The sequence below is a fragment of the Salinispora sp. H7-4 genome (assembly GCF_013416675.1).
In the GTDB taxonomy this organism is placed as follows: Bacteria; Actinomycetota; Actinomycetes; order Mycobacteriales; family Micromonosporaceae; genus Micromonospora; species Micromonospora vitiensis.
Genome location: NZ_JABZED010000049.1, coordinates 116407 through 208958, shown reverse-complemented (window position 1 = coordinate 208958; position 92552 = coordinate 116407). Strand labels below are relative to the sequence as shown.

The following is a 92552-nucleotide window of genomic DNA, read 5'->3' as shown; positions in this document are numbered from 1 at the left end:
CTAACCCGTACAAGGGGGAAAGAAACTGTTGGCCGGCACCCGAACCGGGTGCCGGCCAACAGCCGTCTCTGGGCGAACACCGACGGTGACCAGCACCGTCCCCTACGCTTGCGCTCATGGGCCGCCTGCGCCGACTCGCCGAGGCGACACCGGCGAGCCGGAACCGCTACCTCGACCTGCTCCGGGCCCTCGCCATCATCATGGTCGTTCTCGGTCACTGGAGCGTCGTGGACATCGGGCACGACGCCTCCGGGCAGCCCACCGCGCGCTCCGCCCTGCCCGACCTACCCTGGGCCTACCCACTGACCTGGGCGGTCCAGGTCATGCCGATCTTCTTCCTGGTCGGCGGGTACGCCAACGCCGCGTCCCTGGCCTCGCACCGCTGTCGCGGCGGGGACGCCACCGGCTGGCTGCTCGGCCGCAGCGCCCGCCTGCTCCGGCCCACCAGCGTGCTGATCCTCGTCCTCGCCGTCGCCGGCCTCGCCGCCCGGCTCGGCGGCGCCGACCCGTCGTTGGTCCGGACCGTGGTCTACTTCGCCACCATCCCGCTGTGGTTCCTCGCCGCGTACCTCCTCGTGGTGCCGCTGACCCCGATGATGTCCGCGCTGCACCGGCGGTACGGGCTCCTCGTACCGGTGGCGCTGGCCGCCCTGGTCGCGGCCGGGGACCTGACCCGCGAACTCGGTCTGCACGACGCCGCCCTACCGAACTACCTCTTCGGCTGGCTGGCCATCCACCAGCTCGGCTTCGCCTGGTACGACGCGGACAAGAAAGACACTGACACTGCGGCACCGCGCGGCCGCTGGACGGGGCTCCGGACCCGGCGGCTACCGCTGTCCCGGCGGGCCGGTTGGACGGCGCTACTCGGCGGGCTGGCCGTGGCGGTGCTGCTGACCGGCCCCGGCCCGTACCCGGTCAGTATGATCAACATTCCGGGTGAGCGGCTGAACAACGCCGCCCCGCCCAGCCTCGCGCTCCTGGCGGTGAGCACCGCACAGCTCGGGCTCCTCCTGCTGCTGCGCCGGCCGGCGCAGCGCTGGCTACGCCGCGACCGACCCTGGATGGCGGTGATCGCGGTGAACAGCGTCGTCCTGACGGTCTTCCTGTGGCACCTGAGCGCGGCGATCCTGGCGATCGGCGCCCTGGACGCGGTGGGACTGCTGCCGACCCCGACCGCCGGCACCGCCGCCTGGCTGGCCTGGCGGATCCCCTGGGTCCTGATCCTCGGTGTGTTCCTGGCCGTCCTGGTCGCCATCTTCGGTCCGATCGAGGCACGCACCGGCCGCCCCCCGGCCGCCCGGGGGCCCGCCCCGCCATCGGACGACCGGGCGGCGCACCACTGGCGGATCACCGGCCGCAGCGTGCTCGCCGTCGCCGCCTTCGTCGCCGTCGTCGCCGCGCTCGTCATCAACGCGACCGCCCCACGGGACGCCCCGCTGCTGCTCGGGCTGCCCGTCCCGGCGCTGGTGGCCTACCTGGCCGGGGCGGGCACCCTGCGGCTACTCAGGTCTGGGTGGGGAACCCCAGGTTGACCCCACCGTGCCGGGGGTCCAGCCAACGGCTGGTGACCACCTTGCCCCGGGTGAAGAAGCGCACCCCGTCCTCCCCGTGCGCGTGCAGGTCGCCGAAGAGCGACGCCTTCCAGCCGCCGAAGGAGTAGTACGCCATCGGCACCGGGATCGGCACGTTGATCCCCACCATGCCCACCTCCACCTCGTGCTGGTAGCGCCGGGCGGCGCCGCCGTCGTTGGTGAAGATGGCCGTCCCGTTGCCGTACGGGTTGGTGTTGACCAGGTGGACGGCCTCCTCGTACGAACCGACCCGGACCACCGACAGCACCGGGCCGAAGATCTCGTCGGTGTAGACCGACATCTCCGGGGTGACCCGGTCGAACAGGGTCGGCCCCAACCAGTAGCCGTTCGGGTCCCCGTCCGGGCGCACGTCCCGACCGTCCACCACCGGCACCGCGCCCGCCGCCACACCGGCCTCGACGTACGAACGCACCCGCTCGGCGTGCGCGGCGGTGACCAGCGGGCCCATGTCGCAGCCGCGCCGGCCGTCGCCGGTGCGCAGCCCCGCCATCCGCTCGGCGATCTTCGCGACCAGCGCGTCCGCGACCGGCTCCACCGCGACCAGCGCCGAGATCGCCATGCAGCGCTCCCCCGCCGACCCGAACCCCGCGTTGACGGCGGCGTCGGCGGCCAGGTCCAGATCCGCGTCGGGGAGCACCACCATGTGGTTCTTCGCCCCGCCGAGGGCCTGCACCCGCTTGCCCGCCAGCGACGCCCGCTGGTGCACGTGCCGGGCGACCGGCGTGGAGCCGACGAACGACACCGCCCGCACCGCCGGATGGTCCAACAGGGCGTCCACGGCCTCCTTGTCCCCGTTGACCACGTTGAGCACCCCCGGCGGCAGGCCCGCCTCGGCGAACCACTCCGCCAGCAGCAGCGCCGCGCTCGGGTCCTTCTCACTGGGCTTGAGCACCACCGCGTTGCCGGTGGCCACCGCGACCGGCACGAACCAGAGCGGCACCATCACCGGGAAGTTGAACGGGCTGATCACCGCCACCACCCCGAGGGGCTGGCGCAGGTTGTAGGAGTCCACCTCGGTCGAGACGTTCTCGCTGAACCCGCCGCGCATCGCCGCGGGGATGCCGCAGGCGTACTCGATCACCTCCAGCCCGCGCTGCACCTCACCGGCGGCGTCGGCGAGCACCTTGCCGTGCTCCGCCGTGATCACCTCAGCGAGCCGGTCGCGCCGGGCGTGGACCAGCTCCCGGAAGGCGAAGAGCACCGCCGTGCGTCGCGACAGGGAGGCGTCCCGCCAGCTCCGCGCGGCCCGGTCGGCGGCCTCGACCGCTGCCGCCACCTCCGCGGCGGAGGCCAGCTCGACCTCCGCCGTACGCGCGCCCGTGGCCGGGTCGAAGACGTCGCCGCGGCGTACCGCCGTGCCGGTGAGCGACTTGCCATCCACGAAGTGCCCGATGAGACTCACGCCGCCACCTCCGCCGCGGTCCCGCCGGACCGGATCGCATCCACCAGAATTGCCAGGCCCTCCCGGGCCTCCTCCTCGGTCAGGGTCAACGGCGGGCCCATCCGCACCACGTTCCCGTACAGGCCTCCCTTGCCGACGAGCAGGCCACCGGCCCGGCACGCCTCGAACACCCGGGTCGCTCGCCCGGGGTCCGGGTCGGCGGTGCCCGGAAGGACGAACTCGACGCCGAGCATCAGCCCCTTGCCGCGTACCTCGGCGACCCCGGGCAGCCCGCCGACCGCGGCGCGCAGCCCCTCGTTGAGGATCGTGCCGACCCGGTCCGCGTTGGCCTGCAGATCGTGGTCGAGCAGGTAGTCGAGGACGGCGTTGCCGGCGGCGGCGGAGATCGGGTTGCCGCCGAAGGTGGAGAAGCTGATCGCCGGCACCGACTCGACCACCTCGGCCCGCCCGACCACACCGGCGAGTGCGAACCCGTTGCCAACGCCCTTGGCGAAGGTGATCATGTCCGGGGTCACGCCGTGGGCCTGGTAGCCCCAGAAATGCGTGCCGGTCCGCCCCCAGCCGGTCTGCACCTCGTCCGAGATAAGCAGGATGCCGTGCTCGTCGAGCACCTTGCGCCAGCCGGCGAGCAGCCCGTCCGGGCCGTGCACGAATCCGCCGACGCCCTGAATCGGCTCGGCGATCAGGCAGGCGACATCACCCGAGGTCTGGGTGGCCAACACCTCCCGCAGGTCCTCCACCGCCGCGTCGATCCGGTCCGCCTCGGGCAGCCGGGCCAGCAGACCCCGCAGCCGCTCCCCCGAGTGCAGCCAGGCCACCTGCAACGGGTTCAGCGGGCTCGCCGACCAGCCCCGGTTGCCGGTGACCCCGATGGTCGCGTACGACCGGCCGTGATAGCTGTTGCGTACGGCGAGGATCTGGTGCGAACGCCGATAGTTGGTGGCCATCAGCAACGCGGCCTCGTTGGCCTCGGTGCCGGAGTTGGTGAAGAAGACCCGGGCGTCCGGGATGCCGGACAGCCGGGCCACCTTCTCGGCCAGCTCCACCTGCTGCCGGATCAGGTAGAGCGTCGAGGTGTGCACGAGCCCGGTAGCCAGCTGGCGCTCCACCGCCGCGCGGATCTCCGGAATGTCGTAACCGATGCTGTTGGTCAGCACGCCGCCGAAGAAATCCAGGTACGTGCGGCCCTGCGCGTCGGTGACCCGACGCCCCTGACCAGCGACGAGTTCAAGCGGTTCGTCGTAGTAGAGCGGCATCCAGGACGGGAGCACCGCCCGGTGCCGGGCCAGCAGATCGTCGGTGGTCATAGTGACACCTCTCAACGAAGCGGTTGATGACGGCACGCTCTCACCACCGCGCACCGTGAACAACTGGCACCGTGTAGCGTCACCGCACCGTCCACCTGACACCACGTCAACGAGACGCCCCGATGGATCGATCAACCAACACCGAAGGGCGTGGTCCAGGCGATGTCCAGTACGGTGCTCAATTCAGTGATCCAGGCGCCGTGGGTGGGGTTGACCTGGACAGCTTCCTCGCCGGGAAACAGGGGGTGCTCGGTGTAGACGACCGGCGGTTGCTACGTCCCCGTACGGGCTGAGGACTCCGTCCACGAGCACGGGGCTTGCGCCCGAGGAGACCACGCGAACAGATGGCAGCCTGGCGTGGAGGCGGGGAGTACCGTCGATGTTGGCGGCTCGCTGGGGTTGAGGCCGGCGGCCCGCGCCCAGACCTCAACCTGGGAGGCCAGCATGGAACCGAAGCACGACCCAATGCCGCCCGGTGCGCGGATAAAGCTCTATCGCAAGCGGCGCGGGCTCACCCAAGAGGTGTGCGCCCAGCTCAAGGGTGTCAGCGTGGGCGCGTGGCGGAAGTGGGAATCCGGAGAGCGCTCGGTCAACAGCCTGGCTGACTGGATCGAGATTGCTCGGATTCTCAACGTTCGTGACCTCTACAAACTCACCGGCCATCCGCTCGGGGTAATGCCCGATGACCCGGCCGAACACGAATCGGTGCCGCCGCTGCGGGCGGCCATGACCGCCTACGCGCCCGATGCCAACCAACTGTCAAACCTCGCTGAACTACAGTCGGCAGTCCGGCTGGCGTGGACGACGTGGCACCAGTCGCGACAGCGCTACACCTACACCAGCCCGGTCCTGCCGGGACTGGTACATGCATCCCGGGCCGCGGTCGCCCGCCTCGACGGCAACGAACGAAGGCAAGCACAGCGAGTCGCGGCCGACCTGTACCTACTCGTCCGCGCGTTTGCGAAGAGGGTCGGTGCTCAGGATCTTGCGGTAATTGCCGCTGACCGGGCGCTGACAGCCGCATACGAGGCCGATGATCCCGCCTATCGGGCGTCCGCTGCGTGGAACATGGGGCAGGTGCTCTCCAATCGAGGGCATACCGAGGATTCGGTGGAGATGTGCCGGCAGGCCATCGCCGACCAGCAGCGCAGCGCCGACGACGACCCAGCTCGCCTCGCTGCGCTAGGCGGGCTACACCTACTGCTGTCGATCCAGTACGCCCGGCTGCGAGACGAACGACGGACACTTGACGTGCTCGACCGGGCCGACGCGCTCGCAGCCCGCACCGGGGAGACAGAGCACCACTTCATCTTTTTCGGTCCGACCAATGCGGCCATTCACCGTGCCGCAGCAACGCTGGAACTGTCCCGACCAGGGGAGGCCGCGCGGATCGCGGAACGGGTCGACGTTGGTCAATCCCCGTCAATTGAGCGTCGACACTCCCACTTCACGCACCTCGCACGGGCCTACGCCAGCAAGCGCGATGACTACGCCGCGATCCACATGCTGCAGCGCGCGCACCGGGAGTCCCCCGAGGAGTCCTCGCTGAATCTGCTGATGCGGGCGACGGTTCGGGAGCTGCTGACCAGGGAAACTCCTACTAATCGGGATGAGTTGCGCAGCATCGCAGAGCTGGTAGGTGTGGTCTGAAGTACCCCGCTACGGGATGGTCCCCCATTCCGTGAGAGCCGCAGCGTAATAGCGCGCCTACCTTCTGTTGTGGCACGGCTGGTTCGGCCCCCCTCCGAATCAGCCGTGCATGACAGATCGGGTAGGGGCGGTTGCAGCCGAAAGGGCGGACGCCTCACCCACCATCGAGGGTGAGGGAGCACGCGCATGATCCGACTATTCCGTCGACTCCGCCGCCGTTCCGCACGGTTGGACGCGGTCGGTCCCGCCACCCGGTACGCGGCGCGGGCGGGTGCATACTCCTCGCTGCACAACCAGCCGACGGTCATCTTCGACAGCCGACCGTTGTTGACCCCGTTGGCCCGGCAGCGGGCCTGCGGCCGGTGATGGCCATCCACGCCCGGCCCAGCCCGGCCTGTCGAGGGTCCAGCTACGCAACCGGATGATCCTGTCCGCCCGGCGGATCATCACCGAGCACTGGCCGCGCGTGGACCGGTGCCCGATCTGCCGATCCGCATGGCCGTGCCCGCCCACCACGACCGCCTACGACTACCTCGCCACGGTCGGGCAGGGCAACTGGGCACCCCCGCAACGCGCCGGGAGCAGCGATGAAACCGGCCGACGCCACCATCCGCCGCTGGCGCCGGGACCTGGCCGAGCATCACCAGGTTGATGGACGCTGCCCGTGTGCGGCACCCCGCAGCGGTGCTGGCCGTGGGCGAAGGCGTACGCCGTGTTACTCACCCACGGCCTACTCGGAGCACCACAAATCGCAAGGTAAACCCCTCAATGATGGAGGCCGCTATGACTACGTTCGCCCCGGACCGCTGCCTGCTGCCGCTCTACGACAGCCGCACCGAGCAGGGACGGGTGAGCCCGGCTCGCCCGTTCGGGCTGACACTGTCCACGCAGGTGGGTGACGAGGTTCCGGTGGTTGACCTGACCGACGCCCACCTAGACCCGGTGACGCAGACCGTGATCGGTGTCGACGGCACCACCTTGGGTAAGCCGCAGACCACACAGAAGGTGGCCACGAACAGCAAGACCTCCTACGATCACCAAAACTTCAACGACTCCACCCCGGACACCTACCAGGACTGACACCCGTGACGATCCTGGTACTGACCGAGCCCCACGACGTAACCGCCGACCTGGTCATCACCGCGCTACACAACCGGGATGCGCAGGTACATCGCGTCGACACCGGCGACTTCCCCCAGCTCCTCAGCCTGACCGCGGAGAACGGCGACCAGGGCGGCTGGTCCGGCGTCCTGGCCGACGCGCACCGGCAAACCCGGCTGGAAAGTGTCACTGCGGTGTACTACCGGCGGCCCGGCCCGTTCCGGCTAGCCGATGGCCTCGACGACTACGAACGGCGGTGGGCCACCCAGGAAGCCCGGGTGGGATTCGGTGGCCTGGTGGCGGCGCTGCCAGTGCGGTGGGTCAACCACCCCCACCGCATGGCGGCAGCCGACTACAAACCCGTGCAACTCGCGGTCGCGGCCCGCTGCGGCCTGACCACCCCCCACACACTGATCACCAACGAGGCGCAGGCAGCGCGGGCCTTCATCGCCGCCGCCCCCAACGCGGCGATCTACAAACCACTACACGTTCGCCCCTACCTCGACACCGACACCGGACACCTGATGGCACTCGCCACCACCCCAGTCACCGCCGAGCAAATCACCGACTCGGTCACCGGCACCGCGCACCTCTTCCAACACCAAATACCGAAAGACCACGAGCTACGCGTCACCACCATCGGACGGCGTGTGTTCGCCGCCCGCATCGACGCGCACTCCGACGCCGCCCGCATCGACTGGCGCACCGACTACGAGAACCTCACCTACACGCCGGTCACACTGCCCGACACGCTCACCGACCAACTCCTGTCCCTGACCAACGCCTTGGGACTCGCGTTCGCCGCGATCGACCTGATCGTCACCCCGACCGGCGACTACGTGTTTCTAGAAGTGAACCCGGGCGGCCAGTGGGCCTGGATCGAAGCCGAGACGGGGCTACCCATCGCCGCCGCTATCGCCGAGTACCTGGAGACGCCGTGACTCTCACCGACGCCGGATACCGGCAACGACGACAACACCTCGTCGCCCGACTACACACCACAGGACATCTGACCAACCCCACCGTGGCCGGCGCGTTCGCGTCGGTACCCCGCCACCCGTTCGCCCCCGCCGTCTACAACGTCGACGCCCAGGGGCAGGTCGGTGATGTGCTGCACGCCACCCGACCGGAACACCAGGACGCCTACGTCGCCGCCGTCTACGGCGACGAAGCCATCGTCACCCAAATCGCCGCCGATGGGCGGCCGACCAGCTCATCCACCCAGCCCGGGGTGATGGCGGTGATGCTGGAAGCCCTCGACCTGCAACCCGGCATGACCGTGCTGGAGATCGGCACCGGCACCGGCTACAACGCCGCCCTCCTCGCCCACCTGCTCGGGGATACGGCGGTCACCTCCATCGACATCGACCCGCACCTGGTCACCACCGCCACCACCGCCCTCACCGACGCCGGCTACCGGCCAACCGTAGTCGCCGCGGACGGCCTGGCCGGATACCCAGCAAGCGCACCCTACGACCGACTGATCGCCACCTGCTCCGTACGCCGAGTCCCAGCCGCCTGGCTACGACAAACCAAACCCGGCGGGCTGGTCCTGGCCAACCTGTCCTACGGCGTCGTACCACTCCAAGTCGACGATACCGGAGCGGGTCACGGCCGGTTCCTCCCGCAGGTAGCCGCATTCATCGAGGCCCGACCCGCCGACGGACCCGTCGGACCGACCGTCGCAGACACGGTGGCACTGTGCATGGGTAGCACCGGCACCACATCACCCGGCCACCACCGCGACGTCGCGCTGTTCGGCGACCCGCACGGCGAATTCTGGTGGCGCCTCGCCGAACCAAGCATCTACCACTGCACCCTGTTCCCCGACGGGGAAGAGGTCCACTGCCTCGTCGACGCCGACACCGGCTCCTGGGCCCGAATCCACGCCCAAGGCTCGACCGTCACCGTCGCGCAAGGCGGACCACGCCAGATCTGGAACGCGGTAACCAACGCCTGCCGCCGATGGGCCGACGCCGGCCGCCCCACCCACGACCACCTGGGCCTCACCATCGACCGCAACGGCACCCACACCCTCTGGATCGACACACCTGACCGACCACACACCTGGACCCTCGACCCTCAGGATCGCCCTCGAACTGCTACCGCCCAGCGGCCGCACGGTGCGCACGGGGGCTCACGCCACGGCGGCGCTTGAAGGCGGTGCTGAGCGCGAAGGAGCTGCCGTAGCCGACCCGGCGGGCGACCGCGCCGACGGTGGCGTTCGGCTCCCGAAGCAGGTCGGCGGCGAGGCTCAACCGCCAGCCGGTCAGATAGGACATGGGCGGTTCACCAACCAACGCGGTGAACCGCCGAGCCAGCGCCGCCCGGGAGACTCCGGTTTCGGCGGCCAGGGACGCCACGGTCCACGGCCGGGCCGGTTCGTGGTGCAGCATTCGCAGGGCGGGGCCGACGACGGGATCGCTATGCGCCTGGTACCAGCCGGGGGGCTCGACACCGGGACGGGCGAACCATTCCCGCAGTACCGCGATGAGCAGCAGGTCCAGCAGCCGGTCGAGAACCGCCTCCTGACCGGGGTCGTCCTTGACGATCTCGTCGGCCAGCAGTGGGATCAACGGAGAGTCCCAGGAGTCGCCGGGCACGACGAGCAGCGGCGGCAGTGCGGTCAGCAGCCGTTGGCTGACCGCACCCCACATCGGGTACGTGCCGGTCAGCAGCATCGTCGGGCCGTCCGCGCTGTTGCCCCAGGTCCGCACCCCCCACTCGCTCATTCCGCAGAGTTCTCCACCATCCGGGCCGGTGCAGCGTTGGCCGGGATGGATGACGGCCTGTGGTGCCGTGGAAGGGTCGTCGGTCACCCGGTACGGCGCGGGGCCGCGGACGATCGCGACGTCCCCCGGGTTCAGCCGGATCGCCGTACCCTCCTCCGGCGCGACCCAAGCGTCACCCCGGACCAGGGCCACCAGGGTGAGGGGCGCCTCGTCCCGGATCGCCAGGGACCACGGCGGGGTCAGGACCGAGCGCAACAGGAACGCCCCCTGGGCTCGGGGTCCATCCAGGAGAGCTACGACTGCGTCCATGTAGACGATTGAACACAAGCTCGCGCGGATCAGCTATGTCCCGTCTCGGACTGGCGCACTTCACTGGGCGTATGACAGACCAACGGAAGCAGCAGCGCACCCTGGTCCTCGGCGGCACCGGAAAGACCGGCCGACGCATCGTGGCCCAGCTGCGGGATCAGGGCGTACCGGTGCGGGTTGGCTCCCGCACCGCCCGACAGCCCTTCGACTGGACCGACCCGGCGACCTGGGCACCGACCCTGCGGGACGTGGACGCCGTCTACCTCTCCTACCACCCGGACCTCTCCGCGCCGGGCGCGCTCAAGACAGTCTCCGCGTTCACCGATCTCGCGGTGGCGGCCGGGGTCTCCCGGCTGGTGCTGCTCTCCGGTCGCGGGGAGGAGATTGCCCGGTCCGCCGAGGAGCACGTCCAGGCCGCCGGCGTGGAGTGGACGGTCCTGCGGTCGAGCTGGTTCAACCAGAACTTCAGCGAGGACTACCTCCTGGAGCCGGTCCGCGGCGGTGAGGTCGTTCTCCCGGTCGGGCCCGTACCCGAGCCGTTCGTGGACGCCGACGACATCGCCGAGGTGGCCGTGGCGGCGCTGACCGATGACAAACATGCCGGTCAGCTCTACGAGTTGACCGGGCCCCGGCTACTCACCTTCGGCGAGGCGATCGCCGAGATCTCCACAGCCACGGGTCGCACCATCAACTTCGTACGGGTTTCCCCCGAGGAGTACGCGGACGGACTCGCCGCCGCCGGTGTCCCGGCTGGCACGATCGAGTTGTTGACGTACCTCTTCACGACCCTGCTGGACGGGCGCAATGCCCGGCTGAGCGACGGTGTTGCGCGGGCCCTCGGCCGGCCGCCGCGCGACTTCGCCGACTACGCCACGAGCACCGCGGCCACCGGCGTCTGGGGCGGGGCATAACCTGCGGTGCCATGCGGATCGACTCAGGCCACGCCGCTGAGGACAGCGGCCTGAGTCGATCCGGGTGGATCCAGCGGCGGAGTCGCCGCCAGGGTCAAGCGGCGAAGCCACCGTCCACAGCGATGGCGGCACCAGTGACATAGCGACCAGCGTCACCCGCGAGGTGGGCGACGGTCGCGGCGACGTCCGACGACTGGCCGAAACGACCGAATGCGGTGAAGCTCTGCTGCACATCGGCGCCCTCGGCGTCGGCGGGGTTCATGTCGGTCTCCGTCGGCCCGGGATGGACCAGGTTGGCGGTGATCCCCCTGGCACCCAGCTCGCGGGCCAACGACCTGGTCAGGCCGATCAACGCAGTCTTGCTCGTCGAATACAGCGAGACACCGGGGAGCGGCACCCGCTCGGCCAGGCAACTGCCGATATTGATGATCCTTCCGCCTTCGGTCATGTGCCGTACCGCCGCCTGGGAAGCCACGAAGGGTGCCCGAACATTGACGCTCAACACACGGTCGATGTCCTCCAGTGACATGTCTTCGACCAGACCACGCACCAGAATCCCCGCGTTGTTGACCACGATGTCGAGCCGCCCGAACTCCGCGACGGCCTGATCCACGGCCGTGCGCACAGCAGTCGGGTCTGCACTGTCAGCCTGGACCGCCCAGGCCCGGCGCCCCAGCGCCTTGATCCGGTCGACGACATCCGCCGCGCGCTCCGCACTGTCCCGGTAGGTTAACGCGACGTCGGCGCCGTCCGCTGCCAGCCTCAGCGCCACGGCCTCGCCGATGCCACGGCTGCCGCCGGTCACGAATGCCACCTTGCCGCCAAGTACCGCACTCATGTTCGCTCATCTCTGCTGTCGTGTTCGTGAACAAAGTTAGGTTCACATGCTGCGGGCAGGGAGTCTGGCGGTAATCCGACGTCGCGTTTTCGGCCGAGAAGTGCCGAGCACCACCCCTTAACGCGACGTGGCGTCTTCGTCTTCCAGATAGGCCGCGGCGGTCCATGCCACCACCGGGTCATCGTCGCGGGACAACCGTCGCAGTACGGGCTGCGCGACGGTGCGAGGCAACTCCAGGATGGCCTGGGTGAGGCGGCTGCGGGCGGCGGAGTCCGTGGTGGGGGCGGCGAGTTGCTCGGCGAGCGCACTCACGATCTGTTCAGCGCGGGCTGGGTCCGTGGCCAGGGCACCCAGGTGCTCGGCCGCCTCGACGTCGTGCCCGCCCTCGATTACCAGGTCAACGAGGGCGGGCACGGCCGCCACCTCGCCGTGCGCACCCAGCGCCAGGGCCGCGTGTCGGCGGACCATCGGGTCCGGGTCGTCGAGGGCGTCCACGAGCACCACGGTCGCCTCGTCACCGGTCAACTCGGTGATCGCCTGGATCGCGCGGCGGCGGGTGTCCACGTTCTCGGAGCGGGCGCCGGACGTCAGGGTTGCCAGGGCGTCACCGTCCGCCCGTCCGAGCGCCCAGCGCAGCGCGCCGGCCACATTCGGGTCAGCTTCGGCGAGGACCGCGCCGGCCAGCAGCTCGGCGGGGACCCGCACCTCCGCGGCGGGGGCCAGGGCGCTCCGCTGGCGCAGGGCGGCGCTGGGTGAGTCGAGCCCGGTGATGAGTTCGGTGATACGCAGGACGTCCGCCCATCCCGTGGGCGCCGCGGCGGCGACCGTACGCAGCCGGTCGAGTAGCTCCCGTTCCCGGTCCAGCCGCTCCTCGGTCCAGCGGATGAGGTCGCGGACCAGACCGGCGGGCGTGCAGGTGGGGCCCTGGAGCGCCCGGGCGATCTGGCGCAGCGACAGCCCCAGTGATCGCAGGCCCTCCACCTGGAACAGCCGCCGTACGTCCTCGTCCGAGTATTCTCGGTAGCCACCCGAGGTGCGACCGGTCGGTCGTACCAGCCCCAGCGAGTCGTAGTGCCGCAGCATGCGGGTGCTCACTCCGGAGCGGCGGGCCACGTCGCCGATCAGCATGGCGGTGCCTTCTCCCTCCCCACCGGGTCCAGCTTGTCGGCGGCGAGCCGTCGCGCCTCCTCGACAAGCTCGTCGTAGTCGGCCTCCGGGTCACGTAGTAGCAGCAGCGCGGCGTGGGCGTGTTCCCGCGTCGTTGGCTCCGGGCGGTCGACGCCGACGGCGAGGGCCGGCAGGGCAGCCGTACCGAGGCCGACCAGTGCCCGGCTGAGGCTCAGCCGCAGGTCCCGGCCCCCGCGACCGAGCTGGCTGCCCAGCTCCGCGGCCAACGCCTCCTCCTGCTCTTCGGGGACGAGAGCGACAGCGGCCCGCCAGGCGGTCCGCGCGACCTCGTCGTCGGGGTCGCGCAGCAGGGTCCCGGCGATCGAGGGGTACACGCTCGGGTTGTTGATCTTGGAGAGCGAGTGCAGGGCCTGACTACGGGCCTGGGCCTGCTCAGACGTGAGCTCGGCGCGGAGTTTGGGCAGCGTGACCGCCTCCGGCAGGCGGGTGAGTGCCCAGGTGAGCATGTCCCGCACAAAGAAGTCCGGCTCGACCGCGCACCGCCGCACCAGCACGGTGACAACACTCGGGTCGGGGTGTCTGCCGAGCAGCATGGCCGCCTGCAGCCGGGTTGACGACGCCTCGGCGCTCAGGGCCGCCACCGCACGGTGGGTGTTCGGGACCGGGTTCATGGGTAGTACCACCTCCCGGCACAGTCAAGACCTTGTCACGGTGTCAAGGTCAAGCGGATCGGTCGAGCCGCCTCGGCTTCACCTGGAAACTGTGACAGGCTGCCGCCGGCACACCCGGACGAGGAGGTGCGGTGACGGAGCAGCCGACAGCGGTGCTGATGCTCTCCCTCGGCGGCACGATCGCCATGACCGGCGGCGCTGGCGGCGTCGTGCCGACCCTCACCGCCGAAGACCTCATCGCCGCCGTCCCCGGTGCCGCCGACACCGGCATCGACGTACAGGTCCAGACCTTCTGCCAACTGCCGAGCGCCTCCCTGCGCCTCGACGACCTCACCGCGCTCGCCGCCCTGATCGCCGAACGCACCACGACCGGCGACGTGGACGGCGTCGTGATCACCCAGGGCACCGACACCATCGAGGAGACCGCCTACCTGCTCGACCTGCTGCACGGCGGCGACGCGCCCATCGTGGTGACCGGGGCGATGCGCAACCCGACCCAGGCCGGTGCCGACGGGCCGGCCAACGTCCTCGCCGCGATCCACACCGCCGCCAGCCCCACCGCCCGTGGCCTCGGCGCGCTGGTGGTCTTCGCCGACGAGATCCACGCCGCGCGGTACGTCCGCAAGACGCACTCCACCAGTGGCGGCACCTTCCGCTCGCCGAACGCCGGCCCGCTCGGCCGCGTCGTCGAAGGCGCGGTTCGGCTGCTCGCCTACCCGCCCCACCGGCTGACCGTGCCGCTGGCGGCGGTCACCCGGACACCCCGGGTCGGGCTGCACACCGTCACCGTCGGCGACGACGGAGCCCTGCTGGCCGGCGCCGAGAACCTGGACGGTCTCGTCGTGGCCGGCTTCGGTGTCGGCCACGTACCCCAACTGCTCATCAACCAGCTCACCGCCCTCGCGGCGACGATCCCGGTCGTGCTCACCTCCCGCATCGGCGCCGGGCCGGTCCTGGAAGCCACCTACGCCTTCCCCGGCTCGGAGAGTGACCTGCGGCAGCGGGGACTGATCGGCGCGGGCTTCCTCGACAGCTACAAGGCCCGCATCCTGCTGCACACCCTGCTCGCCGCCGGCGCCGACCACGACATCATCGCCGCCGGGTTCGCCGCCGCCGGTGGCACCGGAGAGCCCGCCCACTGGCCCTGGGCCCAGCACCCCTGACGTCGGGCGGATTCGATAAAGGGATTGCTCACCGCCTACTCCTTTATGGAATGAGCAGACACTGATCAACCTTGGTATGATCATCTGGATGAGCCCCGTACGACTCGAAACCCCCAGGTTCCGATCCGGAAACCAGCCGGCAGGCACTACCGGAAAGACATCGGTCCGATGACGACCGACTCCCGAGTGCACGTCGAGCCTGGCGCAGACGTGCACTCGCCGGATCACACAATCCGGATCATCGCCTCGCCCGACGGGCAGGTGGATGTGCGGGTACGGAGTCTGCACCGCCACACCGAGGAGTCGCTGGCCCGGCAGGTACGGGCAGCAGCCCGGTTGGCCTTGGCCCACCTGCAACAGCAGACCCAGGATGACCAGTCTGGTCAGGACCACCGTCGCCCTGGCTGGAGGTGAGTAGCCGGTGGGAAGAAAGCGGCTGGTAGCGGTTACCACCGTCGCTGCCCTGGGTCTGGGAATCCTCGGATTGTGGCAGTGGGCACCGTGGAGCGAGCGAGCCGCGTTGCCGACCTGCGACGAGGTGGCCACGATGCTGCCGGACACGGTGCCCGGGTCTTGGACGGTGACTCACGACGAGTCGAACGTGCCCTATATCCGGCGTTGCGAGTTCGACTTGACCTCCGCCGACCAGGCGTACATGGGCGAAGTTCGGATAAGTATCGTTGATGGTGGCGATGCCACGATGCTGCAAAAGGGAGTCACGGGCAGCACCTGCTTCGGCGAAGAGATTCCTTTCCCGGGCGCCGAGCAGTACCGGGCGTCGAGATTCTGCTCGACTCGGATCAACGACAAGGTCCTCACCACCGTCTACGTGGCCTCGGAGCAGCGTTACACCCACGTCCTAGCCTCGCTGACCGGCCCCGACCGGTCCGAAGAGCAGACCTTTTCCTACACCGACGACACCGTGCAGCGGATCGCTGACTTCTCGATGGCCCTGACGACGGACGAAGGCACCCGGTGAACAGTCTGACCCGATACTTCGCCGATGTCTCCCGCATCCGGGCCGTCGGTCTCTCCACCAATCAATGGGTGGAAGTTGTCCGCCACCACGACGGGGATCTTGATGTGCGCATCCGCCCCGGCCTGCTGCGCCGCTGCACCGAAGAGGAGGTTGCCGCCGAGATCCGCACCGCGCTGATAGCTGCGGTCGCCGACCATCGACGGCAGTACCAGCAACTCCGGATCGACTACTTCGGCTCGTCGCTGGGCGTCGAGGAGTTCACGCCGCCCAAGCCCTCGGATAGCCAGGAGCAGACGCAGTGAAAACCGACATCTCCGCCCTTACCGTTGAGACGCAGGCCCTGGTGGCCTTCGGTCGGGAACGCTACGAGGATGGCACCACCTACAGCGCCATCCGCCGCTATCTCACCGACATCGGATCCGTGCCCCGCTCGGCGTGGGGCACCCTCGACGGCATCTCCGACCGGCTCCACCGAGACTGGGTTGACGCACTCCGCAACCGGACCGCCGAGGCTGATCAGGCCCGTGACGAGATGGAACGAATGGCCGACGGGCTACTCCAGATCGCCGCGGACTACGAAGGCACCGACCTACAGGTGGCAACCACCTTCGACGTAGCCAACCGGGACCTGCAGCCCTACCTGCCCCTCGGCGCCGGCTACGGCAACCCGATCCGCGTCCGCACCGGCGGAGCCGGGATCATCGCACCGCCAGCTCATCGACCGCAGCCGGGCGACACCCCCATCCTGGCGATCCCCGACGACAACGAACGACTTGCCGCCACCCGCGCCGAGATGCTGCCCCACACCCGGGTCGTCGAAGAACCGCTGACCATCTATAGCGACTTCAGCTTCGAGGGCGGGCGCACCACCTACTACGAGAACGGCAGTGGCGACCAACTCGACACCTTCATCAAGGAACATCGGAGCACCCTGCTGCAACTCGAGGGTCTCCTGATCCGGCTGGGCACCGGTGACCTACTTCCGCTGACCGACCTCATGATCCATGCCTGGCGATCGGTGCCCCCGATCATCCACAACCGTGCCGACCTGATCCACTCTGTCGCCAACACCTACAGCGAACTGTCCGCCGAGCTGGCCGGTGAGGCGGCCAACCTCAAGCTCTACTGGGAAGGCAGCGCTTCCCAAGCCTTTGCCCAGTACGCCAGCCGCGCGACGACCTACCTCACCCAACTCGAGGCGCAGGCCCGCTGGCTGGCCGACGAAGGCACACGCGCCGCCACCATGCTCGAGGGCCTCCGCAACGCCTACGCCGCCCTCGGCTACGAACACATCAGCACCCTCATCACCGCCCTGGACAGCTACCTCGATGCCGTCAACAGTCCCTTCTCCGCCTGCACCAACCCGGAGGAAGGATTCCTTCGCGCTGTGCAGACCTTCACGTCCTTCCTACTCGATGCGGAAAGACGACACGCCGACGCCATGACTGGCCTCATCCGGGTTGAGGAGCAGGAACGCAAGGAACGCCCAGACCTCGGCACCCGCAGCCACGATGCGACGCCGTTCCCGGCTACCGAGGTCGGTGCCAGCGCGTGGACCGACCGCATCACCTGGGCACCACGACCGGACCGGCCCAACGTCTGACCAACCAGCACTCAGCTCAAATTCGCCACGCAAACCTGCGGCACAGCGGCCCAGCCGGAGCGCCCGTTGATCCGCCCCTCAGTCGGCGGTGTCGCGGACCGCCTGGGCGAAGACCTCGGAGCGGTGCTCGAAGTTCCGGAACCGCCCGTAGCTCGGCGCCGCCGGCGACAGCAGCACCACCCCGCCGGCCGGCGTGACCCGGCGGGCCCGCCGAACCGCCTCGACCAGATCGCCGGTGACCTCGCACCGGACCTTCGGCAACCCGTCCAGCGCGGCGACGATCCGCGCCCCGCTGTCCGGTACGCCGATCACGGTGATCTCCCGCTCGGCGAGGTGATCGCGCAGCGGCGTGTAGTCCAGCCCCCGGTCGGCACCGCCGACGATCACGGTGAGCGCCCGCCCGTCGTACGCGTCGATCGCGTGCATGGCCGCGTACGGGCTGGTGGCGAGGGTGTCGTCGACGAAGGTGAGACCGGACGGGTCAACGATCTCGGTGAGCCGGTGGGCGAGACCCTGGAACCCGGCGACGGCCGCCGCCAGGGTGTCCCGGCGGGCGAGCAGGTCGACGCCGAGCACGTCGAGTACGGCCAGCGCCACGCAGAGGTTGCCCTCGTTGTGCCGTCCGACCAGCGGCAGCACCGCCCGGGGGAAGAGCGGCTGGTCACCGAGGTGGAACCAGGGCGTACCGTCCGGACCGCCCGCCACCTGGGTGGTGTCGGGGGTGCCGGCTCGTACGACGGGCCGGTCACCGAGTTCGGCGGCGAGCCGGGGGTCGGCGCCGTTGACCACGACGGTTTCCGGGCCGTGGGCCAGCAGGTTGAGCTTGTCGCGGTAGTACTCCCGTTCGCCGCCGTGGGCGTCCAGGTGCTCGGGGAAGAGCGCGGTCACCACGGCGACGCGGGGTGAGTCGGTCAGGTCGCTGCACTGGTAGCTGGAGAGCTCCAGGACGTAGAGGTCGGCCGCGGGCAGGTCCAGCGTCGGCACCCCGATGTTGCCGCCGAAGACGTTGGGCTGGTCCATCGCGGCGAGCAGGTGGCTGATCAGGCTGGAGGTGGTGCTCTTGCCCTTGCTGCCGGTGACGCCGACGGTACGGGCGGCGTGGTCGGCCATCCAGAGCGCGGTGCCCTGGGTGACCGGCACCTGGCGTCGCCGCAGCTCGGCCAGCCACGGGTGGGTATTCGGCACGCCCGGCGAGCGGACCACCACGTCGGCGGCGGCCAGCCGTTGCGCCCCCGCATCGCCGGTGACCAACGGTGCCGCTGTCGCCAGGAAACCGTCCCAGGGCGGGTTGACCGGCGCGCCGCCGTCGTCCACGGCGACCAGGTCGGCCGGGCCGTGCGCGGCGATCGCGGTCACCGCCGCTCGTCCCTCCCGGCCGGTCCCCCAGACCGCGACTTTGCGTCCGCGCAGGTCAGACAGGCGCACGGGCTCTCCCTCGGAATATCGACGACGTCGGTGGGCGGTCCGGGCGCACTCGGGCACGGCGGACGAACCAGGGCCTAGTATGGCGTGTGCCCAACGAGCAGCTGCGGCGGATGGACGCCTTCACCTTCCCGTCCTACTCCTTCGACCTGTCCACCGGGGAGGCGTTGTTCGACTACGCCCTCACCGGGCCGGACGGCGAGCAACGTTTCACGGAGGTGATCACCCTCCCGCTGCCCGCGTCACCTCCCTCGGATGAGCGGGTAGCCACCCTGGGGCGGGTCCTGGAGCTGCTGCACGTGATCGCCGGGGTCAGCTACTACAAGACCGCCGCCCCGCACCGGCTGGTGCTGCCGGCTCCGCTGGGGCCGGCCGCCGTCGCGCTGGTCACCGCCGTCTACACCAAGGGCCTCGGCGAGTACGCGTACCGCAACGCGCTGCCGCATGTGCTGCGGCTGCGCCCCGAGGTGCCCGCCGGCGAGGTCACCCCACCCGTCGGGTACGACACCGGCGACCGGCGACCACTGTCGGCGGTGGGGGGCGGCAAGGACTCGATCGTCAGCCTGGAGGCGCTGCGCCGGGACGGGCTGGACCCGTTGCCGTTCTCGGTCAACCCCAACCGTGTGATCGAGGCGGTGAACGTCGCCTCCGGGTTGCCGGCGCTGGCGGCACGGCGGCGCATCGACCCGGTGCTGTTCGACCTGAACGCCGCCGGTGCGTTGAACGGCCACATTCCGGTGACCGCGATCAACTCGCTGATCGCGGTGGCCACCTCGGTGCTGAACGGGCTGGGCCCGGTGGTGATGTCCAACGAGCGCTCGGCCTCGGACCCGAACCTGGTCTGGGAGGGGCACCAGATCAATCACCAGTGGTCCAAGGGCATCGAGGCGGAGGGGCTACTGCGCGGGGCGTTGGCGGAGCACGCCGGTCTCACCGACCCGTACTTCTCCCTGCTGCGCCAGCTCTCGGAGCTGCACATCGCCCGGCTCTTCGCCCAGATCGGCGGGTACGACGCCGTGGTGACCAGCTGCAACGCGGCGTTCAAGCTGCGCGGCGCGAGTGATCGCTGGTGCCGGGACTGCCCCAAGTGCCGGTTCGTCTTCCTCGCCCTGGCGCCGTTCATGTCCCGCGAGCGGATCACCGGGGTCTTCGGTGGCGACCTGCTGGCCGACCCGGCGCAGCTACCCGGCTACCGGGAGCTGTTGGGCGTGGACGGGCACAAGCCGTTCGAGTGTGTCGGCGAGGTCGAGGAGTCGGTGGTGGCGCTCAGCCTGCTCGCGGAGCAGCCGGAGTGGCGCGAGGCACCGGTGGTACGCGCGCTGGTCGAGGCGGTCCCGGAGTCGGCCTGGAAGACGGCGGCCAGCTCGGCCGTCTTCACGCCGGAGGGGCCCAACTTCATCCCCGCCCGGTACGCCGACGCCCTCGACTCCCTCACCGAACGGGTTCGGCACCTGCCCGGGTGACGTTGGCCGCCACGGGCCGGCGGATCGCGTCCAGCGCCAGCAGGGCCACGTGCAGACCGAGGCAGGCGTCGACCGAGTCGAGGTCCACGTCGAGGATCCGACCGATCCGGGCGAGGCGTTCGTAGAACGCCGGGCGGGACAGGTGCGCGGCGACGGCGCCGGCCGACTTGTTGCGGCCCTGTTCCAGGTATGCGCGCAGGGTGCCGAGTAGCTGCTCCCGGGGGTGCTGCGCGTCGTAGGAGAGCAGGGCGCCCAGCTCCCGCTCGACGAAGGTCTGTAGGGACGGCTCGTCGCGCAGCAGGTGCAGCAGGCCGGCGAGCCCGACGTGCGGCAGCCGGTAGATCGGCAGGTCCCGCCGGTCCCGGCGGGCCGCCTCGGCCACCTGCCGCGCCTCGACCAGGGAGCGGCGCGCCTCCCGCAGACTGCCCACGCCCGAGCCGGCACCGATCACGGCGGTGCCGGCCGGGTCGGGGCGACCCGGGCTCCGCCCGCTGCCCCGGCGCCCGTTGACGTCGGTGGGGAACACGTCCGGGCGGGCCCGGGCCAGGGCGGTGACGAAGGCCGTGAGCGCCCGTTCCTCCCCGGAGGGGTCCGGCAACGCGAGTAGCACGCCGACCGTCTGGTCGTCGAGCGCGCTGGTCAACGCGGTCAGCTGCGCCTCGTGTACGGCGTGGCCGACCGCCTCGGCGAGTTCCCGCGGCCGGGCCGAGCCCGCCCGCTGGCCTCCCCCGGTGAGGTGACCACCCTCGTCGGGCCGGGCCGGCGCCGGATCGTCGGCCCGATACCGGACCACCACGCCCACCAGGTGCCGCCCCGCCAACGGCACGCCGAGGGCGCGGGCCCGCAGCGCCACCTCGTCCACCGGCCGGGAGTGGTCGAGCAGGGCCGCGAGCAGGGTGCGGTGCAACTGCCGTTCCAGGCCCTCGGCGTCGCGCCGGATCAGCCGGCCCAGGGCGAGGCTGGACGCCGCCCGTTCCACCAGGATCGTCAGTCGGGTGGGCGGGGTGTCCGGCCGGTCCCCGGGGGTCGCCGCGCCGGCACCGAGCCACCGCACCAGCAGCCGCCCCCAGTCCTGCCCCCGGGCGCCGACCATGGTCACCAGCCAGCCGTTGTCCCCGTCGTACGCGGTCCGGCCCGCTGGTGCTATCCGCCGGGAGAGCTGCTCCCAGCCGTCGAGCAGCAGGGCGGCGCTGCCCCCCGCCGGGTCGTACGCGAGCACCTGCCGGGACAGGTTCTCCAGCACCACCGCGCAGCCGGAGAGTTCGGCCGCCTGCTGGACCACCTCCCCCGGTCCCGCGCCCTCCATCGAGAGCTCGGTGAAGCGCTGATGGATCTCCTCGGTGGCGCGTAGCTCGGTCAGTTGGGCGTCCACGATCAGCGCGTGCACCGCCTCGGTGACCCGCACGAACGGGGTGGCCCGGCGCAGCTCGACCAGGGGCAGCCCGTGCCGGGCAGCGGCGGCGGCCATCGCCCGGGGCACCCCGCCGAAGTAGCGGCGGCCCAGCTCGACGACGAGGCCGGCGACGCCAACGGCCGCCAGGTCCGCGATGAACGCCCGCAGCCCGGCGTTGTCGGCGGGCAGCCCGATCCCGGTGGTGAGGACCAGTTCCGAGCCGCCGAGCAGGGAGGCGATGTCGGGCACCTCGGCCACGTGCACCCAGCGGACCCGTCGGTCCAATGCGGCTTCACCGGCGACGAGGCGGGGCGCGCCGGAGCGCACCGGCTCCAGTGCGAGCACTTCCCGAATGGTGGGGAACACGGGCGACACGCTACCTCGTATGACGTTGGTCACTCAGCTCCCGTCAGAGCGGGTCGTCCCGGCCGAGTTCCCAGCAGGCGACGGCGGTGGCGGCGGCGACGTTGAGGGAGTCGACGCCGCGGCGCATCGGGATCACCACGCGGACGTCGCTGCCGTTCATCGCCTCCCGGGTCAGGCCGGCGCCCTCCGCGCCGAGCAGCAGCGCCGCCCGGGCCCGCTGGGCCGGTTCGAGGCGCTGGATCGGCACCGCGTCGGGGGCGGGGGTCAGGGCCAGCACGGAGAAGCCGGCGGCGCGGACCTCGGCGAGCGCGTCGGGCCAGGGGCCGAGGGTCGCGTAGGGCACGGCGAACACCTCCCCCATGCTGACCCGGACGCTGCGGCGGTAGAGGGGGTCGGCGCAGGTCGGGGAGAGCAGCACCGCGTCCACGCCGAGCCCGGCGACGGCCCGGAAGATCGACCCGAGGTTGGTGTGATTGTTCACATCTTCGAGGATTACCACCCGGCGGGCGGTGGCGAGCACGTCGGCCGCCGTCGGCTGCGGCCGGCGACGGAACGACGCCAGGACCCCCCGGTGTACGTGGAAGCCGGTCACCTGGCGCAGCACGTCCGGGGTGGCGGCGTAGACCGGGGCGTCGCCGTTGTCCAGGTCAGCGATCTGCTCCACCCGCTTGGCGTCCACCAGGTAGGACCGCGCCGGGTAGCCGGCGCGGAGCGCACGCCGCAGCACCAACTCGCCCTCGGCGATGAAGAGTCCGTGCGGTGGCTCCCAGCGGGTCCGCAGCTCCACGTCGGTGAGGGCGCGGTAGTCGGCGATCCGGTCGTCGTCGGGGTCGGTGATCTGGTGGACGGGCACCGGACGATTCTGCCGGACGACGCGGACGGCGCCCCGTCCACCCGCCCGCCCCGCCCGAGGAGCGCCCCAGCTGGTGGCGCAACCGGCGCGGCGTAGGTGGCGGGGGTCGCGCCCACCCCCGGCGGCGCGCGGATCGGGCGGCGCCGGATCCGGCGGCGCGGATGATGACATCCGCCCGGGTTGCCGCGACAGGACATCGCACCGGCCATCGGTGACCGGGGCTTATCGTTACGCTGATCGATGGCTGCACCTGGGGAGGAGCTGCGAGGTGACGGATCAACTCGGACCGCTCTTGCGCCAACTGCGGAATCAAGCGGGGTTGACACAGGAGGCGGTGGCGGAACGATCTGGTGTGAGTGTCCGCACGATTCGCCGCCTGGAGTCGGCGACAAACCTTGATCACCGCTTGGGAACGCTGAACCTGTTGGCTGACGCCCTTGAGCTCGGGTCCGCGGACCGCGAGCACCTGGCGACGATGCTGGCGAGAGCCGACACCCCGGCCGCGGCCATGGCTCAGGCCCTACCCGCGGGTCCTGGCCCAAGCGGGTCGGCGGGCGAACCACCCCGGTCACCGTCGGATCGGGCTCCCGTGTCGGCACCGTCGGCCGCCGTGCTGGCGGCTGCGGGCGCGTTGGCGAGGGAAGCCCGGCGGGGGTGGCAACGTGAGGAGGAGCAGCGCCAGGTCCACGACCCGTTTCCGTTGCCGTTGCGCTGGCGGTCGGCCCCCGAATCGCTGATGGACTACCCGGCGAACGTCCAGCGCCTGCCACCGGGAGCTACGGCACAGCTGGACCTTGGTGGTGACCTGGACCTTGGTGGTGAGCTGGACCTTGGTGGTGAGCTGCACCGTATCGCCGAGGTCTACGGGAGGATCCGGTCCGGACGGTTGGTGATCCTGGGTCGGGCGGGTTCGGGAAAGTCGATCCTGTTGATCAGGTTTGTCCTGGACTTCCTTGCGACGCTTTCCCTTCCCGATCGGGTGCCGCTGATCTTCAACATCGGCACCTGGGACGCGACGGCCGCCACCTTGCGGGACTGGCTGGTCGGTCAGCTGTTGCGGGACCACCCACACCTGGCCCGCCGGACTCCCGGCGGGCCGACGCTGGCCGCCGCACTGGTCGACGCCGATCTCATCCTGCCCGTACTGGACGGGTTTGACGAGATCGCCGAAGGTCTACGGCGGGATGCGCTCGAAGCCCTCAACGCGACCTCACTGCCGCTGGTGCTGACGAGCCGCCGGGACGAGTACGCCGACGCGGTGCGGAGAGCCGGGGCGCCGCTGAACTGGGCGGCGGGCATCGAACTCGTTGACCTCACCCTCGACGATCTCACGGCCTACCTACCCCGAACCGCCCGCCCGGCCGGCCGCGGCGAGACCGGGGCGGGGTGGGATCCCGTACTGGAACAGCTGCAGACCCGGCAGTCCCCGGCGGGCGGGGTCCTCACGACGGTACTGACCACCCCCCTGATGGTCGCCCTGGCGCGGACGATGTACAGCGAGGCACCGCACCGCGATCCGGTCGAACTCCTGGACAGCACCCGATTCCCCAGCGCGGAGTCCGTCGAGAAGCACCTGCTGGCCGGCTTCGTCTCGACGGTGTACCGACCGTCGTTGCCTGGGCGCAACGCCGGTGGCCGCTGGCGGCAGGCCTGGGACCCGCAGCGCGCGGCGCACTGGCTCGGCTACCTCGCCCACCAGTTGGTGCGGCCCCACCAACTCCGGCGAGACCTCGCGTGGTGGCAGCTCGGTGACTCCCTTCGTCGTTCGACGCGGATCGGAGTCGCGACCGTGGTCTCCGCGCTGTGTATCGCCGGGTCAACCTGGACTGTCGGACTGGTCGCGGCCCAGGTCAGCCCTGGGCAGATCCTGATGGAAGGGGCCATGATGGGCCTGTCGGCCGGCCTCGCGTTCGGGACTGTCTACGCGGCGATTCTCGCCTTCGGCGGCACCTTCCAACCGGCCCACGTGCGGCTCCGGCTGCGTCGCGGCCGAAGCGGCAGCGCCCGCCCGCCGGCCCGGGCGTTCACGCTCCGGTTCGCGGTTGTCCTGCTGGGCGGATTCGTGATGGGCGTCGGCTGCGCCGTCGCCGTCGCCGTCGTACGGGCGCGGTACTGGGAAACCCCGCCCACGAGTCCCGAAACGATCCGGGCCACCCTCATCAACATGCTGGTCTTCGGGCTGATCTTTGGCTTGGCGGTCGGGCTGGTGTTCGGGCTCCTGGCCGCGTTGGAGGTGCCGGTGGACGTTTCCTTCGCCGCCACTCCGGTCCACTTCCTGTCCGCGAACCGGGCGACCGTGGGCCAACAGGTCCTCATCCTCGCCCCCGCGCTCGCCCTGACCATCGCCTTCGGTGGACGGCTGGTCGTCAACCTGCTCCAGGGGCCGCTCGGGCCACTGAACTGGGAACTGCCCGACGCGTTGCTCATCGGTGCCGCCGGTGGCCTGGGTAGCGCCTTGTCGTACGCGTTCTGTTTCACCGCCTGGGGGCAGTGGGTGATCCTGTGCCGGGTGTGGCTCCCGCTGACCGGCCGGCTGCCGTGGAACACGATTGCCTTTCTGGAACACGCCTACCACCGCGGCGTACTCCGGCAGAGCGGTGCGGTCTATCAGTTCCGCCATTTCCGGCTTCAGGAGCACCTCAACCACTCCTACCGCAAGCGGTAGGTACCACCATCCACATTCACCCGCGCCCTACACCACGCGGGCATAGATGGCTAGCCATTCGTGAGCAATCTTGCAATTGATTTCCACCAACAGCATGTGTCGTACGGTGGAATGACACTCGACCACAAGGAGGTCCACATGCGAGCCCTGCCGTTTGCCCGGCGAATGCGTACTCGATGGCTTGGTGCAGTTTCCGTGGGACTGCTACTCGGCAGCACTCTCGGCGTTGGCACCGCCCACGCGGAGTCAGAAAAGCGCATCCATAATGGGATACAGTTCGTTCTGAGCCCCTTCACACCCGACAACTTTTGCACCATCGGAGCGGTGGGCTCCGACGACTACGGTCGAACAATCGCGATCTCGGCCGGGCACTGCCTCAGCGATCCGAACTACTCCGACCGCGAGATCCCCGAAAACGTCATCCCCGTCTACCATCGACAGGACATAGCGTTTGGACCGATCGGATACATTCGCTACTTCAAAGACCCGGATGGATCGATGACGGGTCACCCCACCAAGGACTACATGGTCATCGAACTGGTTCCGGAGGTGACACCCTCCGCGCAGGGCCCGTACCTGAAGCAGACCGGTGAAGTGGAGGTCCCGGGCGGCACGGCAAGCCCGAACGCATTGAGTCCCGCGCTGGATAACGAACGGCTCCTCGGTGCCGGGTGGCTCAGCAGCAATGAAATCATCGTCTCGGGCCAGCTTGGCGTCTGGTATGCCGGCATAACTCACAATACGGATGGCATCTACCGGTCCTGGGCCCAACACCAGGCAGGCGACTCGGGGGGTCCGACGATCTGGCACGTGCCGGGCAGCGCCTACCCGTCCGAGGAGAACGGATTCCAGGCCGAAGGGCCGTGGGCTGGCGTCACCAAGGGAAGAAGTCTTCAGATTCCGTGGTACCAGTACACCAGCTCCGCCAACATCCTCGCCGACCTTCGCGCGCGAGACGCCGCCGACCCCGCTGACATCTACGGTGCGGGCTTCGAGGTGACCCACAACCCGTGACCCCCGTCGACCGGTGACACCGGTTCCAGAAACGACGCGCCCGCCCCTCGGGGGCGGGCACGTCGGTGTCGGGTCGGTCAGCTGCCGTCGGGGAGTCGGGTGACGAAGGCCCGCCACGCCGCCGGGCCGAAGACCAGCGCCGGCCCGGCCGGGTCCTTGGAGTCCCGGACGCCGACGACGCCGGGGAGATTGTCGGCGACCTCAACGCACGAGCCACCGTTGTTGCCGCTCTTGCTGCTTTTGCGCCATCGCGCACCGGTCAAGTCCATGATCCCGCCGCTTCTCTGATCAGCTCCAAGGAGGAAGCTCGGGGGAGGGATTCGCCCCTGATGCGCTCCCACCTTCGGCTCAGGGTAGCAACGTCGGCAGCCTGTCGGAGGATCTGCGCGGGCGCCTGACTGTCGACGTGGGCGACGTGCTCGACCTCGGGCAGTTCGGCGAGGATGAAGCCGCCGCCAAGCCCCGGATACATCCCGATGTCCTTGGGCACCAGGTGGACCTGCACCGTGTCGTCGGTGGCGCGCTCGGCGAGAAACTCAAGCTGTTCGCGCATCAGCCGGCGGTCGCCGTAGGCCGACTGGTAGAGCACCCCCTCGAAGATGACGGCGGTCAGCAGCGGGGGGCGGTCGGTGCGGAGGATGGCCTGTCGACTGATCCGGGAGGCGACGAGCTCGTCGACCTCGCCCGGGGTCAGTGCCTCGCCGGCGAGGGTTGCGCGGGCGTAATCCTCCGTCTGGAGCAGGCCGGGAATCCAGGTGTGCTCGAACCAGCGCACCGCGACCGCTTCACGCTCCCAGTCAACCCATTCCCGCAACCACTCCGGCTCGCGACGTTTGACGACATCGGGCCAGAGCTCCTCGACCTCCCGACCGAGGATAGTGGCCACCTGCAGGCGGCGACGGGGCCGCGGAATCCGTCCCGGCGTAATCCAACGCGCCGCAGTTTTCGGGTCAACACCGGTCTGGGCAGCCAGGCTCTCCGCGGTCTCCCCCGCCTCCACCATGGCCCGCTGCAATGCATAGTTCATCCTGCCTCCATTCAAGGATGTTCTCGGACGTCCCAACAACGTGCACAAATGCTGTGTCTTCATCCCATGGCGTGTTGACAGAGTGTGCGTCATGGAGGCGTGTTGGGGGAAGACCCAAATTTCGACGGAGGCACGGGCGGGGCATCCGTACCCGGAATGGGTGTGGAAGTTCGGTCGGCTGGTCAGCCGAGATTGTCGAGACTGTCGAGTGCTGCGCGCAGCTGGCGAAGCCAATCCGCGCCGAGCTGGCGGCCATTGGGAAGTCGATCCGCTCGATCCCAACGCCATGCGGTAATCATCGCCAGCACCAGGATCCGGCACTCGCGGAGCAAACCCTTGTCGACCCCGGGATAGTGCTCGCCGACCTCTTCGGGCGCATGGGCGAGGTCGAATTCGACCGGTCCCCGGCAGCACGTCTCCAAGTCAATAAACAGCACCCCACCCTTTGTCGCCAACGCGTTACCCGGGTGCGGCTCGCCGTGCAGTAATTGCTCGGCGCTGCCGTGCTCGCGGACGGCCCGGCTCAAGCCGCGTAATGCGTTGCCAAGAAGTTCGCGGTCCATATCGGTGAGCAGCGGCGCGCGATGGCGGCTCGCCACGAGTTCCTGGGCCTGCCGGACGCGGTCCGTGAAGTGCGGCGTGGGGACCTCGAGCGTACGCATGCCGGCGTGCAGCCGGTGCAGCGCACTCGCGTAGTCCACCGGGGAAACCACCGCGGATGCCACCGGTTCGTAGTAGGTCCAGAACGTCACCGCGTAGCCATTCTGCGGGTAGACGCGGGGCTCGACCCGAGGGTCAGGAACAGCCACCGGGCTCCCGAAATCCGCGAGCTGTTGCGCAAGCTCGATTTCGAGCCGCGCCTCCTGATGCCCGCCAGCGCCCACTCGGATTAGGACATCGCAGGGCAGCAGGCGCAGCGTGAGCCGGTTCGACTCCTGCAGGACGACCGCGTCGTCGGCTCTCAAACCCAGTGCCGAGGCGATCGACCTGGCCGCTGCCACCGCAGGTGGCACCGCTGCTGCCGACATCGTCGGGTAACCCTCTCCGTTGAGTACCGCCACCACCCAGAGCCCAGCCGTCCCTTCCCTCCGGTGTTCCCGCGCTGTTGGTGCTCGCCCAGCGCTCCGGCTTTGTATGCCCGGAGCTCACCGCGCGCCGGCATGTCCTCGGTGACCGTCTCACCATCGCTGAGGTAGGTTCTGGCCACATACCCCTCCGTGACGCGTACGCCGACCAATTCTCCGAACGAGAATGCCACGCGGAGATTGCGGCCCGGATGGCGGAGGGTGACTCGACCGCTACCACTTCTTCGGCTGACGGGGGCCTGATGGGCAGATATGTGATTACCGGGGCCACTGGCGGCATCGGCGGGGCCGTCGCGGAACTGCTGCATGAGGAGGGGCATCAACTGGTCCTGGTGGGTAGCCACCGCGGGCGTCTCGACGCAGCGGCCGGGCGACTGGGCGGATGCGAGACCCTTGTGCTCGATTTGCTTGACGTGGAGGGCATCGCCGCTCACGGATCCGCGCTGGCCGCCAGAGACAGCCCCATCGATGGTCTCGTGCACAGCGCGGGTCTGGCCCAGCTGGGCTCCATCGCCGACTCCGAGGCCAGCAGTTGGATGGAACAGTACAAAGTCAACGTGGCAGGCCCGGCTGAGCTCACCCGTTGTCTGTTGCCTGCGCTCCGGACTGCGCGCGGCCAGGTGGTCTTTGTCAACTCCGGTCAGGGCCTTCGCACCAGCCCCGGGTGGGGCGCATACTCCGCGAGCAAGCACGCGGCCCGCGCACTCGCGCAGGCGTTGCGCGCGGAGGAGGGCCCCCACGGGATTCGCGTGACGAGCGTCTACCCCGGCAGGACAGCCACCGAGATGCAGCAGGCCATCCGTCGGCAGGAGGGCACCGAGTACGTGGCGCAGGCGTATATCCAGCCGCGCAGCGTAGCCCGGACCGTGCTGGCAGCGCTCATGTCGCCCCCTGACATGGAGATCACCGACGTGTCCGTGGCCATTCCTGGCTCGTGACGTGAGACGGCAGCCCACCCGCCGGTTCCACCCGCAAAAGCGTCGCCCGTCATTCAGCCGGTGGAGCCTCAGCCCCGGCCCTCAAGCCAACGACGCAGCTCGGCGAAGGGACCACGGTCGTCGCCGGGCTCCGGCTGCCGACGGTCCGGCTCAGGCCGTTCGACCGGGCGGCGTGGATCACCGACCAGCTCCGGGCTGGGCGCGACGAACGCCTGCTCCGGCTGCCCCTGCACAGCGGTGGAGATCACCTCGGCGACCGCGTCGATCACCCGCGCCTGCACCGCACTGCCGACCGCGTCGGTGGTGTCATCGGGGTTCGCGGCGATGCCGGCGACCGCGACCTGCGGGGTGAAGCCGACGAAGGTCTCCGTGGCGTTCCCTTCGGAGCTGCCGGTCTTGCCGGCGACCGGCCGGCCATCCAGGATCCGGCCCACCGAGGTGGCGGTGCCGCCGTTGCACTGGTTGGTCGAGGACTGCTGGCCGACCGGGCAACGGGCGGCATCGGTGGCGGCCCGCGCCACCTCCGCGTCGAGCACCCGCTCGCAGGAGGGTGCGACCGGCACCACCGAGCCGTCCGGCGCGGTCACCGAGACCACCGGCAGCGGCTCGCAGTACGTCCCCTCGGCCGCGACGGTGGCGTACGCGTTGGCCAGGTCCAGTGGGGTGGCGGCGGCCACGCCGAGGGTGAACGAACCCCAGTTCTCGGCGTTGTTCTCGGCGAACGCCGCGTCCGCGTCGGACCGGAAGGTGATGCCGAGGCGCTGCGCCATCTCCACCACCTTCTCCGGGCCGACCTGCTCGGAGAGCCAGACGAAGTAGGTGTTCACCGAACGGCCGAAGCCGTCCCACATCGTCCGGTAGCCGTCCATCCACGCCGGGTTGGCGTTGCCCGGGCACCAGCGTCCGTCGCAGCTCGCGTCGCCCTCGGCCGGGTACCGGGTGGGCAGCTGGCTGGGCGCGTCGAAGCCGGTGGCGAGCGGCATCCCCGCCTCCAGGGCGGCGAGCATGGTGAACAGCTTGAAGGTCGAACCGGCCTGGTAGCCGGCGATGCTGCCGCCGCCGGAGATGAGCGGGTTCACCGTGTTCGGGTAGTTCGGCTGCCCAGCCGGGTTCTCCGCCAGGCTGTAGTGCCGGTTCACCGCCATCGCGAGCACCCGGCCGGTGCCGGGTTCCACCGCCGCGAGCGGCAGGGCCCGCTCGTTGTCGTACCCGTAGACGCTGGTGACCTGCTGCTGCGCCGTCGCCTGCAGCTCCGGGTCCAGCGAGGTGACCACCGTGTAGCCGCCCCGGCGCAGGGCCTGCTCCCGCTCCTCGACGGTCTCCCCGAAGGCGGGCTGGGTGAGCCACCACTGGCGTACGTAGTCGCAGAAGAAGCCCCAGTCGCCCGCACCACCGGACGCGGCGGTGCAGCCGTTGGGCTGGGAGGTGGGGCGCAACGTCAGCGGCTCCACCTTCGCGGTGTCGGCCTCGGCAGCGGTGATCTCGCCGGTGGCGACCATCGCGTCGAGCACGTACGCCCGCCGGTCCAGCGCCGCCTCCTGGTCGCCGTCGATCGGGTTGTACGCCTCGGGCGACTGCACCAGGCCGGCGAGCAGGGCCGACTCGCTGAGGGTCAGCTCCGCCGGGGTCTTGGCGAAGTACCGCTGGCTGGCCGCCGAAACGCCGTACGCGCCGGAGCCGAAGTAGGCGATGTTCAGGTAACGGTTGAGGATCTCGTCCTTGCTGAGCTGCTGCTCGAGCGCGTTGGCGTACCGGATCTCCTGAAGCTTGCGTTCGACGGTCTGCTCGGTGGCCGCGGCGCGCTCCTCGGCCGTCAGCCCGGGATCGGTCTTGAGTACGTTGCGGACGTACTGCATGGTCAGGGTCGAGCCGCCCTGCGAGGTCTCGCCGCCGGTCACGTTGGCGACCAGGGCCCGGGCCATCCCCCGCAGGTCCACGCCGCCGTGGTCGTAGAAGCGGCGGTCCTCGGCCGCCACGATCGCCGCCTGCAGCGACGGCGCGATCTCGTCCAGCCCCACGTCGGTGCGGTTGACGTCGTAGAAGCTCGCGATCAGCGTCGTGCCGTCGTTGGCGTAGAGGTAGGAGCGCTGCGGGGTGGCCGGGGTCCGCAGCACGTCCGGCAGCGACGAGTAGCTCCCGAGCGCCGAGCGGGCCGCGAACCCGAGCAGCAGGTTGCCCGGCAGCACGGTGACCGCCAGGACAAGGCCAGCGAGCAGGCCGGCGAGCAGCACGGTGAACAGCCGAGACAACGGCGTACGGGGCAGGGCCATGGCGTCCAGGATTGCCAGGAAATGCGCAGACCAGCCAGCCTGAACGACGACTGTCAGCCAATTCACCGGCTACTGCCAGCTAATTCCCGGTTTAACTGCCCGCGAGGCCACTCAGACGGACAAACCGGGCATTTAGGCAGCGCCCCACCTCATTCACCATGTTTTACCAGCTTGCTCCCGAATAGTGTGGTTAATGCGATTAAAGAAGTTGGCCAGTGCGATCTGTAGGGTTATCGCACCCAGTTGCTCCTCGGTGAAGTGTTCGGTGGCGTCGTCCCACATCTGGTCGGTCACGCCCGGTGCCCCGTCCTGGATTCGGGTGGCCGCCTCCGCCAGGGCGAAGGCCGCCCGCTCCGCCTCGGTGTAGAAGGGCGTATCCCGCCAGGCGGTCAGGTTGTGCAGCCGCTCCGCGGTCTCCCCCGCCTCCTGCGCCGACCGAACCGCGCCGAAGACACACGGGCTGCAACTATTGATCTGGCTGATCCGCAGGTGAATCAGGGACAGCAGGCCCGGGGCGACGCCCCCGGCGTGGATCGCCTTACCGAGATGCTGGACCGCTGTCATCACGTCGGGACCGGTCAGACTTGGCATGCGCGCTTCCATCGGTGTGCTCCCTCATCGCTGTCAGCAGTGACGTGGGTCCCTTCGGACCCAGGGGACTGTCACCAACCATGCGGGAGCAGAACCGGGGAGGGTACCGACGTGTCCGAAACTAGCCCGACGATAGACCTGCCAGCCCCGCGGTGATCCTTGTCGAGCCAGGGTCAACCCGCGGCCAACGGTCCGCCGGTCCGGGCGGAGCCGGGTCAGCCCGCGGCCAACGGTCCGCCGGTCCCGGCCGGGCCACCGGCGGCCGGCGCCGGCTGCGCCGCCGGCGCCGTCGTCGGAAGGCTGGCATTGGTGACGTCGCGAATGATGTCCCGTGGCAGCAGGCGGCCGGAGCGGTAGCCGATGCCGATGCCGGCGATCAGCGCGAAGATCGCGCCAAAGGTCTGCAACGAACCAAGCAACGAACCCGCCAGGCCGAGCAGCGGCGCCGCGATCATCAACATCACGCCGTCGCCCATGCTGAACATGCCGGAACGGGCGACCGCCCATCCGGTGGCCAGCCAACCCAGGCTGTAGCAGGCGGAGCCGACCAGAACCAGGACCCGGGCGGTGGTGCCGAAGACCGGCGTCTGCGCGGCCAAGCCGGCGAACGGCAGCGTCAACACCAGACCCGCGATACTGAACAAGAGCCCGGCCACGGCGGCCCGTCGACTCCGGGTCGCTGCCAGCAGACCAGTCAGCGCGAGTACCGCGAGCAGTCCCAACCAGGTCGCCAGCAGCCAGCTGACCAGGAAGAGCGGGCGACCATCGGTCGGGTACGGCGCGTTGCCGATGCCCCGGTCGCTCGCCATCGCGACGATCCCGTACAGAATCGCGTACGCGGGTAGCAGCCACACCGCCGCGCGGGCCAGCCGACGGATCGACCACGCCCAGGTCGCGTCGGTAGCCGGCAACCTCGGCGTCGGTTCCCCGATGAACGGCAACACCGCGAACCCGCCACCGGTACGGCGGGTACCCAGCGGCGCGACCGGATCGTGCGTCTCGGCTTCCGACGCCGAGGAGCGGCGTCGCCTGTCCGCCTTCTTCATCTGTCACCTCGCTCCGCCCGAGCGGTGCGGGACGCGCCGAGGCGCCCCGAAACCTGGTCACCACCCGCCCTATGACCGATGGTGGCAGGCACCGGAGCGCCTCATGAGGTGTTCTCGTGTTATCGCTTGCGCTGGTGGCAGCCCTGCTGGCGCTGGTGCTCAGCCCTGCTTGCGCTGGTCGGTGGCATCGTCGGGTGAGCCCTCCGCCGCGACCGGCTCGGGTGCGGGCAACTCCGTCGGAGTTTCGCCTCCGGAGGCCTGCGCCTCAGCGACGCGAACCTCGTCGTGGATCTGTCGCACGGTGTCCGCGGCGACCCGCGCGGACTCCTCGGCCTCCCGCTCGACCTGACTGACCCCGTCGGACGCCTCCGGCAACGGCGAGTCACCGACCATCTGGCTCAGGCCCCCCAGCGCGCCTCCCATGCCCTCCAGGGCCTTGGTCAGCTCCGCCGGGACGATCCAGACCTTGTTGGCGGAGCCGTTGGCGATCTGCGGCAGGGCCTGCAGGTACTGGTAGGCGAGCACCTTCTGGCTCGGATTCGCCTGGTGGATGGCGTCGAAGACGGTACGAACCGCTTTTGCCTGCCCCTCGGCCTCGAGGATGCGGGCCTGCCGGCTACCGTCGGCGCGCAGCACCGCCGCCTGCTTCTCACCCTCGGCGGTGAGGATCTGCGACTCCTTGTGCCCCTCGGCGTTGAGGATCGCGGCCCGCCGGTCCCGCTCGGCGCGCATCTGCTTCTCCATCGAGTCCCGGATGCTCGGCGGCGGCTCGATCGCCTTTATCTCCACCCGGGTTACCTTGATTCCCCACCGACCAGTGGTCTCGTCCAGCACGCCGGAGAGGTGCCGGTTGACCTCCTCCCGGCTGGTCAGAGCCCGCTCCAGGTCGAGGGAGCCAATAACATTACGCACCGTCGTCACGGTGATCTCTTCAATGGCGTGCAGGAAGTCCTCAATCTCATAGGTGGCCCGAACCGAGTCGACCACCTTGAAGTAGAGCACCGTATCTATCGAAACAACCAGGTTGTCCGAAGTAATAACCGGCTGTGGCGGGAAGACAACCACCTGTTCCCGCATGTCGACCTTGGTGCGCACCGAGTCAATGAAGGGCAACAGCAGATTGGGCCCCGGCTGCAGCGTACGCCGGTATCGACCGAGCCGCTCCACCACGTCCTCACGCTGCTGCGGCACGATCCGCACCGCCTGGAACAGGGTCACCACGGCGATAACCGCCAGGGCTATCAGGAGGATTGGCACAATAGTTTCCATATTCACCTTTTCACTTCAGGTAGTTCACCGGGCCGGGAAACGTCATCTCGCCACACCTGGACCGTGGCGCCGCGCACCTGGATCACCTGCACCCGGTCGCCCGGCGCGAAGACTTGGGTCGCATCATATGAGCGGGCCTGCCACAACTCGCCGTCGATCTTTACCAGACCGTTCTCGGCGTCAACCCGCTCCAGCACAAGAGCTGCGCTCCCTTCGATCGCTCCGACCCCGAACGATGAGCCGTCTTTCGGGGCCAGGTTAAACCGTCGCCGCAACATCGGTCGCGCGCCCAGCACGGTCAACGCCGAGACCACGGCGAAGACGACCGCCTGAATCTCCACGGGAGCCCCGAGTGCCGCCGCGCCGGCCGCCGCGAAGGCCCCGACCGAAAACATAATCAGGAACAGCGTCGTCGTAAAAATCTCGGCGATGGCGAGCACCGCCCCGACCACAATCCACAGCACCGCGTCCACCCCACGATCGTGACATGCCGGTGCACGTGTCATCGAATCGGCATCGGGTGCGGTAGGTTCACCCGCTCATCCCCGGTCGGGTCGACGCCGACCAGGGCTCAGCGCCGCCCAGACTCAGCGCCTGAGCCCGGACTCAGCGCCTGAGCCCTGGCTCAGCTCGCCGGTTCGGTGACGAAATCGATCAACCGCTCCATTGAGTGAATCAACGGCGTCTCGACATCGGCGAAGGAGTTCACCCGGGACAGAATCCACCGCCACAGCTCGGCCGGTTCAGCCACACCGAGCGCCGCACAGACCCCCTCCTTCCAAGGCTGACCGGGCGGCACCACCGGCCAGGCCGAGATGTTCAGTACGGCCGGCCGTACCGCCTGCCACACGTCCACGTAGGGATGCCCCGTCACCAGCACATGCGGCGAGGTCACCCGGGCCACCATCCGGCTCTCCTTGGAACCGGGGACGAGGTGATCGACGAGTACGCCGAGCCGCCGGCCCGGACCGGGGGCGAAATCGCGTACCCGGGCGTCAAGATCGTCTATCCCGTCCAGCGGCTCCACCACCACACCCTCGACGCGCAGGTCGTCGCCCCAGATCCGCTCCACCAACGCGGCGTCGTGCACCCCCTCCACCCAGATCCGGCTCGCCTTCGCCACCTGGGCGCGGACGTTGTCGACGGCGATCGAGCCGGAGGCGGTCCGCCGCCGAGCCGCCGGCACCGTTGGACGGGCGGGGCGACGCAGCGTCACCGGCTCACCATCAAGCAGGAACGCCGCCGGTAGCAGCGGAAAGGTCCGCCGCCGTCGGTGCCGGTCCTCGAGCAGCACCGCGCCGGCCTCAAACCCGACCACCGCGCCGCAAAACCCCGAATCGGCGTCCTCGACCACCAGGTCCAGCTCCGCGGTCACCTCCGGGGTGACCCGGCGCCGCCGCCAGTCCCCCGCCAACACGTCATGGTCGTAACGCCCTGCCATGCCGATCAAGCTAGCCCCAGCGGGCCCCCACCGCCGACCCGGCACGCCGGCCGGGGGTGCGGGACGGCTGGTGCGGCAGCCGAGACAGAGGTGGGCAGGAGGACGTACCCTTTCGGCATGTCCACCCCCGCCGCTGGCGCAACCACCCTCGCGCCACGCCGGTCCAGCCGGTTCGTTGCCTGGGTACGCGCGTGGCGTGCCGGGCTGGTGCCGTTCGACGAGGTCGCCGACGCCATCGCCGGTGACGAGGAGCATCTGGTCGCTGACGCACCCGGGACCTGGACCGATGTCCCCCTGCCCGCGGCCCTGCCCACGCTCGCCAAGCTCTCGCCCGATGTGATCCGCCTGGTGCTGCCCGCGCCCGGTGACCCGCGCGGGCTGCCCGGCCCGGGCGACTTCGCCGGTGCCGCCCTGGTCGCCGGCGAGGGCGTGGTCGCCGGTTCACTCGGCCTGGTCCCGCAGCTGCGCACCCACACCTCCGGCTCCGGGGACGTCTTCGAGACCGTGCTGTGGCGGAGCTACCCGCTGCCGGCCGACGCGGCGGCCGCATCGCTCGCCCTCCCCGGGGCGGCAGAGGCCGAGGCGGAGCTGGCCGCCGCTCTCGCCGAGACCACCGCCACCCTGACCCGGCTCGACGTGGCCCAGTGGCGACCGGAGCTGGCCGGGGCACTGGAGGCGCTGCGCCGCCCCGACGGCACCACCGACCTGCCACCTGGCTTCGACCCCCGCGCCCGCCGGCTCTTCGCCCGGGCCGCCGTGCTGGACCGGGTGCTCGCCCTGGCGGGTCAGGCCGCCCCCGGAGGTGCAGTCAACAACTACGAGGCCCAGCAGCGCGACGCGGCCCTGCGCCCGTTGACCAGCGCCTGTCGGCAGGCGCTGGCCGCCGCCTGCAACGCCCCGCTACGCCCGTAGCGACCCCGGCCGCCAGCCCCAGGGGCCGCGGACCGGTCGACCGCCACCCCGGGAGCCGGGCGTCAGATCTCGTCGATCAGGTCGGCCACCGAGTTCACGATCCGCGACGGCCGGTACGGGTAGCGCTCGGCCTCCGTCCGGCTGCTGATGCCGGTGAGGACCAGGATCGTCTCCAACCCCGCCTCCAGCCCGCAGAGGATGTCGGTGTCCATCCGGTCGCCGATCATCGCCGTTGACTCGGAGTGCGCGTCGATCGTGTTCAACGCCGACCGCATCATCATCGGGTTCGGCTTCCCGACGAAGTACGGCTCCACTCCGGTCGCCTTCGACACCATCGCGGCGACCGAACCGGCGGCGGGCAGCGCGCCCTCCATCGACGGCCCGGTCACGTCGGGGTTCGTGCAGATGAAACGGGCCCCGTCGTTGATCAGCCGGATCGCCTTGGTGATCGCCTCGAAGCTGTAGGTACGGGTCTCCCCCAGCACCACGTAGTCGGGCGCGAAGTCGCTGAGCACGTAGCCGACCGCGTGCAGCGCCGTGGTCAGCCCGGCCTCCCCGATCACGTACGCGGTGCCGCCCGGGCGCTGATCGGCCAGGAACTGCGCGGTGGCCAACGCGGACGACCAGATCGCGGACTCCGGCACGTCCAGCCCCATCCGGACCAACCGGGCCTGTAGGTCGCGCGGAGTGTAGATGGAGTTGTTGGTCAACACCAGGAACGGCCGGCCGGAGGAGCGCAGTCGGGCGATGAACTCCGGCGCGCCGGGCACCGGCTGCCCCTCGTGCACCAGCACCCCGTCCATGTCGGTGAGCCAGCTCTGGACAGGCTTACGATCATTCATCTCTCGGATCCCTGATGTCGGGCCGCCGAAGCGGTCAGGAGGGGCGGCGGGCCGGAACGCAGCAGGCTGTCGGGCAGGTGTCCCACATCGGCAGGTCGCCGAGGCGCCGGCGCAACGTCGCGCCAGCCGGATCGGTACGCTCCCGGACCAGTTCGCGCACCATCGCCACGAACCGGGAGTCGGTGCCCGGCGTGGCGGCGCGGACGAAGTCCAGACCGAGCTGCGTGGCGGTCTCCCGGGCTTCGGTGTCCAGATCCCACACCACCTCGAGGTGGTCGGAGACGAACCCGATCGGGCTGACCACCACCCCGGTGACGCCCTGCCCGGGCAGCTCGGCGAGGTGGTCGTTGACGTCCGGCTCCAGCCAGGGTACCTGCGGGGGCCCGGAACGACTCTGCCACACCAGGTCGTAGGCGAGGTCGGGGGCGGCGGCGGCGTGCACCAGCCGCGCGGTCTCCGCCAACTGCGCCTCGTACCGGCCACCGTGCGGGCCGGCCGCTGCCGCCGCGGCGGTAGGCACCGAGTGGGCGGTGAAGACGATCCGGGTCCTGTCCCGCCGGGCCGGGTCCAGCTGGGCCAACGCCGCGCGCACCGCGTCGACGTGCGGCTCGACGAACCCCGGGTGGTCCCAGAACTGACGGAGCTTCTCGATCACCGGGGCGTCCGCGCCGACCGCCGCGCGGGCGGCGGCGATGTCCTCCTGGTACTGCCGGCAGGAGGAGTAGCCGCCGGTGGCGCTGGTCACGAAGGCCAGGGCCCGCTCGACGCCGTCGTCGCGCAGCTGCGCCACGGTGTCGGCGAGCATCGGGTCCCAGTTCCGGTTGCCCCAGTAGACCGGCAGGTCAACGCCGTTGGCGGCGAAGTCGTCCCGAATCGCGGCGAGTAGTTCCCGACACTGCTGGTTGATCGGCGACACCCCGCCGAAGTGCTGGTAGTGCTCGGCCACCTCGGCCAGCCGCTCCGGCGGCACTCCCCGGCCCCGGGTCACGTTCTGCAGGAACGGCATCACGTCCTCGGGCCGCTCGGGCCCGCCGAATGAAACCAGCACCACCGCGTCGTACGCCATGGCCCCATTCTTCCCCGGTGGCTCGGTGACCAGGCGACGGCCCCTGCGGCGTAGCACGGCAGGGGCCGTCGGCCAGGTCAGGCGCCGATCGCGTGGTAGCCGCCATCGACGTGGACGATCTCGCCGGTGGTCGCCGGGAACCAGTCGGAGAGTAGCGCCAGGCAGGCCCGGGCGGCCGGCTCGCAGTCGGTGAGGTTCCAGCCCAGCGGGGCCCGCGCCGACCAGGCGTCCTCGAACTGCTCGAAGCCGGGGATCGACTTCGCGGCGACGGTACGCAGTGGCCCGGCCGCGACCAGGTTGCTGCGGATGCCCTTCGGGCCCAGGTGCAGCGCCAGGTAGCGGCTGGCGGACTCCAGACCAGCCTTGGCCACGCCCATCCAGTCGTAGACCGGCCACGCCTTGGTGGCGTCGAAGGTGAGCCCGACCACCGAGCTTCCCGGCGCCATCAGCGGCAGCGCCGCGGTGGCGAGGGCCTGGTACGAGTAGGTCGAGACGTGCACGGCCGTCGCGACGTCCTCCCAGGGCGCGTCGAGGAAGCCGCCACCGAGGCAGCTCTGCGGGGCGAAGCCGATGGAGTGGACGATCCCGTCGAGGCCGTCGACGTGCTCCCGGACCCGGTCGCCGAGCGCGGCGAGGTGGTCGCGGTTGGTCACGTCCAGTTCGATTACCGGAGCTGGCTCGGGTAGCCGCTTGGCGATCCGCTCGACCAGGGAGAGCCGACCGTAGCCGGTGAGTACCACCTGTGCGCCGCTCTCCTGCGCGAGTCGCGCCACCGAGAAGGCGATCGAGGCGTCGGTGATGACGCCGGTGACCAGCAGCCGTTTACCGGCGAGCAGTCCTGACATGTCGATGTCTCCTCTCAGTGCCCCATGCCGAGGCCACCGTCGACCGGGATGACCGCACCGCTGATGTAGCCGGCGGAGTCCCCCGCCAGCCAGGTGACGGCGCCGGCCACCTCGTCCGGGGCGGCGAAGCGGCCCGCCGGGATGGCCTTGCGGTATTCGGTCTTGCGGTCCTCGGGTAGCGCGGCGGTCATGTCGGTCTCGACGTAGCCGGGTGCCACCACGTTCGCGGTGATGTTGCGACTCCCCAGCTCTCGCGTGATGGAGCGGGCGACGCCGACCAGGCCGGCCTTACTGGCGGCGTAGTTGACCTGGCCCGGGCTGCCATAGAGCCCGACCACCGACGAGATGAAGATCATCCGCCCCCAGCGCGCCCGGAGCATCTTGGTCGAGGCGCGCTTGGCGCAGCGGAACGCGCCGGTCAGGTTGGTGTCCAGCACCCCGGTGAACTGCTCTTCGGACATCCGCAGCAGCAGCGTGTCATCGGTGATGCCGGCGTTGGCCACCAGCACCTCGACCGGGCCGAGCTCCGCCTCGATGGCGGTGAACGCCGCGTCCACCGAGTCAGAATCCGTCACGTCGCAGCGGACGCCGAAGAGGCGGCCGGCGCCGGTCCCCGAATCGGCCGCGTCGGCGCCGGGCGCCGCCCCACTCCGGTAGGTCACCGCCACCCGGTCACCCTGCTTGACGAAGGCCTGAGCGATCGCCAGACCGATACCGCGGTTACCCCCGGTCACCAGCACGGTACGGCCCACGATTCCCCCTCAGCTCAGAAGATCTCCACGTCGCGTCGGAGCCTAGGGGTTACCGGCAGGTAAGCGCTAACGCGCCACGGCACCGACCGCCACCGACAAGGCGAAACCCACCGCAACCACCCGGCGACCGTCACCCCCGCCCCCGGTCCGCTTCGAGGCCCCACCGACCAGGGTGTACGATAGCGCCGTTTTGCGAGCTCGCGTTACGACTCGCAGCCCTGGGCCCCGCCGACCGCAGGAGGTGATCGCTGTGCGAGATAGCGATCCTCCGAGTCGTGGCCGGGCCGACCGTCAGCCCCGCTGAGTCCCGCAAGCACGGCTGACAAACCCGCTCCCTCGCGCCACCGGGTGCCCGGCCCACCGCCGGATCCAGCACGGTGGACGGTCGGAGCTGCCGGCCACGACTTTGTGTGCGCGTTCTGACCACCCTCCCGCGGGCCCCCGACGCCCGCGCCCAGTCGCCACCGGAGCCTTCCCATGAGCCGTTACGTCGCCCCCCTGGGCTTCACCCTGGCCGCGGTCTGGGTGGCCGTCCTCTTCGTCCTGGCCGGTGGCGGTCACTGACCGCCACCGCATCCCCGTCCGTTCCGGACGCCGCCGGCAGCGGCGTCAGACGATCCGGGACGACCACAACAGACTCGTCGCCCCGGCGCAGAGCGCCAGCAGCAGCGCCAGGCCCGCGTACCACTGGGTGACCTCGCGCGGTTCGGTCCGGAACCCGATCGACGAGCCCATGTCCTGGTAGACCTGCTTCAGCTCGCGCACCGAGGCCGCCTCGTAGAAGTACCCGTCGGTCGTCGCCGCCAGATCCGCCAGGGCGAGCCGGTCCACCGGAACCCGTTGGCGTTGGCCACCGATGTCGACCTGACCGCCGTCGGTCCCGAAGGCGATCGTGGAGACGGCGACATTAGCGGCCTGTGCCGCCGCGGCGGCCTCCTCCACCGACCGGCCCGAGGTGCGATAGCCGTCGGAGAGCAACACGATCCGGGCCGGCGGAATCCCGGCCGCGCCGTCGGCCGGCACCGACCGGATCGCCTCCAGACAGGTGAAGACCGCCTCCCCGGTCGCCGTCGACTCGGCCAGCGCCAAGCCGTTGATGGCGGTGACCACGGCCTGCCGGTCCTTCGTCGGCGGCACCAGCAGGTTGGCCGCCTTCGCGAACGAGACCAGCCCGAGGTTGTAGCTGGCCGGCAGCTCGGCGATGAACTGCTGGGCCGCCTCCTGGGCCGCCGCCAGCCGGTTCGGGGCCACATCGTCGGCCTGCATGGACAGGGAGACGTCGACCGCGAGCATGATGGTGGCCCGTTCCAGGGGCTGCCGGGTGTCGATCGACGGCCGGGCCAGCGCCGTGGCGAGCACCAGCAGACAGAGGAGGAACGCGGTCGCCGGTACGTGCCGGCGCCACCCCAGGCCCTTCGGCGCGATCGTACGCAGCAGCTCCACATTCGTGAACCGCAACGCGTACGCCCGGCGGTGCAGCTGCCGCCACACGTACAGCCCGGCGAGGACGAACACCGGCAGTACCGCCAGGAGCCACCACGGTTGTAGAAAACGAATCATCGTGTCGTCCCCCGGGTGCGGGTGTGCCGCTGCGCGGCGACGAAGCGCACCATGTCCAGCAGCCAGTCTCGGTCCGTACGCAGTCTCAGGTGGGCAGCGCCCCCGGCGCGGAGCGCCGCGGCGATCTCCGCGCGCTGGGCGGCAGCGGCCTCGGCGTAGCGGTGACGCAGCCGCGGGTCGCCAGTCCGTACCTCGTGCAGTTCGCCGGTCTCCGGGTCCACCACCGGCAGGACACCCACGTCGGGCAGTTCCAGCTCCCGCGGATCGAGTACCTCGATGGCCAGCACGTCGTGGCGTACCCGCAGCTTGCGCAGCGGCCGGGCCCACTGGGCCGGTGGCGCCAGGAAGTCGGAGATGATGACCGCCACCCCACGCCGGCGCGGCGGCCGGTTCAACCGGTCAACCAGGGCGCCGAGGTCGCCACGACCCGGTCGGATCTCGGTGCCGGCGACGGCCCGGACCAGGGCCTGCACCTCCCGGCGACCGGAGCGGGCGGGCAGCCGGGTGAACCGGCCGGGCCCGGCCGTCGGCGTGCCCCGACCGGCGGCGGCCGGCTCGCCCCCGGTGCCGACCACTGCGCCGATCCGGTTGCCGCCCCGACTGGTCAGGTGTGCCAGCGCCGCGGCGGCGGCCACCACCACGTCCCGCTTGAGCCAGCGGCCGGTGCCGAAATCGAGGCTGGCCGAGAGGTCCACCGCGAGCCACGTCTCCAGCTCCCGGTCCGCGACCGTGCGCCGCACGTGCGGCATCGTGGTACGCGCCGTGACCGGCCAGTCCATCCGCCGCACGTCGTCGCCCGGGCGGTATTCCCGCGAGTCCCCCGCCTCGCTCCCCGGACCGGGTAGCAGGCCGACGTAGTCACCCTGGAGCAGACCGTCGAGCTTGCGGGTGACGAGCAGGTGCAGCCGGGACAGCGCGGCCTCGGTGCGCCTACCGGCGGTCGGATCGACGGAGTCGCGGCCGGTGGCGTCATTTGGCCGACCGGTGGGTGGGGTCACGGCTGCTGCCCAGGCCACCCCGCGCCGGGTGGCCCGGCCGGGGCCGGGGTGGCCTGCTGGCGCGGCGCCACCGTGGGCAGCGGGATCGTCGCCATCACCCGGCCGACGACGTGGTCGGCCGGCACCTCGTCGGCCAGCGCGTCGTAGCTCAGCACCAGCCGATGCCGCAGAATGTCCGGCGCGATGTCCTGCACGTCCTGGGGTAACGCGTAGTCCCGGCCGCGCAGCAGCGCCAGGGCCCGGGTCGCGCGGACCAGGCCGAGCGAGGCTCGCGGGCTCGCACCGTACTGGATGTGCTGGGCGACGTCGGGCATGCCGTGCTCGGCGGGGGTCCGGGTGGCCAGCACCAGCCGGACCGCGTAGTCCACCAGGGCATTGTGCACGAAGACCTGGTCCGCCTTACGTTGCAGCGCGACCAGGTCGGCGGTGGTGAACACCGGGGCGGGTTCCGGCGGCGCCACGCCCATCCGGTACACGATCTCCCGCTCCTCGGCGGCTGTCGGGTAGCCGACGACGATCTTCATGAGGAACCGGTCCCGCTGCGCCTCCGGCAGCGGGTAGACACCCTCCTGCTCGATCGGGTTCTGGGTGGCCATCACGAGGAACGGGTCCGGCACCCGGTGCGTCTCCCCACCGATCGAGACCTGCCGCTCACTCATCACTTCCAGGAGCGCCGACTGCACCTTCGCGGGCGCCCGGTTGATCTCGTCGGCGAGCAGAAAGTTGACGAACACCGGCCCCAGTTCGACATCAAACTTCTCGCTCGACTGTCGGTAGATCCGGGTGCCCATGATGTCCGCCGGCACCAGGTCCGGCGTGAACTGCACCCGGCCGAACGACCCGCCGACCACCGTGGCGAGAGTGTCCACGGCGAGCGTCTTCGCCACCCCCGGCACCCCCTCCAGCAGGCAGTGCCCCCGCGCCAGCAGCGCGACGACCATCCGCTCCACCATCCGGTCCTGCCCGACGATCACCCGCTTGACCTCGAACAGCGCCTTTTCCAGCAGGGTGGCGTCCGCGGCCGGAGTGCTCGGCGCAGCCGGCGGGGTCGACCCGCCGGAGGTCCTGGTATCGGGCGTGCTCGGCTGGGCCACCGGTCCTCCACAGCATGATCGTTACTCGGGCGTGGTGCGGTACAAGACTGACATGATCGGTGGTGGTACGCCGCAGCGCGAACCCCGATTCCCGCCCCGCGGTCCGATCCACCGAACTCGCCCTGCGGGGTGGACAGCACTCGGTACGGGACGTGTACGATTCATCCGTCGCCGGGCGGCTCCCCCCGTGGCCGCCCGGCGCTCACACTCCTCCGCGCCGCCCCGGCGCTCAAGACTCCCCCGCGCCGCCCCGGCGCTCACCCTCCTCCGTGAGCCCGCCTAGACTGGCGGGAATGGATGACCCCGCAACCCCGGCCCTGGTCTGCTCAGCTCGTGGCTGTGCAGCCCCCGCCGAGTGGGCACTGCGATGGAACAACCCCCGGCTACACGACGCGGCGCGACGTAAGACCTGGCTCGCCTGCCCCGAGCACCGGGTGACGCTCGGCGACTTCCTCGACGCCCGGAGCTTCCTCCGCGAGGTTGTTCCGGCGGCCGAATCGCCTACTCTCGACTCGTGAGCACGTACAACGGAACCACACGGTGACCGGCGACGGCCCGGCCGGCCTCCCGCCCGCTGCCCCACCCCCGACCGGCCCACCCCCGGGTCCGCTGGAACCCTGGCCAGAAACCGTCCGCTGGCAGGCTGTCTCCACCGACCTGATCTGGGTTGAGCTGCTGCGACTGGCCGTGCTGATCGTCATCCTGCTGGCCGGGCTGACAGTGGGGTGGGCGGTCACCGGCCAGGGGGCGTTCGGGGTGCTCCTCGCCGGGGTGCTCCTCCTGACCGCGCTACGGACGTTCACCGTCGTACGGGCCGTACGCGCGTGGGGGTACGCCGAACGCGAGGATGACCTTCTGGTCCGACACGGTCTGCTGGTGCGCCGGCTCTCCATCGTCCCGTACTCGCGGATGCAGTTCGTTGATGTCAGCGCCGGCCCGCTGGAGCGGGCCTTCAGCCTGGCTACCGTCCAACTGCACACGGCGGCGGCGGCCACCGATGCCCGGGTACCGGGGCTACGCCCGGCGGAGGCGTCCCGCCTCCGCGACCGCCTCACCGCGCTCGGCCGCGACCGGGCGGAGGGCCTGTGAGCGAGCCGGCCGCACGAGATCCAGAAGAGACCCGGCCACCCGCCCGAGCGCCGTATCCCGGTGGATATCCTCCCGCCGCACCGCCGCACCCCGGCTGGTACCCACCGGCCGGCGCGCCCACCCCACCGCCGCACCCGGTCGGATATCCCCCCGCCACGCCGCCGCACCCCGGCTGGTACCCACCGGCCGGCGCGCCCACCCCACCGGTGCCGCCGCACGGCGCCGAACGTCGGCAGCGGCTACATCCGCTCTCCCCCGCACTCCACGGCGCCAAATCGCTGGTCGTGGTGATCGCTGGGCTCTCCTGGTCCACGTTGTCCCGGGTCGGCGTCGGCTGGTTCGTGGTACTGGCGGTGGTGCTGGCGCTCGGCGCTACCGTGCTCGCGGTGGTCAGCTGGTACAACACCGGCTATCACGTCGTGGACCGCGAGCTCCGGGTGCACGAGGGACTGCTCTGGCGACGCACCCGGGCGATCCCGCTGGAGCGGCTCCAGGCCGTGGAGGTGGTCCGACCGCTACTCGCCCAGCTCACCGGGTTGGCGGAGCTGCGCCTCGAGGTGGTCGGGGGTGGCAAGACCGAGGCGCCACTGGCCTATCTGAGCGTGGCGGACGCCGCCGCCCTGCGACAGCGGCTGCTCGCCCTGGCCGGTCCGCAACCGGAGGCGGCCGCCCCGGCGCCGGACACATCGCTGGTCCGGCCGGAGGCGGCTCAGCCCGGCCGACCACTGCACACCGTCCGGAACGCGGACCTGCTCCTGAGCCAGCTACTCACCCCACAGGCCTTCATGATCCCGTTCGGGGTGGCCTTCGTGGCGACGCAGTTCCTCTCCGGCGACTCCTGGTCGTTCGTCGCGGTGGCGAGCACGTTGACCGCGATGGCCGGGGTGCTGCTCCAGCCCATCCGCCGGGTCCTCGACGACTGGAACTTCCAGCTGGCTCGCGCTGCCGACACCCTGCGGATCCGCAATGGTCTGCTGGAGACCCGGGCGCAGACCGTGCCGCTACACCGCGTACAGACGGTCGGTGCGACCTGGCCGCTGCTCTGGCGGGCGAAGGGCTGGCTGCGGCTGCGGCTGGAGGTGGCCGGCTACTCGACGGGGGAAGCCGACGGGCGCAACCGGCCAGACCAGCTTCTCCCGGTCGGCCAGCAACCGGTCGCCGAGGCGATCCTCGCCGAGGTGCTGCCCGGGGTACGCCTCGACGACCTGCCGCTGACCGCACCGCCAACCCGGGCTCGCTGGCTCAACCCGTTGGGTCAGCCGGTGCTCGGCGCCGGGCTGCACGAGCGGGTGTTCGCGATTCGCTCCGGCCTGCTCACCCGCCACATCGTGGTCGTGCCGTACGCGAGGATCCAGAGCGTACGGGTGGTGCAGGGGCCGGTACAGCGACGGTTGGGGCTGGCGACGGTGCACGCGGACACCGCCGGCGGCGCCGGGGCCGCCGCCCGCGACCGAGCGGTCGCCGAGGCGTGGGCCCTGGCCGCCGAGCTGACGGCCCGCGCGCACCAGGCTCGCCGCGCCAGCCGGCCGCAGTAGGCCGCGCCACCCGGCCGGCCGCAGTAGCGAGCCGCCGGTCCAGGTGACGAAGCTCGATGCCGCCGGTCCAGGTGACGAAGCTCGGTGCCGATCAGCGGCCGGCGGCCACCGCCTCATCCGTCGGCGGCGAATCGGCCGACGTCGCGGTGGCCGGTGCCGTGGTAGCCGACGTCGCGGTGGCCGACGCCGTAGAGTCCGACGCCGCCGGGTCCGACATCCGGGGGTCCGCCGCCGCGGGGTCCGCCGCCGCCGCAACCGGTTGGTCCGGGGCGCGCCGGACACGTCGGGCCGCCCACCATCGCTCGGCCCGGCCCACCGCCAGGAAGGCCATCCCCACGTACACCCAACCGACCAGGACGTCGATCACGTAGTGCTCCCCGGAGTAGACCAGGGTGAAGGTCATGGCCAGCGGGTACGCGAGCAGCAGCGGCCACCACCGCTTCCGCGTCGCGCGCAGGAAGAACAGCACCACGAACAGGGCGAACGCGGTGTGTAGTGACGGCATCGCGGCGACCGGGTTCGACGCGAGCTGACCGGCGTTGAGCAGGTTCCCGGCGCCGTGCAGCCCGAAGACCTGCCACCCTCGGGTGGAGATCCGGGCCACCTCCTCCAGCAACCCGTTCTGCGCCGCCCACCACGGTGGTGCGGCGGGGTAGAGGAAGTACGTCACCAGGCCGCTGGCGCAGAGGAAACCCCAGCGACGCATGAACGCCGCCCACCGCTGGCGGTCCCGCATCCAGAGCACCGCGGCGGCGGCCATCGCCGCCACGAAGTGGGAGAAGTAGACCCAACTCACCAACACGTCCCACCAGCGCACCTCCGGCTGGTAGAGGTGCTGCTGCAACCAGACCGTGGGCACCTGGCCGCCGGTGGCCCAGCCGAACATCACCCGGTCGGCGACGATCAGCTCGTAGGCATGCGGGGTCACCCCGTTGTCGGCGAAGCCACGAGAGAGGTTGTAGAGCACGAGCAGCAACACCACCGGCAGCCAGTCCCGGGCGAAGCGCAGGTGGCTGCGCCATGGCCGGGTGGAGTTCCAGGCGATGGTCGCCGCCCAGATCCAGACGAAGGCGTATGCCGGATCGGTGGGCAGGCCGATGACGAGCCAGCCGAGGACGAAGGCGCCCGCCCACACCGACATCATGATCACACGACGGCGCCCGCCGTCGGCCACCACCGGCGCATCAGTTCGGACAGGCTGTTGGGAATCGATTGGAGCAGACATCACGGACCAGGTTAACGACGGTCGGCGCAGCAGCGGACGCAGGAGGCCCTTCGGACGCTTCCGGGCGGTTCGACTCATGCGTGACCGGCCCGCCATCGGACGCCTAGGCTGGTGACCATGCAGCAGCCCTTCTCCCCGGGCGCAACCGCCTCGGTGGAGCTGATCGTCACCGAGGTCGACACCGCCCAGGCCATTGGCTCCGGTGACGTGCCGGTCCTGGGCACGCCGCGAATTCTCGCCCTGGCCGAGGCGGCGACGGTCGCGGCGATCGCCCGCCAACTGCCCGACGGCACCACGACCGTGGGAGTCCGGATCGAGTTGGACCACCGCGCTGCCACCCCGGTCGGCCGGACCGTGGTGGCGCGGGCCCGGCTGACGAAGGTCGACGGTCGGTGGCTGGTCTTTGCGATCTCCGTCACCGAGGGCGACTCCACCGTCGCCGAGGGGCGGGTGGAGCGGCGCCTGGTTGACCGGCAGCGCTTCATCGGGCAAGCCGGGCGGTCGTCATGACCCTCCACTTCGTCGAGGTCGCCGACCGGGTGTATGTGCTTCGCGAGCCGCTGCTGCAGGTCAACGTGACACTGCTGGTCGGCGACGGCGCGGCCCTGCTGGTGGACACCCTCTCCACGGCTGGCCAGGCGACGGAGTTGGCCCGGGCGGCGCGGGCCGTCACCCCGCACCCGTGGGTGCTGGTGAACACCCACCACCACTTCGACCACTGCTTCGGCAACGCCACCCTGGCCGGCGATCCGCCCTGCCCGGTGTACGCGCACCAGCTGGCCGCCGCCGCCCTGCGTGACCCGGACCGGCTACGCCGGGAAGCGTACGAGGAGATGCACGGCGAGCAGCCCGGCCTCGCCGAGGAGCTACTCGACACTGCCGTACTGGCGCCGACCCATCCGGTGGGCGAGCGGGAGGTGCTCGATGTGGGTGGCCGCCAGGTCGTCCTGCGGCACCTGGGGCGGGCACACACCGCAGCGGATCTGGTGGTGCACATACCCGATACGGAGGTACTCGTCGTCGGTGACCTCGTGGAGCAGAGCGGCCCGCCGGCGTTCGAGGATTCGTACCCGTTGCGGTGGCCGGAGGCGGTGGCCGAGCTACTGCGGATGACGACCCCGACCACGGTGGTGGTACCGGGGCACGGCGACCCGGTTGACCACGAGTTCGTCCACGCCCAGCACGGCCTGCTCAGCGACCTGGCCTGGCAGATCCGGGCTGGCCATGCCGGTCGGACACCAGCGGAGCGGGTGGCCGCCGAGGCACCCTTCGGTGCCCGCCCCGCGCTGATCGCCACCCGCCGCGGCTACGCCGAACTCAACGGCGAGCTCTGACCCCACGCCGGCCGGCCGCACTGCCGGCCAGCACACCGCACCGGGAAGACCGGCCCACCGCCCGGTCCGCCGTCGGGCCCGGGCGCTACCCGCGGGGTCAGGGGTTCAGCAGGTCTGCCAGGCGGGCCAGGTGCGGGGTGGCCGCCAGGACCGCCGCGCGGGCCTCGGGGGACAGGTGGGACACCGCGGCGCTGAGCAGGGCGGCGCGCTGCTCCTCATGATCGGCGATTCGCGCGTGGGCGGCGTCGGTGAGGCGCAGCCGGGCGGTACGGCGGTCGGCCGGAGCGCACTCGCGGTGCAGCAGCCCGGCGGCCACCAGGTCCCGGACCAGGGTGCTCACCGTGTTGGGTGCGGCGTGCAGGCGGCAGGCGGCATCCTTCACGCTGACATCCGGGTGGGCCCGGACCAGCAGGAGCAGCTCGACCTGGGCCTCCGGCAACGGGAGGCAGTTGGCGTGCCGGGCCGCCGCGCGCCGCAGCCGGCGGTGCAGCTCGCCGACGACGGCGCCCAGCGCCGCCGTCGAAGCCGGGTCGAGGCACGGCGCCGGCCGCACCGGCACGTCATCGGTCGCCACCGTGTCGCCCACCTCACCCCAAAAGACTCTGGTTACAGAGCTAAGGTTACCCGGTTGGCAGGCGACCCCCGGGGGAACTCAGTGACGCAGACCGCACCACCGACCGCACCCGCCATAGCCCCTCCCGCCGGCCAGCCGCAGCCAGCAGGGGTCGGCGGTGGTCTTGGTCTGCTGCTCCTCCTCGGGGCGATCACCGCGATCGGCCCGCTCTCCCTGGACATGTACCTGCCGGCGCTGCCCGCCATGGCCCGGGACCTGGCCGCGAGCCAGGCCCAGATTCAGCTCTCCCTCACCACCTGCCTGGTTGGGCTCGCCCTCGGGCAGTTGGTCACCGGCCCGCTGAGCGACCGCTGGGGCCGACGCCGGCCGGTGCTGATCGGCCTCGTGGCGTACACCGTGCTCGCCCTGGCCTGCGCCGCGGCGCCCAGCGCACCGGCGTTCACCGCCCTGCGGTTCGCCCAGGGATTCGCCGGCGGGATGGCCGCCGTGGTGACCCGTGCCATCGTTCGCGACCTGTACTCAGGTCGGGCGGCAGCGAAGTACTTCTCCCGGCTCACCCTGGTCTTCGGTCTCGCCCCGATCGCCGCGCCGACCGTCGGCAGTCTGGTGCTGCGGTTCGGGTCGTGGCGGACCCTGTTCGTCCTCCTCGCGGTCGTCGGCGCACTGCTCACCGCCGTGGTGGCGGCCTGGCTGCCGGAGACCCTGCCCGCGCATCGGCGCAACCGCGACGGCCTCAGCGGCATCATCCGGTCGCTTCGCGAGTTGCTCACCGACCGGGTCTACCTGGGGTACACGCTGACCCAGGGGCTCGCCTTCGCCGGGCTGTTCGCGTACATCTCCGGTTCGTCGTTCGTCTTCCAGGACGTGTTCCACCTCTCGGCGAGCACCTTCGGTCTGCTGTTCGGCCTCAACGCGTTGGCGTTCGTGGCGGTCGGGCAGGCCAACGTCCGCCTGCTGGACCGGTTCCCGCCCCGTACCCTGCTGGTCAGCACCCTCGGGGTGAGTGCGGTGGCGGCCATTGGTGTACTGGCCGGCGCGATCGCCGCCAGCCAGCTACTGCTCACGGGCGCGCTGCTGGCCTTCATCGCGTCGCTGGGCATGGTGATGCCGAACGGTACGAGCCTCGCCCTCGACCGACACGCACACCACGCCGGGACCGCGGCAGCGCTGATGGGCGCCCTCCAGTCGGTGATCGGGTCGCTCGCCGCGCCCCTGGTCGGGCTGGGCGGGGAAGGCAGTGCCGTACCGATGGCAGCGGTACTCGCGGCCTCAGCCGCACTGTCGCTCACCGCCGCACTCACCCTGGCCCGTCCCCCGCGCCCCTGATCGACCACGCGCACCCGGGTGGTTTCGCGCCCACCGATCCCGTGAACTGCGCCAACTGAAAAGGACATTGGCGGCTGGCTATTGCCGTCGAGTACTTCACCATGTTGCGATAACAGCACCGGACGACGCAGGGCACTCGTCGTCCGCTCGGGCATCCACGCGAGGGCATCGGTCCGATGACGGACCGCCGGCTCGCGTGCCCGCCACTCCTGCGCACGCCGCCTACCACCATGACCGCTCGTCGCCGCGGGCCGGCCGGGTGCCGTCCCCGCGCCCGTCCCCCACGCGGGGTGGTAGGCGCCCCGCGAGTCAGGAGATCCCGTGTCCTCCTATCGAACCCGAACCGCCGTGCTCCTCACCGCGGCCATGACTCTCCTCGCGGCCGTCGTGGTGCTCGTCACCAGGTCGGAGCCGGCGGCGGCGCACGGCGCCGCCATGGTTCCCGGCAGCCGTACCTTCCTCTGCTGGCGGGACGGGCTGAGCCCCACCGGCGAAATCCAGCCGTACAACCCCGCCTGCTCGGCGGCGGTGGACCAGAGTGGGCCCAACTCGCTCTACAACTGGTTCAGTGTGCTGCGCTCCGACGCCGCCGGTCGTACCGTCGGCTTCATTCCCGACGGCCAGCTGTGCAGCGGAGGAAACTCCGGCTTCCTCGGCTACGACCTGGCCCGCACCGACTGGCCCCTGACGCACCTGACCGCCGGCCAGAGCATCGAGTTCCGCTACAGCAACTGGGCACACCACCCCGGGACGTTCTACTTCTACATCACCAAGGACAGCTGGAGCCCAACCCGCCCGCTGGCCTGGAACGACCTGGAGGAGCAACCGTTCCTGACCGTCACCAACCCACCCCAACGTGGCGGACCGGGCACCAACGACGGGCACTACTACTTCACCGGAACGCTGCCGGCCGACAAGAGCGGCCGACACCTGATCTACTCCCGCTGGGTCCGTTCGGACAGCCCAGAGAACTTCTTCGGCTGCTCGGACGTCACCTTCGACGGAGGCAATGGTGAGGTGACCGGCATCGGCCCCGGTGGCACCTTGCCGCCACCGAGCCCCACCACCGCACCACCGAGCCCGACCACACCGCCGCCCAGTGGGGACTGCATGGCGGTCTACAAGGTGATCAACGCGTGGCCGGATGGCTTCCAGGGAGAGGTGGAGATCATGAACCACACCGCCACCACCTGGAGCGGATGGACGGCGAGTTGGACCTGGCCCAGCGGTCAGGCGGTAACCCAGCTCTGGAATGGCACACACACCAACTCGGGAACGGCGGTAACGGTGACCAACGCGTCGTACAACGGCACGGTGGCCCCGGAAGGCAGGACCACGTTCGGCTTCCTCGCCAGCCTCGCCGGCCCGAACACATCACCGACCGTGACCTGCAGCGGCAGCTGAACCGCGACCCGACTGTCAACGGCGACGGTCGGCGCCGCCCTGATCCGCAGAGCAGGGCGGTGCCGACCTCGCTACGACCGGGCCACCCGGATCACAGGGTGGTCCACTCGGTGCAGATCGGACCGGAGTCGGCCAGGGTGCAGACCAACCGAGCCGGCCCCGGTGCGGTGTCGTCCAGCATGAAACGTCCCAGACCGTCCGCGTCGGTGCCGACGGTCGAGTCGGAACCCGGCTGTTCTACCTGCACCCGAGCCGGCTGTGGGGGCACCAGCTGACCGACGATCCGGAGCCGATCACGAACGGGGATGACCTCCACCTCGATAGTGATCGAATCTGCGCGAAAGGTCAGCAGCCGCGCCTCGTCGCCGCGGACCTCGGCCGCCCCGGACATGCTCTCCACCAACTGGGCAAGCTCGGAGTCGGGCGAACGCCAGCTGTAGCTGGCGACCGCGGCGGCGCGTACCGACTCCGGAACCGAATCGACCTCAGCCAGCAGGCTCCCCAGCCGGACCAGCAGCTCCTCATCTGATGTGGTTAATCGGTCGTCACTCATGCGTACGCACGCTCCCCTAGGTACGTCGCTGCGGCGCCGGCTGATTCAGCAGTGCCCGAAGCGTCGCCAGGCACCGGGCGCGAGAAGGGCCAAGACTGCCGATGGGCACCGAGAGCGCCGCAGCAGCGATCGCATAGCTGCCCACCGGCTCGAATACCAGCAACCGCAGTAGCTCTTGACAGCGTATCGGCAACTGCCGGTAGGCCTGCCACAGCTCCGCATCAGTTTCTTCAGCGACCAGCCGCTGCCAAGGCTCCGGCTGTGACTCGTCGATCAGCTCTGACCTCGTGAACTCCGGTGACGGCACCTCCCACCGGTTGCGCAACAGGGCAAGGGCCTCTCGACGCGCGGTGGTGGCAAGCCACGCCCCCACCGATCCAGGATCACGTAGCTTGTCCAGATTTTCCACGAGCCGCAACCAGGTCGCCTGGCTAACGTCCGCGACGTCAGCATCGTCGAGCCGGAATCCTCGCGCCACCGTATACACCAGCCGCGCGTACCGGTCGACCAGTGCCTCCCACGCCGCCTGATCACCGTTGGCAGCGGCACGCACCAGCTGACCTGCGTCGTCGTCGCTCATAGACAAGAATCGTACAGCGCTACCTGAGCGCATCAGATCAGCCCGAGGTGGCCTCCAAACCGCTGGTTGGCCGTCCTCAGGTCGGCCATTAGCTGGTTGGCTGCGGTCACCGCGCCGACCTCCGAGTCGATCCGCGCGGAGAGTTCGGCAGCCACCCGCGGCGCGGCGAAGGAGGTTCCGCTCCATTGTGCCCACCCCTCCGGGAACAGCGCGTGGTCGATGTACGTACTTCGCACGTCCGCGCCGGGCGCGACGATGCTGACCCACGGTCCGGCGTTACTCCAGGAGCAGAGGCTGCTGCCGTCGTGCGCGGCGACCGCCAGGACCTGCCCACTCCACGACTCGTCGGCGCCGGCGAACGCCGCGGGCCAGAACGGGTCGCTGCGGTTGCCATCGTTGCCGGCGGCGGCGACCACCACCCGGTCGATCCCGGACAGGGCCTGCTCCAACGCCGCCCGGACGCCGAGCGGCGCGGATCCGTCGGCGGTGAAGCCGCCGAGGGAAAGGTTGATCACCTTCGTGTCCGGGTGCAGCCGGCCGAGGGAGGCGATCAGCTCGTCCTCCGTGCAGACACCAAAGGTGTCCAGGGTACGAATCACCCGTAACACTGCCCGGTCCGTGTGGTTCGCGATGACACCCCCGATGAAGTTGGCGTGCCCCACGTCGCCGTCGAGCAGCCCATCCTCATCGACATCGGTTTCCGTCTCCACCTCGACACCGTCGGCGGCGAGGTAGCCGGCCGGGAGCGGGGTCTCGGTCCAGAACCCGGTATCGACGATGGATACCGCGACGCGGCCGGTTTCAGCCGGCATCTTCAACGTCGATGCGGCGACGGGCGCCGGCGGCCCGAACGGACCTCCGTGGTTGAACGGACTGGCCAGGAAGACGTGGTTGGGGCTGACCACCTGGCGGCCGGTTGGACGGTCCGCGCGCAGCGCGCGGACCGCAGCTGGTACGTCCAGCCCGGGCGCCCGATAGCGCCGCAGGCCCGGCAGTAGCTCCTCATCGCCGGAGCCAGGCTGCGCGGCCCGAGCACGTCCGAGATAGCGTTCGGCATCCCGCCGACTGTCGTCAACGACCAACAGCTCGTCGGCGACGAACCACGCCCGGGCGTTACCGCCGACGGCGGTGTGCGCGAGTTTGGGAAGGCGCTCCAGCCGCGCCCGACGGCGGGCAGCGAATCGGTTGACGCGCTCCGAGGACGGTGGCATCCATCTCTCCTTCGGTAGGGGAATCGACCACACCCACCTGCCGACGACCGGCTGGCGAGCGTTCGCACAAGAGAGGGTGGCGGACCGCTCACTGATACGAGTTGTGGACAGCGGGTTGAGTCAGGTATCTGACTGATACTCATCCGAGCTGGGGATAGCTACAGTGGACGAGCGGGAAGCTTCGTCGGACGGCTTCTCGGTCGTTCACCGCTGTGCCAAAATCCATAGGTGATGGACAGCGCCGACCAGATGGACGACAGTCCAGCCGGCAAGGCGCTCCACCTCGTCACCGCCGACCCGGCCCGCGCCGCCGAGCTGGCAGCTGCCGCGCTCGCCGCTGCCCGTGCGGACGCGGATCCCGACCAGGAGACAGTGGCGCTGCGCGCACTCGGGCTCGCCGCGCGGGAACAACACAACGCAGATCACGGGCTCCGCCACCTACGCCGGGCCCGCCGCGTGGCCGAAACCGCCCAACTCCCGGTCCGCGCCGCCGAAGCCCGGATGAGCCTGGCGCTGGTCCTGGCCGAGGCGGGCCAACCGCAACAGGCGCTGCGCGAGATCGACGCCGCGTCACCGATCCTCCATGGGCTGCCCGCCGCGCGCCTGCAGATGCAGCGGGCGCTGATCCTCGACCGCCTCGGCCGGTTCGACGAGGCGATGGCCGGCTACACCGATGCGCTGGCCGCGTTCCGGCGCAGCGGGGACCGGTTGTGGCAGGCCCGTGCGCTCACCAACAGAGGAGTGCTGCACACCTACCGGGGAAGCCTGCGCCAGGCCGAGGCGGACCTGCGGGCCGCGGAGCGCGGTTACGCGGAGCTCGACCAGGAGCTGGCGCTCGCCCAGGTCCGCCACAACCTCGGCTTCGTCCTGTCCCGCGCGGGTGACATTCCTGGCGCACTGCGCTGGTATGACCTCGCCGACCAGTACTTCGCCAAGACCACCCGCCCGGCGATCGCCCTGATGGATCGAGGCGAACTACTACTGGGGGCCCGACTGCTGCCGGAGGCTCGCGCGGCGGCCGAGGCCGCCCTGGACGCGGCCCGGGCAAGCCGAATGGGGCTCTACGAGGCACAGGCCCGGCTGATGCTGGCCGAAGTCGCCCTGGCCGAGGCCGACCTGCCGACCGCCTCGAAGCAGGCGCAGGCCGCGTACCGCCTGTTCAGTCGACAGAACCGACCGGCCTGGGCGGCGCTCTCCCGATACGTCAAGCTACGGGCCAGCTCACCAGACGAGCCGGCGCACCTGCGGCAGGCTCGCTCCGTCGCACGGGCGCTGGCGGCGAGTAGCTGGCCGATACCGGCACTCGACGCCCGCCTCTATGCCGCCCGGGTCGCCCTCGACCGGGCGCTGCACACCGGGCAACGCGCGAAGGCCGCCGCCATCGCCGGAGAGTTGAGTGCCATCCGCGCCGCCAGCCGTGGTGGGCCGGCCCAGCTCCGGGCCCGCGCCTGGCACGCCGAGGCGCTCCGCCGAATCGCCACCGGCGACACCGCCGGGGCACGCCGGGCGCTCAACGCGGGAATGGCACTGCTGGACCGCTACCAGGCAGCCCTCGGCGCCACGGAGCTGCGGGTGATGGCCGGGGCGTACGCCCTGGACCTGGCCAGCACCGGCCTTCGGCTAGCGGTTCGGGGCGGGCAGGCTCGGGCGATCCTACGCTGGAGTGAGCGGTGGCGAGCCGCCACGCTGCGGCTACCCCCCGCCCGGCCGCCGGACGAAGCCGGGCTCGCCGCCGACCTGGCCGAGCTGCGCCGCACCGTCGACGAAGCCACCCAGACGAGTGCCGCGTTGGGGTCGAGCCTGCTGCGTCAACAGCGGATGATCGAGGACCGGATCCGGACCCGTAGCTGGCAGGCCAGTGGCACCGAGTCTGGTGCGACGAGCGGGATTCCACTGGACCGGATCGCGGTGGAGCTGGCCGACCAGACACTGGTCGAGCTGATCGACATCGACGGCACGCTCCACATCGTCGTGCTGCACGGCGGCCGATTTCACACCCGGGCACTGGGTGCGCTCGCCACCGTCACCGACGAGCTGCAGGCCCTGCGGTTTGCGCTGCGACGCATCCTGACCAGCCGTGGCACCGACGACTCCCGGGCGGCGGCAGCGACCGCGGCCCGGTTCGCGGTGCACCAGCTGGACAACCTGATCTTCGGCGCGATACAGCCGTGGCTCGGCGCTGGCGGGCTGGTCCTGGTGCCGGTCGGCGCCCTGCACGCCATGCCGTGGGCCCTACTACCGACCTGTGCCGGGCGACCGGTCACGGTCGTGCCGTCCGCATCGGAGTGGCTCACCGCGTCGGCCCGCCGCCAGGCCGTCCACTCGACGACGACCACTCCGCCCCACCAGCGGAACCCAGTGCTGGTCGCCGGCCCCGGCCTCGCCTATGCCGAGGCAGAGGTGCAGCGGCTGGCGGGAACACTCGCTCCCGTCAAGATGCTCCTCGGCCCCGACGCGACCGCCGAGGCAGCGCTCGCGGCGCTGGATGGCGCCCCCCTTGCCCACCTCGCCGCACACGGCACCTTCCGCACCGACAACCCCATGTTCTCGCACGTACGCCTCGCCGATGGTCCGCTGACCGTCTACGACCTGGAGCGGCTCGCCTGCGCGCCCGGCACGGTGGTGCTCTCCGCCTGCGACGTGGGACTGTCCGCGGTGCACCCGGGCGAGGAGCTGATGGGGTTGTCCGCCGCGCTGCTCCAGCTGGGAACGGCGACGGTACTGGCCAGTGTCCTGCCGGCGCTGGACTCCGCGGCGCAGGAGCTGATGGTGGAGATGCATCGACGGCTGGCTGCCGGCGACACACCGCGGCTCGCCCTCGCCGGCGCACAGGCGGAATTCGGTGCCGGCCTGGACGCCGGCACCGCCACCGCCGCCTCGTTCGTCTGCTTCGGCGCCGGCTGACCGACCTCCCCAGCCCGGCCACGCCAACCAGCCCGCCCTGCTGGCAGCCCGCTCCGCTGGCCGGCCGTCGGCTACCCGGCTGACCCCCCGCGAACACTCTCCGTCGATCCACAACGGAACGAGCAGTCACGGGCCGATCTGATACGTCGCCTTCGCGACATCGACCGCATGCATCAAACGCGCCTCGGCCCCGCTCTTATGGGGGAACCGCACGGGGGACGACGAACGAAACACATCCCATCGCGCCGGACAGCTCGCAGCTTCGAGTCCGTGCGCGACGAAGGAGAGGTGTGCACGTGCTCCAGCTAACCAACACCAGCAATGGTACGAGCAGGGTCCGGAACCGCACCGGCCCCCTCATCGTCGGCATCGGCGGCACCATGCGCCCCGGGTCCTCCACCGAACAGGCGGTCCGGGCCGCGTTGTCCGCCGCCGAGCAGGCCGGAGCCCGTACGCACCTGCTCGGCGCCACCGAGCTGCAGCTGCCGCTCTACCTGCCCGGCGAAGGCCGGCGGACGGCGGCAGCCCGACAGTTCGTCAACGCCGTACGCATGGCCGACGGGATCGTGATCGGGACGCCGGCGTACCACGGAGGTATCTCCGGCCTGGTCAAGAATGCCCTCGACTACATCGAGGACCTGAGGGACGCGCCCCGCCCCTATCTGCACGGTCGGGCCGTCGGCTGCCTGGTCACCGCTCGTGGGTCCCAGGCCGCCACCACCCTCACCAGCCTCCGCGCGGTGGTACACGCACTCCGGGGTTGGCCGACGCCGCTCGGCGTCGCGGTCAACACCGAGCACGTCACATTCGCCGCCGACGGCACCAGCACCGATTCGCACGTCTCTGCCCAGCTGTCCCTGATGGGAGAGCAGGTCGTCGAGTTCGCCCTCGCCCGAGCCACCGCAGCCTGACCACCGCACGCAGCCTGACCACCCACCGAATCTGAAGTGGAGTACGACATGTTGGACAACGACCGCTCCGCCGCAACCGCGGACGTAGCCGACGGCACCGTCGACAACCCGACGCTGGCGGCTGCCACCGCGACAGCCGTAGCCGTTGACAGCCAGCAGAGCAGCGCCCAGCCGATCGACTCCGACGTGGAGGGGCTCGACGACCTGGACAACGTCGACTTCGACCTGGACGAGGTGGAAAACAAGATCGCACCGCTCGCCCTCGCGTCGAATGAGGCGATCCAGTGGCGCCGGTGACCGTGGCCGTCGGTGCCGCCGTCCGGGTGGATATCAACACCGGCCCCGCCAGCTCCTATGTCGGGCTGCGCGAATGTATCGCCGCGCTCCGCGCGGCCGGTGCCAGCTTTGGTGACCTACCCCACCGCCACACCGCCGAGTGGGCGGAGCTGGCCCCCGACGACAAGCCACAGGACAACCCGCTGCCGCTCGGCGAGATCGCCCTCGCCGCCTCCGAGCGGCGACTGCACCGGGAGAGCGAGCAGGTGTACCGAGTCCTCTCGGTCGCTGCCGCCGCGATCTGCGCCGGCACCGCGGAGTTGGGTCGTCCACTGGTCGTCAGCGGCGCCGGCGGCACCGACCTATCGTCCCTGCGCGGGCTGATGCGGGCCGTGGAGCACTCCCGGGTCCACCCCGGCGCGGCACTGCTGCTGGATCGACCGGAGTCGGTCCGTGCGCCACTCGGACCCCACGCCGACTATCGCGCCGAGCGGGCTCGCTGCCTCCGTCGCATGGACCTGCCCATCACGGTCGACGATCTCGTGCTGGACCTACCGTCGGTGGCCGCCACCGCGGTAGCGCCCGCCTCCGAGGAGGGCAAGCTCTACCAGCGGGCACGCGACCAGGACAGCACCGCCGTCGACCGGGTCGCCGCCGCTATGGCCTACTGCCGGCGGGCCTTCTTCTCCGCGAACTGGGAAGGAATGGCGCTCGTCGCCACCGAGGCGATCGCGCTCCTGCCCGGGGTACCCACGCCGGCCCTTCCCGAGCTACTGGCCAAGGCGGAACGCGAGGACAGCCTGGTCCACGCCATCGAGTTCGAAACCACAATCCTGCGCAGCACCGCTGATATCCGTGGCTTCCTTCTCAAGGTAATCGGGATCCAGGCCGGCTTCCGCGGGGACCAGGACGCGGCGGTCACCGCCTTCCGCGCCATTCGCGAGCACGACCACGGCCTCTCGCCGGAGATCCGCGCCCAGTCCCACCTGTACACCGCCCTCACCCTCTCCAAGCGCAAAGGCCGCCTGGGCGAGGCGGTGGCCGAGGTCGAGCAGGGGTTCGAGGTCGTCCGGGAGCGCCCGAACGAGGCCGACAGCGTCCGCCGGGAACGGGGCTGGCTGCACAACCTGCGCGGACTGACCCTCTTCGCCGAGCGACGACTCGGCCCGGCGTTCGAGCATGAGAAGAAGGCCCTCGCCTGTCTCGCCGGGCTCAACGATGCCAGCTCCGCTCACCTGCGCATCAATCTCTACTCCAACATCAGCGTGTTGCAGGAGAAGGCCGGCAAGTACTCGTCCGCGCTGGCGACCTGGGACAAGTTCCGGCAGGCCACCGGCTCCTCGACGGCGGGCTTCGCCAAGCACCACTCGTATCGCAGCGCCGGGCTGCGGCTGCTGGTCGGTGACCGGGAAGCCGCTGTCGAGGAGATCGACACGACCCTCACCAACGCCGCCGGCCTCAACGACATCTTCCACCAGACCGAGGTCCGTCTCGAGCTGGGCATGTTGCACGCCACCGCGGGTCACCGCGAGGCCGCCGTCGCCGAATACGAGCTGGCCGAGCAGGACGCGCGACGTCTCGGCGACCCCTACCGGATCGCCCTCGCCCAGGCCGGACAGGTGATGACGGGTGGGGCCGGCGCGGACGTTCCGGCCACCGTGGCGAACGCGGAACTGAGCCTGACCCGTCCGGTCGACGCGACGGCCCTCGCGAAGGCGGTGTCCGGCGCAGCGGAGATCGCCGAGCTCCTGCCGAAGCCCCGCACGAAGCTCAACCGTCCCTTCGACCTGATCAACTTTCAGGACTGACGATGACTGAGCAACCAACCCCCTGGCAGCTCTACCCCCGGCTGCTCCTCCGTCGGGCGGGCTTCGGCATCGACCTGTTGACCGCCCTGGCCGACGAACCGACGCGAGAAGGTGCCGCGCAGTACCGGACGGCGGCGACACAGTTCGGGCAGTGCCGTACCGATCTGATCGAGGGCATCGCCCGGGTTGTCGCCCGGACCGATCGGCAGTCGGACCGGTCGCGGCTTCGGGCGCTGTCCCGGGCCCGCAGCCGGGCCGGACGGGGCCTGTCGGTGAACCCCGAACAGTTGGACCCGGATCTGGTGCCAACGGCGGCGGCCTACGGCACGGCGCAGGCCGAGCTGGAGCAGGCGGGCCAACGGCTGACCGACGTCCTCGCCCAGGAGGCGTTGCGCCGACCGGAGCGGGTGCGCGCACTGCTGACCAACGACCGGGTCTGTGACGCGTTGCTTCAGCTCTCGCCCTCGTTCTACGGCGAGGTCCTACGGTGGCGCCAGGGGTGGGCCACCCGGGGCGCCGGTGCGAACCGGAACCGGGCCAAGGACCGCGCCTTCTACCGCCGCGCCTACCTCTACGGCCAGCGCCTGGCCGCGAAGAACGAGACGACAAGTTTCTTCGGCCCACTGGTGCACGGACGGATCGACGACGCGGCCGACGGGATCGGGTTGGGCCCCGAGACCGGGTCCGGGGTCCACACCACGGAGGCGCAGACCGCGTTCTGGGCCGTGTGCGAGCTGGCCCGCAACCTCGGCGCCGATCCCGCCGTCCGCGACCAGCTGCCGGTGACCTGGGTGCCGGCCTGCCGTCGGCGAGCGGCGGCCGAAGCCGGAACCGGCACCGTGCAGACCAGTGCCGGGCGGCGGATCCGGCTCGCCGGCACCCACTGGCGACTCGTTCGCGACGTCAACGACCACCGTTCGGTACGGGACCTCGCGGACCTCGCCGGGATGGAGGTCGCCGAGGCACGCGCGGTCCTGGATCGGCTTCGGCAGGTCGGCGCGGTACGGGTGTGGCCCGAACCGCCGTCCACCACCGCCCGTCCGCTGGACTGGCTGGTGGGCTTCGCGCAGCAGTATGCCGCCGGCACCGAGTGGCCGGCGCGGCTGCGCGAACTCGCCGCCCTGGCGGACCGGTACGCAGCCGCTGCCGGACACCACCGGCGGGCGGCCGTGCTGGCCGAGGTGGAGGCGGCTTTCTCGGCGCTGACGGCGACCGACGCCCGGCGGGCCGGCGGGCAGATGTACGCCGACCGGTTGGTGGTGTCGCTGGACGCCAAGGGCGACCAGTCTCCGGTGGTGGTCGGCGGCGACGTCGCCCGGCGCTGGGAGGAGCAGCTCACCCCGGTGCTGGATGTCGCGGCCCGGTACGGCGAGCTCCAGCAACAGGTCGCCGCCCAGTTGTGCGCCAGGGTCATCGGCGAGACGGGGACCGGTTCGTTGCCCTATGACGAGCTGATCCGCCGGGTGCTACCAGCGGTTGAGGCGGGGGAGCTGACGGCGCTCGCCGGCCCGGTGCGCGAGTTCACCCAGACCTACACCGAGCTGGTGCGCACCGCCCTGCACGGGCAGGAGGCCCGGTTGTCCACCGCCGCCCTGGCGACCCTGGCGCCCAGCCCGGGCCGGGACCGGTTCGTCAGCCCGGACCTCATGCTGGAGCGGCAGCCGGACGGTACCGACCTGCTGGTCCTGGGCGAGCTGCACCCGTACGTCTTCGCCTGGGGTTCGCAGGGGCTCTTCTGCGACGACCAGGAGCGGATGCTGGCCGACTTCACCGCGGGGCTCGAGCCGTGGGGTGGCCCCGACCAGCTCGCCACGGTCATCCGTCGACGGCGGCACAAGGGCCTGGTCGCCGACTGGTTCCCGGGACGCTTCATCGAGGTCACCTCCGTGGCCACCGACGACCGGAAGCGCACCGTGGCGCTCGCCGACCTGACCGCCGTACTGGTCGACGGGGTGCCGCGGCTACACGCACCCGACGGTGCGCTGACCCTCTACGCCGGCGAGGACGACCACGTCCACCTGCGGGCCTTCGCCGCACCGGGCGTGGCCCTGCCCCTGATCCGATTCGGTGACTTCGCGCCGCGGATTCGCGTGGGGGAGGTCATCGTGCAACGGGCCCGCTGGTGGTTCAGCGCCGCTGACCTTGGCGTCGCCGAGGTCCGGGACGCCGCCACCGCGTTCCTGGCGGTGCAGTCCCTTCGCGCCCGGCACGGACTGCCCCGCTTCTGCTTCGTCTCGGCGGCGCACGAGCCCAAGCCGGTCGGGGTTGACCTCGACAATCCGCTGGCCGTGGACGCGCTGCTGGCGTTGACCCTGGCCGGCGACGGGAAGGTCTCGCTGGCCGAGATGCGGCCCGCGCCGGACGCCCTGTGGCTGCGCCACGGCGACAGACCCGTGACCGCCGAGTTCCGGATCGCTATGAGAAGGGCTTCGTCGTGACCGTCCCCACCAGCGCCGACCCGGCCGACCCCAGCTGGGAGCTGCTGCCAGCCCTCGTGCTGCGCAGCGCCGGCTTCCCCTGGCAACTGGTCGAGTCCCTGACCTATCGACAGACCGCAGCGCTGCTCGGCGAGTTGGCCACCCTGGAGCGGAGGGCCGCCGAGGTGGCCACCCGGATGCGAGCGTCAGCTCGCCTGACCCGAGGCCAGCAGAGCAAGCTACGCAACGTCCGCCCGCTACCCCCGTCGGACATCTTCGACCACGACTGGCTCGCCGAGTGGAACGAGATCGCCGAGCAGGCAACGCGGACCCGGGACCAACTGGAGCCGACCGTCGCGGCGGACGCGGCGACGGTCAATGCCGCGCTCGCGGAGATCCGGACCGACCCGCGGATCAATGACGCCATCGTCTGTTCCTCCCCCGCCGTCCACCGGGATCTGGTCCGGGGGGCGACCGGGGGCCGGATCCGCCGCCAGCTCGCCGCGTACGCGCAGCGGCTGGCGGCGAAGAGCGAGACAATGAGCTTCTTCGGGCCGATCAACTACGGCCGGGTGGACGCCGACTCGGACGCGGCGACGACGCTGTCCTGGGCGGGCCACCGGGAGATCCGGGTTCGCCAGGCGCACTGTGCCGCCCGGGTCAACGACGCCGTCCAGACGATGATCGTCGACGATGACTCGTTGGTGACGCATCTGGTGCCCATCCGCAAGACCACGGCACGTCCGCCACGCCGGGACGACCCGGCGGCCGAGTTGATCCGGTCGGTGGACGGCGACCGTACGCTCGCTGAGCTCGCCGCGGCCGGCGGCGACGAGGTGACCCGTACGGTGGGGCTGTTCCGCGCGGCCGTGGCCAAGGGGGTGCTGACGCACTCCTGGTGCCCGCCGGCGACGACGGTGGATCCGTTGCGCTGGACCCTGGAGCGGATCGACGAGGCCGACGCCGAGACCGCCAGCCGCGCGGCGGCCGTCCGGTCACTCCTGGTCAAGGTGCTCGGCCTCCTCGACAGCTACCCCTGGACCGCGCCGGAGCGCAAGCTGGCCATTCAGGCCGAGGTGGAGTCCCTGCTCCCCACCGGTGGGCCGACGAACCGCAGCCGCTTCTACAACGACCGGGTGATCATCCACGAGGCCGCGGTGGGTACTGCCCAGCTGGAGCTCCGTGGGCAGCTCGCCCGCGACCTGCGGGCGGCGGCAGCCCCCGTACTGGACCTGCTCGCACATGAGGCGGAGCTGACCCGGGTGCAGACCAACCGGGCGGTGGCGCGGCGGCTCGGCCCGGGCCGCACTCCGCTGCTGCGAGCGCTGAGCGCCTGCGCGGACATGTCCATCGAGTACGGCGGTCAGCTCAGCACGGAGCTGGCCCGCGTCGTCGGCGAAGCCGGACCGGAGGCGAGCGAGCTCGACGTCGCCGGTCTGCTGCCCCCGGTGCCCGCACCCACCGCACCAGTTCTGTGCTCCATCGACGTCCTGATCGGCACCGCCAACCTGGCCGACTACGACCCGGGTACGACTCCGTTGGTGCTCGGCGACATCCACGACGCGGCGCTGCTCACCCCGTGGGCCCTTCAGTTTCATCCGGCTGCGGCGGCGCTGCTGGCCGAGCGCGACGCCGCCGTCCGGCGGGCCCTCGGTGACCAGAAAGCCATCAACGTGATCTCCCGGCGGACGACCGGACTACCACCGCTGGAGTTCCCCGGCGTCGTACTCGAACTGGGCGGCTCCGCCACCGCGGGTCGAGACCGGATCGGTCTGGACGAACTCTGGCTCGACAGTGACGGGGAGCAGGTGGTGCTTCGGGGGGCCAGCTTCCCCGGGCAGAGCCTGCTGTTGCACAACGGCGAACTCGACACCGCGGTGCACACCGCGCTCGCGCTGCCCCGCATCCGGCGCGCCGTCCTCCCGACGCTGCCGTACCTGCCCCGACTGCGCTGGGGCAACGCGGTCTTCTCCCGGCGCCGCTGGCTGGTGCCGAGCGCCGAGGTACAGACGTTGCTCCGCGGCCAGCGGGACCTGGATCTGCTGCTCGGTGCCGCCCGGTTGGTCACCGAACGCGCCCTGCCGCACCGCTTCTTCGTCAAGTCACCCGCCGAACGCAAGCCGGTGTATGTCGACACCGCGAGTCCCGACCTGTTGAAGGGGATGGCGCGGCTGGCGGCCACCGCCGACCACCTCGCCATCACCGAGGCCCTGCCCGCGCCGACCGACGCCTGGCTTCGCGACGGTGAGCTGCGGTTCGCCTCGGAGCTGCGCTGCGTCTACCTGCGGGGTGGTGGACAGTGACGCGCCGAGTGATCCTGCCGCCCCTGTACGACCTGAGCCTCGAGCCGATCCTGGGGCCCGGAGACGAGCTGTTCGACGCCAACGCCGAGTTCCTCGACCGGCTCTGCGCTCCGGTGGGCCTGCGCGCGTGGGCCGAGTCCGCGGCGCGGCCGGCGTCTGGTGTGGCCACCGCCGAGACGGCCACCAGGGCACTCTTCGCCGCGGGCGCCGCGACGATCCTGGACCGTGGGCGCTACGACTGGGGCCGGCTGCGGGCGACGGGGCTGGCCCTGCGGCTGACCGCCGAAGCGGATCCGGCGATCCGGTTGGCCGTAGACGATGTCGAGCTGGTCAACGGCACCACCGAGTCGGGCGCCGACGTGGTGTCCGCCGCGGCCGGGACCGCACTGTTCGCGCCGGAGGCCGACCGGGCCCGATCCTGGGCACCGGGGGCTCGGGTGCACCTGCTGGTCGAGACCGACCAGCAGGTTCCGGCCGCCGCCGCGGTAGCGGTGGCGCTGGGTCCGCACCGGGTCACGCTCTGCGGGCGGTTCGCCGCCGCGCACCGGAGGGCGCTCCGCGCACTCGCACCGTTCGCCGGTGCCGAGTTCGAGGACTGGACGCCGTCCTGGCGCCTGCGGCGGGAGTGGGCCCCGGCGGGTGAGGACATCCGCTGGGTACGCGACGCCCACCAGTGGCACCCCGGGCGGCCCTGGGCGGGTTGGCTCGCCCCCGAGCAGGCCGTGCTGCTGCCGGCCCGCGCCTGGCGGGACTGCCGCGGGGTGGCGCTGACCGTGGCCCGCTTCTCCGCCTGGTCGGCGGTGACGGGGGTGAGTGGCGTCGACACCGACCTGGAGACGGTACGCCGGCTCGTCGGCGACGACCGGCTGGCCGTCGAGTTACTGGTCGGCGCGCCCGGGCTGGATGCCGAGGCGACCACGACCGCCGCCCGGCGGCTGCGTTCCGGGCCCGGACCCCGGTTGGCGGGTCTGAGCCCGTTCCGGCTGACCAGCCGGACCGGTCCACGCAGCTCGACGATGTGGGGTGGGGTACCGCTGACCCGACAGGACTCACCGCGGCACGATCTTCCGCGCTGGGATCGTTTTCACGGTCCGGGGTCGCTCGACGACGCCGACCGGCAGCGCATCACCGGCGCCCTGACCGCCGAGTTCGGCGCCGAAACCGAGCTGTATCCGGGTCGGCTCGCCTGCTGCGCGCTCGCGCCCGGAGGCCAGCCCTCCGCCACGTGGGAACCCTCCGCCGCGGTCGTCGAGGCCAGCGGGGCCGGGCCGGATGGGCGCGGACCCGGATCCTTCGTGGTGAACCTGCGCACGGGCAGCGCCTTTCGGCTGCACCCGAGACTGACGCCGGTCGTACGGCGGTTGGCCAGCGGCGACGCCGCCGTCTGGCAGCACCTCAGTGACACGGTCCGTACAAAACTGTCCGGTCAGCTGGTCCGGGCCGGGGCAATCCGGAGTCCACAATGACAAGAAACTGGCGCATTGGCCGCGAGTTCATCGTGCGCCACGCGGGAATGCCGTTCGACTGGCTGGAGGAGTTGGGCGCCCCCGGCGACCTGCTGGAGCTGGCCGACGAGGTGGTGCGGCGGGAGGATGTCCTGCTGGCCAGCGTCTCGACGCACTTCACCGGCGATCGAGCCGCCGGGATCCGGGCCGACGTGCTGCACGGCCGAATCGACCAGCTGCCCCGGTCCGCCGGGCCGGACTGGCGGGCGGCGGTCGATGCCTGGGGGGAGGCACTGGCCCAGTACGTCCGCGCCTACCAGGCAGCGGACGAGCAGGTCGGCAAGGAACTCCGGGAACTGCTGACGACGTCCCAGGTGTCCGAGGCGGTCTTCCTGTCCAACCCGGACGTCCACCGCAACATGCTGCAACCCTTCCTGGCGTACCAGGGTGCCCTGAACTCACGCTGGCGGCGGGTACGCCGACAGATGTACACCTACGTGCAACGGTTCTGCGCCAAGAACGAGACCGTCAGCTTCTTCGGCCCGATGGCGTACGGCACGGTGGGCGGCGGAGACGACGCCCAGCTGCGCCGAGACGTTCCCCGTACCCGCCGGGTGTTTCTGTCCCACTGGGCGGCGCGGGCCCTGGCGTTGGCCATCGCCCGGGACTCCGCGATCCTGCCGCACCTCCGCTTCCACCGCACCGGCCGCGGCGCCGACCCGGGTGAGCCGATCCTGGCCCAGGTACTCCCGGGCGGCACGACCGTGCGGCAGCTGATCCAGCAGTCGGGCCGCCCCGCCGTCGAGGTGGTGCGGACCCTGATGAGGCTGGTGGCGACCGAGCACCTCACCATCGGGCTCGGTGGCGGCGACTACGACCTGGACCCGCTCACGACGCTGCGCGAACAACTCGCCGCGCTGCCGGCTACCCCCGCCCGCGACCAGTGGCTCGCCCGGCTCGGCGACCTCGCCGCGCTCCTGGCGGAGCTGGGCGAACAGCCGCTGGAGCGCAAGGTCGCCACGGTGGCCACGGTGGAGGCCCGGTTCACCGAGATCACCGGCAAACCGGCCCGTCGGGGCGCGGGCGCCGCCTACGCCGACCGGGCGGTCTTCTTCGAGGAGTGCGCGTCCCCCTTCGCCCTGACGATCGGGGCCGATCTGATCCGACGCTGGGAGGAGCAGCTCACCCCGCTCCTGGAGGCCTGCGTCACGCACGGTCACGCCACCCAGGCGGCGGCCGCCGGGGCCGTCCGGGAGAGCTTCGCCGGCAACGGCCAGGACCTCGAACTGAACCTCCTCGAGTACGCGACCCGGGCCGCCGCGGACCAGTCCGACTCCACCAGCACCTACCAGGCGACCTACGCACCCAGCTACCCGGGTGAGGACTGGCGGTCCGAGCTGGCCCAGCTCACCGACCAGGCCAACGCCCTCGCCGGCGAGCGGTACGCCGTCATCGACCTCTGCCCGGCGGCGGCGGACGTGGCGGGGCTGGACGAGGCGCCGCTGGTGCTGTCCCGCGCCCACCACCACCTGCTGGTCGACAGCTGGCTCGCCACCATGCACCCGGATCCGCGACGGTTCGGCGCCGCCGCCGCCGAGTGGGTCGCCCGACAGGCTGACGACCTGGTCGGCCTCGACCTCGGTCGCCGGAACAAGGGCTACTACCGGTTCCCGGGCCGGGAGGTCGCGATGCGTCCGCTCTCCTGGACCGACGAGGGCCGAGCGGACCTGCTCAAACCCGAAGACCTCCGGGTCTCCATCACCGCCGACACCGTCACCCTCCGGGACCCGGACGGTCGCACCGTCAGCGCGTACGTGCCGCTCAGTGACTTCGTCAAGTACGCGCCGATCGCCGCGCTGTCACACCCGCAGGTCCTACACCCCACCTTCCGCGCCGCCACCGGCGGTGCGCTGCCCCAGGTCGTACTGGGGGCGGTGACCCTGCAACGCGCCCGCTGGCGGGTACCGACCCAGACGTTGGCGGCGGCGGAGCCGCACACCCGGTTCCTCGGGCTGCGTCGGTTGGCCCGCGACACCAACGTCCGGTTCCTCTTCGGCCGCAGCGCCCACGAGCGCAAGCCGTACCTGATCGATCTCGCCTCGCCACTCGCCGCCGACCTGGTCAACCACATCACCCGGGGCTGCGACGAGATCGACGTGGAGCGGATGGCACCGGGACCGGAAGGGCTGTGGCTCCGCGACGCCGAAGGGCGGCGCTACACCAGCGAGCTGCGGATGCAGGTCGTCGGCGAAGGCGGGCCAGCATGACACCGACGATCTGGTTCAGCGAACACTCGCTACGGCTGCGGGTCGACGTCCGACCGGACGGCTCGTTCCCGACCCAACGCTCCACCGCCCGCGGGATGAGTGTGGAGCGGCACCTCGGGGACGGCTGCACCGAACACCGGTTCACCGACGGCGACGCGCTACTCGGGACCGGTTGCGCCGGGCTGGCCGCGCCGGCCGCCGACGCCCTGCGCTCAGTCCAGGGCCGACCGGTGTTCGAGGTGACGGCGCAGCACCGCGCCCTGCTCACCGCGATCGCCGCCGAGACCGGCGCCGAACTCGTGCTCGGCGTCGCGGAGCAGCACGTCGCCGCCGGCGACCCGGAGCAGGTCCGCTCCACGCACCGCTTCGTCGCGACCCTGCTGCTCACCCTGACCGGCGACGACGGCACCCGGCACACGGTGTCGGTGCGGTGGAATCCGACCGACGACCCCGGCACGCTGGCGCTGGCAGCGCGGCAGACAGCCACCCAGATGCGCGGCCGGCTCGGTCTGCCGCTGGCCGAGGAGCTACCCGCGAACGCCGACCTCGTCCTGCTGCCGGGGTTCGCCGGCGCGTTCTTCCACGAGCTCGTCGGGCACCCGATGGAGGCCGACGTCGTCGCCTCCGGCACCAGCTACTTGGGCCAGCAGCTCGGGCACCGGGTCGCCCCACCCTGGCTGTCCATCCTCGATGGTGGTCACCTCGCCGGCGGCGGCTACCGAAGCGCCTTCGACGACGAGGGAGCCGACTCGGTGACCAGCCGGCTGATCGACCGGGGGGTGGTTGGCCGACCGATGAACGATCTGGCCCTGGCCCAGCGCCTGAACACCACCAGAACCGGTCACGGACGCCGGCAGAACTACCGCCACCCGGCGATCCCCCGCATGACGCACACCGCGGCGGTACTGGAGCCCGGCGTCGAGGTCGAGGAGCCGGCCGGGGACTGGATCGCTCCCCGCGGGCTGCGGCTGGAGATGATGAACATCGCCTCCGGGGCGTTCGTCTTCCACGCGCCGATCTCCGTACTGCACCGGGCCGACGGCACCACCGCCCGGCTCGGCCCCCTCCGTATCGTCGGCGACGGCGCGCGGGCACTGGCGCGGCTACGGCCGTACGCACACCAGGTCGCCGGGTACCTCCGGGCCACCGGTGGCTGCGGCAAACTCGGCCAGTATCCGGTCCTGGTGTCCTTCGCCAACGCGGGTCTCCGGCTCCCCGCAGGATCGGTCGGAATCCGGGCGGTGCGTCATGCCTGAGCTTCGACTGCGCGCCTCCGGGCTGCTCACCCCCACCTCCGCCGGCCCCCGGGTTACCGTGTCGCTGGACCTCGTGCAGCTACGCCGGGACGCCTCCGGACGGGTGCTCGGCTCGGTTCGGGTGGACGGACCCGCCGCCGACGCGGCAGCCAAGCACGTGGCACTGCTGCTCACCGAGGCCACCGCCCGGATCGGCGGCGCCCTCGACGGGCTGCAGAGCGCGGTTGCCACGATCCACGAGTGGCGAGCCGATGCCGACCTGCCGGTATCGGGCCGCAGCGACCTGCTGGCCCGGGTCGAGACGGCGGCCGGACCGGTCGTACTCGGCACCGCCGGTCCCGGCGCGCCGCTCGAGTTGGTGTCGGCCGTCGCCGGGCAGGACCTGGCGGTGCTGGCGCACCCACCAGCCGCCGAACCGCCGGCGGGCTGGCGGGATCGCCCGCTCATCCTGCGCCCCGCGCCCGCGGCCGTACTCGTGGCCGGCGCGGCGTTCTCCCTCTCCTCGCGCAAGGGCCGACGGAGTGCGGCGCAACTCGCCGGGCGCCGGGTACTCCCCGCGCTGACCATCCGGGATCTCCCCGCGGTGCCCGCCGGGTACGACCGGGACGACCTCGGTGACCCCGCCGAGGCCAGCACGCTGGTGGACGCCGGCCGGATCTGTCCCCCCGGGCGGTGGCGCGACGGGGTGCCGCCGGGCCGGGCGGTCTGGGATCACGACGCTGCCGCCTGCGGTCCGCCTCCGGTCGTCCGGCTCGAGCTCGACGGGGCCGATGCGGTGGCACCGCCGAACGCCATCGAGCTGCAGTGGTGTGTCGAAGGGCTCCAGCGCTACCACGGCGACGGCACGATCCGGGTCCACTGTGTGGCCCGACCGATGGACCGCCCCGAGGAGAGCTTCGTGGTCGTGCTGCACGGCAAGCCCATCCACCTACTCCGTCATGCCCGCGGTCTGACGGGCCCCCGAACGGCTGTCTACGGCGACAGCGACGTGACCACCCGCTCGCTGGTACTCGCCAGCGCAGCCGAACTGGAAGGTGCCGGACATGCAGTCGTTACCGTCAACTCCTGACGTCGCCATCGTCGGCGGCGGCATAGTCGGTGCGTGCCTGGCGGAGGAGTTGAGCAGCCAGGGCGCCTCGGTCCTGGTGCTGGACGCCGGCACGGAGCCCGGACACGCGACCCATCGCGCGGCCGGGGTGGCGGTGCCCTCCCTTCGCTACCTGGACGACCGGGAGTTCTACTCCTGGCTGCGGAACGCAAAGCGGGATCTGGACGCGGACGTGGCCCGCCTGGAGCCGGAGTTCGGCACCTTCAGCGTGGGGCGGCCGATTCTGCGCGCCCTGCGCCCGCAGGACATCGACACCTACGGCCACCTGTTGACGGAGGCGGGGTCCGGGGTGCCGGTCAGCGGCGACGACCTCGCCGCTGTCGCGACCGGCCTGAAGCTCCCCACCAGCCGGCACTACCTGTACGCCGAGGGTGGGCTCATGATCGACGGAAGACGGTATCTGGCCGCGGTCCGCGGTCGCTGCCACGGGCAGGGGGTCGACTGGCGACAGGGGTACCAGGTGCGCGAGGTGCGCGAGGACGGGCACCGGGTGGTGCTCCGTACGGACCAGGGGACACTGCACGCCGACCGGGTGGTGATCGCGGCCGGCGCGTGGAGTTCCGGCACCGGACTGGCCGAGTCCACCGGGATCCGGCCGCAACGCGGTCAGATGGTGGTGCTGCGCACCGACGAGAAGCTGACCAGCATCCTCTCCTCCGCCTACTACCTCGCCCCGGGGGTCGGCGACGACATCCTCGTCGGCGCCACCGAGGAGGACGCCGGCTTCGCCGACCACGTCACCACGAAGGGCGTCGGAGCGCTGCTGCGGTTCGCCACCGCCGCCATGCCCAGCCTCGCCGCCGCCGTCCCGCTGGAGCTGCGGGCGGGACTGCGGCCGGTCTCCGACACGGGACGGCCACTGGCCGGGGCGCTGCCGGGTCAGGACCGGATCTTCATCTCGGCCGGACACGCCGGCCACGGGCTGCTCTCGGCCCGGACCACCGCGAAGGGGATGGCGGCCGGGCTGCTCGGCGACGACTGGGACGCGCTGCCGTACCGCATGTGCCCGACACACGCGCAGGGAGGCACCGCGTGATGCGCATCGACCACGTGATTCTCGGCGCCCGCACGATCGCCCCGCTCCGGGAGTTGCTCTGGGAGCGGCACGGCTTCGGGATCACCGACGGCAGCCCCAACCCGGACGGCACCGCGAGCTGGGTCGTGCCGTTCGACACCCCCGACGTCCAGTATCTGGAGCTCCTCGTCACCGACGACGAGCGGGAACTGGGTAGCACCGACTTCGGCCGGGCCTTCCTGGAGCGGACCGCGGACGGGCCGGCCTTCCTCAACTGGGCGGTACTCACCGACGACATCGCCGGCACCGCGCAGCGGGTGGAACAGGTCACCGGCACCGACCCCGGCCTGCTGCGGGGCGAGTCGGTACGCGCCGACGGCCAGCGGGTGCCGTGGGCGGAGGCCGCGTTCGACCTGTCCTGGCGCAGCCGGGTGCTGCCGTTCTTCCTGAGCTACGGCAATCCCGCGGACCGGGCGGATCGGGTGGCGGGTGACCTGCGGGCAGCCGGGCACCGGGTGCGGCCGACCGCACTCGCGGGGCTGGTGACGGGCCCGGCCCGGGAGCGAGACTGGGCTTCGCGGTGGCCCGGCCTGGCGGGGCTCGCGGTGACGGTCCACGACGACGCGGGCCCCGAGATCACCGCGGTCCGGGTCGAGACCGGCGCGGGCGACACGGTGGTGCGACTGCCATGAGCCGCAGCCGATCCGCTCGTGGCCGCCCACCGCTACCGTGGACCCGCCGTCGACGCGCCGCGCGCCCGGTGCAGGTCCAGCAGCCGCTGCCGGGCCGAGGGGTCCTGGGCGGCCTGGGCGGCGGTCCAGGAAAGTGCGACCGCGCCCTGCAGCAACGCCCGGTCAGCACCGGGGGCCACGCAGGCCGCGGCGAACTCGGGCTGGTGGTTCACCGCGTCGCCGCTGTCGATCCCGATGCTCGGGTGCAGGCTGGGCAGGGCGCGGCTCACGTTGCCCATGTCGGTGCTGCCGGTGGGCAGCTCCCGCTCCTGCTCCGGGGAGACCAGCGGCCGGCCCAGCTCGGTCGCCGCCGAGCGGTAGGCCTCGGACAGGAAAGGGTCGTGCACCAGTTCCGCGTAGGCGGGGGTGGCGCTGACCTCGTGCGTGCAGCCGCTGCCGACGGCGCCCGCGGCGAAGCAGGCCCGGATCCGCGACTCCAGCCGGCTCAGGGACTCCATGTCGGCCGCCCGGAGGTTGTAGCGGGCCCGGGTGTGCGCCGGGACCACGTTCGGCACGTCGCCGCCGCGGGTGACGATGCCGTGCACCAGTTGGCGTGGCTCGAAATGCTGGCGCCCGACCCCCACCGCGACCTCGGCGATGGTCAACGCATCCGCGGCGTTGACGCCCAACTGCGGTGCGAGCGCGGAGTGGGACTCCCGCCCGGTGTAGGTGACCTCCAACTCGACCAGCGCCAGCGGGCGAGGGGTGCAGTTGTCCTCGGGCGCGGGGTGGACCAGCATGGCCATCGAGACCTCGTCGAAGACCCCGGCCTCCAGCAGAGTGATCTTGCCGCCCCCGTCCTCCTCGGCGGGCGTGCCGACCACGACAACGGTGAGGTCGAGCTCCGCCGCGACCTCCCGCAACGCCAGGGCCGCGCCGACCGAGGACGCGGCGATGATGTTGTGCCCGCAGGCGTGACCAAGCCCCGGCAACGCGTCGTACTCGGCGCAGAGCCCGACCACCAGCGGGCCGTCGCCGAAGCGGGCGGTGAAGGCGGTCTCGAGGCCGCCGACGCCGAGCTCCACCGCGAAGCCCTCGTCGCGCAACAGACCGCTCACCTTGGCCGCGCTGCGATGCTCCCGGAACGCCGTCTCCGGCTCCGCGTGCAAGCTACGCGACAGGGCGAGCAGGCGGTCCTCGGCGTGGTCAACAGCGTCGGCACACCGACGCCGGACCTCGGAGCTGAGCCTCATCCGCGGCATGTTCCCTCCCGTCGCACCGGCCGGGCCACGGTGCCGTACCCGGCTCCTTCCGTTCCTACCCGAGCCGGCAGCCGAAAGCGAGACCAGTCAGGAGGCTCGAGATGGCAGCACTGACCTGGACGGTGCCGGCCGGGCGGGGAGAGTTGACCGTCGAGACCGTACCGTCGGCGCTGCTCCGCAGCACCGGCTTTCCCATCCAGCTGGTGGCGGGGCTCGCCACCACGACCCTCATCGCCGCGGCTGACCGGGTATTCGCCGCGGAGCAGGAGATCGAGGCGGCCCGGGTCCACTTTCTGCACGAATGCTGGCCCACCGCGCGCGAGGCCGTCCGGGAGCTCGAGCCCCGCCAGCGATCCCTGCGCACGTTGCAGAGCTGTCGGCGGCGGATAGAGGCGGGGGCGCGGCTGGACGAGCGGGCCAGCGAGATCCTGGCGGCCACCGGAGTGCCGCGGTGGGCTTCGCGGTGGAACACCCTGGTCGACGCGCACGCCGCACACCTGGCGACGGCCCGCGCGGAGTTCGACGCCGCGCTGCGCCAGGCTCGGCTGCGCACCGCGCAGGCCGCCAGCTCCGATGCCTTCCGGCACGCCGTGTTCGTGTCGAACCCGGGCTTCTTCCACGCCGCGCTGCGGACGCCGCCGCTGGAGCACCCCGGCTGGGACAACCCGGCGGCGGGTGCCGACCTACCGCGGGCGCTGCGCCGCCGGCTCGACACCCTGCATCGCTACCTTCGCCGCTTCGCCACCAAGTGCGAGACCGTGTCGTTCTTCGGCCCGGTGCTGTTCACCAACCTCCGCCCGGAGCAGGACCAGGCGGTTCGGGTCGGGACCCCCGGGCCCGAGCGCGTCGTGGTGGAGGCCAGCGCCTGGCTGGTCGAACAGCTCCGCGAGCAGGCCGCCGGCGAAACTCCACTGCGTACCCAGCGGGCCTGGCCCAGTCCCCTGTTCCGCCAACCGGGCCCGGAGCACGTGCTAGAACGGGCCATGGACGGCCGCCGCTTCACCGTCGCCGCCGCCGCGCTGGCACTGTGGCAGGCGGCGGCAGCCAGCCCCGGAGCCCACCTGGCCGACCTCCTGGCCGCCACCGGCACGGCAGACCAGTCCGACGACCGCCTGGCGCGGTTGGTACGGGCGCTGGGGCCGGCGCTGACCGTCTCGCCCTGGCGCCTTCCGGCCACCGAACTCCACGCACTGACCCGGCTCGCCGGCGAGCACCCCACCCCCACGGTTGTCGAACTCGCCACCTGTCGAGACAGGTACGCCCAGGCCGGGTGGCCGGACCGCGTACCGCAGCTCGCCGCGGCGCAGCAGGCCAGTGCCCGGGCCGGCGGCGACGCGTCGCGCAACAGTGGACAGCACTACGCCGATCGGGAACTGTTCCACGAGGACAGATCCAGTCCACTGAGTGAGCAGGTCAGCCTCGGCGCGCCCGTCGTCGACCGCATCCGTCAGGTCACCGAGGCCGCCCTACCGCTGATCTTCCTGGCCGCCCTGCTCGCCCGCGAGGACGCCCGGGACGCGCTGTGTACCGCACTGCGGGGCAGGTCGGCCCCGCTCGCGGCCCTCGCCGCCCGGGAGATCCCCGCCCGTACCGATCGGCGGGACCAGCTGGACGCCAGCCTGCACCAGCTGATCACGAAGGCCGTCGGAGACCTGACGGTGGTCGCCGACCGTCCACCGGTCGTCGACCTCGACCCACACGTACTCGCCGATGCCCTCGCCCCGTTGTGGGACCTGGTCTCCCTCGACCCGGACGACGCCTGCCTGCCCAGCCCCGACCTGATGGTCGTCGGCCCGGACCCCACCACCGCCACCTGGGTGCTCTCGGAGCTACACGACGACTGCAGCTCCATCTTCGGCGGGCTGGAGCGACCCCTGCACAGCGATCCGGACGGGCTCTGGGCGGACTTCGTGGCCCGGGTCGAACAGGCGGTGTCGCCGCGGACGGCCGCCACGATCGTCTCCCGCCGCCGCAGCGCCCACGTCACCCCGGAGCTGCCGGGGGTGGCGATCGAACTCAGTGGCCTGTCGAGCAAGGACCGCGCCGAGGTGGTGCCGATCGCCGAGGCCCACGTCCCCGCCGCGGCAGACGCGGTCCTGATCGAGGGCGAACGTCGGCTGCTGTGGCCGGGAGACCTCTCCTCCACCCTGCACCGGGCGCTCTCCCGCCCGGCGCTCGGCCCGGTCCCGATCGACCTCGGCAGCTACACGCCGCGCATCGTCGTCGGCGGTGTCGTGCTGCAACGCGCCCGGTGGCGGATGCGGCTCCCGGAACGCGCCGACGACGCGTACGGGCAGTGGTTGGCGCTGCACCGCATCCGGGCGCAGCACCGGCTGCCGCGCCACGTCTATGTCCGGCATCCCGCCGAACCGAAGCCGCTGTACGTCGACTTCGCCGACCCGATGGCGGTGCTCGACCTCGCCCGTCTCACCTCGGCCGACGTCGTGGTCTCCGAGATGCTGCCCACTCCGGAGCAGCTGTGGTGGCGCCCCAACGACCAGCCGCACTGCGCCGAGCTCCGCCTCGGTGCGGTGGTACGACCGACGACCTCGTCCCGCGCGGACGAGGACGATGCCATCCCCCACCAACCGTAGCCACCACCAGGGAGAAGATCATGACCGAGAAGAGCAGCCTTACCGCGCAGGTCCGGGACGCCTACGACAAGTCCGCTGACCAGTACGACTCCGCCGGCCAACTCGTCTTCCACCCACTGGGCAAGATGGTCGCCGACCGGCTGGAGCTCACCCCGGGTGAGCGGGTGCTCGACCTCGGCTGCGGCCGGGGCGCCTGCCTGTTTCCCATCGCCGCCCAGGTCGGTCCCGAGGGTTTCGTGCTCGGCATCGACCAGGCGCCCGGCATGGTGGAGGCGTGTGGGGCCGACCTGGCGGCCCGCGGGCTGTCCGACCGGGCACAGGTCCGGCTGGGGGATATCCAGAGCTTCACCGTTGACCAGCCCTTCGACGCGATCAGCGCCGGTATGGTGCTGTTCCTGCTACCGGCGCCGCAGCAGGCGTTGGCCGCTGCCGCGGCGGCGCTGCGCAGCGGTGGACGGCTGGTCGCGACGACCTTTCCCACGGAGAACGGCCGACTCGCCGCCGGCTGGGAGTCGGCGGAGATTCTGGCCGAGGTGCTGTCCGCCCATCTCCCGGAGGGCGTGGACGATCCCTGGCGGCTGGTACTCGGTCTCGACGGACCGCTGGTCTCCGAGGAGTCGACCGCCGCAGCGGTGCTGGCGGCGGGCTTCACCTCCGTCGAGATTCAGCACATACCAGCGAAGTCCCGATTCGAGTCGATCGACGACTACCTCGCCTGGACCTGGACGGTCACCCCACGCATGCAGTGGGAACTGGTGCCGCCGGAGCGGCGGACCGAGGCGACCGACGCGGCCCGGACCGCGTTGCGGAGCCTGGCGGGCTCCGACGGTTCGCTGGAGTTCTCCTGCCCGACCCGGACGATCCGCGCCCTTCGTTGACCGGCGCCCTCCCCTGAGCGGCGCCCTCCGTTGACCGGCATCGTCCGCCCACACCTACCCCCAGAGTACGAAGCCGAAAGGTACGAAGACATGCGTAGCGAGTTGATCCGACCGCTGTCCGAGCTACTCGGCGGACACGCCACCCAGCGCGGAGACAAGATCGCCTTCGCCGACGGTAAGCGTGGCGTCAGCTACGCCGACCTCGATCGGCGGACCGCTCGACTGGCCGGACACCTGGCCGCCCTGGGGTTGGCGACCGGTGGGCGAGCCGTGATCCTGATGGGTAACAGCGTCGAGGCGGTGGAGAGCTGCCTCGCGGTGATCCGGGCCGGCGGCATCGCGGTACCGCTCAACCCACAGGCATCCACAGCGGAGATCGGCTATCTCCTCGACGACGCCGAACCAACGGTCATCGTGTGCGACCCGGCCCGCTTCGACCAGGTGGGCCGGCGACACCGCCCGGGTCAACCAGCACGGATCATCTGCACCGGCGAGGCCGCGGCGGCGGAGCTCGCCGCAGCAGCGACGGTGAGTTACGACGAGCTGATGGGCACCGAGCCGAGCGGACCGGCCCCGGACGAGGCCCCACTGGACGACCCGGCGTGGATGCTCTACACGTCCGGGACCACCGGCCAACCCAAAGGGGTGCTGTACTCGCTGCGCAGTTCGCTGTGGCTGGTGGCGGCGGGCCACGCGCCGGTGCTGGGGCTGTCGGAGCAGGATCGTCTGTTGTGGCCGATGCCGCTGTTCCACGGGCTCGGGCAGAACCTCTGCGTGCTGGGGGTTACCGCGGTCGGCGCGAGTGCGCGGCTGATGAGCGGCTTCGCGCCGTCCGAGGTCCGCGACCTCCTGCGCACGGAGGCCATCACCTTCCTGGCCGGGGTGCCGACCACCTACCACTACCTACTGGACCAGGGCGTCGACGTCAGCACCGGCCGCTCCGCACTACGACTCGGTTTCGTGGCGGGATCGGCGAGCGGCGCCGCGCTGGGCAGTCGCTTCGAGGAGGCGTTCGGTGTTCCCCTGGTGGACCAGTACGGGTCCTCCGAGACCGGCGCCATCACCTCGAACCGGCCGTTCGGGGAGCGGGTCCCCGGTTCCGTCGGGCCGCCGCTGCCCGGCGTGGACATCCGCCTGGTCGACCCGGACACCGGCCAGGACGTGCCGCCCGGAAGGGAGGGCGAGGTCTGGGTCGCCGGACCGAACCTCATGCTCGGCTACCACCGGCAGCCCGATGCCACCGCCGCGGTCCTGCGCGACGGCTGGTACCGCACCGGGGACCTTGGGCGACGGGACGCCCTGGGACACCTGACCCTGACCGGCCGGCGCAAGGAGCTGATCATCCGTGGGGGCGAGAACATTCACCCCGTCGAGGTCGAGGAGGTGCTGCGTACCGCCGCCGGGGTCGCCGACGTGGCGGTGGGCGCCGAATCACACGACGTGCTCGGTGAGGTCCCGGTGGCCTATCTGGTGCCGGGCCCGGAGGGCGTGGACGCGGCGACGGTCTTCGCGCACTGCCGGCGACTGCTCTCCTTCTTCAAGGTTCCGGACAAGCTCTACACCATCGAACGCGTCCCGCGGACCAGCACCGGCAAGATCACCCGACACCAGCTGGCGGCGGCGAGCCCCCAACTGCTGGCCGTCGCCAACCCGGACGGCGAGCCCGACGAGGCCGGGCCGATCGACGGTACGGAGTGGGCGGCACAGTTGCGGGAGATGCCGCCGAGCGAGCGAACCCGGAACGTCCTGGAGCTGGTTCGCGCCGAGGTGGCCCGTACCGTGGGGCTGGACACCGCCGGTCAGATCCGACCCGACCAGCCCTTCGTCGACCTCGGGCTCGGCTCCCTCGCCGTCGTCGGGGTTGGTCAGCGGCTCTGCGGGCGAGTCGGACTACAGCTGCCGGCGACCATCGTCTTCGACCACCCGACGCCTGCCGCCCTGACGGCCCGGCTGGTCGCCGAAGTGAGCGGAACACACACCACCGCCACACCCACCGCTCCGGAGCGGGCCGGCTGGGCCAACGCCGACGAGCCGATCGCCATCGTCGCGATGGCCTGCCGCTTCCCGGGCGAAGTCGAGGATCCGGACCAGCTCTGGACGCTGATCGCCGAAGGACGGGACGCCACCTCGGAACTCCCGGCGGACCGGAACTGGCCGCTGGACACCCTCATCGACCCGGACCCGGACCACCTCGGCACCAGCTATGTGACCCGGGGTGGGTTCCTCGCCGACCCCGCCGGCTTCGACGCCGCCTTCTTCGGGATCAACCCGCGGGAGGCCACCGCGATGGACCCACAGCAGCGGATCCTCCTGGAAATCGCCTGGGAGGCGTTCGAGCGCGCCGGAATTGATCCCACCCGGATGGCCGGTTCGCCGACCGGTCTCTTCATCGGCACGAAGGGGCAGACATACAGTTCCCTCGCCACCGCAGCCTCGGAGTACGAGGGCTACCTGGGCTTCGCCACCTCGGGCAGTGTGCTGTCCGGACGCGTCGCGTACACCCTCGGGTTGGAGGGTCCGGCCATCACGGTGGACACCGCCTGCTCGGCGTCGTTGGTGGCGCTTCACCTGGCCTGTCAGTCGCTGCACTCCGGGGAGTCCCGCCTCGCCCTCGCCGGTGGGGTCACGGTGATGGCCACCCCCGACGATCTGATCACGTTCAGCCGGCAGCGCGGCCTGTCCGCGGATGGCCGGGTCAAGGCGTTCGCCGCGGCCTCGGACGGCACCGCCTTCGGCGAAGGTGCGGGGGTCGTGCTGCTGGAGCGCCTCTCGGACGCGCGCCGGGCGGGACGGAAGGTACTCGCCGTCATCCGGGGCAGCGCGGTCAACCAGGATGGCACCTCGAACGGCCTCACCGCCCCCAACGGCCAGGCCCAGCAGCGGTTGATCCGGCAGGCTCTCGCCGCCGCCCGGCTCGGTCCCGCCGACATCGACCTGGTCGAGGCGCACGGCACGGGAACCGCGCTCGGCGACCCCATCGAAGCCGAGGCGATTCTCGCCACCTACGGGCAGGGGCGGGCACCGGAGCAGCCGGTCTGGCTCGGATCCGTCAAGTCCAACATCACCCACACCCAGGCGGCTGCCGGTGCTGCCGGTCTCATCAAGGTCGTGCAGGCGATGCGCCACCGGACCCTCCCGGCCACCCTCAACGTCGACCAACCATCGCCGCACGTCGACTGGACCTCCGGCCAGGTATGCCTGGCGACCGAGCCCCGGCCCTGGGCGGTGGCCGGCCGACCCCGGCGGGCCGGGGTCTCCGCCTTCGGGATCAGCGGCACCAACGCGCACGTGATCGTGGAGGAGAGCCCGGTTGAGCCGCCGGTGTCGGCGAGCGTTGCCGAGCACCGGAGCCCCGCCGTCGTTCCCTGGTTGCTCTCCGCCAAGTCGCCGGTGGCGCTGCGGATGCAGGCGGCCCGGCTGGCCTCGATGACGCGCTCCGCGCCGGAGCTCAGCCCGGTGGCCGTGGGCCGCGCGCTGGCTCGCTCGCGCGCCGGTCTGGACCATCGGGCAACCGTGGTGGGTACGGAGACCAAGCAACTCCTGGCGGGCCTGGAGGCCCTCGCCTCGGGTACGCCGTCGGCCACGCTGACGAAGGCACGCGCGGTGCCCGGCCGGCCCGTGGCGGCACTCTTCACCGGCCAGGGCGCGCAGTACCAGGGCATGGGCCGGCACCTCTACGACAGCTTCGACGTCTTCGCCGACATGCTGGACGAGGTCTGCCGCTATCTGGCACCGGAGGTACGGTCGGCCCTGCTGACCCCCGCCGAGGCGACGGACGACGAGTCGATCCACCACACCGGTCTCGCCCAGCCGGCCCTCTTCACGCTGGGGGTCGCCCAGTTCGCCCTGCTGCGTTCCTGGGGGGTGCACCCGAGCGTGCTCGCCGGGCACTCCATCGGCGAGCTCACCGCGGCACACGTCGCCGGGGTGCTCTCGCTGCCGGACGCGGCCCGCCTGGTCAACGCCCGGGGCGCCCTGATGCAGGCACTGCCTCCGGGCGGGGCGATGCTCGCGGTCAGAGCCACCGAGGAGGAGCTCCTGCCCCTGCTCGCCGGGGAGGAGTCGCGGATCGGAATCGCCGCGATCAACGCACCCCGGTCGGTTGTCGTCTCGGGCGACGAGGAGGCCGTGACCGCGCTCGCCGCCCGGCTGGCCGAGCACGGGCGTCGGGCCACCCGCCTTCGGGTGAGCCATGCCTTCCACTCTGCTCACATGGATCCCGTCCTGGACGACTTCCGTGCCGTCGCCGAGTCGCTGACCTACCAGCGACCGACCATTCCCATCGTCTCCACCGCCACCGGCGCGGCCGCAGGTGCGGAGCTACTCACCCCGGACTACTGGGTCGGGCAACTCCGCCAGCCGGTTCGCTTCGCACCAGCGGTAGACGCCATCCGTAGGCAGGGGACCGACACCTTCGTCGAGCTCGGTCCGGACGGGGTACTGACCGCGCTGGTGCGGGAGACCCTCGGTGCGGACGAGCACCACGCGGTGTCGTTGTGCCGTCGCGGCCGGTCCGGCGCCGAGGTCGCTGCTCTGGGCGCCCTGCACGCCCTCGGTCTCCCGGTGGAGTGGGAGGGTTTCTTCCCACCAACCGGCGGACCCGAGGTCGACCTGCCCACCTACCCGTTCCAACGACGGCGCTACTGGCTCCCACCGGCCGCCGTGTCGCCGCCCACCGGCCCGGGCCCGGCCCGCCGCGAACCGGTTGGTGGGGCCGACTCGTCCCGCCTCCCAGCGGCGGCTACCCAACAGTCCACCGGCACCATGCCCCCGGCGGGCACCACCCCGGCAGCCGACGCCGCCCAGTTGGCGGGCGCCATGCTCGCGGCTCGACTCGGCCCCCTGGATGAGGAGGAACAGTTCCTGGAGCTGGTCCAGACCGTCAAGACTCTGGTCGCCGCCGTGCTCGGTCACGCGGACCCGGACGAGCTCGATCCGGACGAGTCCCTGCTGGATCTGGGCTTCGACTCCCTCACCGCGGTGGAGCTGCGCAACCAGATCCGCGACCTCAGTGGGGTCAACCTCCCTGCCTCGCTGGTCTTCGAATACCCCACCGTGGCAGTCCTCGCCGATCACCTGCTGGGCCGGGTGCTCCGCGCAGCCGACGACGATGAGGAGCGGGTGGACTTCGCCGCCGAGGTAACCCTGGCCGCGGACATCATCTGCGCGGACGAGGTCATCACCGCCGCCGCTGAGCCCCGCGAGGTCCTCCTCACCGGAGCGACCGGCTTCCTCGGCGCGTTCCTGCTCCGCGACCTGATGCGGAGCACGAACGCCGTGGTGCACTGCCTGGTTCGGTCCACCGATGAGAAGCCGGCGCTGGACCGGCTGCGGGACAACCTCGAGTGGTATCAGCTCTGGGACGAGATCGACCCGAGTCGGTTGTCCGTGGTGGTCGGCGACCTGGCCACTCCCGGGTTCGGCCTGTCGACGCAGCGGTACGACGAGCTGTCCCGCCGGGTCGACGCGGTCTACCACGCGGCTGCCACCGTCAACGGTCTCTACGCGTACTCCTCGCTGAAGGCGGCGAACGTGACCGGCACCGAGGAGATACTGCGGCTGGCCGCCCGGCATCGCAGCGTTCCGGTCCACCACGTGTCGTCCACGGGTGTCTTCTCCGCCGAGGTCGTACCCGGGGTCGCCCTGAAGTCGTCCGACCCGCCGGGGCCCGCCACCGCCCTCTCCTCCGGGTACCGACAGACCAAGCTGGTCGCGGAGCAGATCATCGAGATCGCCCGGGAACGCGGGTTGCCGGTGTCGATCTACCGGGTCGATGAGATCTCCGGCGACTCGGAGCTGGGCCGCTGCCAACGGCACGACTTCGTGTGGCTGAGCATGAAGGGCATTCTGCAGGCGGAGGCGGTTCCGGCCGACCCGGCCGGCATCTTCCACCTCGTGCCCGTCGACTACGTCAGCTCGGCGATCCTGGGGTTGTCCCGGAACCCGGCCGCCGTCAACCGCAACCACCACCTCGCCAACCACACGCATCTGCCGTTCGTCGAGATGATGGACGCACTGCGGGCGCGCGGCTATCGCCTCGACGAGTTGGGCTGGGACCCCTGGGTCCGGCGGGTGCGGTCCAACCCCGAGAACAGCATGGTGGCGATGGTCGACAGCTTCGAGTCCACCATCTACAGCGGACGTAATCACTACCTCACGGTCGACACCGCCGAGACCCGCACGTTGCTGGCCGGTACCGGCATCGACTGCCCGGCCATGACCCAGGACCTGTTCGCGAAGTACGTCGACTTCTTCGTCCGGGTGGGCTACTTCCCGCCCCCCGGCGCACACCCGGCGGCGGCCGCCGCGGGCGGTCGCCTCCACATCCGGCCGGCGACCACCGCCGACCTGCCGCGGTTGGCCCAGATCTGCTATCAGGCGTTCGAGGACACCAACGCCGCGCTGGGCCTACCACCCGAATGGTCCTCGGAGCAGGCGGTGCTGGAGATGCTCCAGGGGCGACTCGCCGCACCGAGCTGCGTGAGTGAGGTGGCGGTCGACGCGACGGGCTCGGTGGTGGGCTCCAACTTCCTGGTGCTGGGTGAGGAGGTAGCCGCCTTCGGGCCGGTGAGCGTCGCCCCCGACGTTCAGGGCGGTGGGGTGGGCCGGCTGCTGATGGAGTCGATAGTCACCGCCAGCGAGCGGCGCGGCTGTTCCTCCGTACGGGCCGTCCAGGTCGCCAACAACACCGGGGCCTACCGGCTGTACTCGTCGCTCGGCTTTGTGCCGCAGGAACAGCTCTCCCTGCTGGAGGGGTACGCCCCGCCGACTCCCGGCAACATGGCGGGCTTCGAGGTGCGTCCCATGACCGAGGCCGATGTTCCGGGCTGCCAAACCCAGTACCGCAAGATCAACGGACATTCCCGGGACGGTGAGATCCACATGGCAGCCAAGCGGGCCTTCGAGTGGTCAAGGCCGTACGTGGTGCTGGACAAGACCAACGGGGAACTCGCCGGCTACACCACCGGCCTGGCCGACCTGGGCCACCTGATCGCCACCTCGGAGGCGGCGGCGCGGGCGCTGTACGCCGGGTCGGGTGAGCTGATGCGCCGCCAGGACCCCAAGGGCCCGGCCCCCCGGCTGCGCATCCCGGGCCGGCTGGCACCAGGACTGCTCAGCTGGGCCGCCCGCACCCGAGGGGTCTCGCTGCTCCGCCTGGAGACCCTGATCTCGCTGGGCAGCTACACCACACCGGAGGGCGGGGTGTACTGCCCCGGGCTGTCCTACTGAAATCTCGCTGGGAGGTCAGCTCGGCCCGGGAGGGCGTCGGGGCGGCTCGTGAAGCCGCCCCGACGAGCCCGGAGAATCCGGGCCCGCACGGGGCTACACCCGGGCCCGCACGGGTTACACCCGGGCGGTCCGCCCGACACTCCTTGACCCGCTCAGCGGACCATGCTGCCGACAACCGGCTTCGTGAGCAGGGCCGACTGGTTGCGCTGGATGCCCGGGTCCAGCGTCTTGGCGACGAAGATCGCATGCCAGATGCAGAAGATCAGCACCGTCCAGACCTTGCGGGAGTTGTCGGCCTCCTCCCGCTTGTGCTCATCAAGCAGCCGCAGCGCGTACGGCAGGTCGATCAGGTCACCGGCGCCGGAGGTGGCCAGCATGTGCCGGGCCCACTCGTACATCTCCCCCCGCAGCCACACCCGGGTCGGGGTAGGGAAGCCCAACTTCCGGCGGTTCACGATGGCCGGCGGGACCACCCCCTGCAACGCCTGGCGCATCGCGTACTTGGTGGCGTCGGAGCGCGGGGGCAGCCGCAGTTCGACCGGGATCTTCGACGCCACGTCGAAGACCGCCCGGTCCAGGAAGGGCACCCGTACCTCCAGCGAGTTCGCCATCGAGATCCGGTCGGCCTTGACCAGGATGTCGCCGCGCAGCCAGGTGTAGAGGTCCACGTACTGCATCTTGGTGACGTCGTCGAGTTCGGTGCACTCGGCGTAGATCGGGGCGGTGATGTCGGTGTAGCGCACCGAGGGGTCATAGCGGCGTAGCAGGTGCTGCTTCTCCTCCTCGGTGAACATCCGGGCGTTGCCGTAGTAGCGTTCCTCGATCGGGGTGGTGCCGCGTTCCAGGAAGCTCTTGCCCTTGACCCCCTGCGGGATCGCCTTCGACACCGCCCGCAGCCCCTTCTGCACGCCGTCGGGCAACCCGTTGACCGAGCTCAGCGAGAGCGGTTCCCGGTAGATGGTGTAGCCGCCGAAGAACTCGTCGGCGCCCTCACCGGAGAGCACCACCGTGACGTGTTCGGCGGCCTTACGCGCCACGAAGTAGAGCGGCACCAGGGCCGGGTCGGCGACCGGGTCGTCCAGGTGCCAGACGATCTTCGGCAGCGCCGCCATCATGTCCTGCGGCCCGATCTTGGTGGGAATGGTGGTGACATCGAGGTGCCGGGCCGACTCCTGGGCCACGTCGATCTCCGAGTAGCCGGGCACGTCGTAGCCGACCGTGAAGGTCAGAATGTTCGGGTTGAACTCCCGGGCCAGCGCCACCACCGCGGTGGAGTCGATCCCGCTGGAGAGGAACGAACCGACCGGGACATCCGACCGCATGTGAATCCGGACGCTGTCCCGCAACGTCTCCCGGATCTCGTGGTAGAGCTTCTGCTCATCCGGCACCGGAGCCGGCCGGAACATCGGCTGATACCACCGGCGGACGTCGATTCGACCGCCCGGCGACCAGGTCAGGTACTCCCCCGAGCCGATCCGCCGGATTCCCTGGTGCAGGGTGCCGGGCTCCGGCACGTACTGCAACGTCAGATAGTGGCTGAGACTGGCCGTGTCGATGCCGGCGTCACCCTGGTAATTGGCCGGCGCGAACGGCAGCAGGGCCTTCTTCTCCGAGGCGAGGTAGAGGCCGTCGGCCGTCTCCAGGTAGTGCAGCGGCTTGATCCCGAAGTAGTCGCGCGCACCGAAGGCACGCCGCTCCTGCCGGTCCCAGATCACGAAGGCGAACATCCCCCGCAGCCGGGTGAGCACCTGCTCACCCCAGTGGTGGTAGCCGGCGACGATCACCTCCCCGTCACCGGAGGTGGCGAACTGCGTCCCGTAGTCGCGGGCCAGCTCCTCCCGCAGCTCGATGTAGTTGTAGATCTCGCCGTTGAAGGTCAGCAGGTAGCGCCCGTTCGCGTAGGGCAGCGGCTCCTGACTGGACGCCACATCGATAATCGCCAGCCGCTTGTGGGCGAAGACGCCATCCGCGTACTGGCCGGATGCGTCGCCGACCACGTCCACCCCGGTCTCGTCCGGGCCACGATGGTGCAGGCACTCCAACGCGTTGGCGATGTGGTCGCGGTGAGCCGCGGCATCCCCGCGCGCGCTGAAGAAGGCCAGGAGTCCGCACATGGTCTTCATCTTTCCACGCCCCTGTCACGGCCGTAGCGGCCGTCTACGCAACCGGCCTCAGCCGCTGGCCCAGCCCCGTCGGATACCGTCGGGACCAGCGACAACGCGAAGGGAGCGGAGATGACCGAGGAACCCATTCACCGCGATCCAGGGGGCACGGAGTCGCATGATCCAAAATTCCCGGCGGCGCTCCTGGCGTTCATGCGGCAGGGCTGGCGGGACAGCGCGCTACCGGTCGTTCCGCGCCCGGCGGCGCCCCACCACGCCACGCGCCGGGCGGCCCTCTCCGCGGCCCTCCCGGGCGAGACCCTGGTAATCCCCACCGGCGGCGAGCAGGTACGCGCCAACGACACCGCCCACCGGTTCCGTCCCGGCAGCGACTTCGCATACCTGACCGGCGACTACGAACCGGACAGCGTGCTCGTACTCCGTCCGACCGGCTCCGGACACGAGCCCCTCCTCTACCTGCGGCCTCACGCGTCCCGGCAGACCGACGAGTTCTTCCGGAGTCGGCACGGCGAGCTGTGGCTCGGCCGGCGGCCCACCCTTGCGGAGAAGTCGAGTGAGTTGGGCATGCCCACCGCCGACCTCGCGGACCTGGACGCCGCCCTGGCCGACCTCGCCCCGGCCCGAACCCGAGTGCTGCGCGGCTTCGACGCCCGGGTCGACGCGGCCCTGCGCCCGTACGACGGCCGGCGGGAGCGGGGACAGCCGCCCCGCGACCAGGAACTGGCGAGCGCGATCTCCGAGCTACGGCTGGTCAAGGACGAGTGGGAGATCGCCCAGCTCCAGGACGCGGTGGATGCCACGGTTCGCGGCTTCGAGGATGTGGCCCGGGTACTCCCGGCCGACCGGGGAGTTTCCGAGCGGCTACTCGAGGGCATCTTCGCGCTGCGAGCCCGACATGACGGGAACGACATCGGTTACGGCTCGATTGTCGGCGCCGGCGAGCACGCCACGATCCTGCACTGGGTACACAACCACGGCACCACCCGCCCGGGTGACCTGCTGCTGATGGACATGGGCGTGGAGAACGACCACCTCTACACCGCCGACGTGACCCGGGTGCTCCCGGTGAGTGGCCGGTTCACCGCGCTACAGCGTCAGATCTACGACATCGTGTACGCCGCACAGCAGGCCGGCATCGAGTTCATCCGACCGGGCGTGGCGTTCAAGGAGGTGCACCTGACCTGCATGCGGGTTCTCGCCGAAGGTCTGGCTGAACTGGGCCTACTACCGGTCAGCGTGGACGAGGCGATGGACGAGAGGTCGGCGGTGTACCGACGGTGGACCCTGCACGGCTTCGGGCACATGCTCGGCATCGATGTACACGACTGCGCGAACTCGCGCAGTGCGGCGTACCGCGACGGCACCCTGGGCGAGGGCTACGTGCTCACCGTGGAGCCGGGCCTGTACTTCCAGCCCGAGGACGAGTTGGTGCCGGAGGAGCTGCGCGGCATCGGCGTCCGGATCGAGGACGATGTCCTGGTCACGGCGAACGGCACGGTGAACCTCTCCGCCGGACTCCCCCGGACCGCTGGCGACGTGGAGACCTGGCTGGCCGAGCAGCGGGAGGCAGGTCCGCGCCTGCCGGGCTAGCCCCTCGACGACCAAGCTTCGGCCCCGCCGCCGGGCCGGTGACCGGACGGTCACCGGCCCGGCGGCGGGGCCTTTCGTCTAGGTGACCCCTTTTGGAGCCGGCCGGCGCCAGCTGCGCTAGCCGCCCCAAGATGAGCCAAATGCGGGGATTTTTCGGATACATCCCCTCCATGAAACATCTTCCCATACGGTGGTCGTCGGAGGCTGCAACCGTTTTGTAGCAGTTCGCGCCACCTTCGTTCGGTGCGGACCGTCTGGTAGTCGAAAGGGCGGAATGCTCTGATGTCCATTGACGTAACAACTCCTTACGGCGGGAACAACGCCGACCCCCCGAACCGGGGACGGCGGCCACTGTGGGTCGCCGCCGGTGTCGTTGGCCTGACCGGTGTCGTCGGGTTGGCCGCCCTCGGTGGGTTCACCGCTCGAGACAACGACACGGCCGAAGACGCCGGCCGGGCGGAGGCGCAGGCCAACATCCAGCAGAAGGTCAGCGACGCCGGCCCCGCTGAGGCCAGTCCCGCCGAGGGCGGCGCGGTCGGCGACAGCCAAGGCCAAGGCCAGTGGGGCGGCGGCGACAGCCAAGGCCAAGGCCAGTGGGGCGGCGGCGACAGCGGCCGAGAGGAGCACCGGAAGACTGCGGACCACGCGAAAGCTGTCCCGTGCAACAGCGACAAGCTGATCCAAGCCATCGTCCACGCCAACCAGAACCGCGGCGGCGTGCTGACGCTCGCCAAGGGCTGCACCTACGAGCTGACCCGAGGCGAGCACGGTAACGGACTTCCGGTGATCAAAGAACCGATCGTTCTCGACGGCTACGACACCACTATCGCTCGGGCCGCCAACGCCGCGCACTTCCGGATCTTCAACGTCGGGCGCGATGGCCACCTGACCCTCAAGGGCATTACCGTCAAGGGCGGACAGACGACGCCCCGCTGGGCTTACTCAACGCCCGAGGCGCTGCCGCCGCTCGACCTCTCCATGACGCCGGACGCTACTCAGGCAACTGAGCAGGCGGCAGCTGGATCAGCAACCACCAGCACGGCGGTCAGCCGCTATGGCGACGGCGACGGCGCGGGAATCCTGGTCCAACGTGGCGGCAAGGCCGACATCGAGAAGAGCTCGATCGTGCTGAACCACGGCCGCAACGGCGGTGGCGTCGCCAACTACGGCACGACCACCATCCGGGACTCCGCAGTCGAACACAACAGCGCCACCGAGTTCGGCGGCGGCGTCTTCAGCACCGGCATCCTACGGATCGAACGGTCAAAGATCGAACAGAACAACGCTCGCCAGGGTGGCGGCGGCTTCGCCAACGGTTCGTTCAAGCCCGGCGCCAAGGGAGGCACCGTCTGGGTATGGAGCAGCACAATCAGCCACAACCAGACCCGGGGGCTGGCCGGCGGCATCCTCGACCGCTCCGGCAACACGAGCGTTACCCGTAGCGAGGTCACGGACAACACCGCAGGGCGGGATGCCGGTGGCGTGCTCGGCGTCGACAAGTCCAGGTTGTACCTGGAACACGTGAAGATCGAACGGAATGTCGCCACGGACGTTGGGGGCGGCCTCGCGGTAGCCGACAACTCCACCGCGGTCGTGGAGGAGAGCGTACTCAAGGAGAACGTGGCCGAAGGCGCGGGCGGCGCTGGCCTGTTCAACGTGAACGCCTTCGTGACCCTGCGGAAGAGCGAAGTCGTCGGCAACCGGGCGGTCGGCCCCTTGGCGGTGGGCGGCGGCGTCGTCAACGCCTACGGCCAGGTCTCCCTGATCCAGAGCACGGTGACCGAGAACTTCGCCACCACACCGCCGGGCGGCATCTTCACGACGAACAACGGTGTCAAGATCGACGAGAAGTCCGCGGTCAAGAAGAACCGGCCGACGAACTGCTTGGGCAGCCCGGTCATTCCGAAACGCTGCTTCGGATGAGTCAACCCTGAGTGCACCACCACATAGATCGGGCTCCTCCGGCCGGGTGCGGCCGGAGGAGCCCCGCATCTGGCCGAACGTGCCGGAAGACGCCGCTCGAGCGGTATGTCCACTCACATCCCCTAGATCACGTACCAGGGTTCATAGGTACAGCTACGCGCAATGACTGCCGACATCCCTATCCGTCCTCCCGCAAGCCGAATGTGGGCTTATTTCATAAAAGCCCTCGAGGTGAGAATGATTCCCATACGGTGTTTCTGGGAGCTACAACCGATTTGTAGTAGGGACACTCGCTCTCGAGCGAGGCGCCCCTGTCTGGTATGAGGAGAGGGTAGAGAGCTCCAATGTCCAACTACCAAGATCCAAACAACGCCACCGGCCCGGAGGCCGCGTCGAAACGACGACGCAAACTCTGGCTCGCCAGCGGCGTCGCCGGCCTCACCGGCGTGGTCAGCATCGCCGCAGTTGGTTTCACCGGGGCCGGAGCCGGCGCCCGGGACCTGGCCTGGAACACCGCTCAGATCACCACAAACGAGCAGGCAGCCGACGACCGAGGCGCGGGCGGCGAGGGCGACTGGGAAGCCAACCACAGGGGCAACTGGGACGGCAAACAAAACGAGGAGAACGCCGGCAAGAAGCACGGAAAGGAGGTGCCCTGCAATACCGACAAGCTGATCCAGGCGATCATCTACGCCAACAGCAACCAGGGTGGCGTACTCAAGCTGGCGAAGGACTGCACCTACACGCTGACCCGGTCCGACGGCTACGGCAACGGCCTGCCGATCATCAAGGAACCGATCACGCTTCTCGGGCAGAACACCAAGATCGCCCGGGATAGCCAGGCCGAGTTCTTCCGAATCCTCAATGTCGGCCGAGGTGGACACCTAAAGGCCCAGGGCCTGACCATCAAGGGCGGTAAGACCCTTGCGGACAAACGGGGCCCGAACAGCCCCGAGGCGGTGTGGTCACGCTTCTCGAACTCGGTCGCGGCGGGAGAGGCTGCAAAGGCGGGCCAGCCGTACCTACCGCTGTTCCAGGGCGAGCCACAGGCTGCGGGAGCCGACACCACGACCCCGGCCGCCACGGCCAACCCCACGGCGAACACGGAGACCCCCGTCGACACAGCAGGACCAGCACAGTGGTCAGGCGACGCGGTGACCGGAGACGCCAGCACTAACGGGGACGCCACCGCGGACGACGTTGCGAATGTGGACGTCGCCGTCACGGACGAGGCCGCCACCGACGAGGTCGCCACGGACGAGGCCACCGCCACGGACGAGGCCGCCACCGACGAGGCCGCCACCGACGAGGTCGCCACGGACGAGGCCACCGCCACCGACGAGGTCGCCACCGACGAGGTCGCCACGGACGAGGTCGCCACGGACGAGGCCACCGCCACCGACGAGGCCGCCACCGACGAGGTCGCCACCGACGAGGTCGCC

The 92552-nt window shown here is 70.9% G+C and carries 73 protein-coding genes and 2 pseudogenes (1 of these 75 running past the window's edge); 43 read left to right on the top strand and 32 right to left on the bottom strand.

Features of this window, described 5'->3' with window-relative positions; genetic code table 11:
* Window positions 1–116 precede the first annotated feature (116 nt).
* A complete protein-coding gene (locus H0524_RS18965; RefSeq protein ID WP_180199843.1) occupies window positions 117–1532 on the top strand; it encodes an acyltransferase in 1416 nt (471 codons plus the stop codon).
* Here the strand turns inward: H0524_RS18965 and H0524_RS18960 are convergent.
* Window positions 1504–2994 (bottom strand): CoA-acylating methylmalonate-semialdehyde dehydrogenase, encoded by a 1491-nt coding sequence (locus H0524_RS18960; RefSeq protein ID WP_018728826.1) that lies wholly within the window; start codon window positions 2992–2994, stop codon window positions 1504–1506. The two genes, H0524_RS18965 and H0524_RS18960, sit on opposite strands and share 29 nt — an antisense overlap.
* Entirely contained in the window at window positions 2991–4301 is a 1311-nt protein-coding gene (locus tag H0524_RS18955; protein ID WP_180199842.1) for an aspartate aminotransferase family protein, read from the bottom strand. The genes H0524_RS18960 and H0524_RS18955 overlap by 4 nt, the downstream gene beginning before the upstream one ends.
* A 444-nt stretch (window positions 4302–4745) precedes the next feature.
* Here H0524_RS18955 and H0524_RS18945 point away from each other — a divergent pair, with 444 nt between their 5' ends.
* The 6 genes and pseudogenes from H0524_RS18945 (at window position 4746) to tgmC (ending at window position 9210) form a co-directional block, all read left to right on the top strand.
* Entirely contained in the window at window positions 4746–5951 is a 1206-nt protein-coding gene (locus tag H0524_RS18945) for a helix-turn-helix domain-containing protein (protein WP_180199840.1), read from the top strand.
* A 186-nt stretch (window positions 5952–6137) separates the two neighbouring features.
* Window positions 6138–6317, top strand: a complete 180-nt coding sequence (locus H0524_RS18940; protein WP_028192782.1) for a hypothetical protein — start codon at window positions 6138–6140, stop codon at window positions 6315–6317.
* Window positions 6318–6345: 28 nt separating this feature from the next.
* Window positions 6346–6534: pseudogene (locus H0524_RS25025) on the top strand (hypothetical protein); the annotation flags it as partial.
* Between the two features lie 200 nt (window positions 6535–6734).
* Complete coding sequence (tgmA, locus tag H0524_RS18935) at window positions 6735–7031, top strand: putative ATP-grasp-modified RiPP (protein ID WP_180199839.1); 297 nt, start codon at window positions 6735–6737, stop codon at window positions 7029–7031.
* 5 nt (window positions 7032–7036) lie between these two features.
* Window positions 7037–7993, top strand: a complete 957-nt coding sequence (gene tgmB, locus H0524_RS18930) for an ATP-grasp ribosomal peptide maturase (protein ID WP_180199838.1) — start codon at window positions 7037–7039, stop codon at window positions 7991–7993.
* Complete coding sequence (gene tgmC / locus H0524_RS18925) at window positions 7990–9210, top strand: ATP-grasp peptide maturase system methyltransferase (RefSeq protein ID WP_180199837.1); 1221 nt, start codon at window positions 7990–7992, stop codon at window positions 9208–9210. Before tgmB ends, tgmC begins: the two co-directional genes overlap by 4 nt.
* On the opposite strand, the gene H0524_RS18920 is transcribed toward tgmC, so the two are convergent.
* Window positions 9155–10093 (bottom strand): AraC family transcriptional regulator, encoded by a 939-nt coding sequence (locus H0524_RS18920; protein ID WP_180199836.1) that lies wholly within the window; start codon window positions 10091–10093, stop codon window positions 9155–9157. The two genes, tgmC and H0524_RS18920, sit on opposite strands and share 56 nt — an antisense overlap.
* Before the next feature lie 71 nt (window positions 10094–10164).
* Between H0524_RS18920 and H0524_RS18915 the strand changes: the two genes are divergently transcribed.
* Window positions 10165–11004, top strand: coding sequence for an NAD(P)H-binding protein (locus H0524_RS18915; RefSeq protein ID WP_180199835.1), 840 nt, complete (start codon window positions 10165–10167; stop codon window positions 11002–11004).
* A gap of 94 nt (window positions 11005–11098) precedes the next feature.
* Here H0524_RS18915 and H0524_RS18910 read toward each other — a convergent pair whose 3' ends face one another.
* From H0524_RS18910 to H0524_RS18900, 3 genes are all read right to left on the bottom strand, one after another.
* Entirely contained in the window at window positions 11099–11842 is a 744-nt protein-coding gene (locus H0524_RS18910) for a 3-oxoacyl-ACP reductase family protein (RefSeq protein ID WP_180199834.1), read from the bottom strand.
* Between the two features lie 117 nt (window positions 11843–11959).
* Window positions 11960–12970 (bottom strand): MerR family transcriptional regulator, encoded by a 1011-nt coding sequence (locus H0524_RS18905; RefSeq protein ID WP_180199833.1) that lies wholly within the window; start codon window positions 12968–12970, stop codon window positions 11960–11962.
* On the bottom strand, window positions 12964–13641 hold the full coding sequence (locus H0524_RS18900) for a HEAT repeat domain-containing protein (protein WP_180199832.1): 678 nt from the start codon (window positions 13639–13641) through the stop codon (window positions 12964–12966). Before H0524_RS18900 ends, H0524_RS18905 begins: the two co-directional genes overlap by 7 nt.
* Before the next feature lie 131 nt (window positions 13642–13772).
* On the opposite strand from H0524_RS18900, the gene H0524_RS18895 reads away from it, so the two are divergent.
* The 5 genes from H0524_RS18895 to H0524_RS18875 all read left to right on the top strand — a co-directional run bounded on the left by H0524_RS18895 (window position 13773) and on the right by H0524_RS18875 (window position 17386).
* Entirely contained in the window at window positions 13773–14804 is a 1032-nt protein-coding gene (locus H0524_RS18895; RefSeq protein WP_180199831.1) for an asparaginase, read from the top strand.
* A 168-nt stretch (window positions 14805–14972) separates the two neighbouring features.
* Window positions 14973–15218: a hypothetical protein gene (locus H0524_RS18890; protein ID WP_180199830.1), complete on the top strand. Its 246-nt coding sequence runs from the start codon at window positions 14973–14975 to the stop codon at window positions 15216–15218.
* A 7-nt stretch (window positions 15219–15225) separates the two neighbouring features.
* Window positions 15226–15783, top strand: coding sequence for a hypothetical protein (locus H0524_RS18885; RefSeq protein ID WP_180199829.1), 558 nt, complete (start codon window positions 15226–15228; stop codon window positions 15781–15783).
* The gene (locus H0524_RS18880; protein ID WP_180199828.1) at window positions 15780–16085 is read left to right on the top strand and encodes a hypothetical protein; all 306 of its coding nucleotides are present in this window, start codon (window positions 15780–15782) and stop codon (window positions 16083–16085) included. Before H0524_RS18885 ends, H0524_RS18880 begins: the two co-directional genes overlap by 4 nt.
* The gene (locus H0524_RS18875) at window positions 16082–17386 is read left to right on the top strand and encodes a hypothetical protein (protein WP_180199827.1); all 1305 of its coding nucleotides are present in this window, start codon (window positions 16082–16084) and stop codon (window positions 17384–17386) included. Before H0524_RS18880 ends, H0524_RS18875 begins: the two co-directional genes overlap by 4 nt.
* A gap of 78 nt (window positions 17387–17464) precedes the next feature.
* Here H0524_RS18875 and murD read toward each other — a convergent pair whose 3' ends face one another.
* Window positions 17465–18811, bottom strand: a complete 1347-nt coding sequence (gene murD / locus H0524_RS18870; protein WP_180199826.1) for a UDP-N-acetylmuramoyl-L-alanine--D-glutamate ligase — start codon at window positions 18809–18811, stop codon at window positions 17465–17467.
* An 86-nt stretch (window positions 18812–18897) separates the two neighbouring features.
* Here murD and H0524_RS18865 point away from each other — a divergent pair, with 86 nt between their 5' ends.
* Window positions 18898–20271 (top strand): hypothetical protein, encoded by a 1374-nt coding sequence (locus H0524_RS18865; protein WP_180199825.1) that lies wholly within the window; start codon window positions 18898–18900, stop codon window positions 20269–20271.
* On the opposite strand, the gene H0524_RS18860 is transcribed toward H0524_RS18865, so the two are convergent.
* Together H0524_RS18860 and H0524_RS18855 are read right to left on the bottom strand one after the other, a co-directional pair.
* Window positions 20240–22030, bottom strand: coding sequence for a PucR family transcriptional regulator (locus tag H0524_RS18860; RefSeq protein WP_180199824.1), 1791 nt, complete (start codon window positions 22028–22030; stop codon window positions 20240–20242). The genes H0524_RS18865 and H0524_RS18860 overlap by 32 nt on opposite strands.
* 43 nt (window positions 22031–22073) lie before the next feature.
* On the bottom strand, window positions 22074–22883 hold the full coding sequence (locus H0524_RS18855; protein WP_018728803.1) for an RNA methyltransferase: 810 nt from the start codon (window positions 22881–22883) through the stop codon (window positions 22074–22076).
* A 244-nt stretch (window positions 22884–23127) separates the two neighbouring features.
* Here H0524_RS18855 and H0524_RS18850 point away from each other — a divergent pair, with 244 nt between their 5' ends.
* Window positions 23128–25548: a helix-turn-helix domain-containing protein gene (locus tag H0524_RS18850; protein ID WP_180199854.1), complete on the top strand. Its 2421-nt coding sequence runs from the start codon at window positions 23128–23130 to the stop codon at window positions 25546–25548.
* A gap of 138 nt (window positions 25549–25686) precedes the next feature.
* Window positions 25687–26562, top strand: a complete 876-nt coding sequence (locus H0524_RS18845) for a hypothetical protein (protein WP_180199823.1) — start codon at window positions 25687–25689, stop codon at window positions 26560–26562.
* 77 nt (window positions 26563–26639) lie between these two features.
* On the opposite strand, the gene H0524_RS18840 is transcribed toward H0524_RS18845, so the two are convergent.
* From H0524_RS18840 to H0524_RS18830, 3 genes are all read right to left on the bottom strand, one after another.
* Complete coding sequence (locus tag H0524_RS18840) at window positions 26640–26831, bottom strand: DUF397 domain-containing protein (protein WP_018223455.1); 192 nt, start codon at window positions 26829–26831, stop codon at window positions 26640–26642.
* Window positions 26822–27589 carry a DUF5753 domain-containing protein gene (locus H0524_RS18835; RefSeq protein ID WP_018727400.1) on the bottom strand — a complete coding sequence of 256 codons (768 nt, stop codon included), beginning with the start codon at window positions 27587–27589 and terminating at the stop codon, window positions 26822–26824. The genes H0524_RS18840 and H0524_RS18835 overlap by 10 nt, the downstream gene beginning before the upstream one ends.
* Window positions 27590–27771: 182 nt before the next feature.
* Window positions 27772–28650 (bottom strand): aminoglycoside phosphotransferase family protein, encoded by an 879-nt coding sequence (locus tag H0524_RS18830; RefSeq protein ID WP_309225160.1) that lies wholly within the window; start codon window positions 28648–28650, stop codon window positions 27772–27774.
* A 266-nt stretch (window positions 28651–28916) separates the two neighbouring features.
* On the opposite strand from H0524_RS18830, the gene H0524_RS18825 reads away from it, so the two are divergent.
* Complete coding sequence (locus tag H0524_RS18825; protein WP_180199822.1) at window positions 28917–29612, top strand: SDR family oxidoreductase; 696 nt, start codon at window positions 28917–28919, stop codon at window positions 29610–29612.
* A 68-nt stretch (window positions 29613–29680) separates the two neighbouring features.
* Here H0524_RS18825 and H0524_RS18820 read toward each other — a convergent pair whose 3' ends face one another.
* The 6 genes from H0524_RS18820 to H0524_RS18795 form a co-directional block, all read right to left on the bottom strand.
* The gene (locus tag H0524_RS18820) at window positions 29681–31948 is read right to left on the bottom strand and encodes a transglycosylase domain-containing protein (protein ID WP_180199821.1); all 2268 of its coding nucleotides are present in this window, start codon (window positions 31946–31948) and stop codon (window positions 29681–29683) included.
* A gap of 87 nt (window positions 31949–32035) precedes the next feature.
* Window positions 32036–32473, bottom strand: a complete 438-nt coding sequence (locus H0524_RS18815; RefSeq protein ID WP_018727396.1) for a carboxymuconolactone decarboxylase family protein — start codon at window positions 32471–32473, stop codon at window positions 32036–32038.
* Window positions 32474–32688: 215 nt separating this feature from the next.
* Window positions 32689–33519 carry a hypothetical protein gene (locus tag H0524_RS18810; RefSeq protein ID WP_180199820.1) on the bottom strand — a complete coding sequence of 277 codons (831 nt, stop codon included), beginning with the start codon at window positions 33517–33519 and terminating at the stop codon, window positions 32689–32691.
* A 159-nt stretch (window positions 33520–33678) separates the two neighbouring features.
* Window positions 33679–34788: an SPFH domain-containing protein gene (locus tag H0524_RS18805; protein WP_180199819.1), complete on the bottom strand. Its 1110-nt coding sequence runs from the start codon at window positions 34786–34788 to the stop codon at window positions 33679–33681.
* Window positions 34789–34790: 2 nt separating this feature from the next.
* On the bottom strand, window positions 34791–35261 hold the full coding sequence (locus tag H0524_RS18800; RefSeq protein ID WP_018216188.1) for an NfeD family protein: 471 nt from the start codon (window positions 35259–35261) through the stop codon (window positions 34791–34793).
* Between the two features lie 152 nt (window positions 35262–35413).
* Complete coding sequence (locus tag H0524_RS18795; protein WP_180199818.1) at window positions 35414–36229, bottom strand: DUF3097 domain-containing protein; 816 nt, start codon at window positions 36227–36229, stop codon at window positions 35414–35416.
* 117 nt (window positions 36230–36346) lie between these two features.
* On the opposite strand from H0524_RS18795, the gene H0524_RS18790 reads away from it, so the two are divergent.
* Window positions 36347–37141 carry a hypothetical protein gene (locus tag H0524_RS18790; protein ID WP_180199817.1) on the top strand — a complete coding sequence of 265 codons (795 nt, stop codon included), beginning with the start codon at window positions 36347–36349 and terminating at the stop codon, window positions 37139–37141.
* 62 nt (window positions 37142–37203) lie between these two features.
* Here H0524_RS18790 and H0524_RS18785 read toward each other — a convergent pair whose 3' ends face one another.
* The 7 genes from H0524_RS18785 to H0524_RS18755 form a co-directional block, all read right to left on the bottom strand.
* Complete coding sequence (locus H0524_RS18785; RefSeq protein WP_033665548.1) at window positions 37204–37983, bottom strand: HAD-IIA family hydrolase; 780 nt, start codon at window positions 37981–37983, stop codon at window positions 37204–37206.
* A gap of 34 nt (window positions 37984–38017) precedes the next feature.
* Window positions 38018–39049: a ferrochelatase gene (locus H0524_RS18780; RefSeq protein WP_180199816.1), complete on the bottom strand. Its 1032-nt coding sequence runs from the start codon at window positions 39047–39049 to the stop codon at window positions 38018–38020.
* Between the two features lie 77 nt (window positions 39050–39126).
* On the bottom strand, window positions 39127–39894 hold the full coding sequence (fabI, locus tag H0524_RS18775; protein ID WP_180199815.1) for an enoyl-ACP reductase FabI: 768 nt from the start codon (window positions 39892–39894) through the stop codon (window positions 39127–39129).
* A 14-nt stretch (window positions 39895–39908) separates the two neighbouring features.
* Window positions 39909–40646 (bottom strand): 3-oxoacyl-[acyl-carrier-protein] reductase, encoded by a 738-nt coding sequence (fabG, locus tag H0524_RS18770; RefSeq protein ID WP_180199814.1) that lies wholly within the window; start codon window positions 40644–40646, stop codon window positions 39909–39911.
* A 609-nt stretch (window positions 40647–41255) separates the two neighbouring features.
* On the bottom strand, window positions 41256–42206 hold the full coding sequence (locus tag H0524_RS18765) for a VWA domain-containing protein (RefSeq protein ID WP_180199813.1): 951 nt from the start codon (window positions 42204–42206) through the stop codon (window positions 41256–41258).
* Window positions 42203–43222 carry a DUF58 domain-containing protein gene (locus tag H0524_RS18760; protein ID WP_180199812.1) on the bottom strand — a complete coding sequence of 340 codons (1020 nt, stop codon included), beginning with the start codon at window positions 43220–43222 and terminating at the stop codon, window positions 42203–42205. The genes H0524_RS18765 and H0524_RS18760 overlap by 4 nt, the downstream gene beginning before the upstream one ends.
* On the bottom strand, window positions 43201–44298 hold the full coding sequence (locus tag H0524_RS18755; RefSeq protein WP_180199811.1) for a MoxR family ATPase: 1098 nt from the start codon (window positions 44296–44298) through the stop codon (window positions 43201–43203). Before H0524_RS18755 ends, H0524_RS18760 begins: the two co-directional genes overlap by 22 nt.
* A gap of 293 nt (window positions 44299–44591) precedes the next feature.
* Here H0524_RS18755 and H0524_RS18750 point away from each other — a divergent pair, with 293 nt between their 5' ends.
* From H0524_RS18750 to H0524_RS18740, 3 genes are read left to right on the top strand one after another with little or no spacing between them, the layout of a single operon-like run.
* Window positions 44592–44816, top strand: coding sequence for a hypothetical protein (locus tag H0524_RS18750; RefSeq protein ID WP_180199810.1), 225 nt, complete (start codon window positions 44592–44594; stop codon window positions 44814–44816).
* 22 nt (window positions 44817–44838) lie between these two features.
* Entirely contained in the window at window positions 44839–45387 is a 549-nt protein-coding gene (locus H0524_RS18745) for a PH domain-containing protein (RefSeq protein ID WP_180199809.1), read from the top strand.
* Window positions 45384–46922, top strand: a complete 1539-nt coding sequence (locus H0524_RS18740) for a PH domain-containing protein (protein ID WP_180199808.1) — start codon at window positions 45384–45386, stop codon at window positions 46920–46922. Before H0524_RS18745 ends, H0524_RS18740 begins: the two co-directional genes overlap by 4 nt.
* A gap of 91 nt (window positions 46923–47013) precedes the next feature.
* On the opposite strand, the gene H0524_RS18735 is transcribed toward H0524_RS18740, so the two are convergent.
* Complete coding sequence (locus H0524_RS18735; protein WP_304610815.1) at window positions 47014–48147, bottom strand: phosphatase PAP2 family protein; 1134 nt, start codon at window positions 48145–48147, stop codon at window positions 47014–47016.
* Window positions 48148–48264: 117 nt separating this feature from the next.
* Here H0524_RS18735 and H0524_RS18730 point away from each other — a divergent pair, with 117 nt between their 5' ends.
* Window positions 48265–48657: a thioesterase family protein gene (locus H0524_RS18730; protein ID WP_180199806.1), complete on the top strand. Its 393-nt coding sequence runs from the start codon at window positions 48265–48267 to the stop codon at window positions 48655–48657.
* Window positions 48654–49481 (top strand): MBL fold metallo-hydrolase, encoded by an 828-nt coding sequence (locus H0524_RS18725; RefSeq protein ID WP_180199805.1) that lies wholly within the window; start codon window positions 48654–48656, stop codon window positions 49479–49481. Before H0524_RS18730 ends, H0524_RS18725 begins: the two co-directional genes overlap by 4 nt.
* A gap of 97 nt (window positions 49482–49578) precedes the next feature.
* Here the strand turns inward: H0524_RS18725 and H0524_RS18720 are convergent, their stop codons facing one another.
* Complete coding sequence (locus H0524_RS18720; RefSeq protein ID WP_180199804.1) at window positions 49579–50067, bottom strand: MarR family winged helix-turn-helix transcriptional regulator; 489 nt, start codon at window positions 50065–50067, stop codon at window positions 49579–49581.
* A gap of 69 nt (window positions 50068–50136) precedes the next feature.
* On the opposite strand from H0524_RS18720, the gene H0524_RS18715 reads away from it, so the two are divergent.
* Window positions 50137–51381, top strand: a complete 1245-nt coding sequence (locus tag H0524_RS18715) for a multidrug effflux MFS transporter (RefSeq protein WP_180199803.1) — start codon at window positions 50137–50139, stop codon at window positions 51379–51381.
* 366 nt (window positions 51382–51747) lie between these two features.
* Window positions 51748–52785 carry a lytic polysaccharide monooxygenase gene (locus H0524_RS18710; RefSeq protein ID WP_180199852.1) on the top strand — a complete coding sequence of 346 codons (1038 nt, stop codon included), beginning with the start codon at window positions 51748–51750 and terminating at the stop codon, window positions 52783–52785.
* 91 nt (window positions 52786–52876) lie between these two features.
* On the opposite strand, the gene H0524_RS18705 is transcribed toward H0524_RS18710, so the two are convergent.
* Genes H0524_RS18705 through H0524_RS18695 form a run of 3 tightly spaced genes read right to left on the bottom strand, consistent with a single transcriptional unit; the run spans window position 52877 to window position 55129 of the window.
* A complete protein-coding gene (locus H0524_RS18705) occupies window positions 52877–53338 on the bottom strand; it encodes a hypothetical protein (protein ID WP_018216209.1) in 462 nt (153 codons plus the stop codon).
* A gap of 16 nt (window positions 53339–53354) precedes the next feature.
* Complete coding sequence (locus H0524_RS18700; RefSeq protein WP_180199802.1) at window positions 53355–53918, bottom strand: RNA polymerase sigma factor; 564 nt, start codon at window positions 53916–53918, stop codon at window positions 53355–53357.
* Window positions 53919–53950: 32 nt separating this feature from the next.
* A complete protein-coding gene (locus H0524_RS18695; protein WP_180199801.1) occupies window positions 53951–55129 on the bottom strand; it encodes a S8/S53 family peptidase in 1179 nt (392 codons plus the stop codon).
* Between the two features lie 231 nt (window positions 55130–55360).
* Between H0524_RS18695 and H0524_RS18690 the strand changes: the two genes are divergently transcribed.
* From H0524_RS18690 to H0524_RS18635, 12 genes are all read left to right on the top strand, one after another.
* Window positions 55361–58033, top strand: coding sequence for a CHAT domain-containing protein (locus tag H0524_RS18690; protein ID WP_180199851.1), 2673 nt, complete (start codon window positions 55361–55363; stop codon window positions 58031–58033).
* Between the two features lie 290 nt (window positions 58034–58323).
* Window positions 58324–58944, top strand: coding sequence for an NADPH-dependent FMN reductase (locus tag H0524_RS18685; RefSeq protein WP_018727373.1), 621 nt, complete (start codon window positions 58324–58326; stop codon window positions 58942–58944).
* Between the two features lie 36 nt (window positions 58945–58980).
* Window positions 58981–59241, top strand: coding sequence for a lymphostin biosynthesis Trp-donating RiPP (locus H0524_RS18680; protein WP_180199800.1), 261 nt, complete (start codon window positions 58981–58983; stop codon window positions 59239–59241).
* On the top strand, window positions 59229–61028 hold the full coding sequence (locus H0524_RS18675) for a hypothetical protein (protein WP_180199799.1): 1800 nt from the start codon (window positions 59229–59231) through the stop codon (window positions 61026–61028). Before H0524_RS18680 ends, H0524_RS18675 begins: the two co-directional genes overlap by 13 nt.
* Before the next feature lie 2 nt (window positions 61029–61030).
* Window positions 61031–63466: a lantibiotic dehydratase gene (locus H0524_RS18670; protein WP_180199798.1), complete on the top strand. Its 2436-nt coding sequence runs from the start codon at window positions 61031–61033 to the stop codon at window positions 63464–63466.
* Complete coding sequence (locus tag H0524_RS18665) at window positions 63463–65748, top strand: lantibiotic dehydratase (protein WP_180199797.1); 2286 nt, start codon at window positions 63463–63465, stop codon at window positions 65746–65748. The genes H0524_RS18670 and H0524_RS18665 overlap by 4 nt, the downstream gene beginning before the upstream one ends.
* A complete protein-coding gene (locus tag H0524_RS18660) occupies window positions 65745–67214 on the top strand; it encodes a hypothetical protein (RefSeq protein WP_180199796.1) in 1470 nt (489 codons plus the stop codon). Before H0524_RS18665 ends, H0524_RS18660 begins: the two co-directional genes overlap by 4 nt.
* Window positions 67211–69460, top strand: coding sequence for a lantibiotic dehydratase (locus H0524_RS18655; protein WP_180199795.1), 2250 nt, complete (start codon window positions 67211–67213; stop codon window positions 69458–69460). The genes H0524_RS18660 and H0524_RS18655 overlap by 4 nt, the downstream gene beginning before the upstream one ends.
* Complete coding sequence (locus tag H0524_RS18650; protein ID WP_180199794.1) at window positions 69457–70716, top strand: metallopeptidase TldD-related protein; 1260 nt, start codon at window positions 69457–69459, stop codon at window positions 70714–70716. The genes H0524_RS18655 and H0524_RS18650 overlap by 4 nt, the downstream gene beginning before the upstream one ends.
* Window positions 70709–71785: a hypothetical protein gene (locus tag H0524_RS18645; protein ID WP_180199793.1), complete on the top strand. Its 1077-nt coding sequence runs from the start codon at window positions 70709–70711 to the stop codon at window positions 71783–71785. Before H0524_RS18650 ends, H0524_RS18645 begins: the two co-directional genes overlap by 8 nt.
* Window positions 71760–72860, top strand: coding sequence for an FAD-binding oxidoreductase (locus tag H0524_RS18640; RefSeq protein ID WP_180199792.1), 1101 nt, complete (start codon window positions 71760–71762; stop codon window positions 72858–72860). The genes H0524_RS18645 and H0524_RS18640 overlap by 26 nt, the downstream gene beginning before the upstream one ends.
* Complete coding sequence (locus tag H0524_RS18635; protein ID WP_180199850.1) at window positions 72860–73531, top strand: VOC family protein; 672 nt, start codon at window positions 72860–72862, stop codon at window positions 73529–73531. Before H0524_RS18640 ends, H0524_RS18635 begins: the two co-directional genes overlap by 1 nt.
* Window positions 73532–73563: 32 nt before the next feature.
* Here H0524_RS18635 and H0524_RS18630 read toward each other — a convergent pair whose 3' ends face one another.
* Window positions 73564–74772: a M20 family metallopeptidase gene (locus H0524_RS18630; RefSeq protein ID WP_180199791.1), complete on the bottom strand. Its 1209-nt coding sequence runs from the start codon at window positions 74770–74772 to the stop codon at window positions 73564–73566.
* 101 nt (window positions 74773–74873) lie between these two features.
* On the opposite strand from H0524_RS18630, the gene H0524_RS18625 reads away from it, so the two are divergent.
* From H0524_RS18625 to H0524_RS18615, 3 genes are all read left to right on the top strand, one after another.
* Window positions 74874–77366: a lantibiotic dehydratase gene (locus H0524_RS18625; RefSeq protein ID WP_180199790.1), complete on the top strand. Its 2493-nt coding sequence runs from the start codon at window positions 74874–74876 to the stop codon at window positions 77364–77366.
* 20 nt (window positions 77367–77386) lie between these two features.
* Window positions 77387–78244, top strand: coding sequence for a methyltransferase domain-containing protein (locus H0524_RS18620; RefSeq protein WP_180199789.1), 858 nt, complete (start codon window positions 77387–77389; stop codon window positions 78242–78244).
* Between the two features lie 90 nt (window positions 78245–78334).
* Complete coding sequence (locus tag H0524_RS18615; RefSeq protein ID WP_180199788.1) at window positions 78335–85474, top strand: type I polyketide synthase; 7140 nt, start codon at window positions 78335–78337, stop codon at window positions 85472–85474.
* 152 nt (window positions 85475–85626) lie between these two features.
* On the opposite strand, the gene asnB is transcribed toward H0524_RS18615, so the two are convergent.
* On the bottom strand, window positions 85627–87588 hold the full coding sequence (asnB, locus tag H0524_RS18610; protein ID WP_180199787.1) for an asparagine synthase (glutamine-hydrolyzing): 1962 nt from the start codon (window positions 87586–87588) through the stop codon (window positions 85627–85629).
* 120 nt (window positions 87589–87708) lie between these two features.
* Here asnB and H0524_RS18605 point away from each other — a divergent pair, with 120 nt between their 5' ends.
* The 3 genes and pseudogenes from H0524_RS18605 to H0524_RS18595 all read left to right on the top strand — a co-directional run.
* On the top strand, window positions 87709–89187 hold the full coding sequence (locus H0524_RS18605; protein ID WP_180199786.1) for an aminopeptidase P family protein: 1479 nt from the start codon (window positions 87709–87711) through the stop codon (window positions 89185–89187).
* Between the two features lie 282 nt (window positions 89188–89469).
* A complete protein-coding gene (locus H0524_RS18600; protein ID WP_180199785.1) occupies window positions 89470–91110 on the top strand; it encodes a right-handed parallel beta-helix repeat-containing protein in 1641 nt (546 codons plus the stop codon).
* 344 nt (window positions 91111–91454) lie between these two features.
* Window positions 91455–92552 (top strand): annotated as a pseudogene (locus tag H0524_RS18595) (hypothetical protein); it runs 1489 nt beyond the window's last position.

Coding starts and splice junctions, on each gene's coding strand:
- H0524_RS18900 (WP_180199832.1), bottom strand. CDS start 13,641: ATGAACCCGGTCCCGAACACCCACCGTGCGGTGGCGGCCCTGAGCGCC.
- H0524_RS18710 (WP_180199852.1), top strand. CDS start 51,748: ATGACTCTCCTCGCGGCCGTCGTGGTGCTCGTCACCAGGTCGGAGCCG.
- H0524_RS18890 (WP_180199830.1), top strand. CDS start 14,973: ATGACGACCGACTCCCGAGTGCACGTCGAGCCTGGCGCAGACGTGCAC.
- H0524_RS18615 (WP_180199788.1), top strand. CDS start 78,335: ATGCGTAGCGAGTTGATCCGACCGCTGTCCGAGCTACTCGGCGGACAC.
- H0524_RS18920 (WP_180199836.1), bottom strand. CDS start 10,093: ATGGACGCAGTCGTAGCTCTCCTGGATGGACCCCGAGCCCAGGGGGCG.
- H0524_RS18655 (WP_180199795.1), top strand. CDS start 67,211: ATGACAAGAAACTGGCGCATTGGCCGCGAGTTCATCGTGCGCCACGCG.
- H0524_RS18625 (WP_180199790.1), top strand. CDS start 74,874: ATGGCAGCACTGACCTGGACGGTGCCGGCCGGGCGGGGAGAGTTGACC.
- H0524_RS18905 (WP_180199833.1), bottom strand. CDS start 12,970: ATGCTGATCGGCGACGTGGCCCGCCGCTCCGGAGTGAGCACCCGCATG.
- H0524_RS18690 (WP_180199851.1), top strand. CDS start 55,361: ATGGACAGCGCCGACCAGATGGACGACAGTCCAGCCGGCAAGGCGCTC.
- H0524_RS18845 (WP_180199823.1), top strand. CDS start 25,687: ATGCGAGCCCTGCCGTTTGCCCGGCGAATGCGTACTCGATGGCTTGGT.
- H0524_RS18945 (WP_180199840.1), top strand. CDS start 4,746: ATGGAACCGAAGCACGACCCAATGCCGCCCGGTGCGCGGATAAAGCTC.
- H0524_RS18810 (WP_180199820.1), bottom strand. CDS start 33,519: ATGAAGAAGGCGGACAGGCGACGCCGCTCCTCGGCGTCGGAAGCCGAG.
- H0524_RS18650 (WP_180199794.1), top strand. CDS start 69,457: ATGACACCGACGATCTGGTTCAGCGAACACTCGCTACGGCTGCGGGTC.
- H0524_RS18915 (WP_180199835.1), top strand. CDS start 10,165: ATGACAGACCAACGGAAGCAGCAGCGCACCCTGGTCCTCGGCGGCACC.
- H0524_RS18965 (WP_180199843.1), top strand. CDS start 117: ATGGGCCGCCTGCGCCGACTCGCCGAGGCGACACCGGCGAGCCGGAAC.
- H0524_RS18630 (WP_180199791.1), bottom strand. CDS start 74,772: ATGCCGCGGATGAGGCTCAGCTCCGAGGTCCGGCGTCGGTGTGCCGAC.
- asnB (WP_180199787.1), bottom strand. CDS start 87,588: ATGTGCGGACTCCTGGCCTTCTTCAGCGCGCGCGGGGATGCCGCGGCT.
- H0524_RS18825 (WP_180199822.1), top strand. CDS start 28,917: ATGGGCAGATATGTGATTACCGGGGCCACTGGCGGCATCGGCGGGGCC.
- H0524_RS18780 (WP_180199816.1), bottom strand. CDS start 39,049: ATGGCGTACGACGCGGTGGTGCTGGTTTCATTCGGCGGGCCCGAGCGG.
- H0524_RS18910 (WP_180199834.1), bottom strand. CDS start 11,842: ATGAGTGCGGTACTTGGCGGCAAGGTGGCATTCGTGACCGGCGGCAGC.
- H0524_RS18640 (WP_180199792.1), top strand. CDS start 71,760: ATGCAGTCGTTACCGTCAACTCCTGACGTCGCCATCGTCGGCGGCGGC.
- H0524_RS18705 (WP_018216209.1), bottom strand. CDS start 53,338: ATGAGTGACGACCGATTAACCACATCAGATGAGGAGCTGCTGGTCCGG.
- H0524_RS18750 (WP_180199810.1), top strand. CDS start 44,592: ATGGATGACCCCGCAACCCCGGCCCTGGTCTGCTCAGCTCGTGGCTGT.
- H0524_RS18635 (WP_180199850.1), top strand. CDS start 72,860: ATGCGCATCGACCACGTGATTCTCGGCGCCCGCACGATCGCCCCGCTC.
- H0524_RS18645 (WP_180199793.1), top strand. CDS start 70,709: ATGCCTGAGCTTCGACTGCGCGCCTCCGGGCTGCTCACCCCCACCTCC.
- H0524_RS18600 (WP_180199785.1), top strand. CDS start 89,470: ATGTCCATTGACGTAACAACTCCTTACGGCGGGAACAACGCCGACCCC.
- H0524_RS18785 (WP_033665548.1), bottom strand. CDS start 37,983: ATGAATGATCGTAAGCCTGTCCAGAGCTGGCTCACCGACATGGACGGG.
- fabI (WP_180199815.1), bottom strand. CDS start 39,894: ATGTCAGGACTGCTCGCCGGTAAACGGCTGCTGGTCACCGGCGTCATC.
- H0524_RS18700 (WP_180199802.1), bottom strand. CDS start 53,918: ATGAGCGACGACGACGCAGGTCAGCTGGTGCGTGCCGCTGCCAACGGT.
- tgmA (WP_180199839.1), top strand. CDS start 6,735: ATGACTACGTTCGCCCCGGACCGCTGCCTGCTGCCGCTCTACGACAGC.
- H0524_RS18730 (WP_180199806.1), top strand. CDS start 48,265: ATGCAGCAGCCCTTCTCCCCGGGCGCAACCGCCTCGGTGGAGCTGATC.
- H0524_RS18795 (WP_180199818.1), bottom strand. CDS start 36,229: ATGGCAGGGCGTTACGACCATGACGTGTTGGCGGGGGACTGGCGGCGG.
- H0524_RS18620 (WP_180199789.1), top strand. CDS start 77,387: ATGACCGAGAAGAGCAGCCTTACCGCGCAGGTCCGGGACGCCTACGAC.
- H0524_RS18695 (WP_180199801.1), bottom strand. CDS start 55,129: ATGCCACCGTCCTCGGAGCGCGTCAACCGATTCGCTGCCCGCCGTCGG.
- H0524_RS18940 (WP_028192782.1), top strand. CDS start 6,138: ATGATCCGACTATTCCGTCGACTCCGCCGCCGTTCCGCACGGTTGGAC.
- H0524_RS18840 (WP_018223455.1), bottom strand. CDS start 26,831: ATGGACTTGACCGGTGCGCGATGGCGCAAAAGCAGCAAGAGCGGCAAC.
- H0524_RS18815 (WP_018727396.1), bottom strand. CDS start 32,473: ATGCCAAGTCTGACCGGTCCCGACGTGATGACAGCGGTCCAGCATCTC.
- H0524_RS18765 (WP_180199813.1), bottom strand. CDS start 42,206: ATGATTCGTTTTCTACAACCGTGGTGGCTCCTGGCGGTACTGCCGGTG.
- H0524_RS18725 (WP_180199805.1), top strand. CDS start 48,654: ATGACCCTCCACTTCGTCGAGGTCGCCGACCGGGTGTATGTGCTTCGC.
- H0524_RS18735 (WP_304610815.1), bottom strand. CDS start 48,147: ATGTCTGCTCCAATCGATTCCCAACAGCCTGTCCGAACTGATGCGCCG.
- H0524_RS18670 (WP_180199798.1), top strand. CDS start 61,031: ATGACTGAGCAACCAACCCCCTGGCAGCTCTACCCCCGGCTGCTCCTC.
- H0524_RS18790 (WP_180199817.1), top strand. CDS start 36,347: ATGTCCACCCCCGCCGCTGGCGCAACCACCCTCGCGCCACGCCGGTCC.
- H0524_RS18805 (WP_180199819.1), bottom strand. CDS start 34,788: ATGGAAACTATTGTGCCAATCCTCCTGATAGCCCTGGCGGTTATCGCC.
- H0524_RS18955 (WP_180199842.1), bottom strand. CDS start 4,301: ATGACCACCGACGATCTGCTGGCCCGGCACCGGGCGGTGCTCCCGTCC.
- H0524_RS18605 (WP_180199786.1), top strand. CDS start 87,709: ATGACCGAGGAACCCATTCACCGCGATCCAGGGGGCACGGAGTCGCAT.
- H0524_RS18835 (WP_018727400.1), bottom strand. CDS start 27,589: ATGAACTATGCATTGCAGCGGGCCATGGTGGAGGCGGGGGAGACCGCG.